General features: G+C 53.1%; 77 protein-coding genes, 6 tRNA genes and 2 rRNA genes. 64 read left to right on the top strand and 21 right to left on the bottom strand.

What is annotated here, in order from left to right:
- Positions 1-50 precede the first annotated feature (50 nt).
- From rrf to OGY37_RS11015, 3 genes are all read left to right on the top strand, one after another.
- Positions 51-166 (top strand): 5S ribosomal RNA (gene rrf, locus OGY37_RS11025).
- Between the two features lie 55 nt (positions 167-221).
- A tRNA-Asp gene (locus tag OGY37_RS11020) sits at positions 222-298 on the top strand.
- Positions 299-350: 52 nt separating this feature from the next.
- Positions 351-426: transfer RNA gene (locus OGY37_RS11015), tRNA-Trp, on the top strand.
- A 99-nt stretch (positions 427-525) separates the two neighbouring features.
- Here the strand turns inward: OGY37_RS11015 and hdfR are convergent.
- The gene (gene hdfR, locus OGY37_RS11010; RefSeq protein WP_008787063.1) at positions 526-1,371 is read right to left on the bottom strand and encodes an HTH-type transcriptional regulator HdfR; all 846 of its coding nucleotides are present in this window, start codon (positions 1,369-1,371) and stop codon (positions 526-528) included.
- Positions 1,372-1,477: 106 nt separating this feature from the next.
- On the opposite strand from hdfR, the gene maoP reads away from it, so the two are divergent.
- Positions 1,478-1,816: a macrodomain Ori organization protein MaoP gene (gene maoP / locus OGY37_RS11005; RefSeq protein ID WP_003018025.1), complete on the top strand. Its 339-nt coding sequence runs from the start codon at positions 1,478-1,480 to the stop codon at positions 1,814-1,816.
- Between the two features lie 24 nt (positions 1,817-1,840).
- Here the strand turns inward: maoP and OGY37_RS11000 are convergent, their stop codons facing one another.
- Positions 1,841-3,361, bottom strand: coding sequence for a YifB family Mg chelatase-like AAA ATPase (locus OGY37_RS11000; protein ID WP_057067459.1), 1,521 nt, complete (start codon positions 3,359-3,361; stop codon positions 1,841-1,843).
- A 352-nt stretch (positions 3,362-3,713) separates the two neighbouring features.
- Between OGY37_RS11000 and ilvL the strand changes: the two genes are divergently transcribed.
- The 6 genes from ilvL (at position 3,714) to ilvA (ending at position 10,364) form a co-directional block, all read left to right on the top strand.
- A complete protein-coding gene (ilvL, locus tag OGY37_RS10995) occupies positions 3,714-3,812 on the top strand; it encodes an ilv operon leader peptide (RefSeq protein WP_001311244.1) in 99 nt (32 codons plus the stop codon).
- A gap of 139 nt (positions 3,813-3,951) precedes the next feature.
- Entirely contained in the window at positions 3,952-5,598 is a 1,647-nt protein-coding gene (ilvG, locus tag OGY37_RS10990; protein ID WP_200920956.1) for an acetolactate synthase 2 catalytic subunit, read from the top strand.
- Complete coding sequence (gene ilvM, locus OGY37_RS10985) at positions 5,595-5,858, top strand: acetolactate synthase 2 small subunit (protein ID WP_003018017.1); 264 nt, start codon at positions 5,595-5,597, stop codon at positions 5,856-5,858. Before ilvG ends, ilvM begins: the two co-directional genes overlap by 4 nt.
- Positions 5,859-5,875: 17 nt before the next feature.
- Positions 5,876-6,805 carry a branched-chain amino acid transaminase gene (locus OGY37_RS10980; protein WP_003829030.1) on the top strand — a complete coding sequence of 310 codons (930 nt, stop codon included), beginning with the start codon at positions 5,876-5,878 and terminating at the stop codon, positions 6,803-6,805.
- 158 nt (positions 6,806-6,963) lie between these two features.
- On the top strand, positions 6,964-8,814 hold the full coding sequence (gene ilvD / locus OGY37_RS10975; RefSeq protein WP_103284534.1) for a dihydroxy-acid dehydratase: 1,851 nt from the start codon (positions 6,964-6,966) through the stop codon (positions 8,812-8,814).
- A gap of 5 nt (positions 8,815-8,819) precedes the next feature.
- Positions 8,820-10,364, top strand: a complete 1,545-nt coding sequence (gene ilvA, locus OGY37_RS10970; RefSeq protein ID WP_003018007.1) for a threonine ammonia-lyase, biosynthetic — start codon at positions 8,820-8,822, stop codon at positions 10,362-10,364.
- 63 nt (positions 10,365-10,427) lie between these two features.
- Here ilvA and fabV read toward each other — a convergent pair whose 3' ends face one another.
- Together fabV and ilvY are read right to left on the bottom strand one after the other, a co-directional pair.
- Positions 10,428-11,621, bottom strand: coding sequence for an enoyl-ACP reductase FabV (gene fabV, locus OGY37_RS10965; RefSeq protein WP_126319714.1), 1,194 nt, complete (start codon positions 11,619-11,621; stop codon positions 10,428-10,430).
- A gap of 172 nt (positions 11,622-11,793) precedes the next feature.
- Entirely contained in the window at positions 11,794-12,696 is a 903-nt protein-coding gene (gene ilvY / locus OGY37_RS10960; RefSeq protein ID WP_003829023.1) for an HTH-type transcriptional activator IlvY, read from the bottom strand.
- A 164-nt stretch (positions 12,697-12,860) separates the two neighbouring features.
- Here ilvY and ilvC point away from each other — a divergent pair, with 164 nt between their 5' ends.
- Positions 12,861-14,336 (top strand): ketol-acid reductoisomerase, encoded by a 1,476-nt coding sequence (gene ilvC / locus OGY37_RS10955; protein ID WP_048227382.1) that lies wholly within the window; start codon positions 12,861-12,863, stop codon positions 14,334-14,336.
- A 100-nt stretch (positions 14,337-14,436) separates the two neighbouring features.
- On the opposite strand, the gene ppiC is transcribed toward ilvC, so the two are convergent.
- Entirely contained in the window at positions 14,437-14,718 is a 282-nt protein-coding gene (gene ppiC, locus OGY37_RS10950) for a peptidylprolyl isomerase PpiC (protein ID WP_003017999.1), read from the bottom strand.
- Positions 14,719-14,802: 84 nt separating this feature from the next.
- Between ppiC and rep the strand changes: the two genes are divergently transcribed.
- The gene (rep, locus tag OGY37_RS10945) at positions 14,803-16,824 is read left to right on the top strand and encodes a DNA helicase Rep (protein ID WP_003829018.1); all 2,022 of its coding nucleotides are present in this window, start codon (positions 14,803-14,805) and stop codon (positions 16,822-16,824) included.
- Positions 16,825-16,875: 51 nt separating this feature from the next.
- Here rep and gppA read toward each other — a convergent pair whose 3' ends face one another.
- The gene (gppA, locus tag OGY37_RS10940) at positions 16,876-18,357 is read right to left on the bottom strand and encodes a guanosine-5'-triphosphate,3'-diphosphate diphosphatase (RefSeq protein WP_003829016.1); all 1,482 of its coding nucleotides are present in this window, start codon (positions 18,355-18,357) and stop codon (positions 16,876-16,878) included.
- 136 nt (positions 18,358-18,493) lie between these two features.
- The gene (gene rhlB, locus OGY37_RS10935) at positions 18,494-19,762 is read right to left on the bottom strand and encodes an ATP-dependent RNA helicase RhlB (protein WP_003829013.1); all 1,269 of its coding nucleotides are present in this window, start codon (positions 19,760-19,762) and stop codon (positions 18,494-18,496) included.
- A gap of 143 nt (positions 19,763-19,905) precedes the next feature.
- Between rhlB and trxA the strand changes: the two genes are divergently transcribed.
- The 18 genes from trxA (at position 19,906) to OGY37_RS10845 (ending at position 35,107) form a co-directional block, all read left to right on the top strand.
- Positions 19,906-20,235: a thioredoxin TrxA gene (trxA, locus tag OGY37_RS10930; RefSeq protein ID WP_001280776.1), complete on the top strand. Its 330-nt coding sequence runs from the start codon at positions 19,906-19,908 to the stop codon at positions 20,233-20,235.
- Between the two features lie 130 nt (positions 20,236-20,365).
- On the top strand, positions 20,366-20,485 hold the full coding sequence (locus tag OGY37_RS10925) for a rho operon leader peptide (RefSeq protein WP_049259789.1): 120 nt from the start codon (positions 20,366-20,368) through the stop codon (positions 20,483-20,485).
- A gap of 87 nt (positions 20,486-20,572) precedes the next feature.
- Positions 20,573-21,832, top strand: a complete 1,260-nt coding sequence (gene rho, locus OGY37_RS10920) for a transcription termination factor Rho (protein WP_002437993.1) — start codon at positions 20,573-20,575, stop codon at positions 21,830-21,832.
- Between the two features lie 238 nt (positions 21,833-22,070).
- Positions 22,071-23,174, top strand: a complete 1,104-nt coding sequence (gene wecA, locus OGY37_RS10915; protein ID WP_003829006.1) for a UDP-N-acetylglucosamine--undecaprenyl-phosphate N-acetylglucosaminephosphotransferase — start codon at positions 22,071-22,073, stop codon at positions 23,172-23,174.
- 12 nt (positions 23,175-23,186) lie between these two features.
- On the top strand, positions 23,187-24,233 hold the full coding sequence (gene wzzE, locus OGY37_RS10910; RefSeq protein ID WP_003829003.1) for an ECA polysaccharide chain length modulation protein: 1,047 nt from the start codon (positions 23,187-23,189) through the stop codon (positions 24,231-24,233).
- Positions 24,234-24,288: 55 nt separating this feature from the next.
- Positions 24,289-25,419, top strand: a complete 1,131-nt coding sequence (gene wecB, locus OGY37_RS10905) for a non-hydrolyzing UDP-N-acetylglucosamine 2-epimerase (RefSeq protein ID WP_032934208.1) — start codon at positions 24,289-24,291, stop codon at positions 25,417-25,419.
- A complete protein-coding gene (gene wecC / locus OGY37_RS10900) occupies positions 25,416-26,678 on the top strand; it encodes a UDP-N-acetyl-D-mannosamine dehydrogenase (protein WP_008787073.1) in 1,263 nt (420 codons plus the stop codon). Before wecB ends, wecC begins: the two co-directional genes overlap by 4 nt.
- On the top strand, positions 26,675-27,352 hold the full coding sequence (gene rffC, locus OGY37_RS10895) for a dTDP-4-amino-4,6-dideoxy-D-galactose acyltransferase (RefSeq protein WP_286620782.1): 678 nt from the start codon (positions 26,675-26,677) through the stop codon (positions 27,350-27,352). Before wecC ends, rffC begins: the two co-directional genes overlap by 4 nt.
- 4 nt (positions 27,353-27,356) lie before the next feature.
- Positions 27,357-28,487, top strand: a complete 1,131-nt coding sequence (rffA, locus tag OGY37_RS10890) for a dTDP-4-amino-4,6-dideoxygalactose transaminase (protein ID WP_126319698.1) — start codon at positions 27,357-27,359, stop codon at positions 28,485-28,487.
- Between the two features lies 1 nt (position 28,488).
- The gene (wzxE, locus tag OGY37_RS10885) at positions 28,489-29,739 is read left to right on the top strand and encodes a lipid III flippase WzxE (RefSeq protein WP_126319696.1); all 1,251 of its coding nucleotides are present in this window, start codon (positions 28,489-28,491) and stop codon (positions 29,737-29,739) included.
- A complete protein-coding gene (locus OGY37_RS10880; protein ID WP_057067468.1) occupies positions 29,736-30,815 on the top strand; it encodes a TDP-N-acetylfucosamine:lipid II N-acetylfucosaminyltransferase in 1,080 nt (359 codons plus the stop codon). The genes wzxE and OGY37_RS10880 overlap by 4 nt, the downstream gene beginning before the upstream one ends.
- Positions 30,812-32,167 (top strand): ECA oligosaccharide polymerase, encoded by a 1,356-nt coding sequence (gene wzyE, locus OGY37_RS10875; RefSeq protein WP_020996101.1) that lies wholly within the window; start codon positions 30,812-30,814, stop codon positions 32,165-32,167. Before OGY37_RS10880 ends, wzyE begins: the two co-directional genes overlap by 4 nt.
- A complete protein-coding gene (gene wecG / locus OGY37_RS10870; RefSeq protein WP_003828982.1) occupies positions 32,167-32,907 on the top strand; it encodes a lipopolysaccharide N-acetylmannosaminouronosyltransferase in 741 nt (246 codons plus the stop codon). The genes wzyE and wecG overlap by 1 nt, the downstream gene beginning before the upstream one ends.
- A 279-nt stretch (positions 32,908-33,186) precedes the next feature.
- Positions 33,187-34,572, top strand: a complete 1,386-nt coding sequence (gene thrP / locus OGY37_RS10865) for a bifunctional threonine/serine APC transporter ThrP (RefSeq protein WP_003828980.1) — start codon at positions 33,187-33,189, stop codon at positions 34,570-34,572.
- Positions 34,573-34,674: 102 nt separating this feature from the next.
- Positions 34,675-34,751, top strand: a tRNA-Arg gene (locus OGY37_RS10860).
- A gap of 56 nt (positions 34,752-34,807) precedes the next feature.
- Positions 34,808-34,883: transfer RNA gene (locus tag OGY37_RS10855), tRNA-His, on the top strand.
- A gap of 20 nt (positions 34,884-34,903) precedes the next feature.
- Positions 34,904-34,989: transfer RNA gene (locus OGY37_RS10850), tRNA-Leu, on the top strand.
- A gap of 41 nt (positions 34,990-35,030) precedes the next feature.
- Positions 35,031-35,107, top strand: a tRNA-Pro gene (locus OGY37_RS10845).
- 455 nt (positions 35,108-35,562) lie between these two features.
- Here OGY37_RS10845 and hemY read toward each other — a convergent pair.
- From hemY to hemC, 4 genes are read right to left on the bottom strand one after another with little or no spacing between them, the layout of a single operon-like run.
- Entirely contained in the window at positions 35,563-36,762 is a 1,200-nt protein-coding gene (hemY, locus tag OGY37_RS10840; RefSeq protein ID WP_048215221.1) for a protoheme IX biogenesis protein HemY, read from the bottom strand.
- 2 nt (positions 36,763-36,764) lie between these two features.
- Complete coding sequence (gene hemX / locus OGY37_RS10835) at positions 36,765-37,940, bottom strand: uroporphyrinogen-III C-methyltransferase (RefSeq protein WP_003828975.1); 1,176 nt, start codon at positions 37,938-37,940, stop codon at positions 36,765-36,767.
- Between the two features lie 21 nt (positions 37,941-37,961).
- The gene (gene hemD, locus OGY37_RS10830; RefSeq protein ID WP_286620779.1) at positions 37,962-38,702 is read right to left on the bottom strand and encodes a uroporphyrinogen-III synthase; all 741 of its coding nucleotides are present in this window, start codon (positions 38,700-38,702) and stop codon (positions 37,962-37,964) included.
- On the bottom strand, positions 38,699-39,640 hold the full coding sequence (hemC, locus tag OGY37_RS10825) for a hydroxymethylbilane synthase (protein ID WP_063941785.1): 942 nt from the start codon (positions 39,638-39,640) through the stop codon (positions 38,699-38,701). The genes hemD and hemC overlap by 4 nt, the downstream gene beginning before the upstream one ends.
- Positions 39,641-40,034: 394 nt before the next feature.
- Here hemC and cyaA point away from each other — a divergent pair, with 394 nt between their 5' ends.
- Positions 40,035-42,581 carry a class I adenylate cyclase gene (gene cyaA / locus OGY37_RS10820; protein ID WP_286620784.1) on the top strand — a complete coding sequence of 849 codons (2,547 nt, stop codon included), beginning with the start codon at positions 40,035-40,037 and terminating at the stop codon, positions 42,579-42,581.
- A 75-nt stretch (positions 42,582-42,656) separates the two neighbouring features.
- Here the strand turns inward: cyaA and cyaY are convergent, their stop codons facing one another.
- Positions 42,657-42,977, bottom strand: coding sequence for an iron donor protein CyaY (gene cyaY, locus OGY37_RS10815; RefSeq protein WP_003828967.1), 321 nt, complete (start codon positions 42,975-42,977; stop codon positions 42,657-42,659).
- A gap of 138 nt (positions 42,978-43,115) precedes the next feature.
- Here cyaY and lptM point away from each other — a divergent pair, with 138 nt between their 5' ends.
- The 8 genes from lptM (at position 43,116) to corA (ending at position 50,172) form a co-directional block, all read left to right on the top strand.
- Entirely contained in the window at positions 43,116-43,319 is a 204-nt protein-coding gene (lptM, locus tag OGY37_RS10810; protein WP_003017937.1) for an LPS translocon maturation chaperone LptM, read from the top strand.
- A 49-nt stretch (positions 43,320-43,368) separates the two neighbouring features.
- Positions 43,369-44,193, top strand: coding sequence for a diaminopimelate epimerase (dapF, locus tag OGY37_RS10805; RefSeq protein WP_003017933.1), 825 nt, complete (start codon positions 43,369-43,371; stop codon positions 44,191-44,193).
- Entirely contained in the window at positions 44,190-44,897 is a 708-nt protein-coding gene (locus OGY37_RS10800) for a DUF484 domain-containing protein (protein WP_008787084.1), read from the top strand. The genes dapF and OGY37_RS10800 overlap by 4 nt, the downstream gene beginning before the upstream one ends.
- Positions 44,894-45,796, top strand: a complete 903-nt coding sequence (gene xerC, locus OGY37_RS10795; RefSeq protein ID WP_103015294.1) for a tyrosine recombinase XerC — start codon at positions 44,894-44,896, stop codon at positions 45,794-45,796. Before OGY37_RS10800 ends, xerC begins: the two co-directional genes overlap by 4 nt.
- On the top strand, positions 45,796-46,512 hold the full coding sequence (gene yigB / locus OGY37_RS10790; protein WP_032945701.1) for a 5-amino-6-(5-phospho-D-ribitylamino)uracil phosphatase YigB: 717 nt from the start codon (positions 45,796-45,798) through the stop codon (positions 46,510-46,512). The genes xerC and yigB overlap by 1 nt, the downstream gene beginning before the upstream one ends.
- An 88-nt stretch (positions 46,513-46,600) precedes the next feature.
- A complete protein-coding gene (gene uvrD / locus OGY37_RS10785; protein WP_003828957.1) occupies positions 46,601-48,763 on the top strand; it encodes a DNA helicase II in 2,163 nt (720 codons plus the stop codon).
- Positions 48,764-49,010: 247 nt separating this feature from the next.
- A complete protein-coding gene (gene ysgD / locus OGY37_RS10780) occupies positions 49,011-49,067 on the top strand; it encodes a YsgD/CorL family protein (RefSeq protein ID WP_212723238.1) in 57 nt (18 codons plus the stop codon).
- Between the two features lie 154 nt (positions 49,068-49,221).
- Positions 49,222-50,172, top strand: coding sequence for a magnesium/cobalt transporter CorA (gene corA, locus OGY37_RS10775; RefSeq protein ID WP_003017920.1), 951 nt, complete (start codon positions 49,222-49,224; stop codon positions 50,170-50,172).
- Between the two features lie 73 nt (positions 50,173-50,245).
- On the opposite strand, the gene rarD is transcribed toward corA, so the two are convergent.
- Both rarD and yigI read right to left on the bottom strand, forming a co-directional pair.
- Positions 50,246-51,139, bottom strand: coding sequence for an EamA family transporter RarD (gene rarD / locus OGY37_RS10770; RefSeq protein WP_003828953.1), 894 nt, complete (start codon positions 51,137-51,139; stop codon positions 50,246-50,248).
- A gap of 51 nt (positions 51,140-51,190) precedes the next feature.
- Positions 51,191-51,658 (bottom strand): acyl-CoA thioesterase YigI, encoded by a 468-nt coding sequence (gene yigI / locus OGY37_RS10765; protein ID WP_003828949.1) that lies wholly within the window; start codon positions 51,656-51,658, stop codon positions 51,191-51,193.
- Between the two features lie 165 nt (positions 51,659-51,823).
- Between yigI and pldA the strand changes: the two genes are divergently transcribed.
- The 3 genes from pldA to rhtC all read left to right on the top strand — a co-directional run bounded on the left by pldA (position 51,824) and on the right by rhtC (position 55,295).
- The gene (pldA, locus tag OGY37_RS10760; RefSeq protein WP_003828947.1) at positions 51,824-52,693 is read left to right on the top strand and encodes a phospholipase A; all 870 of its coding nucleotides are present in this window, start codon (positions 51,824-51,826) and stop codon (positions 52,691-52,693) included.
- An 88-nt stretch (positions 52,694-52,781) separates the two neighbouring features.
- A complete protein-coding gene (recQ, locus tag OGY37_RS10755; RefSeq protein WP_148362629.1) occupies positions 52,782-54,611 on the top strand; it encodes an ATP-dependent DNA helicase RecQ in 1,830 nt (609 codons plus the stop codon).
- A 63-nt stretch (positions 54,612-54,674) separates the two neighbouring features.
- Complete coding sequence (gene rhtC, locus OGY37_RS10750) at positions 54,675-55,295, top strand: threonine export protein RhtC (protein WP_003828942.1); 621 nt, start codon at positions 54,675-54,677, stop codon at positions 55,293-55,295.
- A gap of 38 nt (positions 55,296-55,333) precedes the next feature.
- Here rhtC and OGY37_RS10745 read toward each other — a convergent pair whose 3' ends face one another.
- Both OGY37_RS10745 and rhtB read right to left on the bottom strand, forming a co-directional pair.
- A complete protein-coding gene (locus OGY37_RS10745) occupies positions 55,334-56,206 on the bottom strand; it encodes an Rpn family recombination-promoting nuclease/putative transposase (protein ID WP_149282086.1) in 873 nt (290 codons plus the stop codon).
- A 162-nt stretch (positions 56,207-56,368) separates the two neighbouring features.
- A complete protein-coding gene (gene rhtB / locus OGY37_RS10740; protein ID WP_286620777.1) occupies positions 56,369-56,989 on the bottom strand; it encodes a homoserine/homoserine lactone efflux protein in 621 nt (206 codons plus the stop codon).
- Positions 56,990-57,099: 110 nt separating this feature from the next.
- Here rhtB and pldB point away from each other — a divergent pair, with 110 nt between their 5' ends.
- The 3 genes from pldB (at position 57,100) to OGY37_RS10725 (ending at position 59,911) form a co-directional block, all read left to right on the top strand.
- Positions 57,100-58,116 (top strand): lysophospholipase L2, encoded by a 1,017-nt coding sequence (gene pldB, locus OGY37_RS10735; protein WP_003017911.1) that lies wholly within the window; start codon positions 57,100-57,102, stop codon positions 58,114-58,116.
- A 15-nt stretch (positions 58,117-58,131) separates the two neighbouring features.
- A complete protein-coding gene (yigL, locus tag OGY37_RS10730; RefSeq protein ID WP_008787091.1) occupies positions 58,132-58,932 on the top strand; it encodes a sugar/pyridoxal phosphate phosphatase YigL in 801 nt (266 codons plus the stop codon).
- A 79-nt stretch (positions 58,933-59,011) separates the two neighbouring features.
- Complete coding sequence (locus tag OGY37_RS10725) at positions 59,012-59,911, top strand: carboxylate/amino acid/amine transporter (protein ID WP_003828930.1); 900 nt, start codon at positions 59,012-59,014, stop codon at positions 59,909-59,911.
- Here the strand turns inward: OGY37_RS10725 and metR are convergent.
- The gene (gene metR / locus OGY37_RS10720) at positions 59,799-60,752 is read right to left on the bottom strand and encodes an HTH-type transcriptional regulator MetR (protein WP_286620775.1); all 954 of its coding nucleotides are present in this window, start codon (positions 60,750-60,752) and stop codon (positions 59,799-59,801) included. The genes OGY37_RS10725 and metR overlap by 113 nt on opposite strands.
- A 249-nt stretch (positions 60,753-61,001) precedes the next feature.
- On the opposite strand from metR, the gene metE reads away from it, so the two are divergent.
- Positions 61,002-63,263 (top strand): 5-methyltetrahydropteroyltriglutamate--homocysteine S-methyltransferase, encoded by a 2,262-nt coding sequence (gene metE / locus OGY37_RS10715; protein ID WP_149335743.1) that lies wholly within the window; start codon positions 61,002-61,004, stop codon positions 63,261-63,263.
- Between the two features lie 96 nt (positions 63,264-63,359).
- On the opposite strand, the gene OGY37_RS10710 is transcribed toward metE, so the two are convergent.
- On the bottom strand, positions 63,360-64,166 hold the full coding sequence (locus OGY37_RS10710; protein ID WP_003828924.1) for a dienelactone hydrolase family protein: 807 nt from the start codon (positions 64,164-64,166) through the stop codon (positions 63,360-63,362).
- A gap of 265 nt (positions 64,167-64,431) precedes the next feature.
- Here OGY37_RS10710 and udp point away from each other — a divergent pair, with 265 nt between their 5' ends.
- The 9 genes from udp to tatD all read left to right on the top strand — a co-directional run bounded on the left by udp (position 64,432) and on the right by tatD (position 72,373).
- Positions 64,432-65,193: a uridine phosphorylase gene (gene udp, locus OGY37_RS10705; RefSeq protein ID WP_003828923.1), complete on the top strand. Its 762-nt coding sequence runs from the start codon at positions 64,432-64,434 to the stop codon at positions 65,191-65,193.
- A gap of 140 nt (positions 65,194-65,333) precedes the next feature.
- Positions 65,334-66,764, top strand: coding sequence for a DNA recombination protein RmuC (gene rmuC, locus OGY37_RS10700; protein WP_148362625.1), 1,431 nt, complete (start codon positions 65,334-65,336; stop codon positions 66,762-66,764).
- Between the two features lie 94 nt (positions 66,765-66,858).
- Positions 66,859-67,614: a bifunctional demethylmenaquinone methyltransferase/2-methoxy-6-polyprenyl-1,4-benzoquinol methylase UbiE gene (gene ubiE, locus OGY37_RS10695; RefSeq protein WP_003017897.1), complete on the top strand. Its 756-nt coding sequence runs from the start codon at positions 66,859-66,861 to the stop codon at positions 67,612-67,614.
- 13 nt (positions 67,615-67,627) lie between these two features.
- Positions 67,628-68,233: a ubiquinone biosynthesis protein UbiJ gene (gene ubiJ / locus OGY37_RS10690; RefSeq protein WP_003828918.1), complete on the top strand. Its 606-nt coding sequence runs from the start codon at positions 67,628-67,630 to the stop codon at positions 68,231-68,233.
- The gene (ubiB, locus tag OGY37_RS10685) at positions 68,230-69,870 is read left to right on the top strand and encodes a ubiquinone biosynthesis regulatory protein kinase UbiB (RefSeq protein ID WP_003828916.1); all 1,641 of its coding nucleotides are present in this window, start codon (positions 68,230-68,232) and stop codon (positions 69,868-69,870) included. The genes ubiJ and ubiB overlap by 4 nt, the downstream gene beginning before the upstream one ends.
- A 78-nt stretch (positions 69,871-69,948) precedes the next feature.
- A complete protein-coding gene (gene tatA, locus OGY37_RS10680) occupies positions 69,949-70,203 on the top strand; it encodes a Sec-independent protein translocase subunit TatA (RefSeq protein WP_003017888.1) in 255 nt (84 codons plus the stop codon).
- 3 nt (positions 70,204-70,206) lie between these two features.
- Complete coding sequence (gene tatB, locus OGY37_RS10675; RefSeq protein WP_286620772.1) at positions 70,207-70,755, top strand: Sec-independent protein translocase protein TatB; 549 nt, start codon at positions 70,207-70,209, stop codon at positions 70,753-70,755.
- Between the two features lie 2 nt (positions 70,756-70,757).
- Positions 70,758-71,549, top strand: coding sequence for a Sec-independent protein translocase subunit TatC (tatC, locus tag OGY37_RS10670; protein WP_043019001.1), 792 nt, complete (start codon positions 70,758-70,760; stop codon positions 71,547-71,549).
- Positions 71,550-71,590: 41 nt separating this feature from the next.
- Entirely contained in the window at positions 71,591-72,373 is a 783-nt protein-coding gene (gene tatD / locus OGY37_RS10665) for a 3'-5' ssDNA/RNA exonuclease TatD (RefSeq protein WP_126319675.1), read from the top strand.
- Positions 72,374-72,378: 5 nt separating this feature from the next.
- Here the strand turns inward: tatD and rfaH are convergent, their stop codons facing one another.
- The gene (gene rfaH, locus OGY37_RS10660) at positions 72,379-72,867 is read right to left on the bottom strand and encodes a transcription/translation regulatory transformer protein RfaH (protein ID WP_003017881.1); all 489 of its coding nucleotides are present in this window, start codon (positions 72,865-72,867) and stop codon (positions 72,379-72,381) included.
- Positions 72,868-73,071: 204 nt separating this feature from the next.
- Here rfaH and ubiD point away from each other — a divergent pair, with 204 nt between their 5' ends.
- From ubiD to OGY37_RS10640, 4 genes are all read left to right on the top strand, one after another.
- Positions 73,072-74,565: a 4-hydroxy-3-polyprenylbenzoate decarboxylase gene (gene ubiD, locus OGY37_RS10655; RefSeq protein WP_286620769.1), complete on the top strand. Its 1,494-nt coding sequence runs from the start codon at positions 73,072-73,074 to the stop codon at positions 74,563-74,565.
- Positions 74,566-74,605: 40 nt separating this feature from the next.
- Positions 74,606-75,307: an NAD(P)H-flavin reductase gene (gene fre / locus OGY37_RS10650; protein WP_003828903.1), complete on the top strand. Its 702-nt coding sequence runs from the start codon at positions 74,606-74,608 to the stop codon at positions 75,305-75,307.
- 228 nt (positions 75,308-75,535) lie between these two features.
- Positions 75,536-76,432, top strand: coding sequence for an ROK family protein (locus tag OGY37_RS10645; RefSeq protein ID WP_148362622.1), 897 nt, complete (start codon positions 75,536-75,538; stop codon positions 76,430-76,432).
- Between the two features lie 26 nt (positions 76,433-76,458).
- Positions 76,459-77,439 carry a LacI family DNA-binding transcriptional regulator gene (locus tag OGY37_RS10640; RefSeq protein WP_149384961.1) on the top strand — a complete coding sequence of 327 codons (981 nt, stop codon included), beginning with the start codon at positions 76,459-76,461 and terminating at the stop codon, positions 77,437-77,439.
- Positions 77,440-77,594: 155 nt separating this feature from the next.
- On the opposite strand, the gene fadA is transcribed toward OGY37_RS10640, so the two are convergent.
- Positions 77,595-78,758 (bottom strand): acetyl-CoA C-acyltransferase FadA, encoded by a 1,164-nt coding sequence (gene fadA, locus OGY37_RS10635; protein ID WP_003828895.1) that lies wholly within the window; start codon positions 78,756-78,758, stop codon positions 77,595-77,597.
- Positions 78,759-78,767: 9 nt separating this feature from the next.
- The gene (fadB, locus tag OGY37_RS10630; protein WP_126957699.1) at positions 78,768-80,957 is read right to left on the bottom strand and encodes a fatty acid oxidation complex subunit alpha FadB; all 2,190 of its coding nucleotides are present in this window, start codon (positions 80,955-80,957) and stop codon (positions 78,768-78,770) included.
- Positions 80,958-81,145: 188 nt separating this feature from the next.
- Here fadB and pepQ point away from each other — a divergent pair, with 188 nt between their 5' ends.
- From pepQ to OGY37_RS10605, 5 genes are all read left to right on the top strand, one after another.
- On the top strand, positions 81,146-82,477 hold the full coding sequence (gene pepQ / locus OGY37_RS10625) for a Xaa-Pro dipeptidase (RefSeq protein WP_032950648.1): 1,332 nt from the start codon (positions 81,146-81,148) through the stop codon (positions 82,475-82,477).
- Positions 82,477-83,091, top strand: a complete 615-nt coding sequence (locus OGY37_RS10620; RefSeq protein ID WP_003017851.1) for an IMPACT family protein — start codon at positions 82,477-82,479, stop codon at positions 83,089-83,091. Before pepQ ends, OGY37_RS10620 begins: the two co-directional genes overlap by 1 nt.
- 38 nt (positions 83,092-83,129) lie before the next feature.
- Entirely contained in the window at positions 83,130-84,581 is a 1,452-nt protein-coding gene (trkH, locus tag OGY37_RS10615) for a Trk system potassium transporter TrkH (protein WP_003017848.1), read from the top strand.
- 11 nt (positions 84,582-84,592) lie between these two features.
- Positions 84,593-85,138 (top strand): menaquinone-dependent protoporphyrinogen IX dehydrogenase, encoded by a 546-nt coding sequence (gene hemG / locus OGY37_RS10610; protein WP_003828882.1) that lies wholly within the window; start codon positions 84,593-84,595, stop codon positions 85,136-85,138.
- Positions 85,139-85,516: 378 nt separating this feature from the next.
- A 16S ribosomal RNA gene (locus OGY37_RS10605) occupies positions 85,517-85,594 on the top strand; the annotation flags it as partial.

Genomic DNA, 85,594 nt, shown 5'->3' with positions numbered 1-85,594 from the left:
TGATTACAGATAACATCGACATGCAAAAGCGTGTTGATAAACAGAATTTGCCTGGCGGCTGTAGCGCGGTGGTCCCACCTGACCCCATGCCGAACTCAGAAGTGAAACGCCGTAGCGCCGATGGTAGTGTGGGGTCTCCCCATGCGAGAGTAGGGAACTGCCAGGCATCAAATTGCAGTAAACCGGGATGAAGAATCCGGGTGGTGACAAAGAAATTCGGTGGAGCGGTAGTTCAGTTGGTTAGAATACCTGCCTGTCACGCAGGGGGTCGCGGGTTCGAGTCCCGTCCGTTCCGCCACTTATTAGAAAATTAAGCCTGCTACTAAGCAGGCTTAATGATAAGAAGATTTAGGGGCGTAGCTCAGTTGGTAGAGCACCGGTCTCCAAAACCGGGTGTCGCGAGTTCGAGTCTCTCCGCCCCTGCCAGAAACAATCCTTAGCATTATTGCTAAGGATTTTTTTTACCTGTAATTTGAGTTTTTCCTTCTTTCTATTTTACTCCCGGCATCCTTGCCAGCGTTTTCCTTAATCTTCCAGAATATTCGTTCTCAGCAGATCGCAAATCAGTGCATGTTTATCGCTATTTTGCAGCCAAACTGCATATAACGGGCGTGAAAGCGTTGTACTGTCGGTAACCGTATGGAGATCGCTTTTACCTTTAGCCCAGCTGACCGGTAGCCAGCTAAAACCTTTGAGGACTGAAAGTTGCTGCCTGGCTAATTCTGCCGAACTGGTGGTAAGTACCGGCACTTCATCTCCCGCAATCAATCCAGCCTCGTGTTGCTGAAAGTCAGGTCCCCATTCCAGACGCAGATAATTCAGTTCATCTTTGGTTTGTGAAGGAGAACTGCAATAGAGCGCCAGCGTGAAATATCCCAACAGTTGGCTGCTAAATTCGTCCATTTTGGGCGTTTCGGTAGTAATCAATAGATCAAGCTGTCGTTCATGAAGCTGTTTTACTAACGACTGTCGCTGCGCGATCCTCGCTTCAAATTGCAGGCTGGATTGTGGCTCCTGGGATTGGTACAAACGCCCCAGCCAGCCATTAAGCATGCATTCCCAGAGGGATGCGCTGGCACCAATAGAAAACTCGTTATGCCGCGAGGTATTCGCAACCTCCTTACGTGCTGCTTGCCACGTATTCATCAGCGTTTCAGCGTAAGGTAATAATTTTTCACCTGCAGCGGTTAAACGGATATTGTTTCTGTGTCGGGTGAACAGGTTTACACCCAATTGATTTTCCAGTTGTCTGATCCGAAAACTAACCGCTGATTGGGTCAGATAGAGTGCTTCAGCAGCCCTGCCAAAGTGGCGTGTCCGGCTAACTTCCAGGAAAGTTTTTAACAATTCCGTATCCACAACTCGCTCCATAAAATTATTTGTCGTTATGATTTAAATCTTTTGTTTGACGCTCTGTCAAGCGTAACTAATACTCCGCGCCATAAATAGCTCGGCCAAAGAATTAGGAGCGTGCAGGATGGCGGAAAGCTTTACGACGACTAATCGATATTTCGATAATAAATATTATCCCCGCGGATTCTCCCGTCATGGTGATTTCACCATTAAAGAAGCACAACTGCTTGAGCGTCACGGTTATGCTTTCAACGAGCTGGATCTGGGCAAGCGTGAGCCGGTAACGGAAGAAGAAAAACTGTTTGTTGCGGTATGCCGTGGTGAGCGCGAACCGGTTACCGAAGCTGAACGTGTGTGGTCCAAATACATGACGCGCATTAAGCGTCCAAAACGCTTCCACACGCTGTCTGGCGGGAAACCTCAGGTGGAAGGTGCGGAAGACTACACCGAATCTGATGATTAATAAAAAAGGGCGAAAGCCCTTTTTTTATGCCAGTAGTTTCTGCAAATGAATGAGTAATCTGTCTATCGCCCGATACCCAACAGCCTCCTGTAAGTGCTGGCGAGATATATGGTCAGATTGTTCTATATCCGCGATCGTTCGAGCGACCTTTATTAGGCGTAACCAGGCGCGGATGGATAATCCGAGATGCGCGAGCGTTTCTTCAAGCCACTGCGCATCGTCGCTACGCAATGGACAGTATTTATGGATATCCTGACTGTCCAGGTGCGCATTTAACTTATTCTGCCGCCGATACTGACGCTCTCGTGCTGCCATAACGCGTTGCTTCACCGTTGCGCTATCTTCCCCTTTTACCTGGCTCTGGCTGAGTATGCCGGGCGGCGGTAAGGGGATTTCGAGGGAGAGATCGAAGCGGTCAAGAAATGGACCTGATAATCGATTGAGGTAGCGTAGCGTCTGCTCTGGGGTACAGCGGTTATGGTTCCCCTGATAATGTCCTGTTGGGCTGGGATTCATGGCAGCAATAAGCTGAAAACGCGCGGGGTAAGTTATTTTTGCCCGAGTACGGGATAAATGAATCTGCCCGGACTCAATGGGCTCTCGCAGTGCATCCAGCGTGCGCCGCTCAAACTCGGGAAGCTCATCCAGAAACAGTATGCCGTTATGCGCCAGAGATATCTCGCCTGGCGCAGGAATAGAGCCGCCACCGACCATGGCAGTTAATGAAGCACTGTGATGCGGCGAACGAAAAGGGCGTTGTTTCCACTGTTTTTGTAGCGTGTCGGAATTGACCAGACTTAGAATCGCGGCGCTTTCCAGTGCTTCATCATTGCTCAGTGGCGGAAGCAATCCTCTCAGGCGACTGGCCAGCATGGTCTTACCCGTTCCCGGCGGCCCGATGAGTAAGAGGTTATGACCGCCAGCTGCGGTAAGTTCCAATCCGCGTTTACCCTGTTCCTGGCCGATAACATCGCTCAGATCATCTGCTAATGCGCAGGGGGTAAAATCTGCCGATGATGGTCTGTCTAAATCATGCTTACCTTCGAGAAATGCGCATACAGCCTGTAGATGATCGGCTATCAGGCACCCTTCACCGTGTATCAGTCCCACTTCAGCTGCATTCTCTTTTGCGACAATAATTCTCCTGCCTGCGCGAATAGCTTCAGTTGCACTTGATATCGCACCGGGAACGCCGCGTAACGCGCCTGTAAGCGCTAATTCGCCTACCAGCTCATATGTATCGAGGTTATGGGTTGTAAGCTGCTCAGACGCAGCCAGAAGCGCAACTGCGATAGGTAAATCATATCGTCCCCCTTCTTTCGGGAGATCGGCCGGAGCGAGGTTTATGGTTATCTTCTTCGCCGGGAATTCATAACCGCTATTAATAATCGCACTGCGAACTCGATCGCGAGCCTCTTTTACCGTTGTTTCGGGTAATCCCACCATGGTTAAACCAGGCAAACCATTACTGATATGTACTTCGATGGTAATGGCTGGTGCATTCACGCCCAGCGCAGCGCGTGTGTGAACAATCGATAGTGACATAAGCCCTCCTGATGAAAGCATTATGTCGCAATACATCGCGGCAAGATTTCACATAATTACGGTTTTTAGAGGCTTATTCCCGTGTTTTTATGTAGCTCAATACTGCTTGCATAAAGCCTGGAATAGCGCCCGCAAACGCTTTTGAATAACGTTTTTAGTAGGGAACGGGTTGCCGAGAATCACCTGAAACGTGAAATATTTTCACTTTTGATTTTTTGTATAAAAAACAATGATATTTATCTAAACCGTTAACGGCGTCAGAAAAACGAATAAAAAAATATCTTGTGTCATTTGCAAATTCTATGGTAACTCTTTAGGTATTCCTTCGAACAAGATGCAAGAAAATACAAAAATGACAGCCCTTCTACGAGTGATTAGCCTGGTCGTGATTAGCGTGGTGGTGATTATTATCCCACCGTGCGGGGCTGCACTTGGACGAGGAAAGGCTTAGAAAACAAGCCTTAACGAACTAAGACCCCCGCACCGAAAGGTCCGGGGGTTTTTTTTGACCTTAAAAACATACATGAGGAGCAGAAAGTGAGCGGTAGCATAAAATTCTGTTTCTCAAGATTTACGGCGGGGATGTAACTATGAATGGGGCACAGTGGGTGGTACATGCGTTGCGTGCACAAGGGGTTCAAACCGTCTTTGGTTATCCTGGTGGCGCAATTATGCCGGTTTACGATGCGTTGTATGACGGCGGCGTAGAACACCTGTTGTGCCGACACGAGCAGGGCGCGGCAATGGCGGCAATTGGCTATGCCCGTGCGACCGGTAAAACCGGCGTGTGTATCGCCACTTCAGGTCCTGGCGCTACCAACCTGATCACCGGACTTGCCGATGCGCTGTTGGATTCTGTTCCTGTGGTGGCGATCACCGGTCAGGTGGCCTCACCTTTCATCGGAACGGATGCGTTCCAGGAAGTGGACGTTCTGGGTATGTCTTTGTCCTGCACCAAACACAGTTTCCTGGTGCAGTCACTGGAAGAACTGCCGCGCATTATGGCAGAGGCTTTCGCTGTGGCGAACTCCGGTCGTCCGGGTCCGGTTCTGGTTGATATCCCGAAAGACATCCAGCTGGCCAGCGGTACGCTGGAGCCGTATTTTACGACCGTCGAAAATGTAGAGGTTTTCCCGCACGCTGATGTTGAGCAGGCGCGTAAAATGCTGGCGCAGGCGCAAAAACCGATCCTGTACGTCGGTGGCGGCGTTGGTATGGCGCAGGCGGTCCCGGCCCTGCGTGAATTTATCGCGGTAACCCAAATGCCGGTCGCCTGCACGTTGAAGGGGCTGGGCGCAGTAGAAGCTGACTACCCATACTATTTGGGTATGTTGGGAATGCATGGCACTAAAGCGGCAAATTTTGCGGTGCAAGAATGTGATTTACTGATTGCAGTGGGCGCGCGTTTTGATGATCGGGTAACCGGCAAGCTGAATACCTTCGCACCGAATGCCAGCGTGATCCACATAGATATCGACCCGGCGGAAATGAACAAGCTGCGCCAGGCGCACGTCGCCCTGCAGGGTGATTTAAATTCTCTGCTGCCGGCATTGCAGCAATCTCTGAAGATTGACGCATGGCGTCAGCATAGCGCTGAACTGCGCACAGAGCATACCTGGCGCTATGATCATCCCGGTGAGGCTATCTACGCGCCACTGTTGTTGAAGCAGTTGTCCGATCGCAAACCCGCGGACAGCGTAGTGACAACGGATGTTGGTCAGCATCAGATGTGGTCGGCGCAGCATATGACCTACACCCGCCCGGAAAATTTCATCACCTCGAGCGGCCTGGGTACGATGGGCTTTGGCCTGCCAGCAGCGGTTGGCGCGCAGGTTGCTCGCCCGAACGATACGGTAATCTGTATCTCCGGTGACGGTTCCTTCATGATGAATGTACAGGAACTGGGCACCGTAAAACGCAAGCAGTTGCCGCTGAAAATAGTCTTACTCGACAACCAGCGGTTAGGCATGGTGCGACAATGGCAGCAGCTTTTTTTCCAGGAACGTTATAGCGAAACCACCCTTACCGATAACCCCGATTTCCTCATGTTGGCCAGCGCCTTCGGCATACCAGGTCAACACATCACCCGTAAAGACCAGGTTGAAGCGGCACTCGACACCATGCTGAACAGCGAGGGGCCATACCTGCTTCATGTCTCAATCGACGAACTTGAGAATGTCTGGCCTCTGGTACCGCCAGGTGCCAGTAACTCAGAAATGCTGGAGAAATTATCATGATGCAACATCAGGTCGCCGTTGAGGCTCGTTTCAATCCGGAAACGTTAGAACGTGTTTTACGCGTGGTACGCCATCGTGGTTTTCAGGTGTGCTCCATGAATATGGAAGCCGCCAGCGATGCGCAAAATATAAATATCGAATTGACCGTTGCCAGCCCCCGGTCGGTCGACTTACTGTTTAGTCAGTTAAGTAAACTGGTAGACGTTGCACATGTTGCTATCTGCCAGAGCACAACCACATCACAACAAATCCGCGCCTGAGCGCAAAAGGAAGAAAAATGACGACGAAAAAAGCTGATTACATTTGGTCTAATGGCGAGATGATTCGTTGGGAAGACGCGAAGGTTCACGTGATGTCCCACGCGCTGCACTACGGTACTTCAGTATTCGAAGGCATCCGTTGCTACGATTCTCACAAAGGGCCGGTGGTGTTCCGTCATCGCGAACATATGCAGCGTCTGCGTGATTCAGCCAAGATCTATCGTTTTCCGGTTTCTCAGAGCGTTGATGAGCTGATGGAAGCTTGCCGCGAGGTGATTCGTAAAAACAATCTGACCAGCGCCTATATCCGTCCGCTGGTGTTTGTTGGCGACGTGGGGATGGGCGTTAACCCGCCAGCGGGATACACCACTGACGTGATCATCGCCGCGTTCCCGTGGGGTGCTTACCTTGGTGCAGAAGCGCTGGAGCAGGGGATCGACGCGATGGTTTCTTCCTGGAACCGCGTTGCGCCGAACACCATCCCTACTGCTGCTAAAGCGGGCGGTAACTATCTGTCTTCGCTGCTGGTGGGTAGCGAAGCGCGTCGTCATGGCTATCAGGAAGGCATTGCGCTGGATGTGAATGGTTACATCTCCGAAGGTGCGGGCGAAAACCTGTTTGAAGTAAAAGACGGCATTCTGTTTACCCCGCCGTTTACCTCTTCTGCACTGCCGGGTATTACCCGTGACGCGATCATTAAGCTGGCGAAAGATCTCGATATCGAAGTGCGTGAGCAGGTGTTGTCCCGTGAATCACTGTACCTGGCCGACGAAGTGTTCATGTCCGGTACCGCGGCCGAAATCACCCCAGTACGCAGTGTCGATGGTATCCAGGTGGGCGAAGGCCGCTGCGGTCCGGTCACCAAACGCATCCAGCAGGCCTTCTTTGGCCTCTTCACCGGTGAAACGGAAGATAAATACGGCTGGTTGGATTCAGTAAACCAATAACAAAATTAATATTTCCCCAAAATAATTCACGTTGCAGGAAGACGGCAACGCAGCAAGTCCCAGGAGCTTACTGTAGTAAGTGACTGGGGTGAGCGAGGCGGCCAACGCACCTGCGGCGTGAAGTATGCAGGGGAAAGACAGACGGGAGTTAATCAAGCATGCCTAAGTATCGTTCTGCTACCACCACCCACGGCCGCAATATGGCGGGTGCCCGCGCATTGTGGCGCGCCACCGGGATGACCGATGATGACTTCGGTAAACCGATTATCGCTGTGGTGAACTCCTTTACCCAGTTTGTGCCGGGTCACGTCCACCTGCGCGATCTCGGTAAGCTGGTTGCCGAACAAATCGAAGCCTCAGGCGGCGTGGCGAAAGAGTTCAACACCATTGCTGTGGATGATGGTATCGCCATGGGTCATGGCGGCATGCTGTATTCACTGCCGTCGCGTGAGCTGATCGCTGACTCCGTTGAGTACATGGTTAACGCCCACTGCGCCGATGCGATGGTCTGCATCTCCAACTGCGACAAAATCACCCCCGGGATGTTAATGGCCTCTTTGCGCCTGAATATTCCGGTGATCTTTGTTTCCGGTGGTCCGATGGAAGCCGGGAAAACCAAGCTCTCTGACCAAATCATCAAATTGGATCTGGTTGATGCGATGATTCAGGGCGCGGACCCGAAAGTTTCCGACTCACAAAGCGAGCAGGTTGAACGTTCCGCTTGCCCAACCTGCGGCTCCTGTTCCGGGATGTTCACCGCTAACTCCATGAACTGCCTGACCGAAGCGCTGGGATTGTCACAGCCGGGTAACGGTTCACTGCTGGCAACTCACGCCGACCGTAAAGAACTGTTCCTCAACGCAGGTAAACGCATCGTCGAGCTGACCAAACGCTATTACGAGCAGGATGATGCCTCCGCCCTGCCGCGCAACATTGCCAGCAAAGCGGCGTTTGAGAACGCCATGACGCTGGATATCGCCATGGGCGGCTCCACCAATACCGTTCTGCACCTGTTGGCGGCCGCGCAGGAAGCGGAAATCGACTTCACCATGAGTGATATCGACAAGCTGTCCCGCAAAGTCCCGCAGCTGTGTAAAGTGGCGCCGAGCACGCAGAAATACCATATGGAAGACGTGCACCGCGCAGGCGGTGTGTTGGGTATTTTAGGCGAACTGGATCGTGCCGAACTGCTGAACCGCGACGTGAAAAACGTGCTGGGTCTGACTCTGCCGCAAACGCTCGATCGTTATGACGTGATGTTGACCAAAGACGACGCGGTGAAAAAAATGTTCCGCGCCGGCCCGGCCGGCATTCGTACTACCCAGGCATTCTCACAGGATTGTCGTTGGGATACGCTGGATGACGACCGCGCTGAAGGCTGCATCCGCTCGCTGGAACATGCTTACAGCAAAGACGGCGGTCTGGCAGTCCTGTACGGTAACTTCGCGGAAAACGGCTGTATCGTAAAAACCGCAGGCGTGGATGACAGTATCCTGAAATTCACCGGCCCGGCAAAAGTGTACGAAAGCCAGGACGATGCGGTTGAAGCAATCCTCGGCGGTAAAGTGGTGGCTGGTGATGTGGTTGTCATTCGCTACGAAGGGCCGAAAGGCGGGCCAGGCATGCAGGAAATGCTCTACCCAACCACTTTCCTGAAATCGATGGGCCTCGGCAAGGCTTGCGCGCTGATTACCGATGGTCGTTTCTCCGGCGGTACTTCGGGGCTTTCCATTGGTCACGTTTCTCCGGAAGCGGCCAGCGGCGGTAATATCGCGATTATCGAAGATGGTGACATGATTGCCATCGATATCCCGAATCGTGGCATTCAACTGCAATTGAGTGATGCGGAAATCGCTGCGCGCCGTGAAGCGCAGGAAGCTCGCGGTGACAAAGCCTGGACGCCAAAAGATCGTCAGCGTCAGGTCTCCTTCGCACTGCGCGCCTACGCCAGCCTGGCAACCAGCGCCGACAAAGGTGCGGTGCGCGATAAGTCGAAGCTCGGGGGATAATGACCATGGCGGATTCACAACCTCTATCCGGCGCTCCTGAGGGTGCCGAGTATCTCAGAGCGGTACTGCGTGCGCCGGTATACGAAGCGGCACAGGTAACGCCGCTACAGAAAATGGAAAAACTCTCTTCGCGCCTCGACAACGTCATTCTGGTGAAGCGCGAAGACCGTCAACCCGTTCACAGCTTCAAGCTGCGCGGAGCCTATGCCATGATGGCGGGCCTGACCGAAGAGCAAAAAGCGCATGGCGTCATTACCGCATCGGCTGGTAATCATGCTCAGGGTGTCGCGTTCTCTTCTGCGCGATTAGGCGTGAAGGCGCTGATTGTCATGCCAACGGCTACCGCCGATATCAAAGTCGATGCCGTTCGCGGCTTCGGCGGAGAAGTGCTGCTGCACGGCGCGAATTTTGATGAAGCTAAAGCTAAAGCGATTGAATTGTCGCAGCAGCAAGGTTTTACCTGGGTTCCACCGTTCGATCATCCGATGGTGATTGCCGGGCAGGGCACGCTGGCGCTGGAGCTGCTCCAGCAGGACGCGCATCTCGATCGCGTATTCGTGCCAGTTGGTGGTGGCGGATTAGCGGCAGGTGTTGCGGTGCTGATTAAACAGCTGATGCCGCAAATCAAAGTAATTGCCGTGGAAGCGGAAGATTCGGCCTGCCTGAAAGCGGCGCTGGATGCCGGTCATCCGGTGGATCTGCCGCGTGTGGGTCTCTTTGCCGAAGGCGTGGCGGTGAAACGTATCGGCGATGAAACCTTCCGTCTGTGCCAGGAATATCTCGACGATATTATTACTGTTGATAGCGATGCTATTTGCGCGGCAATGAAAGACCTGTTCGAAGATGTGCGCGCGGTGGCGGAGCCTTCCGGGGCGCTGGCGCTGGCGGGGATGAAAAAATACATCGCCCAGCATAATATTCGCGGCGAGCGTCTGGCGCATGTTCTTTCCGGCGCTAACGTTAACTTCCACGGCCTGCGCTACGTTTCCGAACGTTGCGAGCTTGGGGAACAGCGCGAAGCCTTGCTGGCAGTAACTATTCCGGAAGAAAAGGGCAGCTTCCTGAAGTTCTGTCAGCTGCTGGGCGGGCGCTCGGTGACCGAATTTAACTACCGTTTTGCTGATGCGAAAGACGCCTGCATTTTTGTCGGCGTACGTCTGAGCCGTGGGCTGGAGGAACGTAAGGAAATCCTGCAACTGCTCAATGAGGGCGGCTACAGCGTGGTGGATCTGTCTGATGACGAGATGGCGAAGCTACACGTACGTTATATGGTCGGTGGACGCCCGTCGAAACCCTTACAGGAACGTCTCTACAGCTTTGAATTTCCTGAATCGCCGGGGGCGTTGCTCAAATTCCTGCATACCCTGGGGACGCACTGGAATATTTCATTGTTCCACTATCGCAGTCACGGCACTGACTATGGTCGTGTACTGGCGGCGTTTGAGTTGGGTGAACACGAGCCTGATTTCGAAACGCGGCTAAACGAGCTGGGTTATGACTGTCACGATGAAACACATAACCCGGCGTTCAGGTTCTTCCTGGCGGGTTAACAACAGCCATTAAAAAAGGGTTCATGTAAAAACATGAACCCTTTTTGCTACTGAATCAGCAGATTACAGCGTGATAACGTCGAATTCGACTTCGGTATTCACGTCAGCGTCGTAATCCACACCGTCGAGGGCAAAACCGAACAGGTTCAGGAATTCCTGCTTGTATCCTGCATAGTCGGTTTCTTGCGCCAGGTTTTCGGTGGTGATCAGCGGCCACAGATCGCGGCATGCCTGCTGAATGTCGTCACGCAGTTCCCAGTCATCCATACGAATACGCTGGTTGTCATCAAGCGCCACTTTATCGCCGTACAGGCTGGTGGTCATCAGACGGTTGATCTGCTCGATACAACCTTCGTGAATCCCCTGCGCTTTCATCAGCTTGAAGACCATGGAGATGTACAGTGGCATTACCGGAATCGCAGAAGATGCCTGGGTGATGACGGACTTCAGTACGGCAACGTTAGCGGAACCGTTCAGCGGGGCCAGCTGGTTACGTAGTTCACCCGCCGCGCGATCGAGGTCTTCTTTCGCTTTGCCCAGCGCGCCGTGCCAGTAGATTGGCCAGGTCAGGTCGGTACCGATGTAGGAGTAGGCTACGGTTTTCACGCCTTCAGCCAGCACGCCTGCTTCACTCAGCGCGCCCATCCACAATTCCCAGTCTTCGCCGCCCATCACGGTGACGGTGTTCTGTACTTCTTCTTCGGTAGCCGGCTCAATGCTGGCGGTGATGATCTGATCTTTGTTGGTATCGATCGCTTTAGAGGTGTAAACCTCACCGATTGGCTTCAGCGCAGAGCGGACAACTTCACCGGTTTTCGGCATTTTACGCACTGGGGAAGCCAGTGAGTAAACCACCAGGTCAATCTGACCCAGGTCTTCTTTAATCAGTTTAATCACTTCATCACGGCATTCGTCAGAGAACGCATCGCCGTTGATGCTTTTGGAGTACAGACCTTCACGCTTGGCCGCTTCGTCGAAAGCTGCAGAGTTATACCAACCTGCGGAACCTGGTTTGGTATCCGTGCCCGGTTTTTCGAAAAATACGCCGATAGTGGCGGCACCGCTGCCAAAGGCGGCGGAAATTCTGGAAGCCAGACCGTAACCGGTGGAAGCACCGATCACCAGCACGCGAGACGGGCCGTTCTCGATTTTCCCGTTCTGCTTAACATACTCGATCTGCTTTTCCACGTTGACTTTGCAGCCAGTCGGATGGGTCGTTGTACAGATGAATCCACGAATTTTTGGTTTGATTATCATAATGATGGCTAATTAAGTTTGTATTTTCGCTGTCAAGTGCGCAATGACACCGTCTGTTCTGGCCTGCTTAACGCGATGGTTAACAAGCCCCCCACTACAATGGATCACGACATTATACAGAAAAGGAGCGCCAATACTGAATCTACCACTGATTTTAGGCCTGACGCTGGCGCTACTCGGCGGATTTACGTTCCAGAACAATCTTCCAGAACGCATCAATCAGCGGCTCATGCAGCCGTTTTTTCGGCGCGCAGACGCCCAGCTCGAACGGCGTTTTTTCGTCGCTGCGTTCTAAAATCATCACGCGGTTGCGTACCGGCTCCGGGCTGTTTTCCAGCACCACTTCCGGCAGCAGCGCCACGCCGCAGCCCAGCGCCACCATTGAGACCATCGCTTCGTGGCCACCCACCGTGGCGTAAATCGATGGGTTGCTGATTTTGTGACGGCGAAACCACAGCTCGATGCGGCGGCGTACCGGACCCTGGTCGGCCATGATAAACGGCACCGTTGACCAGTCGGGCTTATCGACCGATACCTGATTACGCACCGGGCAGGGCAGCGCCGGGGCGATTAGCACGACCGTCAGATTCTCCAGCATCGAGAATGCCACCGCGCCGGGCAGCGTTTCGGGCTTACCGGCAATCGCCAGATCGGCTTCGCCAGTGACCACTTTGTCCATCGCATCGGCGGCGTCGCCGGTGGTGAGCTTAATTTCCACCGATGGATGCTCGGCGCGGAAACGGTCAAGGATTGGCGGCAGATGGCTGTAGGCGGCAGTTACCGAACAGAAGATATGCAGTTCGCCTGACAGCGACGGCCCTTGTTGATCGAGGGTGTGACGTAACTGCTGGTACTGCAACAGCGTCTGTTGGGCAAACACGCGCAGCTCTTCACCGGCTTCGGTCAGCGTAACCGTGCGGTTATCGCGCACAAACAGCGGCTGGCCGAGGTCTTCTTCGAGGCGCTGAATCTGCCGGGAAAGCGTGGATGGGCTGACGTGCATTGCCCGCGCGCTGCGGCCAAAGTGACGACTTTCAGCCAAATGCAGGAACATTTTCAGATCGCGTAAATCCACAGACGAGCCTCCGATTTTCTACGTTGCATAAATTGCAATGTGACGTTGTGAATATATCAATTTCCGCAATAAATTTCCTGTTGTAATGTGGATTCAATCTCGCAAATACAAATCTGCGAACCGAATAATAAGCACCACAACACAACATTACGGAGTACACCATCATGGCTAACTACTTTAATACACTGAACCTGCGCCAGCAGCTGGCACAGCTGGGTAAATGTCGCTTTATGGGTCGCGACGAATTCGCCGATGGTGCGAGCTACCTTCAGGGTAAAAAAGTGGTCATCGTCGGCTGTGGTGCTCAGGGTCTGAACCAGGGCCTGAACATGCGTGACTCCGGTCTGGATATCTCCTACGCACTGCGTAAAGAAGCCATTGCTGAGAAGCGTGCTTCCTGGCGTAAAGCGACCGAAAACGGCTTCAAAGTGGGTACCTACGAAGAGCTGATCCCGCAGGCTGATCTGGTGGTTAACCTGACGCCGGACAAGCAGCACTCCGACGTTGTGCGTTCTGTACAGCCGCTGATGAAAGACGGCGCAGCGCTGGGTTACTCCCACGGCTTCAACATCGTGGAAGTGGGCGAGCAGATCCGTAAAGACATCACCGTCGTGATGGTGGCACCGAAATGTCCGGGTACAGAAGTGCGTGAAGAGTACAAACGTGGTTTCGGCGTACCTACGCTGATCGCCGTTCACCCGGAAAACGATCCGAAAGGCGAAGGCATGGCGATTGCTAAAGCCTGGGCTGCGGCTACTGGCGGTCACCGTGCGGGTGTGCTGGAGTCCTCCTTCGTTGCGGAAGTGAAATCTGATCTGATGGGTGAGCAGACTATCCTGTGCGGTATGCTGCAGGCCGGTTCTCTGCTGTGCTTCGATAAGCTGGTGGAAGAGGGTACTGACCCGGCATATGCTGAAAAACTGATTCAGTTCGGCTGGGAAACCATCACCGAAGCGCTGAAGCAGGGCGGCATCACCCTGATGATGGACCGTCTGTCTAACCCAGCTAAGCTGCGTGCTTACGCACTGTCCGAGCAGCTGAAAGAAATTATGGCGCCGCTGTTCCAGAAACACATGGACGACATCATCTCCGGTGAATTCTCTTCCGGCATGATGGCTGACTGGGCCAACGACGATAAGAAACTGCTGACCTGGCGTGAAGAGACCGGCAAAACCGCGTTCGAAACCGCTCCGCAGTATGAAGGTAAAATCGGCGAGCAGGAGTACTTCGATAAAGGCGTTCTGATGATTGCGATGGTGAAAGCGGGCGTTGAGCTGGCGTTCGAAACCATGGTGGATTCCGGCATCATTGAAGAATCTGCTTACTACGAATCACTGCACGAACTGCCGCTGATCGCCAACACCATTGCCCGTAAGCGTCTGTACGAAATGAACGTGGTTATCTCTGATACCGCAGAATACGGCAACTACCTGTTCTCTTACGCCTGCGTACCGCTGCTGAAAGAGTTTATGACCACCCTGCAGACCGGCGACCTGGGCAAAGCGATTGCTGAAGGCGCGGTAGACAACGCGCAGCTGCGTGACGTGAACGATGCGATTCGCGGTCATGCTATCGAGAAAGTGGGCCAGAAACTGCGTGGCTACATGACCGATATGAAGCGCATTGCGGTCGCAGGATAATTCCTCATAGAGGAATGGCATATCAACAGCGCTTCGTAGGCCGGATAAGCGAAGCGCTATCCGGCAAAAAAAGCCCGGTGTTTAAACACCGGGCTTTCTATTAGTTACGGTACAGTACTTTAATGATGTGGTAACCGAACTGAGTGTGCAGCGGACCGGTTGGCTCCAGCACAGGGCAGGAAAAGACCACTTTGTCGAATGCCGGAACCATCTGGCCCTGACGGAATTCGCCCAAATCACCGCCGCGTTTGCCTGATGGGCAGATGGAGTGTTTTTTCGCCAGTTTGCCGAAGTCGGCGCCGTTTTTAATCTGCTCCAGAAGATCCAGTGCCAGTTTCTCTTCTTTAACAAGGATATGCACTGCTGCTGCTGTTTTTGCCATGATCGTGCCTTGAGTGGGGTGGTTAAGGCTGGCTATACTACCACGCTGTTATTCTCCCCTCCCGACTTTCATGAGTGACCCTTTATGCGTTTGAACCCCGGACAACAACAAGCCGTCGAATTCGTCACCGGACCTTGCCTGGTGCTGGCGGGAGCGGGTTCCGGCAAGACGCGTGTTATCACCAACAAAATTGCCCATCTGATCCGTGAATGTGGCTATCAGGCACGACATATTGCGGCAGTGACCTTTACCAATAAGGCTGCGCGCGAGATGAAAGAGCGCGTGGCACAAACGCTGGGTCGTAAAGAGGCGCGTGGGTTGATGATCTCCACCTTCCACACCCTGGGACTGGATATCATTAAGCGTGAATATGCTGCGTTGGGGATGAAGTCTAACTTCTCGTTGTTTGACGATACTGACCAGGTGGCCTTGCTTAAGGAACTGACCGAAGGGCTAATCGAAGACGATAAGCTTATTCTCCAGCAGCTGATCTCGACGATCTCCAACTGGAAAAACGATCTGATGACGCCAGCGCAGGCGGCAGCCAGCGCAAAAGGCGAGCGCGATCGTATTTTTGCCCACTGCTATGGTCTGTATGACGCGCATATGAAGGCGTGCAACGTCCTCGATTTTGACGATCTGATCCTGCTTCCCACGCTGCTGCTACAGCGCAATGAAGAAGTACGTGAGCGCTGGCAAAACAGAATCCGCTACCTGCTGGTGGATGAATATCAGGATACTAACACCAGCCAGTACGAGCTGGTGAAGTTGCTGGTAGGGAAACGTGCGCGCTTTACCGTCGTAGGCGATGACGATCAGTCGATCTACTCCTGGCGCGGCGCCCGTCCGCAGAACCTGGTACTGTTGAGCAAAGATTTTCCGGCTTTGCAGGTGGTGAAGCTGGAGCAAAACTACCGTTCATCAGGTCGCATCCTTAAGGCAGCGAACATCCTCATTGCGAACAATCCACACGTCTTTGAAAAGCGGCTCTTTTCCGAGCTGGGTTACGGTGCTGAGCTGAAGGTACTAAGTGCCAATAATGAAGAGCACGAAGCGGAACGCGTGACCGGGGAATTAATTGCCCATCACTTTGTGAACAAGACTCAATATAAAGACTACGCCATCCTGTATCGCGGCAACCATCAGTCACGCGTGTTCGAAAAGTTTCTAATGCAGAACCGTATCCCGTACAAAATTTCCGGCGGAACATCGTTCTTCTCGCGTCCGGAAATTAAAGATCTGCTGGCCTACCTGCGTGTGCTGAGCAACCCGGATGACGACAGCGCATTTTTGCGCATCGTAAACACGCCAAAGCGTGAAATCGGTCCGGCTACGCTGCAAAAGTTGGGTGAATGGGCGATGACGCGTAATAAAAGCCTGTTTACCGCCAGCTTTGATATGGGGCTTAGCCAGACACTGACCGGGCGCGGGTATGACTCTCTGACCCGCTTTACGCACTGGCTGGGTGAAATTCAGCGCCTGGCGGAGCGCGAACCGGTTGCCGCTGTGCGCGATCTTATTCACGGTATTGATTACGAATCCTGGCTGTATGAAACCTCGCCGAGCCCGAAAGCGGCTGAAATGCGTATGAAAAACGTCAATACGCTGTTCAGCTGGATGACGGAGATGCTGGAAGGCAGTGAGCTGGAAGAGCCAATGACCCTGACCCAGGTCGTTACCCGCTTTACTCTGCGCGACATGATGGAACGTGGAGAGAGTGAAGAAGAGCTGGATCAGGTGCAATTGATGACGCTGCATGCCTCCAAAGGGCTGGAGTTCCCGTACGTGTTTATGGTGGGAATGGAAGAAGGATTTTTGCCGCACCAGAGCAGTATCGATGAAGACAATATCGACGAAGAACGTCGTCTGGCTTACGTAGGGATTACGCGTGCACAGAAAGAACTCATCTTCACGCTGTGTAAAGAGCGTCGTCAGTACGGTGAGCTGGTGCGTCCGGAACCGAGTCGTTTCCTGCTGGAGCTGCCACAGGATGACGTTATCTGGGAGCAAGAGCGTAAAGTGGTGAGCGCTGAGGAGCGGATGCAAAAAGGGCAGGCCAGCATCGCTAATATTCGGGCAATGATGGCGAAAGCCAAAGCGAAGTAGGTATTTTGTAGGCCGGATACGTGTAAACGCGCGCTATCCGGCAACCAACATCTAATGAACGTCCAGTGGCCAGTGGACATAGCTTTGCCACTGACTTTCCTGATCGATTAACTCTTTACCCAGCGGATGATGTTCCAGCCAGCCTTCTGGTAGCGTGACCGTCAGGTGCTCGTTTCTTGCATCCATTTGAATTTCCGGCACAAGATCGTCACGGCGACGGCTGGCGAAGATGATCGCCAAACGTAGCAAACGGCAAAGATGCTCTGCGATGCGCGGTGGCACTGCGTTTTGCTGGTGGAGCGAAGAGAGATCGACGGGATTGGTCTGGTTGAGTAACAGCGTTGCTAGCAGTTTCTTTTGCGCAGGGGTAAAACCCGGGAGATCGAGATTGCGCACCAGATAAGCGGCATGCTGTGGTGCCTGTTTAAAATCAACGCTTAGGCCAATTTCATGCAGCTGACAGGCACTAATCAGTAGTTCGCGGCTAATCGGTTCAAGATGCCACTTTTTTTCTACCTGATCGAGAAATTTAGTCGCTAAATTAGCAACGCGATGTGCTTGCTCTGTATCGACCATAAAGCGACGCTGGATATTGCGTAATGTGCGGCTACGAATATCCTGATCCACCGCCAGATGCAGCATGCCGTAGACCAGACCTTCACGTAATGCGCCGCCGGCCAGGGTCATGCATTGAATGTTCAGTTCGGTGAAAATAGCAATCAGAATGGCCAGCCCGCTGGGGAAAACCAGCGCACGTTCCAGCGTTAACCCTTCGATTTCCAGCTCTTCCAGACGACCGCAGTGAATGGCGCGCTGCTTAAGCTGCTGCAGTTTGGCCAACGTAATACGCTCATCCATACCCTGCGCCATCATGATTTCCTGCAACGCCTGGACGGTACCAGAGGCACCAACGCAAACTTTCCAGCCATGAAAACGCAGTTTGTCGGCGACCGGGCGCAGAACTTCACGTGCGGCCTTCTCTGCCTCGTCAAAGTTTTCCTGTGCCAGATTACGATCGGTAAAATAGCGTTCGAGCCAGGTGACGCAGCCCATTGACAGGCTGAACAGAGAGGTGGTTTGTGCGCCGGAACCGGTGACTAATTCAGTGCTGGCGCCACCAATATCCACAACCAGACGCTGATCGGCACCGCCGGTTGTGTGGGCTACACCTTGATAAATCAGTCGCGCTTCTTCTTCACCGCTAATTACCTGGACAGGGCAGCCAAGGATCTCTTGCGCTTTGGCAATAAACACATCGGCATTTACGGCGATGCGTAATGTTGCCGTGGCGACCACGCGGATTTGTGGATGCGGAATATCCTGCAGACGTTCTGCAAACAAGCGCAAGCATTGCCAGCCGCGCTCCATCGCTTCAACAGAGAGCTCGTTGTCACCGTTGAGTCCAGCGGCCAGACGCACTTTGCGTTTGATACGCGTGAGCGTCTGGATGCTTCCTGCCACCTCGCGTACAACCAGCATATGAAAACTATTCGAGCCGAGATCGATTGCCGCATACAGCGAAGTAGAATTCATACACTTCATCCTTCAACCTGTATCTGTGTTGGCTGCGTTCTCTCACCCGAATCACTTACTAAAGTAAGCTCATCGGGATTCGTTTTCTTGCCGCCTTGATACAGGCTGAATGATTTTGTGTATGGCATAACTTTTCTTAACCTGAACGACGACGATTACGCGGAGCACCACCGGTACGGCGTGGGCCATTGCCTGTACGCGGGCGCGTTAAGCGCAACGGCTTCGGCAGATCGGTCATCAGCGCATCCGGGTTATATTTGCTTACCGGAATCGAGTGGCCGATATAGGTCTCGATTGCGGGTAAATTCAGCGCGTACTCTTCACAGGCCAGGCTGATAGAGTGACCGCTTGCGCCAGCACGTCCGGTACGACCGATTCGGTGAACGTAATCTTCACAGTCATCCGGTAGGTCATAGTTAAATACGTGCGTTACTGCTGGGATATGCAGGCCACGCGCAGCGACATCCGTCGCAACGAGAATGTCGAGATCGCCACGGGTGAACTCATCAAGAATACGCAGACGTTTTTTCTGTGCTACGTCACCGGTCAGCAGACCGACGCGATGACCGTCCGCAGCAAGGCTGCCCCAGATATCTTCACAACGATGCTTGGTGTTAGCAAAAACAATGGCGCGATCTGGCCACTCTTCTTCAATCAGCGTTTGCAGCAAACGCATTTTCTCTTCGTTGGAAGGGTAGAAGAGCTCTTCTTTAATGCGGTGGCCTGTTTTCTGTTCCGGTTCGACTTCAACGTACTCAGCGTTATTCATCTGTTCGAACGCCAGTTCGCGAACGCGGTATGAGAGGGTTGCAGAAAACAGCATGTTCAGACGTTGGGTGGTTGGCGGCATACGACGGAACAGCCAACGGATATCTTTAATAAAGCCCAGATCGTACATACGATCGGCTTCATCCAGCACCACGACCTGAATCGCGCCCAGATTAATGTGGTTCTGTTTTGCATAGTCGATGAGACGACCGGTCGTGCCGATAAGAATATCGACGCCGCTTTCCAGCACTTTCAGTTGTTTATCATAACCGTCGCCGCCATACGCCAGGCCTAATTTCAGACCCGTGGTCTGTGCCAGCGGCTCGGCATCGGCGTGGATCTGCACGGCTAACTCACGCGTTGGCGCCATAATTAACGCACGCGGTTGGTTCACCTTGCGATCGGCAATCGCGGGATGAGAGAGAAGATAATGAAACGTTGACGTCAGGAACGCCATCGTTTTTCCGGTACCGGTTTGCGCCTGCCCGGCAACATCACGACCAGCCAGCGTTAGCGGCAGCGCGAGGGCCTGAATGGGCGTGCAGTTATGAAAGCCTTTGTTTTCAAGGGCTTCTATCACCTTTGGGTGCAGGGCGAAGTCGGAAAACTTCTGTTCTGTTAAATGTGTTTTGCTCATAGTGTGGTAGAATATCAGCTTACTATTGCTTTACGAAAGCGTATCCGGTGAAATAAAGTCAACCTTTAGTTGGTTAATGCTACATCAACACGTCGTTGATTAATGCTACACCAATGCACCAGGCTTATTCCTGTGGAGTTATTATGAGCGATAAAATTATTCACCTGACTGACGACAGTTTTGACACGGATGTACTCAAAGCGGACGGAGCAATCCTCGTTGATTTCTGGGCAGAGTGGTGCGGTCCGTGCAAAATGATCGCTCCGATTCTGGATGAAATCGCTGACGAATATCAGGGCAAACTGACGGTTGCTAAACTGAACATTGACCAAAACCCAGGCACCGCGCCGAAGTATGGTATCCGTGGCATCCCGACCCTGCTGCTGTTTAAAAACGGTGAAGTTGCGGCGACGAAAGTCGGCGCGCTGTCCAAAGGTCAGTTGAAAGAATTCCTCGACGCTAATTTAGCGTAAGGAAGTCTCATGATCGGGCGACCCTACTTCGAAATGATTCGGATGACTGGACGCCCGACTTGAGTCGTGCTAAGTTAGTGTTGACTTCGTATTAAACATACCTTATTAAGTTTGAATCTAGTTATATCCAATACTTCCCGTTGTTTCTCGCGCGAGGAGTGGACAGATTCCTGGCTTGTCACTCAATCCGTCTTGTCGTTTCAGTTCTGCGTACTTTCCTGTGACCAGACAGCGAACAGACATGAGTTGATGGCCGTAAACAGGCATGGATGACCCTGCCATACCATTCACAACATTAAGTTCGAGATTTACCCCAAGTTTAAGAACTCACACCATTATGAATCTTACCGAATTAAAGAATACGCCGGTTTCTGAGCTGATCACTCTCGGCGAAAATATGGGCCTTGAAAACCTGGCTCGTATGCGCAAGCAGGACATTATTTTTGCCATCCTGAAGCAGCACGCAAAGAGTGGCGAAGATATCTTTGGTGACGGTGTGCTGGAGATATTGCAGGATGGATTTGGTTTCCTCCGCTCTGCAGACAGCTCCTACCTCGCCGGTCCTGATGACATCTACGTTTCTCCCAGCCAAATCCGCCGTTTCAACCTCCGCACTGGTGATACCATTTCTGGTAAGATTCGCCCGCCGAAAGAAGGTGAACGCTACTTTGCGCTGTTGAAAGTTAACGAAGTTAACTACGACAAACCAGAAAACGCCCGTAACAAAATCCTCTTTGAGAACTTAACGCCGCTGCACGCAAACTCTCGTCTGCGTATGGAACGTGGTAACGGTTCTACTGAAGACTTAACGGCGCGTGTACTGGATCTGGCATCGCCGATCGGTCGTGGCCAACGTGGTCTGATTGTTGCTCCGCCGAAAGCGGGTAAAACCATGCTGCTGCAGAACATCGCGCAGAGCATTGCATACAATCATCCTGACTGCGTGCTGATGGTGCTGCTGATTGACGAACGTCCGGAAGAAGTTACCGAGATGCAGCGTCTGGTGAAAGGTGAAGTGGTTGCCTCTACCTTTGACGAACCAGCCTCCCGTCACGTTCAGGTTGCGGAAATGGTTATCGAGAAGGCGAAACGTCTGGTTGAACACAAGAAAGACGTTATCATTCTGCTTGACTCCATCACCCGCCTGGCGCGTGCATATAACACCGTGGTTCCGGCTTCCGGTAAAGTACTGACCGGTGGTGTGGACGCCAACGCCCTGCATCGTCCTAAGCGTTTCTTTGGTGCTGCACGTAACGTGGAAGAGGGCGGTAGCCTGACCATCATCGCGACTGCGCTGATTGATACCGGCTCTAAAATGGATGAAGTTATCTACGAAGAGTTTAAAGGTACCGGCAACATGGAACTGCATCTCTCTCGTAAGATTGCTGAAAAACGCGTCTTCCCGGCTATCGACTACAACCGTTCCGGTACCCGTAAAGAAGAGCTGCTCACCACCCAGGAAGAGCTGCAGAAAATGTGGATCCTGCGCAAAATCATCCATCCGATGGGTGAAATCGACGCAATGGAATTCCTCATTAACAAACTGGCGATGACCAAGACCAATGACGACTTCTTCGATATGATGAAGCGTTCCTGATTCGGGCATCATCTGAAAACGCCACGTTTTTACGTGGCGTTTTGCTTTTGTGGATGTAATCTTAACGACACAATAATAATAATCCGGTATGACATACCGCCTGGCGACGAAGGGTTGTAGTTCGTATTTTGTGGTTAATAATCATACAGAACCACCTGATATGGAATCGGGTTTCTCTTCTGAATAATCGCCTGGATGGTTATACTTCATATATTGATATTCTTTGAGAGTATGTATAGTGAATTTACTGACAGCAAGTACTGATCTCATCAGTATTTTTTTATTCACAACGCTGTTTCTTTTCTTTGCCCGTAAGGTTGCGAAAAAGATAGGATTGGTGGATAAACCCAACTTCCGCAAACGTCATCAGGGACTGATTCCGTTGGTTGGGGGGATTTCGGTTTACGCAGGCATTTGCTTTACGTTCCTCATCGCCGATTATTATATCCCGCATGCAACTCTCTACCTGGCTTGTGCTGGTGTACTGGTATTTATCGGTGCACTGGACGACCGCTTTGATATCAGTGTAAAAATCCGTGCGACCATCCAGGCTATCATCGGCATCATTATGATGGCGGTAGGTAAGCTCTATCTGTTGAGCCTTGGGTTCATTTTTGGCCCTTGGGAGATGGTGCTCGGTCCTTTTGGCTATTTCCTTACCCTTTTCGCCGTTTGGGCTGCAATTAACGCCTTTAACATGGTGGATGGGATTGATGGTCTGTTAGGCGGGCTATCCAGCGTATCATTCGCCGCAATGGGGCTTATCTTGTGGTTTGACGGCCAGACAAGCCTGGCTATCTGGTGTTTTGCCATGATCGCCGCCATTCTGCCTTACATCATGCTGAACCTGGGTATTCTCGGACGGCGCTATAAGGTCTTTATGGGCGATGCGGGGAGTACGCTGATTGGCTTTACGGTCATCTGGATCCTGCTGGAGACCACTCAAGGTAAAACGCATCCTATTAGTCCGGTCACCGCACTGTGGATTATTGCTATTCCGTTAATGGATATGGTGGCGATCATGTATCGTCGTTTACGTAAAGGCATGAGCCCTTTCTCCCCGGACCGTCAACATATTCACCATTTAATCATGCGTGCCGGGTTTACCTCCCGACAGGCTTTTGTCCTGATTACGCTGGCTGCTGCGATCCTGGCTGCCATTGGTGTACTGGCTGAATATTCCCGGGTCGTTCCGGAATGGGTGATGCTGGTGCTCTTTTTACTGGCATTTGTCTTGTACGACTATTGTATTAAACGTGCCTGGAAGGTAGCGAGATTTATCAAACGCTGGAAGCGCAAGTTGCGTAGAAACCGTGACAGTAAACCAAACTTAACCAAATAAATTGAGGGTACGATGACACAACCATTACCGGGGGAACATGCCATGAGCGCTGAAAATGAACTGGACATCCGTGGGTTGTTTCGTACTTTGTGGACAGGGAAGGTGTGGATCGTCGGTATGGCTCTCGCCTTCGCGTTAGTCGCTCTCGCCTATACGTTTTTTGCTCGTCAGGAGTGGAGCGCGACGGCGATTTCAGACAGGCCAACGGTTAATATGTTGGGCGGCTATTACTCTCAGCAGCAGTTCTTACGTAACCTGGACATCAAGGCCAGTCTTGCATCTGCGGATCAGCCGTCAGTGATGGATGAGGCCTATAAAGAATTTATCATGCAGCTTGCCTCATGGGATACGCGCCGTGAATTCTGGCAGCAGACTGATTATTACAAGCAACGTATGGTGGGTAACAGTAAAGCCGATGCGGCGATGCTGGATGAACTGATTAATAACATTCAGTTTATGCCCGGCGATGCGGTTCGTAATACCAATGACAGCGTGAAGCTGATTGCCGAAACGGCACCTGATGCCAACAATCTGTTGCGTCAGTACGTCGCGTTTGCCAGTCAGCGTGCGGCGCGTCATCTGAACGACGAGTTAAAGGGAGCCTGGGCTGCGCGCACTGTGCAGATGAAGGCGCAGGTTAAACGCCAGGAAGAAGTGGCGAAATCGATTTTCTCTCGCCGAGTTCACAACATTGAGCAGGCTCTCAAAATTGCTGAACAGCATAATATTTCGCGTACTTCCACTGACGTTCCGGCTGAAGAGCTACCCGATTCTGAACTGTTTTTGCTTGGACGTCCTATGCTGCAGGCACGACTCGAAAACCTGCAATCTGTTGGTCCCGATTTCGATCTGGACTACTTCCAAAACCGAGCCATGCTTAACACACTGAACGTTGGGCCAACTCTGGATCCGCGTTTTCAGACCTATCGTTATTTGCGTACGCCGGAGGAACCGGTAAAACGTGACAGCCCTCGTCGTGCCTTCCTGATGATTATGTGGGGCATCGTTGGGGCTCTGATCGGTGCCGGTGTCGCGTTAACCCGTCGCCGCACGATTTAGCAATATCGTTGCAGTGAGGGGCTGGGCCCTCACTGCCAATCCGAAGAGAATCGATGTGAAAGTACTGACTGTATTTGGCACGCGACCGGAGGCCATAAAAATGGCACCTCTGGTTCATGCGCTGGCAAAAGATCCTGATTTTGAGGCAAAAGTTTGCGTCACGGCGCAGCATCGGGAGATGCTCGATCAGGTGTTGAACCTCTTTTCCATTGTACCTGACTACGATCTCAATATTATGCAGCCAGGTCAGGGACTAACAGAAATTACCTGCCGAATACTGGAAGGATTAAAGCCAATTCTGGCTGATTTTAAACCTGACGTTGTGTTAGTTCACGGCGATACCACAACCACCATTGCTACTAGCCTGGCCGCGTTCTATCAGCGCATCCCGGTAGGGCATGTGGAGGCAGGCTTACGTACAGGCGATCTCTACTCTCCCTGGCCGGAAGAGGCGAACCGTACGCTGACCGGGCATCTGGCGATGTATCATTTTGCACCAACAGAAAACTCGCGCCAAAACCTGTTACGAGAAAACATTTCTGATAGCCGTATCTTCGTTACAGGTAATACGGTTATTGATGCGTTGATCTGGGTACGCGATCGCGTACTGGCGAGCGATGCATTGCGAGCTGAACTGGCAGAGCATTACCCATTCCTGAGCTCGGATAAAAAGATGATACTGGTGACCGGTCATCGTCGGGAAAGCTTCGGTCGCGGTTTTGAACACATTTGCCATGCGCTGGCGGAAATTGCTGCGGCCAATCAGAACGTGCAGATTGTTTATCCGGTGCACCTGAATCCTAACGTCAGCGAACCGGTTAATCGCATTCTGGGTCACGTTGAAAACGTCATCCTGATTGAACCGCAGGATTACATGCCGTTTGTCTGGCTGATGAATCACGCCTGGCTGATCCTTACCGACTCTGGCGGGATTCAGGAAGAGGCCCCATCTCTGGGGAAACCCGTACTGGTGATGCGCGAAACGACGGAACGTCCGGAAGCGATTACTGCAGGCACAGTACGTCTGGTAGGGACCGACCCGCAGCGTATTGTCGAAGAAGTCACGCGTTTGCTGCATGACGACAATGAATATCAGACCATGAGCCGCGCCCATAATCCGTATGGTGACGGGCAGGCATGTGGCCGCATTTTACACGCGTTAAAAAATAATCGGATATCGCTATGAGTTTTACGACCATTTCTGTCATTGGGCTGGGTTATATCGGACTGCCGACGGCGGCTGCCTTTGCTTCCCGTCAAAAGCATGTGATTGGCGTAGATGTAAATCAACACGCGGTGGATACCATTAATCGCGGTGAAATTCATATCGTTGAGCCAGATTTGGGCGCAGTGGTGAAAACGGCGGTCGAAAATGGATTTCTGCGTGCGACCACAACCCCTGTAGATGCGGATGCCTATCTGATTGCTGTGCCTACTCCGTTTAAGGGGGAGCACGAACCCGATATGGTTTATGTGGAAGCCGCAGCCAAGTCTCTTGCACCGGTGCTGAAAAAAGGCGCGTTGGTGATCCTTGAATCGACGTCGCCTGTCGGGGCCACTGAACAGATGGCCACATGGCTGGCTGAAATGCGTCCTGACCTGACTTTCCCGCAGCAAGTCGGTGAACACGCGGACGTTAACATTGCTTATTGCCCAGAGCGCGTGCTGCCGGGCCAGGTGATGGTTGAACTGATTAAAAACGACCGCGTGATTGGGGGAATGACCTCCGTTTGTTCCGCGCGTGCTAGCGAACTGTACAACATTTTCCTTGAGGGCGAATGTGTCGTGACCAACGCCCGTACGGCGGAAATGTGCAAACTGACTGAAAATAGCTTCCGTGACGTCAATATCGCCTTCGCCAATGAGCTGTCGCTGATTTGCGCCGATCAGGGGATCAACGTCTGGGAACTGATTCGACTGGCAAATCGCCATCCGCGCGTGAATATTTTGCAACCGGGTCCGGGGGTTGGCGGGCACTGTATCGCGGTTGATCCGTGGTTTATCGTGGCGCAGAACCCGCAGCAGGCGAAATTGATTCGCACCGCGCGTGAGGTAAACGACGGAAAGCCTCATTGGGTGGTTGATCAGGTAAAAGCTGCCGTGGCCGACTGTCTGGCGGATACCAATAAACGGGCCAGCGAAGTGAAAATTGCCTGTTTTGGTCTGGCATTTAAACCGAATATTGATGACTTACGTGAAAGCCCGGCGATGGGAATTGCGCAAAGCATCGCGCATTGGCACAAAGGCGAAACATTGGTGGTGGAACCGAATATCCATCAACTGCCGAAAAAACTGGACGGTCTGTGCCAACTGGCAGCGCTGGACGATGCCCTGGCAAGCGCCGATGTGCTGGTCTTGCTGGTCGACCATAATGAATTTAAAGCCATTAAAGGCGATGCGGTTCACCAGCAATATATCGTTGATACCAAAGGGGTCTGGCGGTGAAAATCCGCGCCAGTATTGAGCCGCTTAGCTGGGAAAATACGTTCTTTGGCGTGAATAGCGCCATTGTGCGTTTTGACCAATACGCGCCGGTTCTGACTGCGGATGTGTTGCAGCCCTGGTCGCGGGTACAGGCAAAAATTCCTGCCGCCAATACCCAGGAATTAGACGCCCTGCAACAGTTGGGCTTCTCACTGGTTGAAGGTGAAGTGGATTTCGTAATGCCAGTGATGTGTGTCAGCGACGACCCCGGTGCGCAGGTCGCACAAACTACGGATATCCCGGCATTACGCCAATTGGCAGGACAGGCGTTCGCGCAAAGTCGTTTTCGCGCCCCGTGGTATGCCGCAGATGCCAGCGCGCGTTTTTACGCGCAGTGGATTGAAAACGCGGTGCTGGGGACGTTCGATCATCAATGCCTCGTTTTTCGTACACCGGCTGGTGATATTCGTGGCTATGTCTCGTTGCGTGAACTGAATGCGACCGAGGCGCGAATTGGCCTGCTGGCCGGGCGTGGGGCGGGAGCAGAACTGATGCAGGCTGCCCTTTGCTGGGCGCAGGCTCGCGGTAAAACAACATTGCGCGTGGCGACCCAAATGGGCAATACCGCCGCGCTTAAACGCTATATACACAGTGGTGCGAATGTGGAAAGCACCGCGTATTGGTTATACAGGTGACACGATGATTCCATTTAACGCACCGCCGGTGGTGGGCACTGAACTCGATTACATGCAGTCTGCGATGAACAGCGGCAAGCTGTGTGGCGACGGTGGTTTTACCCGTCGCTGCCAACAGTGGCTGGAACAGCATTTTGGCAGCGAGAAAGTATTGCTGACGCCTTCCTGCACCGCATCGCTTGAGATGGCGGCGTTGCTGCTGGATATCCAGCCTGGCGATGAAGTCATTATGCCGAGCTATACGTTTGTCTCCACGGCAAATGCTTTCGTGCTGCGCGGTGCGAAAATTGTCTTTGTTGATATCCGCCCGGATACCATGAACATTGACGAAACGCTGATTGAAGCGGCGATCACCGACAAGACCCGCGCTATCGTTCCGGTGCATTACGCGGGCGTAGCCTGTGAAATGGATACCATCATGGCGCTGGCGACCAAACATAACCTGTTTGTCGTGGAAGATGCGGCCCAGGGCGTCATGTCGACTTACAAAGGTCGGGCGCTGGGGACGATTGGTCACATCGGTTGCTTTAGCTTCCATGAGACCAAAAACTATACCGCAGGCGGTGAAGGTGGTGCGACGCTGATTAATGATAAAAAATTAGTCGAACGTGCAGAGATCATCCGTGAAAAAGGAACTAACCGCAGCCAGTTTTTCCGCGGTCAGGTGGATAAGTATACCTGGCGTGATATTGGCTCCAGCTATCTGATGTCCGATCTGCAGGCTGCCTATCTGTGGGCGCAACTGGAAGCGGCTGACCGTATTAACCAGCAGCGTCTGGCGCTGTGGCAGAACTACTATGATGCTCTCGAACCGCTGGCGCGTGCCGGACGAATCGAGCTGCCTTCTGTCCCGGACGGCTGCGTGCAAAACGCCCATATGTTTTATATCAAGCTGCGCGATATCGACGATCGCACGGCGTTGATTAACTTCTTGAAAGAAGCTGAAATTATGGCGGTGTTCCACTATATCCCGCTACATGATTGTCCGGCTGGCGATAAATTCGGCGTATTTGCCGGTGTTGATCGTTTCACCACTAAAGAGAGCGAGCGTCTGCTGCGCTTGCCGCTGTTTTACAACCTGTCGCCGGTCAACCAGCGAACGGTCATTTCGACCTTACTCAACTACTTCGCCTGAAATGTCGCTTGCTAAAGCGTCCTTATGGACGGCAGCCAGTACGCTGGTAAAAATTGGTGCGGGTTTGCTGGTCGTGAAGCTGCTGGCGGTGTCGTTTGGCCCGGCAGGCGTGGGGCAGGCGGGTAACTTCCGCCAGATGGTTACCGTGCTTGGTGTCCTGGCGGGGGCCGGCATTTTCAACGGCGTCACGAAATATGTTGCACAGCACCATGACGATCCGACCCGACTCCGTAAGGTAGTCGGTACATCTTCCGCGATGGTGCTGGGATTCTCTACGCTGATGGCGGTGATTTTTCTGCTGGCGGCCGCGCCAATCAGTCAGGGATTGTTTGGTCATACTCATTATCAGGGGCTGGTAAGACTGGTTGCGCTGGTGCAGATGGGTATTGCCTGGGCGAACCTACTTCTTGCGTTGATGAAGGGTTTTCGCGATGCGGCGGGTAACGCGCTGTCGCTGATTGTGGGTAGTCTGGTGGGCGTGGTGGCTTATTATGCCTGTTATCGCCTGGGAGGGTATGAAGGCGCCTTGCTGGGTCTGGCGTTAGTGCCCGCGTTGGTGGTTATCCCCGCTGCTATTATGCTGATTAAGCGTGGCACTATTCCCCTGCATTACCTGAGACCCTCGTGGGATAACGGTCTGGCTGGGCAGCTAAGCAAGTTTACGCTGATGGCGCTGATTACTTCCGTAACGCTGCCTGTGGCATACGTGATGATGCGAAACCTGCTGGCGGCGCAGTATAGCTGGGATGATGTAGGGATTTGGCAGGGAGTAAGCAGTATCTCTGATGCTTATCTGCAATTCATTACCGCCTCATTCAGCGTTTACTTGCTTCCGACGTTGTCGCGACTGACCGAAAAGCGCGACATTACGCGCGAGGTGGTTAAGTCGCTGAAGTTCGTGTTACCGGCGGTTGCCGCTGCGAGCTTTACTGTTTGGTTGCTGCGTGATTTTGCGATCTGGCTGCTTTTCTCCGCAAAATTCACCGCCATGCGCGATCTGTTTGCCTGGCAACTGGTTGGAGATGTACTGAAAGTTGGGGCGTATGTCTTTGGGTATCTAGTGATCGCGAAAGCGTCACTGCGGTTTTATATTTTGGCTGAAATTAGCCAGTTCATGTTATTGACGGTGTTTGCTCACTGGCTGATCCCTGCACACGGTGCGCTGGGAGCGGCACAGGCTTATATGGCAACGTACATCGTCTATTTTTCTCTTTGTTGTGGCGTGTTTTTACTCTGGCGTAGGCGGGTATGACTGTACTGATTCACGTTCTGGGATCGGATATCCCTCACCATAACCAAACCGTGCTGCGGTTTTTCAACGACTCGCTGGCTGCGACGAGCGAGCATGCGCGCACGTTTATGGTTGCCGGTCAGGATGCGGGACTCAGTGAGAGCTGCCCGGCGTTATCGCTAAGCTTCTACAGCGGGAAAAAGGCGCTTGCTGACGCTGTGATCGCGAAAGCAAAAGCGGATCGCCAGCAGCGTTTCTTCTTCCACGGTCAGTTCAACACCAGCCTGTGGCTGGCGCTGCTGAGTGGCGGGATTAAACCGGCGCAGTTTTACTGGCATATCTGGGGCGCTGATTTATACGAAGTCTCCAGTGGGCTGAAATTCCGCCTGTTTTACCCGATTCGCCGCATGGCACAGAATCGTGTGGGCTGCGTGTTTGCCACACGGGGCGATTTACGTTATTTCGCCGAGCAACATCCCCGTGTGCGGGGTGAGTTGCTCTATTTCCCAACGCGAATGGACCCTTCACTCAATAACATGAGCAATGATTGCCAGCGCAGCGGCAAGATGACGGTGCTGGTTGGCAACTCTGGCGATCGCAGCAATGAGCATGTTGCCGCGCTTCGCGCCGTCCATCAGCAGTTTGGCGACACGGTGAATGTGATTGTGCCGATGGGTTATCCCGCCAATAATGCGGCCTATATCGACGAGGTTCGCCAGGCCGGTCTGGCATTATTTAGCGCAGATAATCTGCAAATTTTAAGTGAAAAGCTGGAATTTGACGCTTATCTCGCGTTATTGCGTCAATGCGATTTGGGTTACTTTATTTTTGCCCGTCAACAGGGAATCGGTACCCTGTGTTTGCTGATCCAGGCGGGTATCCCATGCGTGCTCAACCGTGAAAATCCCTTCTGGCAGGATATGGTGGAACAAAATCTTCCGGTGTTATTTACCACTGATGATCTCAATGAAGGCGTCGTACGTGAAGCGCAGCGCCAGTTGGCATCGGTAGATAAAAATACTATTACCTTCTTTAGCCCGAATTATCTGCAGCCGTGGCACAACGCGCTGCGCATTGCTTCAGGAGAAACCGTATGAGCCTGATGCAATTCAGCGGTCTTCTGGTGGTCTGGCTGCTCTCCACCTTGTTTATCGCCACGCTGACCTGGTTTGAGTTCCGCCGCGTGCGTTTTAACTTCAATGTTTTCTTCTCATTGTTGTTCTTGCTGACGTTCTTCTTCGGATTCCCGTTAACCAGCATCCTGGTGTTCCGCTTTGATGTGGCAGTGGCTCCGCCGGAGATCCTTCTACAGGCCTTGCTGTCAGCCGCCTGTTTCTATGCCGTCTACTACGTGACGTATAAAACGCGCTTGCGCAAACGAGTAGATGATAAGCCGCGCAGGCCGCTGTTTACCATCAATCGCGTTGAAGCCCATTTGACCTGGGTTATCCTGATGGCGATTGCGCTGGTGAGCGTGGGCATCTTCTTTATGCACAACGGATTCCTGCTGTTCAGACTGCAATCCTATAGCCAGATTTTTTCCAGTGAAGTCTCTGGCGTCGCCCTGAAGCGTTTCTTCTACTTCTTCATTCCGGCAATGCTGGTGGTTTATTTCTTACGTCAGGACAGCAAAGCGTGGGTGTTCTTCCTGGTGAGTACCGTCGCGTTTGGTTTGCTGACCTATATGATTGTGGGTGGGACGCGGGCCAATATCATTATCGCGTTTGCCATCTTCTTGTTTATCGGCATTATTCGCGGCTGGATTTCGCTGTGGATGTTGGCCGCTGCAGGCGTGTTGGGCATTGTCGGGATGTTCTGGCTGGCGTTGAAGCGCTACGGAATGAGCGTTAGCGGCGATGAGGCGTTCTATACGTTCCTGTACCTTACGCGCGACACCTTCTCGCCGTGGGAGAACCTGGCGCTGTTGTTGCAGAATTACCACAATATTGAGTTCCAGGGGCTGGCGCCGATCGTCCGTGACTTCTACGTCTTTATTCCCTCCTGGCTGTGGCCTGGGCGGCCGAGTATTGTACTCAACTCAGCGAACTACTTTACCTGGGAAGTGTTGAACAACCACTCAGGACTGGCGATTTCGCCGACGTTAATTGGTTCACTGGTGGTGATGGGCGGGGCGCTGTTTATACCATTAGGCGCGATTGTTGTTGGGCTTATCATCAAGTGGTTCGACTGGCTGTATGAGCTAGGTAACCGAGAAACCAATCGATATAAGGCGGCGATTTTGCACAGTTTCTGTTTTGGCGCCATTTTCAATATGATTGTGTTGGCACGTGAAGGGCTGGATTCGTTTGTCTCACGAGTGGTCTTTTTCCTCGTGATTTTCGGCGTTTGCCTACTGGTGGCAAAACTGCTGTTCTGGCTATTCGATAGCGCGGGACTCATCCATAAACGAATCAAATCGCTGCCCCGTACACAGATTGAAGGATCGTAATGACAGATAACACAACTGCGCCGCTGTATTCGTTGCGCGGATTACAACTGATTGGCTGGCGCGATATGCAACATGCGCTGAATTACCTGTTTGCCGAAGGACACCTCAGGTCAGGAACGCTGGTGGCTATCAACGCTGAGAAGATGCTGACAGCAGAAGATAACCCTGAAGTGAGGGAGCTGATCAACGCCGCGGAGTTCAAATATGCGGATGGAATTAGCGTGGTGCGTTCGGTGCGCAAAAAATTCCCGCAGGCACAGGTTTCACGCGTGGCCGGAGCTGACCTTTGGGAAGCGCTGATGGCGCGAGCCGGGCAAAACGGAACGCCTGTTTTCCTGGTTGGTGGCAAGCCTGAAGTTCTGGCGCAAACAGAAGCAAAACTACGTGCGCAGTGGCGCGTGAACATTGTGGGTAGTCAGGACGGTTATTTTGCCCCAGAGCAGCGTCAGGCGTTGTTTGAGCGTATTCACGCCAGCGGTGCGCAAATTGTGACGGTGGCGATGGGTTCGCCAAAACAAGAGATCTTTATGCGTGATTGCCGCAAGACTCACCCTGACGCGCTGTATATGGGCGTGGGAGGTACCTACGACGTCTTTACCGGTCACGTTAAGCGCGCACCTAAAATCTGGCAAAATCTGGGGCTGGAGTGGCTGTATCGCTTATTGTCGCAGCCGAGCCGTATTACTCGACAACTTCGCTTATTACGCTATCTCCGTTGGCACTATACCGGCAACCTCTGACGCCCTTTCTCCTCTGGTAAGTAGCGTGATCTGCTAATTACGCTACTTATTCACAACATTATCGCTGCTTTCTCGCACAATCTATTTATTTTTTGAATGCTTTAATTGCCATTTAAGCGATTTTAGGAAACCATTCGCAACAATCATTGCAGTGCCATGGTGTGTTTGGCGCCAACCGTTAAAGCGGTCGGTGCCGTATGGCCTGTTATGGCATAACAAGATGTACCCATAACGAGAACCGGTAATACCGGACAGCATGCAAACACAACAAGAGGATTTATGGCCGAGAACAAACCTGAGCTACAGCGTGGGCTGGAGGCTCGTCACATCGAATTAATTGCCCTTGGGGGCACTATTGGCGTTGGGCTATTTATGGGGGCCGCCAGTACCCTTAAATGGGCGGGACCTTCGGTTCTGCTGGCGTATATCGTCGCCGGGCTGTTCGTCTTTTTCATCATGCGTTCTATGGGGGAGATGTTATTCCTCGAGCCGGTTGCCGGTTCATTCGCTGTTTACGCCCACCGTTATATGAGCCCCTTCTTTGGCTATCTTACCGCCTGGTCATACTGGTTTATGTGGATGGCGGTGGGGATCTCAGAGATTACCGCCATCGGGGTGTACGTACAGTTCTGGTTCCCGGAAATGGCACAATGGATACCCGCACTGATCGCAGTCGGACTGGTTGCGCTGGCAAACCTCGCAGCGGTTCGCCTGTATGGTGAAATTGAGTTCTGGTTTGCCATGATCAAAGTGACCACCATCATTGTGATGATCGTCATTGGGGTTGGGGTGATTTTCTTCGGCTTCGGCAATGGCGGCCAGGCGATTGGTTTTGGCAACCTGACCGAGCACGGTGGCTTCTTTGCTGGGGGCTGGAAGGGCTTCCTGACGGCATTGTGTATTGTTGTGGCGTCTTACCAGGGCGTGGAGCTGATCGGCATCACTGCAGGGGAAGCGAAGAATCCACAGGTCACGCTGCGTAGCGCGGTGGGTAAAGTGTTGTGGCGCATTCTGATTTTCTACGTTGGTGCGATTTTTGTCATCGTCACTATTTTCCCGTGGAATGAGATTGGCAGCAACGGTAGCCCGTTTGTGCTCACCTTTGCCAAGATTGGTATTACTGCTGCGGCAGGGATTATTAACTTTGTGGTGCTGACGGCGGCGCTGTCTGGATGTAACAGCGGCATGTATAGCTGTGGGCGTATGCTCTACGCGCTGGCAAAGAATCGCCAGCTTCCTGCCGTTGTTGGAAAAGTATCACGCCATGGCGTGCCGGTTGCCGGAGTGGCTATTTCTATCGCGATCCTGCTGATTGGCTCATGCCTGAACTACATCATTCCTAACCCGCAGCGCGTGTTTGTTTATGTCTATAGTGCCAGCGTGTTGCCGGGGATGGTGCCGTGGTTTGTGATCCTGATAAGCCAGTTGCGTTTCCGTCAGGCGCATAAAGCGGCGATTGCCAGTCATCCATTCCGCTCCATTCTGTTCCCGTGGGCGAATTATTTGACGATGGCGTTCCTGATTTGCGTATTAATTGGCATGTACTTTAATGAAGATACCCGAATGTCGCTTTTTGTTGGCATGGGTTTCTTACTGGCCGTGACGCTCATTTATAAGGTTTTTGGTCTGAATCGTCATGGCACAGCCCATAAATTGCGGGAATAAGCGACAAAACGCACAAACCATGACCAAACGATAATTTATTTTAAAAAAGCACTAGACAGAAGACCGAGACCTCCGTAATATCCAGCCCCGCAACGGCGCTAAGCGCCCGTAGCTCAGCTGGATAGAGCGCTGCCCTCCGGAGGCAGAGGTCTCAGGTTCGAATCCTGTCGGGCGCACCATTTAGTAGGGTGCCAGAGCTGCGGTGGTTTTAATACCGCGTAAAAGATTTGCAGTGGTGGCTATAGCTCAGTTGGTAGAGCCCTGGATTGTGATTCCAGTTGTCGTGGGTTCGAATCCCATTAGCCACCCCATTAATTTAAAGTTGTGAAATGCGAAGGTGGCGGAATTGGTAGACGCGCTAGCTTCAGGTGTTAGTGTCCTTAGGATGTGGGGGTTCGAGTCCCCCCCCTCGCACCACGACTTAAAGAATTGAACTAAAAATTCAAAAAGCAGTAAAACGGCGAGTAGCGCAGCTTGGTAGCGCAACTGGTTTGGGACCAGTGGGTCGGAGGTTCGAATCCTCTCTCGCCGACCAATTTTGAACCCCGCTTCGGCGGGGTTTTTTGTTTTCAGATTTTCCCTTCTTAGCCTTCGCACCTGCGAATTTCCTGAAGTCTTAAAAAGTCCGAATACCTGGTTTTTGCAGTGCAATCGTGGCATGCGTTGTGCAATAATATGCGGGTAGATGCTCATTCCATCTCTTATGTTCGCCATCTGGCCTCATAAACTCAGGAATGATGCAGAGCCGTTTACGGTGCTTATCGTCCACAGACAGATGTCGCTCAAGCCTCATCAAACACCATGGACATAACGTTGAGTGAAGCACCTATTTATGTTGTCATACAGACCTGTTTAACGCCTGCTCCTTACCGAGCGGGCGTTTTTTTATGCATCAACAAAATCCTTCGAGCGACTTCTCGAAGGATTTTGTTTATACGATTGAAAAATATGTAGGCCCGGTAAGCGAAAGCGCCACCGGGCATTCAGGAGTTACTGCGGGGGATTGTTGTTCTGCAGCGTCAACATCAGGCCATCACGGCGCATGGTGGCGGCTTCTTCCGGCTGGTGCAGTCTGTCCAGCGCGTCAGCAAGCCAGGCGTAGTCATAGGCATCCGGGCGCTGTTTGAGAGCGGCACGGAAGGCGAGCGTAGCTTCCTGCCATTCCCCATGCTTCATTAACGACTGACCCAGCGTACTCCACAGCAACGGGCGATCGCCCACGGCTTTAATCTGCTGGCGCAGCACTTTTTCTATCTGTTCCGGGTTATTGGTTTTCAGACGCGGGATCGGCAGCACCAGGCGGTCATCGTACTGACGTTTCAAACCATCAATGATGACCTGCTGCGCCGTATCGTGATCGTCACACTCAATCAGATGTTCAGCCATCGCTACCTGCAAAGCAACCTGATGACGGGTTTTACGGCTCTGGTTTTTCCACCATGCACGCAGCCCCTCGCTGCCCTGATCGGCGCGGACCTGATCCATCAAACCAACCCATGCCTGTTGTTCCAGCATGGCGCGGTGCTCGTCATCACCCACATGCGCTTTTGCCATGGATGGGATGATATCCAGCAAGGAGCTCCATGCGCCGGTGCGAATGTAAGCCTGCTCAGCCAGACGCAGTACTTCCGGATGACGTGGCGTCACTTCCAGCAGTTTGTCTACGCTGTGGCGTGCGGCGTGATTTTCATTGCGCGCCAGTTGCAGGCGAACGCGAGCGATTTCTACCGGGATCGTATCATTTCCGGCCAGTTCGGCAGCACGCTCAAGGTGTTGGTTGGCGCGCGCTTCGTCACCGCGCTGCTGAGCCGCTTCTGCCGCCAGCAGGTAATTCACTACCGGCTGTTCTGCATGATCGGCATTTTTCGACATCAGCTTCTCAACCTGCTGATAGTCACCTTCTGCCAGTTTGAGCAGCGCCTGTTCGGTCTGCTTACGGGCGCGACGACGCTTACGACCCACAAACCACCCACGGGTATGTGCGCCGGTGCGGAAAATTCGGCGCAACAGCCATTCAATCGCAAACAGGACGACCATGGCGACGATCAGGATGATCACCAGGCCCGTCACGCTGGTTTCGATATTGTAGTTATCCGTCTGGATCAGCACGTAACCCTGATGACCGGCTATCATAGGACCGACGACGATCCCGGCGATCAACAGCACAAAGAGCAACAATACTTTTAGCATCATTATTCTCCTTGCGGCGCGGTTGCCGGAGCGTCTGTCGAAGGCGCTGGCGCTGCTGCTACCGGTGCTGTGGCAGGCTGCGCCAGTAAATTACGTACGCGGGTCTGCATTAACTTGTCGAGAATAGCCTGGCTCTGCAGCGTTTCTGGAACATCCATACTGATGCTTTGCTGGCTCAGTTGGTCTACTTCTTCAAGGAACGCTTTGGTCGCTGCATCGTCGGTGTCGTAGTAAGCACGCACCCATGTGGAGACATTTTCCAGCGCCTGGCGGTATGTCTCTTCCTGATGACGCGGCACGGCCTGGGCAGCCACTAACAGGCGGGAACGGATATTTTCACGTAAGTAAACGTCCTGGTTCGGCGCCAGCAGCGGGACGGCGGTTTCATCACGACGGCGAATAGTGATAAAGCTGTCCATAAAGTTCTGCCAGCTTTTTTGCAGATTGACGCGCCATTCGCTAATTGAGCTGGAAAGCTCGCTGCTGTCTGAGTCCATTGGAGAATCGTCGGTGTCGTTGTCGGCCAGACGCAGGTTATCAATCTGATTAGAGAGCTGATTCACTTTCAGGATAATGCCGTCATAGTCGACCTGAGTCACCGCGGATAAGCTCGCGATGTCGTCAGTAATCGCACGTCGCGCGGTAATTAAGCTCGGGTCGTTCATATCTGCCAGACTGGCGTCGGCGCTTTTCAGCAGCGCCGCGGCGGTGGTGACGTCCTGATCGCTCCATAATTTACGACCGGCCAGTTTCACCAGAAAATCAGCCTGCGCCAGAAGCCATGTGCCAGCATCGCTGCCGGAGATGGTGGCGACTTTTTGCTGGACCTCATCAAGCTGTTTGACCAGCGCCGCCTGTTGGCGAGTGGCTTCATCCAGCTGCGTTGCCTGCTGTTTAATAATGCCTTCCAACTCGGCTTTTTGGCTTTCCTGGGCTTTTTGCAGCGCCGTCAGCTGGTTCGCCAGCGCATCGCTGGTTGCCGTTTGTGTTGTTGCCTGTTGTTTCCCCCAGCCGTATAGGCCAACGCCTGCTGCCAGAGCAATAGCAATCGCCACAGCGCTCAGAATCAGCGCCGTGCTGTTCTTACTCTTTTTTTCAGTATTAACTGGCTGTGACGTGGTTTCCACGGCCTCCCTGGTCTCTTCAACCACGGCGGAGGATTTTTCTTGTTCCGTCATTATGGCATCCCATTATGAGAGTTATTGTAATGCGCGTAGTAGCGCATCGTTGTCGGCGTTATCAGCGACCTTAATATCTTGCCAGCCCAGTTCCCGGGCGAGGTGCGCCAGACGCTCACTGACGACCAACAGCCGACAGCGTAGTAACCAGTGCTCACGATACCACTGCGGAATGAGCGACCAGAGCTGTTGTAGCATCTCTCCGCTGGTGACAACCACCGTGGTTACGCCACGGGATTGCCAGCGCATCGCTTCTTCCGCACCATCGTAATGTTTTGCACTGCGTTGATAACATTCACAAAAATCGACATCGGCTCCGCGTGCCGTTAGGGTTTCACCTATCAGCTCCCGGCCACCGTTGCCGCGTAATATAAGCGCGCGTTTTCCTGCAATATTTTGTAATTCAGGTAATTGTAGCAAGACTTCGCTAATTTCCCGATCCAGAGGGTAGTGAATATTGAAGCCGCTAACAGTATGCAGCGTCAGCGCCGTTGTACGGCCAATGGCAAAATAACGTGGAAGGGATGGCCAGCTTTTCTCTTGCTGGCGAAGTTCGGCATCTGCAAAGGTAACGGCGTGCTGCGAGAGGGCGAAGACCAGATCGTTCTCCGTCAGCGCCGACAGTCGGGAAGCAACCGTTGCCAGTTCCCGACCTGGTGAAAACTCGATGAGCGGAAAACTCCAGGCCACCTGCCCCAGTGTGCGCAGTCGGCTCACTAACTCTTCCCCTGCGGGAGACGGGCGGGTGACCAGAATACTCATGCGGGGGCTTCTCCGTTATAAACTTCCGCCAGAATGGCGCGCGCACCGTTCTCCAGCAGTTCTTCTGCCAGAGAGATGCCCATCTGTTCGGCATCCTGTGTGGCGCCGCGACGTTCTCCGCATACCATCTGTGAACCGTCAGGCGCGCCGACCAGCGCACGTAGCCAAATCTCACCGTCGATGATTTCGGCATAGCTACCAATAGGTACCTGACATCCCCCTTCCAGGCGGGTGTTCATGGCGCGTTCTGCTTTGACGCGTAGCGCGGTCTCTTCATGGTTGAGCGGCGCTAACAGTGCCTGAGTGCGCATATCATCCAGTCGACATTCTATGCCTACTGCGCCTTGCCCGACAGCGGGCAGGGAGATTTCCGGCGGCAGAGCGGTGCGGACTCGCGACTCAAGACCTAAACGTTTTAATCCGGCGACAGCCAGAATAATGGCGTCATAATCGCCGTTATCCAGTTTGCTGAGGCGCGTGCCTACGTTGCCGCGCAGCGAACGGATGACGAGATCCGGGCGACGCTTCGCCAACTGGCACTGGCGGCGCAAACTGGATGTCCCGACGATGCTGCCTGCGGGGAGTTCATCCAGCGAGTTGTACTTATTTGATACGAAAGCATCACGCGGATCCTCTCGCTCACAAATGGTGACCAGCCCAAGACCATCAGGGAATTCAACCGGCACATCCTTCATGGAATGCACAGCGATATCGGCGCGTTTTTCCAGCAGCGCGACTTCCAACTCTTTAACAAACAACCCTTTCCCCCCGACCTTCGCCAGCGGGGTATCAAGGATCACATCGCCACGGGTTACCATAGGAACCAGTTCCACGATCAGACCGGGGTGGTTTGCCATTAAGGCGTCTTTGACATAATGTGCCTGCCAGAGCGCAAGGGGGCTTTGGCGTGTGGCAATTCTCAAAACATTGTCTAACATGCTTGTTACCGTCATTATCAATCATTGACCATCCTAACATCCTTATCAAAGGGATGTCAGCGTTACGCTCAAACGTAAGTGAGAGGAAAAGGCGCTGCATCATCACTGGCAGTGAATAATGACGAGAAACCTCCCGACCGTATGAAGGAATTTACACGTAACGAACGGTGCTACACTTGTATGTAGCGCATCTTTCTTTACGGTCAATGAGCAAGGTGTTAAATTGATCACGTTTTAGACCATTTTTTCGGCTGAACAGCATAAAAAAATATGGGCGAAAAACAGGTAACGGTTATTTTTGACATACGGTTTATCCGAATTGATGACGATTATTGTGAGCGCTTGCGCCGCGGCAATCGACAACATGACGGATAGCAACATCAGGCGATACGTCTTGTACCTCTATATTGAGACTCTGAAACAGAGACTGGATGCCATAAATCAACTGCGTGTGGATCGCGCGCTTGCTGCCATGGGACCTGCCTTCCAGCAGGTATACAGTCTGCTGCCGACATTATTGCACTACCACCATCCGCTGATGCCGGGTTACCTCGATGGTAACGTTCCCAAAGGCATATGCTTTTACACGCCTGATGAAACCCAACGCCGCTACCTGAACGAACTGGAACTGTACCGCGGTATGTCGCCGCAGGATCCTCCCAAGGGCGAACTGCCGATCACCGGCGTTTACTCAATGGGCAGCACCTCTTCGGTAGGGCAAAGCTGTTCCTCTGACCTTGATATCTGGGTCTGCCATCAATCCTGGCTGGATAGCGAAGAGCGCCAGCTGCTGCAGCGAAAATGTAGTCTGCTGGAAAGCTGGGCCGCCTCGCTGGGCGTGGAAGTCAGTTTCTTCCTGATTGATGAAAACCGTTTCCGTCACAATGAAAGCGGCAGTCTGGGTGGTGAAGACTGTGGCTCGACGCAGCATATCCTGTTGCTTGATGAATTCTATCGCACCGCTGTGCGCCTCGCGGGTAAACGTATTCTGTGGAATATGGTGCCGGGCGACGAAGAAGAGCATTACGACGATTACGTCATGACGCTCTACGCACAGGGGGTGCTAACGCCAAACGAATGGCTGGATCTCGGCGGGCTCAGTTCGCTTTCCGCCGAAGAGTACTTTGGCGCCAGCCTCTGGCAGTTGTACAAGAGTATCGACTCCCCGTACAAAGCGGTGCTGAAAACGCTGCTGCTGGAAGCCTATTCCTGGGAATACCCAAATCCACGCCTGTTGGCGAAAGATATTAAACAGCGCCTGCATGACGGCGAGATCGTCTCTTTTGGTCTCGATCCTTACTGTATGATGCTGGAGCGCGTTACCGAGTACCTCACGGCGATCGAAGATCCGACTCGCCTGGATTTAGTGCGTCGATGTTTCTACTTAAAAGTGTGTGAGAAACTGAGCCGTGAGCGCGCCTGCGTGGGCTGGCGTCGTGAAGTATTAAGTCAGTTAGTGAAAGAGTGGGGCTGGGATGACGCCCGTCTGACCATGCTGGATAACCGCGCTAACTGGAAGATTGACCAGGTACGCGAAGCGCATAACGAACTGCTCGATGCGATGATGCAGAGCTATCGTAACCTGATCCGCTTTGCGCGGCGCAATAACCTCAGCGTCAGCGCCAGCCCGCAGGATATCGGCGTGCTGACCCGTAAGCTGTATGCCGCGTTTGAAGCGTTGCCGGGTAAAGTCACGCTGGTGAACCCACAGATATCTCCGGATCTCTCGGAACCGAATCTGACCTTCATCCATGTGCCGCCGGGCCGTGCCAACCGTTCCGGTTGGTATCTCTACAACCGCGCGCCTAACATGGACTCGATCATCAGCCATCAGCCGCTGGAATATAACCGCTATCTCAACAAGCTGGTGGCGTGGGCCTGGTTCAACGGCCTGCTGACCTCGCGTACGCATTTGTTTATTAAGGGCAACGGCATTGTTGATTTGCCGAAGCTACAGGAAATGGTCGCCGACGTGTCGCACCACTTCCCGCTGCGACTGTCTGCACCAACGCCGAAAGCGCTCTATAGCCCATGCGAAATTCGCCATCTGGCGATTATCGTTAACCTCGAATATGACCCAACGGCCGCATTCCGTAATCAGGTGGTACATTTTGATTTCCGTAAGCTGGATGTCTTCAGCTTTGGCGAAGAGCAAAATTGCCTGGTAGGAAGCGTCGACCTGCTGTACCGCAACTCGTGGAATGAAGTGCGTACGCTGCACTTCAACGGCGAGCAGGCGATGATTGAAGCGTTAAAAACGATTCTGGGCAAAATGCACCAGGATGCCGCGCCGCCGGATAGCGTCGAGGTCTTCTGCTATAGCCAGCATCTGCGCGGTTTAATTCGCACCCGCGTGCAGCAACTGGTGTCTGAGTGCATCGAGCTACGCCTCTCCAGTACCCGTCAGGAAACCGGACGTTTCAAAGCGCTGCGTGTTTCCGGCCAGACGTGGGGATTGTTCTTCGAGCGCCTGAACGTTTCGGTACAGAAGCTGGAAAACGCAATTGAATTCTATGGTGCGATTTCACATAACAAACTGCACGGCCTTTCCGTCCAGGTTGAGACCAACCATGTGAAACTGCCGTCGGTGGTCGACGGTTTTGCCAGTGAAGGGATTATTCAGTTCTTTTTTGAAGAAACGGGTGATGAGCAGGGCTTTAATATCTACATTCTGGACGAAAGCAATCGGGCCGAGGTGTATCACCACTGCGAAGGTAGCAAAGAGGAGTTGGTACGCGACGTAAGCCGCTTCTACTCATCGTCGCACGATCGCTTTACCTACGGCTCCAGCTTCATCAACTTTAACCTGCCGCAGTTCTATCAGATTGTGAAAACCGACGGGCGCGCGCAGGTGATTCCGTTCCGTACCCAACCGATTAGCGCCGTTCCGCCAGCCAGTCAGGACAACGACACGCCGCTGTTACAGCAGTATTTCTCGTGAGTTAACTTGCCCGGTGGCGCTATGTTTACCGGGCCTACAGTAGGCCGGATAAGCAAAGCGCATCCGGCAAATAAATCAACGGAAGCTCACCTCTTCACCCGCCTGCTGTGTTGCCGCCTGTTCCAACAGATCCCAGAACGTTTCGCCGCTTCGGTCGCAGATCCACTCGTCGCCTTTCAGGTCAAAGTGGTAGCCGCCCTGTTTGGTCGCCAGCCACACCTGATGCAGCGGCTCCTGACGGTTAATGATAATTTTGCTGCCGTTTTCGAAGCTGATGGTCAGCACGCCGCCGTTGATCTCACAATCGATATCGCTGTCGCCATCCCAGTCATCCAGACGTTCTTCAATGGTCATCCACAGGGTGTCAGCAAGGCGATGAAATTCACTGTCGTTCATTTTCTTATCCTATTTTTCGTGATGCTCGCAGTATAACGTGGAATAAATCGCGATGCAGTTTTTAGCCAAACTCTTGCTTTTACGCCTTCTCCTGCGATGATAGAAAACAGAAAGCATGAACTTTACAGGCAATCCATAATGAAAAACGTGTTAAAGCCACTCGCTGTCATTTTTACTCTGTTCAGCCTGACGGGCTGTGGGTTAAAAGGCCCGCTCTATTTCCCGCCAGCTGATAAAACCGCGCCGCCTCCGACCAAGAGCGTTCAGCCGCAATCGCAATCCACCACGCCTGAGAAAAACGATCGTGGGATTAGTGATGGGCCTTCTCAGGTGAATTACTAACGGCAGAAATAGATTTTACATTTCTGTACCCGCGTGAACGGAGTGAATGATGCAATTCTCTAAAATGCATGGCCTTGGCAACGATTTTATGGTCGTCGACGCGGTAACGCAGAATGTCTTTTTCTCACCAGAGCTGATCCGCCGCCTGGCCGACAGACATCTCGGCGTTGGATTTGATCAACTGCTGGTGGTTGAGCCTCCGTATGATCCGGAGCTGGATTTCCACTACCGTATTTTTAATGCCGACGGCAGTGAAGTGTCACAGTGTGGCAATGGCGCCCGCTGTTTTGCCCGTTTTGTTCGCCTGAAAGGGCTGACCAATAAACGTGATATTCGCGTCAGTACCGCGAATGGTCGTATGGTATTAACCGTAACCGACGACGAGCTGGTGCGGGTGAATATGGGCGAACCCAATTTTGAACCCTCGCAGGTTCCTTTTCGCGCTAACAAAGCAGAGAAGACCTATATTATGCGCGCGGCTGAACAGACAGTATTGTGCGGCGTGGTTTCAATGGGGAACCCGCACTGCGTGATTCAGGTTGATGATGTTGATACGGCCACGGTAGAAACACTGGGACCGGTTCTGGAAAGCCACGAACGCTTTCCTGAACGCGCCAATATCGGATTTATGCAGGTGGTAAAACGCGAGCATATCCGACTGCGCGTCTATGAGCGCGGCGCGGGTGAAACGCAGGCCTGCGGCAGCGGTGCGTGCGCTGCCGTTGCGGTCGGTATCCAGCAGGGTCTGCTGGCAGAAGAAGTGAGGGTGGAATTACCGGGCGGTCGACTTGATATCGCCTGGAAAGGTCCGGGTCATCCGCTGTATATGACTGGCCCGGCGGCACATGTCTACGACGGATTTATTCACTTATGAAGCAACCAGGGGAAGAACTACAGGAAACGCTCATGGAGCTGGACGACCGGGCGGTCGTCGATTACTTGCAACGTAATCCTGAGTTTTTTATCCGTAATGCCCAGGCCGTTGAAGCGATGCGAGTTCCGCACCCAGTGCGGGGCACGGTCTCTTTAGTGGAATGGCATATGGCGCGGGCACGTAATCATATTAACGTGCTGGAAGAGAACATGGCGTTGTTGATGGAACAAGCCAACGCCAATGAAAGCCTGTTCTATCGTCTGTTAAATCTGCAAGGGCGGCTGGTGTCGGCCAGCAGTCTTGACGACATGCTGATGCGATTTCATCGCTGGGCGCGTGAGTTAGGGCTGGCCGGAGCGACGGTTCGTCTGTTCCCGGATCGCTGGCGACTTGGCGCGCCATCAAAATTCACCCATCTGGCATTAAGCCGTCAGGCTTTTGAACCGCTGCGTATCCAGCGTCTGGGTCAGTCGCAGCACTATCTTGGGCCGCTTAATGGTCCGGAATTGCTGGTCATGATGCCGGAGGCGAAAGCCATAGGCTCGGTGGCGATGTCGATGCTCGGGCAAGATGGCTCTCTGGGCGTGATGCTGTTTAGCAGCCGTGACGTTAATCATTACCAGCAGGGGCAAGGCACGCAATTGCTGCAGGAAATCTCGCTGATGTTGCCGGAGCTGCTGGAGCGCTGGATTGAACGCGTATGACCGATTCACCCCTTTCTCAGGATGTGGCGCGCTTTTTGCGCTATCTGGGCGTTGAGCGTCAGCTTAGCCCGGTCACATTGCTTAATTATCAGCGTCAGCTTGATGCCATCATTGCGTTAGCCGGAGAGACCGGTCTGCAAAGCTGGCAACAATGTGATGCTGCGATGGTACGCAGTTTTGCTGTTCGCAGCCGTCGTAAGGGACTGGGGCCGGCGAGTCTGGCGCTGCGTCTCTCTGCGTTACGCAGTTTCTTCGACTGGCTGGTTAATCAGGGCGAGCTGAAAGCCAATCCGGCAAAAAGCGTTTCCGCGCCGAAAGCACCGCGTCATCTCCCTAAAAATATCGATGTCGACGATGTTAATCGTCTGCTGGATATCGATCTCAACGATCCCCTTGCCGTGCGCGATAGAGCAATGCTGGAAGTGATGTACGGCGCGGGTCTGCGTTTATCTGAGTTGGTTGGGCTGGATATTAAACATCTCGACCTCGACACCGGCGAAGTGTGGGTGATGGGTAAGGGCAGTAAAGAGCGTCGCCTGCCGATTGGCCGCAACGCGGTGGCGTGGATTGAGCACTGGCTGGATCTACGCGGGCTATTTGGCAGCGATGACGATGCGCTATTTCTGTCCAAACTGGGTAAACGTATCTCGGCGCGTAACGTGCAGAAACGCTTTGCTGAATGGGGTATCAAGCAGGGGCTGAACAGCCACGTACATCCCCACAAATTGCGTCACTCCTTTGCGACGCATATGCTGGAGTCGAGCGGCGATCTGCGCGGAGTGCAGGAGTTATTGGGTCATGCCAATCTCTCCACGACTCAAATCTATACCCATCTTGATTTTCAACACCTGGCTTCAGTGTACGATGCGGCGCATCCGCGCGCCAAACGGGGGAAATAATGCGTTTTTACCGGCCTTTGGGGCGCATTTCTGCGCTCACCTTTGACCTTGATGATACCCTTTACGATAACCGTCCCGTTATCACTCGCACCGAGCAGGAAGCGCTCGCGTTTGTACAGAATTACCATCCGGCGTTGAATTCGCTGCAAAATAGCGACCTACAGCGCTTACGTCAGGCCGTTCGCGACGCCGAGCCGGAAATCTACCACGATGTTACCCAATGGCGTCACCGTGCCGTAGAGCGCGCTATGCTGGAGGCGGGGTTGTCAGCGGCAGAAGCCAGAATGGGGGCGAATGCGGCAATGATGAATTTTGCCAAATGGCGTAGCCGCATTGAAGTCCCGCAGACGACGCATGACACGCTGAAGGCGCTGGCCCGCAAATGGCCGCTGGTGGCGATCACCAACGGTAACGCGCAGCCGGAACTGTTTGGCCTGGGTGATTACTTTGAGTTTGTGCTGCGCGCCGGTCCCGACGGGCGATCAAAGCCCTTTAGCGACATGTACACGTTGGCGGCGGAAAAACTGAAAATGCCTGTGGGTGAGATTCTGCACGTGGGTGATGACCTGACGACGGACGTCGCGGGCGCCATCCGTTGTGGTATGCAGGCCTGCTGGATCAAACCGGAAAATGCCGACCTGATGCAAACCGCAGACAGTCGTTTGCTTCCGCATATCGAAATTTCACAGTTGGCATCTCTGACCTCGCTGATATAATCACCAGCAGAACTCTGTATATATACCCAGCTTTTTGGCGGATGGCGCTACGCTTATCCGCCTTACCTACTTTTACGCGGCGGTGCCAATGGACGTTTCTTACCTGCTCGACAGCCTTAATGATAAACAGCGTGAAGCGGTGGCCGCGCCACGCAGCAACATGCTGGTTCTGGCAGGCGCGGGGAGTGGTAAAACGCGCGTGCTGGTGCACCGTATCGCCTGGTTACTGACGGTTGAGAACAACTCGCCGTACTCCATTATGGCGGTGACCTTTACCAACAAAGCGGCGGCGGAAATGCGCCACCGTATCGGCCAGATCATGGGAACCAGCCAGGGCGGTATGTGGGTCGGTACATTCCACGGTCTGGCCCACCGTCTGCTGCGCGCGCATCATATGGATGCAAACCTGCCGCAGGATTTTCAGATCCTCGACAGCGAAGACCAACTGCGTTTGCTCAAGCGTCTGATCAAGGCGATGAACCTTGATGAGAAGCAGTGGCCGCCGCGTCAGGCGATGTGGTTCATCAACAGCCAGAAAGACGAAGGGCTGCGTCCGCACCACCTGCAAAGCTACGGCAACCCGGTTGAGCAAACCTGGCAGAAAGTGTATCAGGCTTACCAGGAAGCATGTGACCGCGCGGGGCTGGTGGATTTCGCCGAGCTGCTGCTGCGCGCTCACGAGCTGTGGCTCAACAAGCCGCATATCCTGCAGCACTACCGCGAACGCTTTACCAATATCCTGGTGGACGAATTTCAGGATACCAACAACATTCAGTATGCGTGGATCCGCCTGCTGGCGGGCGATACCGGCAAGGTAATGATCGTCGGCGATGACGATCAGTCAATCTATGGCTGGCGCGGAGCGCAGGTGGAGAACATCCAGCGCTTCCTCACGGATTTCCCCGGCGCAGAAACTATTCGCCTGGAGCAGAACTACCGCTCGACCAACAATATCCTCAGCGCGGCCAACGCCCTGATTGAAAACAACAACGGGCGTCTGGGTAAAAAACTGTGGACCGACGGCGTCGACGGCGAACCGATCTCGCTGTACTGCGCGTTCAACGAGCTTGATGAAGCGCGCTTTGTGGTCAATCGCATCAAGACCTGGCAGGACAACGGCGGAGCGCTGGAACAGTGCGCCATTCTTTATCGCAGTAACGCCCAGTCGCGCGTACTGGAAGAGGCGTTGTTACAGGCCAGTATGCCGTATCGGATCTATGGCGGGATGCGCTTCTTCGAACGCCAGGAAATCAAAGATGCGCTCTCTTACCTGCGCCTGATCGCCAACCGCAATGACGACGCCGCGTTTGAGCGCGTGGTGAATACGCCAACCCGCGGGATTGGCGATCGTACTTTAGATGTGGTGCGTCAGACCTCCCGTGACCGCCAGCTAACATTGTGGCAGGCCTGTCGTGAGCTGTTGCAGGAAAAAGCCCTCGCGGGTCGCGCCGCCAGCGCCTTACAGCGCTTTATGGAGCTGATTGACGCACTGGCGCAGGAGACCGCCGATATGCCGCTGCACGTGCAGACTGACCGGGTGATTAAAGACTCCGGCCTGCGCATGATGTACGAGCAGGAGAAGGGCGAGAAAGGCCAGACGCGTATCGAAAACTTAGACGAACTGGTGACGGCAACGCGCCAGTTCAGCTACAACGAAGAAGACGAAGACTTAATGCCGCTGCAGGCGTTCCTGTCTCACGCCGCGCTGGAAGCGGGCGAAGGGCAGGCGGATACCTGGCAGGACGCGGTACAGCTGATGACGCTGCACTCGGCGAAAGGTCTGGAGTTCCCGCAGGTGTTTATCGTGGGAATGGAAGAAGGCATGTTCCCCAGCCAGATGTCGCTGGACGAAGGTGGTCGCCTCGAAGAAGAGCGCCGCCTGGCTTACGTCGGTGTAACCCGCGCGATGCAGAAGCTGACGCTGACCTATGCCGAGACGCGTCGTCTGTACGGCAAAGAGGTTTACCATCGTCCGTCGCGCTTTATCGGCGAACTGCCGGAAGCGTGCGTTGAAGAGGTTCGCCTGCGTGCCACGGTTAGCCGCCCGGTGAGTCATCAGCGGATGGGCACGCCAATGGCGGAAAATGATACCGGCTACAAGCTCGGCCAGCGCGTGCGCCACGCTAAGTTTGGCGAGGGCACCATCGTTAATCTGGAAGGAAGCGGCGAACACAGTCGTTTACAGGTCGCGTTCCAGGGGCAGGGGATCAAATGGCTGGTTGCTGCCTACGCCAGACTGGAAACGGTATGATCGCCTGATGTCGCTGCGCTTATCAGGCCTACGCGGAACGTAATATTTTGATTTGTAGGCCGGATAAGGCGAAGCCGCCATCCGGCTATCTGTCGGTTAATATTCTGAAATCATAGATAAATAATTCCCCTCTGCTAACCTTTCTGTATAAGGGGAAATTATTACTTTTTCGCCATCCGTTGCGTGTTGACGTCAAAATTTTGCTGGCGTAACATGCGCGCACGATTACGCTAAGAGGACATTCGCCTTGGACACACCCAGTAGATACTGGCTCATTATCCTGTCATCCAGGATCAACTCCTAAGGCTATCCCTTTTTGCTGATAGCCTTCGCGGTTGTCAGCGACCTTCTGTTTTTTCCCGTCGCGCTGAGTCAGGCTGTTTAATGGTCTGAAACCCAATTTGTTTCTGTGTGCCCTCCGAACTGTCCGATAATTTTTTGCATTGGGAGTCCCGGTCATGCTGAGCGCATTTCAACTGGAAAACAATCGTTTAACTCGCCTTGAGGCAGACGAGATCGAGCACCTGGCCAGTTCGGTCTGGGTCGATTTAGTCGAGCCGGATGACGAAGAACGAAACCGTGTGCAAAAGGACTTGGGCCAGAATCTGGCTACGCGCCCTGAACTGGAAGACATCGAAGCATCCGCACGTTTTTTTGAAGACGAAGACGGTCTGCACATCCACTCCTTCTTCTTTTACGAAGACGCCGACGATCACGCAGGTAACTCAACCGTCGCATTTACCATTCGCGAAGGCCGCCTGTTTACTCTGCGCGAGCGCGAACTGCCGGCCTTCCGCCTGTACCGCATGCGTGCGCGTAACCAGGCGATGGTGGATGGCAACGCCTACGAGCTGTTGCTCGACCTGTTCGAAACCAAAATTGAACAGCTGGCGGATGAGATCGAAAACATCTACAGCGACCTGGAAAAACTCAGCCGTGTGATCATGGAAGGGCGTCAGGGCGATGAGTATGACGAAGCGCTGTCGACATTGGCGGAACTGGAAGATATCGGCTGGAAGGTACGTCTGTGTCTGATGGATACCCAGCGCGCGTTGAACTTCCTGGTACGTAAAGCGCGTTTGCCGGGCAGTCAGCTGGAGCAGGCGCGTGAGATCCTGCGCGATATCGAGTCCCTGCTGCCGCATAATGAATCGCTGTTCCAGAAGGTTAACTTCCTGATGCAGGCGGCGATGGGCTTTATCAACATCGAGCAGAACCGCATCATCAAGATCTTCTCGGTGGTTTCTGTGGTATTCCTGCCGCCGACGCTGGTGGCTTCCAGCTACGGGATGAACTTTGAGTTTATGCCGGAATTGCACTGGAGCTTCGGTTACCCGGGCGCGATTGTCTTTATGATGCTCGCGGGTCTGGCGCCGTATCTGTACTTTAAGCGCAAGAACTGGCTGTAATCACTGTACTTTATCCGGCCTACGGCGATGTGCTTTTGTAGGCCGGATAAGCGAAGCGCCATCCGGCACTCCCCTAGCTCCGACGAACCCGTCGTTGCGTATAAATCGCATCCATCACGAAAATCGCCAGCGCCACCCAGATAAACGCAAACGTGACCATTTTATCCGTTCCCGGAACTTCACCATAGAAGGTGACGGCCAGCAGGAACATCAGCGTAGGCCCGATATACTGGAAGAATCCCAGCGTTGACAGACGCAGGCGGGTTGCCGCGCCGGTAAAGCACAACAGCGGAATGGTGGTCACGACACCCGCGGCAATCAACAGCAGGTTGAGCGACATGGGGTTTTGCCCCATATGGCTGGTTGAGCTGTCCGCAATGCCAAACAGATAGATGGCGGCGACAGGTAAAAGCCACAGGGTTTCGATCAGCATGCCGGTTTGTGCTTCGACGGCAATCTTCTTGCGCACCAGCCCATAGAACGCAAAGCTGAACGCCAGTCCCAGCGCGATTATTGGCAGCGATCCGAAGGTCCACAGCTGTACCAGCACGCCGCAGGCGGCTAACAGTACCGCCAGCCACTGCATGCGACGAAAGCGCTCACCGAGGAATAGCATTCCCAGCACAATATTCACCAGTGGGTTAATAAAATAGCCGAGGCTGGCTTCCAGCATATGGTGATTATTGACCGCCCAAATGAACAGCAGCCAGTTTCCGCCGATGAGCACTGCAGAGAGCGCCAGCAGGAAGATCTTCTTTGGCGTTTGTAGCAGCGTTTTGACACCTGACCACTGGCGGCTGATGCTCATCAGTACCACCATAAAGAAAAATGACCAGATGACGCGGTGCGTCAGGATCTCATCCGCCGGAACATAGTAAATCAGCTTGAAGTAGGCGGGAGCGATACCCCAAATAAAATAAGCAGCAAGAGCGAGTAGCACGCCCTGCCGCGTTTGTTTAGCATCCATCGGGAAAACTCATTGCAGAAATGTAACAGCAGTTTACCTTTTTTTAGGCACTTACCCCACCATATAAGTGGCGGTTGCGCTGGCAATATAAAGCTGTTCTTCGTTATGCAGTTCCACGCGCGCCACAGCGACTTTATTGCCCGCCCGCAGCAGGCTACTGGTGGCGGTAAAGCGGCTCCCTCTTCCGGGGCGCAGATAATCAACACGCAAATCGATTGTGCCCATGCGTGACATTCGCTGACGCAGTTCGTCCTCGCTGATCGTTTCATGGCGGGTCAGCGTACTCCCAACGCATACCAGCCCCGCGGCGACGTCCAGCGCCGAGGCGATCACGCCGCCATGCAGAATGCTTTGCGCCCAGTTGCCGACCATCATCGGTTGGTTATTAAAGGCTAATTGAGCAAATTCTTTCTCATAGCGTTCGAGCTCCAGTCCCAGCGCCCGGTTAAACGGCATATGATAGACAAACATTTCACCCACTAACTTCAGCGCTTCCTCAGCAGTAAGTACGGCAGACATACGATCCCTACATCTCAATGGTTAATGAAATGTTGATATTATGCTTATTATTTGTTGTTTTCTACTTTAGGACGGGATAACTAACGAGGAACTAGCTAAGTATGTAGAATACTTGCCAGATAATTATACAATTCATCAATATTTTGGTTCAGGAGAACATTACCGATGCGGGCGATTCTGGGATGGTTACTACCAGCAATTATGCTGCCGTTGACCGCGTATGCGCAGGAAGCGACAGTGAAAGAGATTCATGATGCACCGGCGGTTCGTGGCAGTATTATCGCCAATATGCTGCAGGAACATGACAACCCTTTCACGCTTTATCCGTATGACACCAACTATCTTATTTACACCAATACCAGCGACATGAACAAAGAGGCGATCAGCAGTTATAGCTGGTCCGAAAATGCGCGCAAAGATGAGGTTAAGTTTCAGCTAAGCCTGGCGTTTCCGCTCTGGCGCGGGATATTAGGCCCAAACTCGGTACTTGGCGGTTCCTATACCCAGAAGTCCTGGTGGCAGCTTTCGAACAGTGAAGAGTCTTCACCGTTTCGCGAAACCAACTACGAACCGCAATTGTTCCTCGGTTTCGCCACCGACTATCGCTTTGCCGGTTGGACACTTCGTGATGTCGAAATGGGTTATAACCATGACTCCAACGGCCGATCCGATCCCACTTCACGTAGCTGGAACCGTCTTTATACCCGTCTGATGGCTGAAAATGGTAACTGGCTGGTGGAAGTTAAGCCGTGGTACGTGATTGGTAGCACTGACGATAACCCTGATATCACCAAATATATGGGCTACTATCAGCTGAAAATGGGTTATCACCTGGGTGACGCGGTTATCAGCGTGAAAGGCCAGTACAACTGGAATACCGGCTACGGTGGCGCAGAACTGGGAGCCAGTTACCCCATCACGAAGCATGTGCGTCTATACACTCAGGTCTACAGTGGTTACGGCGAATCGCTGATCGACTACAACTTCAATCAGACCCGTGTTGGCGTGGGTGTGATGCTCAACGATATCTTCTGACAGGTATTGAGAGTATTTTAATCATTGCAGTTTCTCTCTCAGGCGCTGAAAATAGCGCCTGTTTTTATTTCAGGCTAATGGGGTTAATGTGGCGCAGGCGGAAGTGTTGAATCTGGAAATGGGCGCTAAACAGGTTTTGCAGGAAACCTTTGGCTACCAACAGTTTCGCCCCGGTCAGGAAGAAATCATTGATACCGTGCTCTCTGGTCGCGACTGCCTGGTCGTTATGCCGACCGGCGGCGGTAAATCCCTGTGCTATCAAATTCCCGCGTTATTGCTAAACGGACTCACCGTTGTCGTTTCCCCGCTGATTTCCCTGATGAAAGATCAGGTCGATCAACTGCTGGCCAACGGCGTGGCGGCGGCGTGCCTGAATTCTACTCAAAGTCGTGAACAGCAGCTTGAGGTGATGGCGGGCTGTCGCAGCGGGCAGATTCGCTTACTGTATATTGCGCCCGAACGCCTGATGCTGGATAACTTCCTTGAGCATCTGGCGCACTGGAATCCGGTGCTGCTGGCGGTTGATGAAGCGCACTGTATTTCGCAGTGGGGGCATGATTTCCGCCCCGAGTACGCTGCGCTGGGCCAGTTACGTCAGCGTTTCCCAACCCTGCCGTTTGTGGCGCTGACCGCGACCGCGGATGAGACAACCCGGCTGGACATTGTGCGTCTGCTGGGACTGAACGATCCGTTAATTCAGATCAGCAGCTTTGACCGCCCGAACATTCGCTACATGCTGATGGAGAAGTTTAAGCCGCTCGATCAGCTGATGCGCTACGTGCAAGAGCAGCGCGGTAAGTCTGGCATTATCTATTGTAACAGTCGCGCCAAAGTCGAAGACACCGCCGCGCGTCTGCAAAGCCGTGGCATCAGCGCCGGGGCTTATCATGCCGGGCTAGAAAACGCTATACGCGCCGAGGTGCAGGAGAAATTCCAGCGCGACGACCTGCAAATCGTAGTGGCGACCGTGGCGTTCGGTATGGGGATCAACAAACCTAACGTACGCTTCGTGGTGCATTTCGATATTCCGCGCAACATCGAATCCTATTACCAGGAAACCGGCCGCGCCGGGCGTGATGGCCTGCCTGCGGAAGCGATGCTGTTTTACGATCCGGCTGATATGGCATGGCTACGCCGCTGCCTCGAAGAGAAACCCGCTGGGCAACTGCTGGATATCGAACGTCATAAGCTCAATGCGATGGGGGCGTTTGCCGAGGCGCAGACCTGTCGTCGTCTGGTGCTGCTGAACTATTTTGGCGAAGGGCGTCAGGAACCGTGTGGTAACTGCGACATCTGCCTCGACCCGCCAAAACAGTATGACGGACTCATGGATGCGCGCAAAGCGCTGTCGACGATTTATCGTGTTAACCAACGCTTCGGCATGGGGTACGTCGTGGAAGTGCTGCGCGGAGCGAATAACCAGCGTATTCGCGAACTGGCTCATGACAAACTGCCGGTCTATGGCATTGGTCGCGAGCAAAGCCACGAACACTGGGTGAGCGTTATTCGCCAGCTTATTCACCTGGGCCTGGTGACGCAGAATATTGCTCATCACTCCGCGTTACAGCTAACCGAAGCCGCGCGTCCGGTGTTGCGCGGTGACGTTGCGTTACAGCTTGCTGTACCACGTATTGTGGCGCTGAAACCGCGTGCGATGCAGAAATCCTTCGGTGGTAACTACGACCGCAAACTGTTCGCCAAATTGCGTAAGCTGCGTAAAGCCATTGCCGATGAAGAGAACATCCCGCCATACGTGGTGTTCAACGACGCCACGCTGATTGAAATGGCCGAGCAGATGCCGGTTTCACCGAGTGAAATGCTAAGCGTTAACGGTGTGGGGATGCGTAAACTTGAGCGTTTCGGTAAAGAGTTTATGGCGCTTATTCGCGCACACGTTGATGGTGACGACGAAGAGTAGTCAGCCGGGCAAAAAAGTGCCAGGATGGTGACTCACTGAACTATTCCCCCGCGAGTCATTTTTATGTTAACGCTATTTTTCACCGTTGCGTTGGTGCATATCGTTGCGCTGATGAGCCCCGGTCCCGATTTCTTTTTTGTTTCTCAAACTGCGGTTAGCCGTTCGCGTAAAGAGGCCATGATGGGCGTGCTGGGTATTACCTGCGGCGTCATGGTCTGGGCTGGCGTGGCGCTGCTCGGCCTGCATCTGATTATCGAAAAAATGGCCTGGCTGCACACCATTATTATGGTGGGCGGGGGGCTGTATCTGTGCTGGATGGGTTATCAGATGCTGCGCGGCGCATTTAAAAAACAGGATGTTGCAGCTCCCACTCCGCAGGTGGAGCTGGCGCAGAGCGGACGCAGTTTTTTGAAAGGTCTGCTGACCAACCTGGCGAACCCTAAAGCCATTATCTATTTCGGCTCCGTCTTCTCATTGTTCGTTGGCGATAACGTGGGAACGGGCGCGCGTTGGGGGATTTTTGCCCTGATCATCGTGGAAACGCTGGCGTGGTTTACCGTGGTCGCCAGCCTGTTTGCGTTGCCGAAAATGCGTCGTGGCTATCAGCGTCTGGCGAAGTGGATTGATGGTTTTGCCGGCGCGCTGTTTGCGGGTTTCGGCATCCACCTGATTATTTCGCGCTAAGTTTGTTGCCCGCCTGGGACTCCCAGGCGGTATGCGGTTTATTGCGCAAGCTTCTGTAATTCGTCCTTCGAAAGGCCGGTCATTTCCATAATTGCATCGGTATCAAGACCCCGCTTGAGCATCGCTTTTGCCACATCAGTAAGGGCAATGCGTTTGCCCTCTTCACGTAGTTGATCCGCCATTGTCATCAGTTTGTCTCCATGCTGCGGCACACGCTGTGCCAGCTTATACAATAATGTCTGAACATCTTGTGTATTCCCTGCTTGCACCATGTAGTTTACCAGCACGGTTATTTGTTGTCCGCTCATCTTCTCCAGCATAAACAGACGGGTAAGTTTATCCAGCAGCTGCGCCATGTCGCGCTGGCGAATGTGTTTTTGTACTAATGTCAGTGCCGCCATGCTGCGATGCTGCATGATTTCATCATCTGGAATAACCGTCACATCCACCAACGGAAACGGTGTGCTGTAAAGTTGAAGGGCGGTCGCTGAATCCTCAAAGTGATCCAGCCAGTTCATCGAACCTTGCCATGGGCTTTGCTTGCCATGGTAAAAGAGCACTGGAATAACCAGCGGCAGAGTGTCGTTTCCCGCCTCAAGATGACGTTGCATCGCTGCGATAGCGTAGCGCATCAGGCGAAATGACATATGCTTGTCCGGTGAGCTTTGATGCTCAATGAGCACGTGTACATAGCCATGCCCGCTGGTGGTTTCCAGTGAGTAGAGAATATCGCTGAAATAGGGACGCAGATCGTCCTCCACAAAACTGCCTGATTCCAAACGGAGCGTATCCAGTTTGCAGATTTTGATCAGCGAGGGCGGAAGATGAAGTTCGATAAAGTCCCGCGCAGTTTCCACGCGGGAGAGGAAGGTCTTAAATACTGCATCATGTGGTGTTGTTACTTCCGCCATCGTTAATCATCCGTGAAAGGTGAATGTGGCGGAATTCTGGCATTAGCAATCAACGTCTAACAGTACAGAATAAAAGGCTTTTCTCCCTTTGCGGCAAAGTACGGAAAGTCATGTTCAGGCGCTCATACTGTTAGCATTTCTTTGCGAGTGCCGTTCCATTTGCTAGGCATGCCTTGCCGATGCCAGCAGGGAGCCTATCAGCATAAATAGCGAGCCAAACACTTTGTTGAGCGCCTTCATTTGCTTTGGCCCTTTAATCCAGCCTGCAATGCGCGTGGCCAACGTCGCGTAACCGATCATCACAATGATATCGACCACGATGGTTGTGACGCCAAGCACCACGTACTGCATCAACTGCGGTTCCTGCGGCAGGATGAACTGCGGGAACAGAGCGGCAAGAAAAACTATGCTCTTGGGGTTGGTCAGATTAACAAAGACCGCGCGTTTGAACAGGCGGCTGCGCGATTGCGTATTCGCCATGGTATTCAGATCGATAGCACCCGCCGCGCGCCACTGCTGGATACCCAGCCAAATCAGATAGGCCGCTCCCGCCCACTTCAGCACCTCAAATGCGATCACCGAACGTGAAAATAGCGTTCCCAGTCCTACGCCAACCAGAACGATATGAATGCCCAACCCGGTCTGCAAACCTGCAATCGACGCGCTGGCACCGCGATATCCGTGGCTGATGGCGGTGGTCATGGTATTGATTGCGCCAGAGCCTGGGGACAAGCTCAAAATAATAGAGGTCAGCAGGTAGGCGAACCACCATTCAAAGGTCATGAGAAACTCCCGGATTGTCTATTTTTATGCCACAATACGCTACTGCCGTTAGGTTGTGTCAGTGACGGCGAAAAAAACGATTTTACTTGGTCAGCGAGGCTGGATACCCGATGTTTCAGCAGCAAAAAGACTGGGAAACAAGAGAAAACGCGTTTGCTGCTTTTTCCATGGGGCCACTGACAGATTTCTGGCGTCAGCGGGAAGAAGCGGAATTTACGGGCGTGGATGATATTCCCGTACATTTTGTTCGTTTTCATGCAGAAAAAAACGATCGCGTCATCGTCGTCTGTCCTGGACGCATTGAAAGTTACGTGAAATACGCTGAACTGGCGTATGACCTGTTTCATTCTGGTTTTGACGTTCTCATTATCGATCACCGTGGCCAGGGGCGTTCCGGGCGTATGCTTTCGGATCCGCACCGCGGTCATGTCGATAACTTTAATGATTATGTCGACGATCTAACCGCCTTCTGGCAGCAGGAAGTGCTACCCGGTCCGTGGAGAAAACGCTATATCCTGGCGCATTCTATGGGCGGGGCGATTGCCACATTGTTCCTGCAGCGCCACCCGAATCAGTGTGATGCTATCGCGCTTTGTGCGCCGATGTTTGGTATTGTGATGCGCTTTCCCGACTGGATGGTGCGCCATATTCTGGACTGGGCCGAAGGGCATCCGCGGATCCGAGAAGGCTATGCGATGGGAACCGGGCGCTGGCGGGCGCTGCCGTTCGGTATGAATGCGTTAACCCATAGTCGACAGCGCTATCGGCGCAATCTGCGCTTCTATGCGGATGAGCCGCGACTGCGCGTTGGCGGCCCCACCTACCACTGGGTTCGTGAAGGTATTCTGGCAGGCGAACAGGTTCTGGCCGGAGCAGGAGACGACGCGACGCCGACGCTGCTGATTCAGGCTGAAGAAGAGCGGGTGGTAGATAACCGCATGCACGATCGTTTTTGTGAACTCCGCGCCGCAGCGGGCCATCCTGTAGAAGGGGGTCAGCCGCTTGTCATCAAAGGCGCGTACCATGAGATCCTTTTTGAAAAGGACGCCATGCGCTCAGTCGCGCTTAACGCTATTGTCGAATTTTTCGACAAGCATAACTCATCCAGCGGAACCCGCTTTGCCTAGAGGTTGAATTTTCTTATGTATCAGGTTGTTGCGTCTGATTTAGACGGTACGCTGCTTTCTCCCGACCATACTCTGTCCCCTTATGCCAAAGAGACGCTGAAGTTATTGACCGCTCGCGGCGTTAACTTCGTGTTTGCGACTGGCCGTCATCATGTTGATGTGGGGCAAATTCGCGATAACCTCGGCATTAAAACCTACATGATCACGTCCAACGGCGCGCGCGTGCATGATTCTGACGGGAATCTGGTGTTTTCCCATAACCTGGATCGCGATATTGCCAGCGACCTGTTTGGCGTAGTGAATGCAAACCCGGACATCGTGACCAACGTTTATCGCGATGATGAGTGGTTTATGAATCGCCATCGTCCGGACGAAATGCGTTTCTTCAAAGAAGCGGTGTTTAACTATTCACTGTTTGAACCTGCATTACTGGAGCCTGAGGGCGTCAGCAAAGTGTTCTTCACCACCGACTCTCACGAAAGGCTGCTGCCGCTGGAGCAGGCGATTAACGCCCGCTGGGGCGATCGCGTTAACGTCAGCTTCTCTACGCTTACCTGTCTGGAAGTCATGGCTGGCGGCGTATCGAAAGGTCATGCGCTGGAAGCGGTAGCAAAAGCGATGGGCTACAGCCTGAAAGACTGCATCGCCTTTGGCGACGGGATGAACGATGCGGAAATGCTCTCCATGGCAGGTAAAGGCTGCATCATGGGCAACGCCCACCAGCGCCTGAAGGATCTGCACCCGGAACTGGAAGTCATTGGTCTTAATGCCGACGATGCCGTGCCACACTATCTGCGTGAACTGTTTTTGCAGTAACCTTTTGTTCGTTAGTTGACCAGTTGTCAACTAAAAACTTCGCTACAATGGGTGTACCTTTTGTTAAGAGACATCCATTGTGGCGTTACTCATCATTACCACAATTTTGTGGGCCTTTTCCTTTAGCCTGTTTGGCGAGTACCTTGCCGGTCATGTCGATAGCTATTTTGCGGTGCTGGTGCGCGTTGGGCTGGCTGCGCTGGTGTTCCTGCCGTTTCTACGTACTCGTGGGCACAGCGTAAAAACGATCGGGCTGTATATGCTGGTGGGTGCCATGCAGCTTGGCATTATGTACATGCTGAGTTTTCACGCCTATCTGTACCTGACGGTTTCAGAACTGCTGCTCTTTACCGTGCTGACGCCGCTCTACATTACGCTGATTTATGATCTGATGAGCGGACGTCGTCTGCGCTGGAGTTACGCCTTTAGTGCGTTACTGGCGGTGATTGGTGCGGGGATCATTCGTTACGATCAGGTGACCAGCCACTTCTGGACCGGTCTGCTGCTGGTGCAGTTGTCCAATATCAGCTTTGCCATTGGTATGGTGGGCTATAAACGTCTGATGGAGACGCGGCCAATGCCGCAGCACAACGCCTTTGCCTGGTTTTATATGGGCGCCTTTATGGTGGCTGTCGTGGCCTGGTTCATGCTGGGCAATGCGCAGAAAATGCCTGCAACCACGCTACAGTGGGGAATTCTGGTCTTTCTTGGCGTGGCGGCGTCCGGCATTGGTTACTTTATGTGGAACTACGGTGCGACCCAGGTGGATGCGGGCACGCTGGGCATCATGAACAATATGCATGTCCCTGCCGGACTGTTGGTTAACCTGGCTATCTGGCATCAACAACCTCACTGGCCAAGCTTCATCATTGGTGCGGCTGTGATAGTGGCTTCACTGTGGGTACATCGAAAGTGGGTCGTTCCGCACTCCGTACAAACGGCAGGTGATCGCAGGCGTGATTCCGCGCTGAGCGAATAAACGCTTCTGTGACCGGCTGTCGCTGCTCGCCATCACGCACGGCGGCGTACAGTCGGCTCCACAATCCATCACCCAGGGTTTTGGTCACTACCAGGCCCTGGCGTTCAAAACTCTCCACCACCCAGTGCGGTAACGCCGCGATACCCATTCTGGCTGCAACCATCTGAATCAGCAACAAGGTGTTATCCACGCTTTTCAGCGACGGACTAACGCCTGCAGGTTGCAGGAAATGCCGCCATACATCCAGTCGACTCCGTTGCACCGGGTAAATGAGCAGCGTCTCGCTGGCCAAATCTTCTGGCGTGATTTGCGTTTTGTTGGCCAGCGGATGGTTAGGCGCCAGTACCAGGCGGACTTCAAAATCGAACATCGGCGAGTAGTGCAATCCGCTGCGCGGCAGGATGTCGGAGGTTAACACCAGATCCAGCTCATCCTGCTGTAGCGCTGGTTGCGGATCGAACGTCACGCCGGATTTAAAGTCCATCTCCACCTGCGGCCAGTTAGCACGAAAATTCTCCAGCGCGGGCGTCAGCCATTGAATACAACTGTGACATTCAATCGCGATTCGCAACCTGGTTTGCTGCGGTTCGTTGCAGGCCTGCAGCGCACGACCAATTTGCGGCAACACCTGACTGGCTAACTGCAGCAGGATTTCTCCCTGCGGCGTAAAGCGCAGAGGCTGGCTTTTACGGATAAAAAGTCGAAAGCCAAGGCGCTGCTCCAGATCGCTGAACTGGTGAGAAAGGGCGGATTGGGTCTGATGCAACGTCGCCGCAGCGGCTGCCAGAGAACCACTATTCCGCAACGCCTGGAGCGTTTTCAGGTGTTTAATCTCGATCATGAAAGTCCTTCACTTCGGCATGAATAAATTGCGCTTGAGGAATATACAGTAACCGCCAATTATGGATGTGTAAACATCTGGACGTCCAAAACTCGTCATATTTCGGCTTGCAGATGCGTTGGCTTCCTCGCTTGCCCCAGTCACTTACTTCAGTAAGCATCCTGGGGATGCGCTGTGTCGCCGCCTTCTTGCAAACCGAACTATTTAGAGTTTTTGCTTCAGATTCAATAAAATAAGAGAGGAAGAAAAATGACAATATTGAATCACACCCTCGGTTTCCCTCGCGTTGGCCTGCGTCGCGAGTTGAAGAAAGCGCAAGAAAGCTACTGGGCGGGAAATTCTTCCCGTGAAGATTTGCTGACCGTTGGCCGCGAGCTGCGTGCCCGCCACTGGGATCAGCAGAAGCAGGCGGGCGTTGACCTGCTGCCGGTGGGTGATTTTGCCTGGTACGATCACGTGCTGACTACTAGCCTGCTGCTCGGCAACGTTCCGGCTCGCCATCAAAATAAAGACGGCTCGGTCGATATCGATACCTTATTCCGCATTGGCCGTGGCCGCGCACCAACGGGTGAACCCGCGGCGGCGGCAGAAATGACCAAATGGTTTAACACCAACTATCACTACATGGTGCCAGAGTTCACTAAAGGTCAGCAGTTCAAACTGACCTGGACCCAACTGCTGGATGAAGTGGACGAAGCGCTGGCGCTCGGTCACAAAGTGAAGCCTGTGTTGCTGGGGCCGGTAACCTACCTGTGGTTGGGTAAAGTGAAAGGCGAGCAGTTTGACCGTCTGAGCCTGTTGAACGACATTCTGCCGGTTTACCAGCAGGTGCTGGCCGAGCTGGCGAAACGCGGTATTGAGTGGGTGCAGATTGACGAACCCGCTCTGGTGCTGGAATTGCCGCAAGCGTGGCTGGAGGCCTTCAAACCAGCTTATGACGCGCTGACGGGTCAGGTGAAGCTGCTGCTGACCACCTACTTCGAAGGCGTAACGCCAAACCTGGATACCATTACCGCCCTGCCGGTGCAGGGACTGCACGTTGACTTCGTGCACGGCAAAGATGATGCAGCCGAGTTGCATAAACGTCTGCCTGCCGACTGGCTGCTGTCAGCGGGGCTGGTGAACGGCCGCAACGTCTGGCGTGCCGATCTCAGCGAAAAATACGCACAAATCAAAGATATCGTCGGGAAACGTAACCTGTGGGTGGCTTCTTCCTGCTCCCTGCTGCACAGCCCAATCGATCTCAGTGTTGAAACCCGCCTTGATGCAGAAGTGAAGAGCTGGTTTGCCTTCGCCCTGCAAAAATGCGGCGAGCTGGCGCTGCTGCGCGATGCATTGAATAGCGGTGATACGGCGGCAATTGTCGAGTGGAGCGCACCGATTCAGGCTCGTCGTCACTCTACCCGCGTACACAACGCCGCAGTGGAAAAACGTCTGGCGGCAATCACCGCCCAGGACAGCCAGCGCGCTAACGCTTACCCGGTTCGTGCCGAGGCGCAACGTGCCCGCTTTAATCTGCCGGCATGGCCGACTACGACTATCGGTTCATTCCCGCAAACCACAGAAATTCGCGGCCTGCGGCTGGATTTCAAAAAGGGCAACCTGGATGCTGGTAACTATCGCACCGGAATTGCGGAACATATTAAACAGGCGATTGTTGAACAGGAACGTCTGGGTCTCGACGTGCTGGTACACGGTGAAGCCGAGCGTAATGACATGGTCGAATACTTTGGCGAACACCTGGACGGCTTCGTCTTCACCCAGAACGGTTGGGTGCAGAGCTACGGCTCTCGCTGCGTGAAGCCGCCGGTGGTGATTGGCGACGTCAGCCGCCCGGAAGCGATCACCGTGGAGTGGGCGAAATATGCCCAGTCGCTGACCGACAAACCGGTAAAAGGCATGCTGACCGGTCCGGTGACCATTCTCTGCTGGTCATTCCCGCGTGAAGACGTGACGCGTGAAACCATCGCGAAGCAGATTGCGCTGGCGCTGCGTGATGAAGTGGCGGATCTGGAAGCGGCGGGTATCGGCATCATCCAGATTGATGAACCGGCACTGCGCGAAGGTCTGCCGCTGCGTCGCAGCGACTGGGCGGCTTATCTGGAGTGGGGCGTGGAAGCCTTCCGCATTAACGCGGCGGTAGCGAAGGATGAAACCCAGATCCACACCCACATGTGTTATTGCGAGTTCAACGACATCATGGACTCCATTGCGGCGCTGGATGCGGACGTGATTACCATTGAAACCTCGCGCTCTGATATGGAGTTGCTGGAATCGTTTGAAGAGTTCGACTATCCGAACGAAATCGGGCCGGGCGTATACGATATTCACTCGCCGAACGTCCCGAGCGTGGAGTGGATTGAAGCCCTGTTGAAGAAAGCCGAGCTGCGCATTCCAGCAGAACGTCTGTGGGTGAACCCGGACTGCGGCCTGAAAACCCGCGGCTGGCCGGAAACCCGTGCCGCGCTGGCGAACATGGTCAAAGCGGCGCAGAATCTGCGTCAGGCGTAATTCATTGCCCGGGAAGCGCTGGCGCTTAACCGGGTTACAGGAAATCGCAATAGTTGTAGGCCCGGTAAGGCGTCGCCATCACCGGGCAATTAACGTTTATTTCTTCCCACCGTATTGCACGAACCACTCCAGCATTCTCTGCCAACCGTCTTTCGCGGACTCTTCGTGATAGCTCGGGCGATAATCGGCGTTGAACGCATGTCCGGCATCGGGATAGACCACGATTTCCGCTTTAGCATTGGCGGCGCGTAGTGCCTGGCGCATTGTTTCAACGGTATCTTGCGGAATGCTGGTGTCCTGGCCGCCATAAAGCCCCAAAACGGGGGCGTTAAGATCGGTTGCGATATCAACGGGATGTTTTGGCGAGTTGAGGGTTTTATCACCCACCAGTTTGCCATACCACGCCACGGCCGCTTTTAACTGCGGATTATGTGCGGCATACAGCCAGGTGATGCGCCCACCCCAGCAAAATCCGGTGATCATCAACTGGTGTGCATCTCCTCCGTTGCGGGAGGCCCAACTGGCGACGTGGTCCAGATCGGCCAGTACCTGAGAGTCGGGCACTTTGGCGACAAGGCCACTAAGCAGCGTAGGGATATCGGCAAAGTCATTGGGATCGCCTTCGCGAAAATAGAGTTCTGGTGCGATAGCCAGATACCCTTCCAGAGCCAAACGACGGCAAACGTCACGAATGTGCTCATGAATACCAAAAATCTCCTGCACGACAATGACTACGGGCAGCAGGCCATCAGTCTGTTTTGGTCGTGCGTGATACGCTGGCATATCATCGCCTTGTGAAGGTATGGACGTTACACCGGCGATAATTGCATTATCCGGGGTGTGAACCGTGGTAGACGTCGGTGGAGATACAGCAGGTGCAAAGCCAGATTGTCGTGTTGTCATGGTATTCTCCGTACCCTTAAATATTCAGCAAAAAAGCGCATTGTTAACTATAGACACATGCAACGAACCACATTGCCTTAAACGGGCTATCTTTTGTGCAGGGCTTCCTTACATCACATCATTTATGTGACACTAATCACTTTTTGATGGTAATTGAATGCAATTGATTTACATCATAGTGATGACTGTCACGAAAATATGTTTATGCCTTCGGTAAAGTGTGTTTTTGCTTCTTCTGACAAAACCGATTCACAGAGGAGTTTTTATGTCTAAGTCTGATGTTTTTCATCTCGGCCTCACTAAGAACGATTTACAAGGGGCTACGCTTGCTATCGTCCCTGGCGACCCGGAGCGTGTGGAAAAGATCGCCGCGCTGATGGATAAGCCGGTTAAGCTGGCATCTCATCGCGAGTTCACTACCTGGCGTGCTGAGCTGGATGGTAAAGCCGTGATCGTTTGTTCTACCGGTATCGGCGGCCCGTCCACCTCTATTGCCGTAGAAGAACTGGCACAGCTGGGCATTCGTACCTTCCTGCGTATCGGTACGACTGGCGCTATCCAGCCGCATATCAACGTAGGTGATGTACTGGTTACCACTGCATCTGTTCGTCTGGACGGCGCAAGCCTGCACTTCGCACCAATGGAATTCCCGGCCGTTGCGGACTTCGAGTGCACCACCGCGCTGGTGGAAGCGGCGAAATCTATCGGCGCCACCACTCACGTGGGGGTCACCGCGTCTTCTGACACCTTCTACCCGGGCCAGGAGCGTTATGACACCTTCTCTGGTCGCGTCGTGAGCCGTTTCAAAGGCTCAATGGAAGAGTGGCAGTCTATGGGCGTCATGAACTACGAAATGGAATCTGCTACGCTGCTGACCATGTGCGCAAGCCAGGGTCTGCGTGCCGGTATGGTCGCAGGTGTTATCGTGAACCGTACTCAGCAAGAGATCCCTAATGCGGAAACGATGAAACAAACGGAAAGTCACGCGGTGAAAATCGTGGTTGAAGCCGCGCGTCGTTTACTGTAATTCCCCCTTCTATTCAAAAAGGCCGACGCGTTCGGCCTTTTTATTTTGCGTAGTGCCTCGCAGGAAATTCCTTTTAAACTGGACGTTTATACAGCACAATTCTATTTTGTGCGGGTAAGTCGTTGCTGTAAGGGGGCGTTGTGGATATTTCAATTATGATGAGTGCCGTGTTGGCGTTAGCCGCAGGGCTACTGGTAGGGTGGCTGGCGACAAAAGCACGCGCCGATCAAATCCGTGCCGACCTCATCGAAGAGCGACGTGAACTGGATATTGCGCTAAGCGCCGCTCGCCAGCAGCTCTCGCAGGAAGCTCACTGGCGCGATGAGTGCGAACTACTCAATAACGAATTACGCAGTCTGCACAGCATCAACACCTCTCTGGAAGCCGATCTCCGTGAAGTCACTACCCGGCTGGAAGCAACCCAACAGCATGCGGAAGATAAAATCCGCCAGATGATCAACAGCGAACAGCGTCTGAGCGAACAGTTTGAAAATCTGGCGAATCGTATTTTTGAGCACAGCAACCGCCGTGTTGATGAGCAAAATCGCCAAAGTCTGAACAGCCTGCTTGCGCCGCTTCGTGAACAACTGGACGGTTTTCGTCGCCAGGTTCAGGATAGCTTTGGTAAAGAGGCGCAAGAACGCCATACCCTGGCACACGAAATTCGTAATCTCCAGCAACTGAATGCGCAGATGGCGCAGGAAGCGGTAAACCTGACGCGGGCATTAAAAGGCGATAACAAAACGCAGGGTAACTGGGGAGAGGTTGTACTCACGCGGGTACTCGAAGCCTCTGGTCTGCGTGAAGGTTATGAATATGAAACCCAGGTTAGCATCGAAAACGACGCCCGTTCGCGAATGCAGCCTGATGTCATCGTTCGGCTACCGCAGGGTAAAGATGTGGTGATCGATGCGAAAATGACGCTGGTCGCCTATGAGCGCTATTTTAACGCAGAAGATGAATACACCCGCGAAAGTGCATTGCAGGAGCACATCGCCTCGGTGCGCAACCATATTCGACTACTGGGTCGCAAAGATTATCAGCAGCTTCCTGGGCTGCGTACGCTTGACTATGTGTTGATGTTTATCCCCGTTGAGCCCGCTTTTTTGCTGGCGCTCGACAGACAGCCCGAACTGATTACCGAAGCGCTTAGAAATAACATTATGCTGGTGAGCCCTACCACGCTGTTGGTGGCATTGCGCACGATCGCCAACCTGTGGCGCTACGAGCATCAGAGTCGTAATGCGCAACAAATTGCCGATCGGGCCAGCAAACTTTATGACAAGATGCGATTGTTTGTGGATGATATGTCGGCAATTGGCCAAAGCCTGGATAAAGCCCAGGATAACTACCGACAGGCGATGAAAAAACTTTCTTCAGGCCGTGGAAACGTCCTGTCGCAGGCAGAAGCGTTTCGCAGTTTAGGTGTAGAAATTAAGCGCGAGATTAATCCTGAGCTGGCTGAACAAGCCACTACGCAGGATGAAGAATACCGCTTGCGCTCGGTCCCTGAGACGCAACAGGATGAACCTTACCCTGATGATGAAGCGGTAAATCAGCAATCAAACTAGTTCGTTTGGGGTAGTTGAACCGGGCAGAAGGGTAGGGCAAATTGGCCCAATCTGTTACACTTCTCGAACATTTTTTGGATGAGCAGGCACTGAGATGGTGGATAATTCACAAGAAACGACGCACTTTGGCTTTCAGACCGTCGCTAAAGAGCAGAAAGCTGACATGGTGGCCCACGTTTTTCATTCTGTGGCGTCTAAATATGACGTTATGAATGACTTAATGTCATTTGGCATTCATCGTTTGTGGAAGCGCTTCACCATTGATTGCAGTGGCGTGCGTCGCGGGCAAACCGTTCTCGATTTAGCAGGCGGTACCGGCGATCTGACGGCGAAATTCTCTCGCATGGTTGGTGAAACCGGCAAAGTTGTGCTGGCGGATATCAATGACTCAATGCTCAAAATGGGTCGCGAAAAGCTGCGTAATATTGGCGTGGTAGGTAACGTTGAGTACGTTCAGGCGAATGCGGAAGCATTACCTTTCCCTGACAACACGTTTGACTGCATCACCATCTCTTTCGGTCTGCGCAACGTAACGGATAAAGACAAAGCATTGCGCTCCATGTACCGCGTATTGAAGCCGGGCGGACGTCTACTGGTGCTGGAATTCTCCAAACCCATCATCGAACCGTTGAGCAAAGCCTACGACGCATACTCTTTCCATGTTCTGCCGCGCATAGGTTCAATGGTAGCAAGCGATGCGGACAGCTACCGTTATTTGGCGGAGTCCATCCGTATGCATCCCGATCAGGACACCTTAAAAGCAATGATGCAAGATGCCGGGTTCGAAAGCGTTGATTACTACAACCTGACAGCAGGTGTCGTTGCGCTGCATCGTGGTTACAAGTTCTGACAGGAGAGTGGGGATGCCTTTAAAACCCTTAGTAACCGCAGGCGTTGAAAATCTGCTCAACACCTTTCTGTACCGTTCTCCTGCGCTGAAGTCAGCCAGAACGCGTTTACAAGGGAAGGTGCTGCGTGTTGATCTCAAAGGATTTTCAACACCGTTAGTCCTGGTGTTTAGCGAGCGCCAGGTCGATGTGCTGGGGGCATGGGAAGGCGAAGCCGATTGCACCGTAATCACATATGCCAGTGTGTTACCGAAATTGCGTGACCGACAGCAACTCACCACGCTTATCCGCAGCGGTGAGCTGGAAGTCCAGGGCGATATCCAGGTAGTACAGAACTTTGTTGCGCTGGCCGATCTGGCGGAGTTGGATCCTGCAGAACTGTTAGCACCCTATACCGGCGATATCGTCGCAGAAGGGGTCAGCAAAGTCTTGCGTGGTGGAGCGAAGTTCCTGTGCCATAACTTTCAGCGCCAGCAGCGCTATGTCGCCGAAGCGATCACCGAAGAGTGGCGCATGGCTCCTGGTCCACTAGAGGTTGCATGGTTTGCTGAAGAAACGGCAGCCGTTGAGCGCGCGGTTGAATCTCTGGCCAAACGGCTGGAAAAACTGGAGGCCAAATGACGCCAGGTGAAGTACGGCGCCTTTATTTCATCATTCGCACTTTTTTAAGCTACGGTCTTGATGAACTCATCCCCAAAATGCGAATCACGCTGCCGCTTCGGTTGTGGCGTTACTCGTTGTTCTGGATGCCCAACCGACATAAAGATAAACCGCTGGGAGAAAGGCTGAGACTGGCTTTACAGGAACTCGGCCCGGTGTGGATCAAGTTTGGGCAAATGCTCTCTACCCGTCGTGACCTTTTCCCTCCGCACATCGCCGATCAGCTTGCGCTATTGCAGGATCGGGTTGCCCCGTTCGATGGGCTTAGAGCGAAAAAACAAATCGAAGAGGCTATGGGCGGGCTGCCCGTCGAGGAATGGTTTGATGATTTTGAGATCACGCCGCTGGCATCTGCGTCTGTTGCTCAGGTCCACACTGCGCGGTTGAAATCGAATGGCAAAGAGGTGGTGATCAAAGTTATTCGCCCGGACATACTTCCGGTCATCAAAGCGGATTTAAAACTGATCTACCGCCTGGCTCGTTGGGTTCCTCGTCTGCTGCCAGATGGGCGTCGCCTGCGACCAACAGAAGTCGTCCGTGAATATGAAAAAACGTTGATCGATGAACTCAATCTGCTGCGCGAATCGGCGAACGCCATTCAGCTACGACGTAATTTTGAAGATAGTCCGATGCTGTACATCCCGGAAGTGTATTCCGACTATTGCAGTCAGAACATGATGGTGATGGAGCGCATTTACGGCATCCCGGTTTCAGATGTCACCACGCTTGAGAAGAACGGCACCAATATGAAATTGTTGGCCGAGCGTGGTGTTCAGGTCTTCTTTACTCAGGTATTCCGCGACAGCTTTTTCCATGCGGATATGCACCCCGGGAACATTTTTGTCAGTTATGAGCACCCTGAAAACCCGAAATACATTGGTATTGATTGTGGGATTGTGGGCTCTTTAAACAAAGAAGATAAGCGTTACCTGGCTGAAAACTTCATTGCGTTCTTTAACCGCGATTACCGCAAAGTTGCTGAACTGCACGTGGATTCTGGTTGGGTTCCGCCGGATACCAACGTAGAAGAGTTTGAATTTGCCATTCGTACCGTGTGCGAGCCGATTTTTGAAAAACCGCTGGCGGAGATTTCCTTTGGTCACGTGCTGCTGAATCTGTTCAACACTGCGCGCCGCTTCAATATGGAAGTTCAGCCTCAACTGGTATTGCTCCAGAAGACGCTGCTGTACGTAGAAGGTGTCGGACGACAACTCTACCCGCAGTTAGATTTGTGGAAAACGGCTAAGCCATTCCTCGAATCCTGGATTAAAGATCAGGTCGGTATTCCGGCGCTCGTTAGGGCATTTAAAGAAAAAGCACCGTTCTGGGTCGAAAAAATGCCAGAAATACCTGAACTGGTGTATGACAGTTTGCGCCAGGGCAAATATTTACAGCACAGTGTTGATAAGATTGCCCGCGAGCTTCACGCGAATCATGTACGCCAGGGACAATCCCGTTATTTATTGGGCATTGGCGCAACATTGTTGCTAAGTGGAACATTCCTGCTGGTAAGCCGCCCTGAGTGGGGGCTTATGCCGGGCTGGTTAATGGCGGGAGGCGTCATAGCCTGGTTGATCGGCTGGCGCAAAATGCGCTGAATTTTTCATCGCCCAAGGCAGGTCGTGTAACGTATACTACGGCCTTATTAATTCATCATCTATGACAGAGGAACATGTATGGGTGGTATCAGTATTTGGCAGTTGTTGATCATTGCCGTCATCGTTGTACTGCTATTTGGCACCAAGAAACTCGGCTCCATCGGTTCCGATCTTGGCGCGTCGATCAAAGGCTTCAAAAAAGCGATGGGTGATGATGAGCCTAAGCAAGATAAAACCAGCCAGGACGCTGATTTTACTGCTAAATCCATCACCGATAAGCAGGGTGAAGTGAAAAAGGAAGACGCCAAAAGCCAAGATAAAGAGCAGGTATAATCCGTGTTTGATATCGGTTTTAGCGAACTGTTATTGGTGTTCGTGATCGGCCTCATTGTTCTGGGGCCGCAACGATTACCTGTAGCGGTAAAAACGGTTGCTGGCTGGGTTCGCGCTTTGCGTTCCCTTGCAACTACTGTTCAGAATGAACTGACCCAGGAGCTTAAGCTTCAGGAGTTTCAGGACAGCCTGAAGAAAGTAGAGAAAGCGAGCCTGACAAATCTGACCCCGGAGCTGAAAGCGTCAATGGATGAGCTGCGTGAAGCGGCGGAATCGATGAAGCGTTCTTACAGCGTGCACGATCCTGAGAAAGCGAGCGATGAAGCGCACACTATCCATAATCTGGTGGTGAAAGACGGTGAAGCGCAGCGAGAAGGGGTCACCCCTGCCGCCGCTGAAAACCAGGCCAGTTCGCCGGAGCAAAAACCGGAATCCGCGGGTGCTAAAACGCCAGAGCAGACGGAAAACACTTCCGCCACGTTGATGGATGCAGAAAAGAAAGCTGCCGCACCTGTTGTCGAATCCTCCCCCTCGTCGAGTGATAAACCGTAAACATGGCTGTAGAAGATACCCAACCGCTCATTACGCATCTTATCGAGCTGCGTAAGCGACTCCTGAACTGCATTATTGCGGTTATCGTGATCTTTCTGGCGTTGGTTTACTTTGCCAACGACATTTACCATATGGTTGCGGCGCCGCTGATTAAACAGATGCCGCAGGGTGCAACGATGATCGCCACCGATGTGGCCTCGCCGTTCTTTACCCCAATAAAGTTGACCTTCATGGTGTCGCTGATCCTGTCAGCGCCAGTGATCCTCTACCAGGTGTGGGCATTTATTGCGCCTGCTTTGTATAAACATGAACGTCGACTGGTTGTGCCGCTGCTGGTTTCCAGTTCGTTGTTGTTCTACATCGGCATGGCATTCGCCTATTTTGTCGTCTTTCCGTTGGCGTTTGGTTTTCTGGCCAACACGGCTCCGCAAGGCGTGCAGGTATCGACGGACATTGCCAGCTATCTCAGTTTCGTAATGGCGCTGTTTATGGCTTTCGGTGTCTCTTTTGAGGTCCCTGTCGCCATCGTGCTGCTATGCTGGATGGGCATTACGACGCCTGATGATTTACGCAAGAAACGCCCTTACGTTGTGGTGGGCGCATTTGTCGTCGGGATGCTACTGACCCCGCCAGATGTCTTCTCGCAAACGCTGTTGGCGATACCGATGTACTGCCTGTTCGAGGTGGGGGTTTTCTTCTCTCGTTTCTATGTCGGTAAGCGACGTACGCGAGATGAGGACAACGAGGCTGAAGAAGCAAAAGAAGCCGAAACCACCGAGAAAACTGAAGAATAAACTCAACCGCCCGTCAGGGCGGTTGTCATATGGGAGGAAGCATGTTTGATATTGGCGTTAATTTAACCAGTTCACAATTTGCGAAAGACAGGGATGATGTTGTGGCGCGCGCCTTTGCTGCGGGCGTAAACGGTATGCTTCTGACCGGAACAAACCTGCACGAAAGCCAGCAGGCGCTGAAGTTGGCGCAACATTATCCACATTGCTGGTCCACGGCTGGCGTGCACCCGCATGACAGTAGCCAATGGCAACCCTCAACGGAAGACGAGATTATCGCGCTGGCAAACCAGTCTGAGGTGGTCGCTATTGGCGAGTGCGGTCTGGATTTCAATCGCAATTTCTCCACGCCGCAGGAGCAGGAACGTGCTTTTGAGGCACAACTGCGCATTGCCGCTGAACTGCAGATGCCGATTTTCATGCATTGTCGGGATGCCCATGAGCGTTTTCTGACGTTGCTGGAGCCGTGGCTGGATAGCCTCCCGGGCGCGGTGCTGCACTGTTTTACCGGAACGCGGCAGGAGATGCAGGACTGTGTGGACCGAGGGCTTTATATTGGTATTACCGGCTGGGTCTGTGATGAGCGTCGGGGGATGGAACTGCGGGAACTGCTGCCGTTTATTCCGGTAGAAAGACTACTGATCGAAACTGATGCGCCTTACCTACTTCCTCGCGACTTAACGCCTAAACCGACGTCACGGCGCAATGAACCGGCGCACCTGCCACATATTCTTGAGCGTATTGCCCACTGGCGCGGGGAAGATCCTCAATGGCTGTCAGCAACCATTGATGCTAACGTCAGAACGCTGTTCGAAGTGACCTTCTAAACGGCTTAAATTTTTCGAAAGCCGGTATTTTTCACGCTCTGCTTAACCTCTTTATTCAACAGGTTAAGCAGTAGCATGGAACGCGCTTCGCCATCCGGTTCGGTGAAGATCGCTTTTAGCCCCTCAAACGCCCCTTCAGTAATAATCACGCTGTCCCCTGGCTGAGGAGTTTGCGGGTCAACAATTCCTTCAGGCTTGTAGATAGAAAGCTGGTGAATAACGGGAGAAGGGACGGTCGCAGGCGTCGCTCCAAAACGGACGAAATGGCTGACACCACGCGTGGCATTGATAGTGGTGGTGTGGATCACTTCCGGGTCGAACTCGACAAACATGTAATTAGGGAATAGTGGTTCACTGACTGTGGTACGTTTACCGCGCACTATTTTTTCCAGGGTGATCATAGGCGTCAGACAGTTCACCGCCTGTCTTTCCAGGTGTTCCTGGGCTCGCTGAAGTTGCCCACGTTTGCAGTACAGTAAATACCAGGATTGCATAATAACTCTTATCCGCATGTTCTGAGCGCCAGCATAGCAAAAGCCATGCGTTAAGTTAATTATACCCGCCTCAACGCAGGCTGAAACCCAATGGGTATATACGCCCGGGGCTTATATGTATCGCCAGAGTTCACGCTAATTTAACAAAAATACAGCATCACAATGATGAACGCCGTATAATGAAGCGCTTACGAAGAGGCCACAATGGACGCCATGAAATATCACGATTTACGCGACTTCCTGACGCTGCTTGAACAGCAGGGCGAGCTCAAACGCATTTCGCTTGAGGTGGATCCCCACCTGGAAATTACTGAAATTGCCGATCGCACCCTGCGTGCCGGTGGGCCTGCGTTGCTGTTTGAGAATCCGAAAGGCTATTCAATGCCGGTGCTGTGTAACCTGTTTGGCACACCAAAGCGTGTTGCGATGGGGATGGGACAAGAAGATGTCTCGGCGCTACGAGAAGTCGGTAAACTGTTGGCGTTTTTGAAAGAGCCAGAGCCACCGAAAGGATTCCGCGATCTGTTTGATAAGCTGCCGCAGTTTAAGCAGGTGTTGAACATGCCGACTAAGCGGTTGCGCGGTGCACCTTGTCAGCAAAAAATCTACTCGGGCGATGACGTTGATTTAAACCGCATTCCGATTATGACCTGCTGGCCGGAAGATGCCGCGCCGCTGATTACCTGGGGGCTCACCGTAACGCGTGGTCCGCATAAAGAGCGGCAGAATCTGGGCATCTATCGCCAGCAGCTGATTGGTAAAAACAAGCTTATTATGCGCTGGTTGTCCCATCGCGGCGGCGCGCTTGATTATCAGGAGTGGTGCGCGGCGCATCCGGGCGAACGCTTCCCGGTTTCTGTGGCGTTAGGAGCCGATCCTGCGACCATTCTGGGGGCCGTGACGCCGGTTCCTGATACATTATCCGAGTACGCATTTGCCGGGCTGTTGCGCAGAACCAAGACCGAAGTAGTTAAATGTATTTCCAACGACCTGGAAGTGCCTGCCAGTGCAGAAATCGTGCTGGAAGGGTACATTGAACCGGGCGAGCTGGCTCCGGAAGGGCCGTATGGCGATCATACCGGCTACTACAACGAAGTAGATAGCTTCCCGGTCTTTACCGTCACGCACATTACCCAGCGTGAAGATGCAATTTATCACTCTACCTATACCGGACGCCCGCCAGATGAACCCGCGGTGCTCGGCGTGGCGCTGAACGAAGTCTTCGTGCCGATTCTGCAAAAGCAGTTCCCGGAAATCGTCGATTTTTATCTACCTCCGGAAGGCTGTTCATATCGCCTGGCCGTCGTGACGATGAAAAAACAGTACGCTGGCCATGCCAAACGCGTCATGATGGGTGTTTGGTCGTTTTTGCGTCAGTTTATGTACACCAAATTTGTTATTGTTTGCGATGATGACGTCAACGCACGTGACTGGAATGATGTGATTTGGGCAATTACTACCCGTATGGACCCGGCCCGGGATACGGTACTGGTAGAGAATACGCCAATTGATTACCTGGACTTTGCCTCGCCGGTTTCCGGCCTTGGTTCAAAAATGGGGCTGGATGCCACAAATAAATGGCCGGGCGAAACCCAACGTGAATGGGGACGTCCGATTAAAAAAGATCCTGAAGTGACTGCGCGCATTGACGCAATTTGGGATGAACTGGCCATCTTTAATGACGGCAAAAGCGCCTGAGGCGCGATCGTTTTGCCTATTGATCCGACAGAGAGAGCGCATGACAACCTTAAGCTGTAAAGTGACCTCGGTAGAAGCTATCACTGACACCGTATATCGCGTTCGTTTAGTGCCAGACGCGGCGTTTTCCTTTCGTGCTGGCCAGTATTTAATGGTCGTGATGGACGAAAGGGATAAGCGTCCGTTCTCCATGGCATCAACGCCGGACGAGCAAGGATTCATTGAGCTGCACGTTGGCGCCTCTGAGCTAAATCTTTATGCCATGGCCGTGATGGACCGTATTCTGAAAGACCGGGAGATCAAGGTCGACATTCCGCATGGCGAAGCCTGGCTGCGTGATGAAGACGAGCGCCCGCTGATCCTGATTGCCGGTGGTACAGGGTTCTCTTACGTGCGTTCCATTCTGCTTACCGCGCTGGCGCGCAATCCAAATCGCGATATCACCATTTACTGGGGCGGGCGCGAAGAGAAGCATCTCTACGATCTCTCCGAGCTGGAAGCGCTGTCAGTGAATCACCCGAATTTGCGCGTTGAGCCAGTGGTGGAACAGCCTGAAGACGGCTGGCGTGGTCGTACGGGAACCGTGTTAACGGCAGTATTACAGGATTACGGTACCCTGGCGGAGCATGATATCTACATCGCTGGTCGTTTCGAAATGGCCAAAATCGCGCGCGATCTGTTCTGTAATGAACGCAGTGCGCGTGAAGATCGCCTGTTTGGCGACGCTTTCGCGTTCATTTAAGCGCTGTGCGCCGGAGTCCTTCCGGCGCATTCATCACCAACCTTACTTCTTCTAACAGGGTGCAAGCCCGATCTCGTTGTTTCTCTTTTTTACCACGTTTTTTAGTAAACATATTTTTCCTATCTATTAATCACAAAACTTAGCTTTTGTGACAGGTCTCTTTTTGTTTAGTAAACAAAATTGGCAAACTAGACACAATCAAATTGCGAGGCGCAAACGAGGAAAACCATGAGGCTCGGACTGGATATTGGCGGGACTAAAATCGAAGCGGTGGTGATTGATAACGCGGGTGTAATTGTTTACCGCGAGCGATGCGCGACACCAAAGCAGAGTTACGGTGATTTTTTCCAGGCCGTGACGGAGATGATTGCTAAGGCCAGACTGGCCGTTAATCAGCCTTTATCGGTTGGCATTGGGGTGCCTGGCGCGGTGGATAGCGAGGGGTTAATTAAGAACTCCAACATCCTGGTGCTCAATCAACAGGCCTTTGCGCAAGACCTTGAGCGAGCGTTAGGAATGCCCGTGCCTGTTACTAATGATGCCAACTGCTTTACCTTGTCGGAAGCGATGGACGGTAGCGGACACGGGCATAGCGTGGTATTTGGCGTGATCCTCGGTACCGGTTGCGGCGGTGGACTATGCATCGATAACCGCTTGATCTCTGGACCTAACGCCTGCGCAGGAGAGTGGGGGCATAATGCATTGCCGCGCTACCACGAATCTCAGGACGGGGCTGGAGTGACATGCTATTGCGGACAGTTGAACTGTATTGAGAGCTTTATTTCCGGCAGCGGTCTGGAACGCCAGTACCTGAATCACACCGCGCAGCATGTGGGTGTGCCACAAATTATGCAACAGGTAGAATCGGGTGATGCGGATGCCTGCTTTGTATGGAAACGCTATTGCGATCAACTGGCGCGTGCGTTGGCGGGCGTGGTGAATACGCTCGATCCCGATGTTATCGTGCTAGGGGGCGGGGTATCCAATATCGATTTACTGTATTCGGGTTTACAGGCGCGAGTGGCGCAGTACGTATTTGGTAAGCAGTGCCGCACACCGATTGTTCGGGCCCGTCACGGCGACAGCAGCGGCGTACGCGGTGCGGCCTGGCTGGGGGCACAATAAGCCATAGTAGAATCAATGAGAGTGAAATGACGAAACCTGTACGTATCAGAGATATTGCCGAAGCTTGTGGTGTTTCAGTTGGCGCAGTTTCCCGCGCCCTAAAAGGGCAGCCGGGGCTACGTGAAGACACCCGGCTGCGCATTATTTCTGTGGCGCAGCAGCAGGGTTATGATTTTTCCCGTCTGCATACTGACAAGATCAAACGCGTCCTGTTTTTGCTTCACCGCCAGCACAATATCAGCCGGGCATTGCCGTTTTATTCTCAACTACTGCTGGGGATAGAAGATAACTGTCGTGACCATGGTATTGCGCTGAGCTTTCTCTCCATTGGTCCAGGCGATGCAGTGAGTGAGCAGGTGCTGCTGCACCAGCCTGATGCACTGATCTGTGCCGGATTTTTTGAGCCTGAATTACTTGGCTTGCTGCAACAGATGAAGCTGCCGTTGGTGCTGGTGGATCTCTGGGCGCCGGGCTTGCCTTGCGTGAACCCGGATAACACTCAGGGTGGGTATCTGGCCACGCAACATTTGATTGCACAAGGTCGCAGCCGTATTGCTTTTCTTGCCAGCACGCTTGCGCACTACAGCATCCGTCAGCGCGAGAAGGGCTACCGTCAGGCATTGTATGAGGCCCGTTTGCTGATGCCGCCAGAGTATGAAGCCGTTGCGCCGCCGCTGTTGGATACTGATCAATCTCTTGTTGAGGCGGTAAATGAGCTACTCAGATTGCCGGAGCCGCCCGACGCTATTTTTGCCTATAACGATGCGGCAGCGCTGGTTGTTCAACGGGTGTGCGCACAGCAGGGGATACGCATCCCGGAAGATCTCGCGCTGGTGGGGTTTGATGATATCGATGCTGCGGCCTGGTCACATCCACCACTCACTACTATTGCGGTTGATAAACAACAATTGGGGCGTGAAGCGCTGCGTTTATTGCTGGAAGAAAATCAGGAAGAGAATCTGCTGTTGCCGGTGCAGTTAGTGGTGCGAGGTAGTTCAGGGAAATAAAAAAACCCGCCCCTGACAGGCGGGAAGAACGGCAACTAAATTGTTATACAATGGCATTTGTGTTGTAGGCCGGATAAGACGCATCAGCGTCGCCATCCGGCATAGTCGCCGGGGGCGCTTCGCTTGCCCGGCCTACAATAAGTCACATGCTTTGATTAAACTCGCTCAAATACCGTCGCGATGCCCTGGCCTAACCCGATACACATCGTCGCCAGGCCAAACTGTACGTCTTTGCGTTCCATCAGATTGAGCAAGGTGGTGCTGATACGCGCCCCGGAGCAACCCAGCGGATGACCCAAAGCGATCGCCCCGCCGTTGAGGTTGATCTTCTCATCGATCTGCTCCATCAGCCCCAGATCTTTAATGCACGGCAGGATCTGAGCGGCAAAGGCTTCGTTCATCTCAAACAAACCGATATCGCTGGTGGAGAGTCCCGCTTTTTTCAGCGCCAGTTTTGAGGCCGGAACCGGACCATAACCCATAATTGACGGGTCACAGCCAACAACAGCCATCGAACGGATTCGGGCACGCGGCGTCAGACCCAGCTCACGGGCGCGGCTTTCGCTCATGACCAGCATCGCCGCTGCGCCGTCGGAGAGCGCGGAGGAGGTACCGGCAGTGACCGTTCCGCTAACCGGATCGAACGCCGGGCGCAGGGTGGAGAGCGCTTCAACGGTTGTCTCTGGGCGGATAACCTCATCGTAGTTAAACTGCTTCAGCACGCCGTCGGCATCATGGCCACCGGTCGGGATGATTTCGTTTTTAAATGCGCCAGACTGTGTTGCAGCCCAGGCACGAGCATGTGAACGTGCGGCGAAAGCGTCCTGCATTTCACGGCTGATGCCGTGCATGCGAGAGAGCATTTCCGCAGTCAGACCCATCATTCCCGCGGCTTTTGCCACGTTGCGGCTCATGCCCGGATGGAAATCAACGCCGTGACTCATTGGCACATGGCCCATATGTTCCACGCCGCCAATCAGGCACGCCTGAGCATCGCCGGTCATGATCATACGTGCCGCGTCGTGCAGCGCCTGCATTGATGAACCGCACAGGCGGTTGACCGTGACGGCCGGAACGGAGTGCGGAACTTCCGCCAGCAGCGCGGCGTTACGGGCGATGTTGAAACCCTGCTCCAGCGTTTGCTGCACGCAGCCCCAGTAAATATCATCAAGCGCGGATGGCTCCAGCGCAGGATTTCGCGCCAGCAGGCTACGCATTAAGTGTGCGGAGAGATCTTCTGCCCGCACGTTACGAAACGCGCCCCCTTTCGAACGGCCCATCGGGGTACGGATCGCATCAACAATTACAACCTGTTCCATTGTGACTCCTTAAGCCGTTTTCAGGCTGCCAACCGGGCGGGCAGGCTCAACCTGGGGATAATACGGTTCGTTATGGCGCGCCTTATCACGCAGACCAGCCGGAACTTCATACAGTGCTCCGAGGTGCTGATACTGCTGGGCCATATCGAGATACTTCGCGCTGCCGAGCGTATCCAGCCAGCGGAACGCGCCACCATGGAACGGAGGGAAGCCCAGGCCATAAACCAGCGCCATATCGGCTTCTGCCGGGCTGGCGATAATGCCTTCTTCCAGACAACGCACCACTTCGTTGACCATTGGGATCATCATGCGGGCGATAATCTCTTCATCGCTGAAGTCGCGTTTCGGCTGGCTGACTTCTGCCAGCAGATCGTCAACGGTGGCATCCTCTTCTTTCTTCGGCTTGCCCTTGTTGTCTTCTTTATAACGCCAGAATCCAAGACCGTTTTTCTGTCCGAAACGGTTCGCATCAAACAGGGCGTCTATCGCGTCGCGATAATCTTTCTGCATACGCTGAGGGAAGCCTGTGGACATCACTGCCTGCGCGTGATGCGCGGTATCAATTCCCACCACGTCCAGCAGATAAGCCGGGCCCATCGGCCAGCCAAACTGTTTTTCCATGACTTTGTCGATTTTGCGGAAATCCGCCCCATCGCGCAGCAGCTGGCTGAAACCGGCAAAATACGGGAACAGCACGCGGTTCACGAAGAAACCAGGGCAGTCGTTGACCACAATTGGCGTTTTGCCCATCTGGCTTGCCCAGGCGACAACTTTGGCGATGGTTTCATCCGAGCTTTTCTCGCCGCGAATGATCTCAACCAGTGGCATGCGGTGTACTGGGTTAAAGAAGTGCATTCCACAGAAGTTTTCCGGGCGCTTGAGCGCGCTGGCCAGCTCGTTGATTGGGATGGTAGAGGTATTCGACGCCAGTACGGTGCCCGGGCGTACCTGATCTTCGGTTTCCGCCAGTACCGCTTTTTTCACTTTCGGGTTTTCCACGACCGCTTCAACCACCACGTCCACACGCTCAAAACCGCTATAGTCGAGGGTTGGATGAATAGTGGAAATCACGCCCGCCATTTTCAGACCGTCAATTTTGCCGCGCTCAAGCTGTTTGTTCAGCAGCTTGGCCGCTTCGGTCATGCCCAGCGTTAATGATTTGTCGTTGATATCTTTCATGACAACCGGCACGCCTTTCCAGGCTGACTGGTAAGCGATGCCGCCGCCCATAATGCCCGCGCCCAGCACCGCGGCTTGCTTCGGTGCTTCAATATTTTTGGTGAGCTTTTTGGCTTTGGCTTTCACGAACTGATCGTTAAGGAAGATCCCTACCAGCGCGCGGGCTTCACTGGTGTGCGCCAGTGGAACAAAGCTTTTATTTTCCAGATTCAGCGCTTCTTCACGACCAAAACGGGCTGCTGCTTCAATGGTTTTTACCGCGGTAATCGGTGCGGGGTAATGTTTACCAGCCGTCTGCGCTACCATGCCTTTAGCGATGGTAAAGCTCATCGCCGCTTCAATTTTGCTGAGTTTCAACGGCTCCAGTTTCGGCTGACGTTTGGCTTTCCAGTCGAGGTCGCCGTTAATCGCCTGACGTAATACCGCGATCGCGCCATCAAGCAGTTTGTCTTGCTTCACTACGCCATCGACCAGGCCGATTTTTAGCGCCTGCTCAGCACCAACATCCTTACCTGCCGCAATAATTTCCAGCGCGCTGTCCGCACCCAGCATACGTGGCATACGCACGGAGCCGCCAAAGCCCGGCATAATGCCCAGCTTGGTTTCCGGCAGGCCAATGCGCAGGTCCGGCGTTGCCAGACGATAATCGGTTGCCAGAACACACTCGCAGCCGCCACCCAGCGCGTAGCCGTTTACCGCTGACAGGGTCGGAACAGGCAGATCTTCGAGGCGATTAAAGACGCTGTTGGCAAAATGCAGCCACTGGCTCAGTTGTTCTTCAGGCACGAGGAACAGTGAAAGGAATTCGGTGATATCGGCACCAACAATAAAGGCTGCTTTGTTAGAACGCAGCAGCAGCCCTTTTAAATTCGGTTGTTTTTCCAGCACATCAAGCGCATGGCCCAGGCTGGCAACGGTTGCCGTGTCGAGTTTATTGACCGAACCAGGGGCATCGAACACCAGTTCGGCGATGCCATCTTCCAGCCAGTCGAGGTACAGGGTGTCGCCTTTGTAAAGCATGTCAGTCTCCTGAATCCGCAAGGTGATCTGGTCATACCAGATGAATCGAAGTGTGTGTTTTATGTTAATAAAATGCAAATGAATGATTAAAGAAATGACGATTCGATCACGCTCGGCAGAAATCACGCACTCACAAAGCGATGTGCTAAGATGCGGAGACTTGAGGTCAAAAAACAGAAGGATAGAAAATGGAATCGCTGGCCGCACTCTATAAAAATCATATCGTTACCTTACAGGAACGGACGCGCGACGCGCTGGAGCGCTTCAAGCTGGATGCGTTACTTATTCACTCAGGCGAACTTGTTAACGTCTTTCTCGACGATCATCCGTACCCGTTTAAGGTCAATCCGCAATTCAAAGCCTGGGTGCCTGTCACGCAGGTTCCTAACTGCTGGCTGCTGGTGGATGGCGTAAACAAGCCGAAACTATGGTTCTACTTGCCGGTTGATTACTGGCACAACGTTGAGCCGCTGCCTACTTCCTTCTGGACGGAAGAAATTGAGATCATCGCGCTGCCGAAAGCAGATGGTATCGGTAGCCAACTGCCTGCTGCTCGCGGCAATATCGGTTACATCGGCCCGGTTCCTGAACGTGCACTGCAACTGGACATCGCGGCCAGCAACATCAACCCGAAAGGGGTGATCGACTACCTGCATTATTACCGTGCTTATAAAACTGATTACGAACTGGCCTGTATGCGCGAAGCGCAGAAAATGGCGGTAAATGGACACCGTGCCGCAGAAGAAGCGTTCCGTTCCGGAATGAGCGAGTTTGACATCAACCTCGCTTACCTGACTGCCACCGGTCACCGCGACACCGACGTGCCATACAGCAACATCGTGGCGCTTAACGAGCATGCTTCGGTGCTTCATTACACCAAGCTGGATCATCAGGCACCGTCTGAAATCCGCAGCTTCCTGCTCGACGCTGGTGCGGAATACAACGGTTATGCGGCAGATCTGACGCGTACCTGGTCGGCGAAAAGCGACAATGACTATGCGCATCTGGTGAAAGACGTTAACGACGAAGAGCTGGCGCTGATTGCCACCATGAAAGCAGGCACCAGCTACGTGGATTATCACATTCAGTTCCATCAGCGCATCGCGAAGCTGCTGCGTAAGCATCAAATCATCACTGATATGAGTGAAGAGGCGATGGTGGAAAACGATCTTACCGGGCCGTTTATGCCGCACGGTATTGGCCACCCACTGGGTCTGCAGGTGCATGATGTCGCAGGCTTTATGCAGGATGACAGCGGTACTCATCTGGCCGCGCCGTCGAAGTATCCTTACCTGCGTTGCACCCGCGTACTGCAACCAGGCATGGTTCTGACCATCGAACCGGGCATCTACTTCATTGAATCTCTGCTGGCGCCGTGGCGTGAAGGACAGTTCAGCAAGCACTTCAACTGGCAGAAAATTGAAGCCCTGAAACCGTTCGGCGGTATTCGTATTGAAGACAACGTGGTGGTCCACGAGAACAATATCGAAAACATGACGCGGGATTTGAAACTGGCGTAATGGACAGTTGGTTAATCCCTGCGGCGCCGGTCAGCGTCGTTGAAGAGATCAAAAAAAGCCGCTTCATTACGCTGCTCGCCCATACGGACGGCGTAGAAGCGGCAAAGGCGTTTGTTGAGTCAGTCAAAGCGGAACACCCTGACGCCCGCCACCATTGTGTGGCGTGGGTGGCGGGTGCGCCCAATGACTCGCAGCAGCTAGGATTTTCAGACGATGGCGAACCGGCGGGTACGGCAGGTAAACCGATGCTCGCGCAGCTGATGGGGAGCGGTGTCGGCGAGATTACCGCTGTAGTCGTGCGCTACTACGGCGGTATCCTTCTCGGTACTGGAGGGTTGGTAAAAGCCTACGGTGGCGGTGTGAATCAGGCGTTGCGCCAGTTAACGACACAGCGCAAGACGCCATTAACCGAATATACTTTGCAGTGTGAGTACGGTCAGCTGGCAGGCATTGAAGCCTTGCTGGGGCAGTTTGACGGTAAAGTCGTTGCCAGTGATTACCAGGCTTTTGTTCGGCTCAGGGTGGCGCTTCCTTTTGCCAAAGTGGATGAGTTTTCGGCAAAACTGGCGGATTTTAGTCGTGGTTCATTGCAATTGTTAGCGATTGAAGAATAATCCCCACCTCATTTTAAAGAACTAAGGAAGCGGCAGAGATGCATTTTCGCGCCATCACCCGAATCGTTGGACTACTGGTCATCTTATTCTCGGGGACAATGATTATCCCCGGACTGGTAGCGCTCATCTACCGCGATGGGGCAGGGCGTGCATTCACCCAAACTTTCTTCGTTGCTCTGGCGATCGGCTCCATGCTGTGGTGGCCAAACCGTAAAGAGAAGGGTGAACTGAAATCGCGCGAAGGATTTCTGATTGTCGTTTTGTTCTGGACCGTTCTGGGCAGTGTGGGTGCGCTACCGTTCATCTTTGCGGAAAGCCCTAACCTGACGATAACCGACGCTTTTTTTGAATCCTTTTCCGGATTAACCACTACAGGTGCGACGACGCTGGTGGGGCTGGATTCATTGCCACACGCGATTCTCTTTTATCGCCAGATGCTGCAATGGTTCGGCGGGATGGGGATCATCGTGCTGGCGGTGGCTATCCTGCCTATTCTTGGCGTTGGTGGGATGCAGCTCTATCGTGCAGAAATGCCGGGGCCGCTGAAAGATAATAAAATGCGCCCGCGTATTGCCGAAACGGCGAAAACGCTGTGGCTAATCTATGTATTGCTGACGGTGGCGTGCGCGCTGGCGCTATGGTTTGCCGGGATGCCCGCGTTTGACGCCATTGGGCACAGTTTTGCCACAATCGCCATCGGTGGTTTTTCCACACACGATGCCAGCGTGGGGTATTTCGACAGTCCCACGATTAACACTATCATTGCTATCTTCTTGCTGATCTCCGGTTGTAACTATGGTCTGCACTTCTCTTTATTAAGTGGGCGTAGTCTGAAGGTCTACTGGCGGGATCCGGAATTCCGCATGTTTATCGGCGTGCAGCTGACGCTGGTGGCAGTCTGTACGTTGGTGCTATGGATACACAATACCTATGGCTCGGCGCTCACGACGATCAACCAGGCCTTTTTCCAGGTGGTATCGATGGCGACGACCGCCGGATTTACCACGGACAGTATTGCCCGCTGGCCCTTGTTCCTGCCAGTGCTGTTGCTGTGTTCTGCTTTTATCGGCGGCTGTGCCGGGTCGACGGGCGGTGGCTTGAAGGTGATTCGTATCCTGCTGCTGTTTAAGCAGGGTAACCGCGAATTGAAACGACTGGTCCATCCGAATGCGGTTTACAGTATCAAACTGGGTAACCGTGCGTTGCCGGAGCGAATTCTTGAAGCCGTATGGGGATTCTTCTCTGCCTATGCGCTGGTCTTTATTATCAGTATGCTGGCGATTATTGCGACCGGTGTTGATGACTTCTCCGCGTTTGCCTCCGTAGTGGCAACGTTGAATAACCTGGGGCCTGGACTGGGGGTTGTCGCTGACAACTTTGCCAGTATGAACCCTGTGGCGAAGTGGATCCTGATTGCCAATATGCTGTTTGGTCGTCTGGAGGTCTTTACTCTGCTGGTGCTCTTTACCCCTACCTTCTGGCGTGAATAATGGAGTAACACGTGAAAACACTGATTCTTTTTTCTTCCCGGGACGGACAAACGCGTGAAATCGCTGAATATCTGGCTTCTGAACTCAAAGAGCTGGGCGTTTGGGCCGATGTTGTTAATTTGCATCGTACCGCGGAGCCGGACTGGCAAAATTATGACAGCGTGGTAATTGGCGCCTCGATTCGCTACGGTCATTACCATGCTGCTTTTCAGGAGTTTGTGAAAAAGCATGCCACACGGCTCAATTCGATGCCGAGTGCGTTCTACTCCGTAAACCTGGTTGCTCGTAAACCGGAGAAACGTACGCCGCAAACCAACAGCTATGCGCGTAAGTTCCTGATGAGTTCGCCGTGGCGACCAGACCACAGTGCAGTCATTGCGGGGGCTTTGCTGTATCCCCGCTATCGCTGGTATGACCGCGTTATGATCCAACTGATAATGAAGATGTCAGGTGGTGAAACGGATACGAATAAAGAAGTGGTGTATACCGATTGGGAACAGGTCGCGAGATTCGCGCGGGAAATTGCCCAATTAACCAACAAAGCGTCGTTAAAATAAACGTAAAGAATAAAAAATACGCACTCGGAAGATTATTTTAAATTTCCCCTTGTCAGCCTGAAATAACTCCCTATAATGCGCCTCCACTGACACGGAACAACGGATTACAAGCCGCCGGGTCAGCGGGGTTCCACTGAGAACTCCGGCGAAGAAAGCGAAATTAAATGCTTGACTTCGTAGCGGGATGGCGTAATATGCACACCCCGCGCCGCTGAGAAAAAGCGAAGCGGCACTGCTCTTTAACAATTTATCAGACAATCTGTGTGGGCACTCGAAGATACGGATTCTTAACGTCGCAAGACGAAAAATGAATACCAAGTCTCAACGAGTGAACACGTAATTCATTACGAAGTTTAATTCATTGAGCATCAAACTTTTAAATTGAAGAGTTTGATCATGGCTCAGATTGAACGCTGGCGGCAGGCCTAACACATGCAAGTCGAACGGTAGCACAGA

It is taken from the genome of Citrobacter sp. Cpo030, from assembly GCF_030333005.1.
GTDB lineage: Bacteria > Pseudomonadota > Gammaproteobacteria > Enterobacterales > Enterobacteriaceae > Citrobacter > Citrobacter portucalensis.
This window is presented reverse-complemented; position numbering and strand designations above follow the sequence as displayed.

Bases quoted from the DNA above. Each gene is read 5' to 3' on its own strand.
- corA (WP_003017920.1), top strand. From the start codon at position 49,222: ATGCTGAGCGCATTTCAACTGGAAAACAATCGTTTAACTCGCCTTGAG.
- wzxE (WP_126319696.1), top strand. From the start codon at position 28,489: ATGTCGCTTGCTAAAGCGTCCTTATGGACGGCAGCCAGTACGCTGGTA.
- lptM (WP_003017937.1), top strand. From the start codon at position 43,116: ATGAAAAACGTGTTAAAGCCACTCGCTGTCATTTTTACTCTGTTCAGC.
- OGY37_RS10745 (WP_149282086.1), bottom strand. From the start codon at position 56,206: ATGGCGGAAGTAACAACACCACATGATGCAGTATTTAAGACCTTCCTC.
- ilvA (WP_003018007.1), top strand. From the start codon at position 8,820: ATGGCGGATTCACAACCTCTATCCGGCGCTCCTGAGGGTGCCGAGTAT.
- gppA (WP_003829016.1), bottom strand. From the start codon at position 18,357: ATGAATTCTACTTCGCTGTATGCGGCAATCGATCTCGGCTCGAATAGT.
- uvrD (WP_003828957.1), top strand. From the start codon at position 46,601: ATGGACGTTTCTTACCTGCTCGACAGCCTTAATGATAAACAGCGTGAA.
- fabV (WP_126319714.1), bottom strand. From the start codon at position 11,621: ATGATAATCAAACCAAAAATTCGTGGATTCATCTGTACAACGACCCAT.
- trxA (WP_001280776.1), top strand. From the start codon at position 19,906: ATGAGCGATAAAATTATTCACCTGACTGACGACAGTTTTGACACGGAT.
- rhlB (WP_003829013.1), bottom strand. From the start codon at position 19,762: ATGAGCAAAACACATTTAACAGAACAGAAGTTTTCCGACTTCGCCCTG.
- rep (WP_003829018.1), top strand. From the start codon at position 14,803: ATGCGTTTGAACCCCGGACAACAACAAGCCGTCGAATTCGTCACCGGA.
- wzzE (WP_003829003.1), top strand. From the start codon at position 23,187: ATGACACAACCATTACCGGGGGAACATGCCATGAGCGCTGAAAATGAA.
- metR (WP_286620775.1), bottom strand. From the start codon at position 60,752: ATGATCGAGATTAAACACCTGAAAACGCTCCAGGCGTTGCGGAATAGT.
- OGY37_RS10880 (WP_057067468.1), top strand. From the start codon at position 29,736: ATGACTGTACTGATTCACGTTCTGGGATCGGATATCCCTCACCATAAC.
- cyaY (WP_003828967.1), bottom strand. From the start codon at position 42,977: ATGAACGACAGTGAATTTCATCGCCTTGCTGACACCCTGTGGATGACC.
- ubiD (WP_286620769.1), top strand. From the start codon at position 73,072: ATGGACGCCATGAAATATCACGATTTACGCGACTTCCTGACGCTGCTT.
- pepQ (WP_032950648.1), top strand. From the start codon at position 81,146: ATGGAATCGCTGGCCGCACTCTATAAAAATCATATCGTTACCTTACAG.
- rhtB (WP_286620777.1), bottom strand. From the start codon at position 56,989: ATGACCTTTGAATGGTGGTTCGCCTACCTGCTGACCTCTATTATTTTG.
- hdfR (WP_008787063.1), bottom strand. From the start codon at position 1,371: ATGGAGCGAGTTGTGGATACGGAATTGTTAAAAACTTTCCTGGAAGTT.
- fre (WP_003828903.1), top strand. From the start codon at position 74,606: ATGACAACCTTAAGCTGTAAAGTGACCTCGGTAGAAGCTATCACTGAC.
- yigI (WP_003828949.1), bottom strand. From the start codon at position 51,658: ATGTCTGCCGTACTTACTGCTGAGGAAGCGCTGAAGTTAGTGGGTGAA.
- fadB (WP_126957699.1), bottom strand. From the start codon at position 80,957: ATGCTTTACAAAGGCGACACCCTGTACCTCGACTGGCTGGAAGATGGC.
- tatA (WP_003017888.1), top strand. From the start codon at position 69,949: ATGGGTGGTATCAGTATTTGGCAGTTGTTGATCATTGCCGTCATCGTT.
- rffA (WP_126319698.1), top strand. From the start codon at position 27,357: ATGATTCCATTTAACGCACCGCCGGTGGTGGGCACTGAACTCGATTAC.
- xerC (WP_103015294.1), top strand. From the start codon at position 44,894: ATGACCGATTCACCCCTTTCTCAGGATGTGGCGCGCTTTTTGCGCTAT.
- maoP (WP_003018025.1), top strand. From the start codon at position 1,478: ATGGCGGAAAGCTTTACGACGACTAATCGATATTTCGATAATAAATAT.
- ilvL (WP_001311244.1), top strand. From the start codon at position 3,714: ATGACAGCCCTTCTACGAGTGATTAGCCTGGTCGTGATTAGCGTGGTG.
- OGY37_RS10980 (WP_003829030.1), top strand. From the start codon at position 5,876: ATGACGACGAAAAAAGCTGATTACATTTGGTCTAATGGCGAGATGATT.
- ilvC (WP_048227382.1), top strand. From the start codon at position 12,861: ATGGCTAACTACTTTAATACACTGAACCTGCGCCAGCAGCTGGCACAG.
- rhtC (WP_003828942.1), top strand. From the start codon at position 54,675: ATGTTAACGCTATTTTTCACCGTTGCGTTGGTGCATATCGTTGCGCTG.
- ilvM (WP_003018017.1), top strand. From the start codon at position 5,595: ATGATGCAACATCAGGTCGCCGTTGAGGCTCGTTTCAATCCGGAAACG.
- pldA (WP_003828947.1), top strand. From the start codon at position 51,824: ATGCGGGCGATTCTGGGATGGTTACTACCAGCAATTATGCTGCCGTTG.
- ilvD (WP_103284534.1), top strand. From the start codon at position 6,964: ATGCCTAAGTATCGTTCTGCTACCACCACCCACGGCCGCAATATGGCG.
- hemX (WP_003828975.1), bottom strand. From the start codon at position 37,940: ATGACGGAACAAGAAAAATCCTCCGCCGTGGTTGAAGAGACCAGGGAG.
- OGY37_RS10710 (WP_003828924.1), bottom strand. From the start codon at position 64,166: ATGACAACACGACAATCTGGCTTTGCACCTGCTGTATCTCCACCGACG.
- yigL (WP_008787091.1), top strand. From the start codon at position 58,132: ATGTATCAGGTTGTTGCGTCTGATTTAGACGGTACGCTGCTTTCTCCC.
- wecG (WP_003828982.1), top strand. From the start codon at position 32,167: ATGACAGATAACACAACTGCGCCGCTGTATTCGTTGCGCGGATTACAA.
- ilvG (WP_200920956.1), top strand. From the start codon at position 3,952: ATGAATGGGGCACAGTGGGTGGTACATGCGTTGCGTGCACAAGGGGTT.
- OGY37_RS10620 (WP_003017851.1), top strand. From the start codon at position 82,477: ATGGACAGTTGGTTAATCCCTGCGGCGCCGGTCAGCGTCGTTGAAGAG.
- OGY37_RS10645 (WP_148362622.1), top strand. From the start codon at position 75,536: ATGAGGCTCGGACTGGATATTGGCGGGACTAAAATCGAAGCGGTGGTG.
- OGY37_RS10640 (WP_149384961.1), top strand. From the start codon at position 76,459: ATGACGAAACCTGTACGTATCAGAGATATTGCCGAAGCTTGTGGTGTT.
- hemY (WP_048215221.1), bottom strand. From the start codon at position 36,762: ATGCTAAAAGTATTGTTGCTCTTTGTGCTGTTGATCGCCGGGATCGTC.
- rfaH (WP_003017881.1), bottom strand. From the start codon at position 72,867: ATGCAATCCTGGTATTTACTGTACTGCAAACGTGGGCAACTTCAGCGA.
- ubiJ (WP_003828918.1), top strand. From the start codon at position 67,628: ATGCCTTTAAAACCCTTAGTAACCGCAGGCGTTGAAAATCTGCTCAAC.
- tatC (WP_043019001.1), top strand. From the start codon at position 70,758: ATGGCTGTAGAAGATACCCAACCGCTCATTACGCATCTTATCGAGCTG.
- rho (WP_002437993.1), top strand. From the start codon at position 20,573: ATGAATCTTACCGAATTAAAGAATACGCCGGTTTCTGAGCTGATCACT.
- dapF (WP_003017933.1), top strand. From the start codon at position 43,369: ATGCAATTCTCTAAAATGCATGGCCTTGGCAACGATTTTATGGTCGTC.
- fadA (WP_003828895.1), bottom strand. From the start codon at position 78,758: ATGGAACAGGTTGTAATTGTTGATGCGATCCGTACCCCGATGGGCCGT.
- trkH (WP_003017848.1), top strand. From the start codon at position 83,130: ATGCATTTTCGCGCCATCACCCGAATCGTTGGACTACTGGTCATCTTA.
- hemD (WP_286620779.1), bottom strand. From the start codon at position 38,702: ATGAGTATTCTGGTCACCCGCCCGTCTCCCGCAGGGGAAGAGTTAGTG.
- wecC (WP_008787073.1), top strand. From the start codon at position 25,416: ATGAGTTTTACGACCATTTCTGTCATTGGGCTGGGTTATATCGGACTG.
- rarD (WP_003828953.1), bottom strand. From the start codon at position 51,139: ATGGATGCTAAACAAACGCGGCAGGGCGTGCTACTCGCTCTTGCTGCT.
- yigB (WP_032945701.1), top strand. From the start codon at position 45,796: ATGCGTTTTTACCGGCCTTTGGGGCGCATTTCTGCGCTCACCTTTGAC.
- hemC (WP_063941785.1), bottom strand. From the start codon at position 39,640: ATGTTAGACAATGTTTTGAGAATTGCCACACGCCAAAGCCCCCTTGCG.
- tatD (WP_126319675.1), top strand. From the start codon at position 71,591: ATGTTTGATATTGGCGTTAATTTAACCAGTTCACAATTTGCGAAAGAC.
- OGY37_RS10800 (WP_008787084.1), top strand. From the start codon at position 44,190: ATGAAGCAACCAGGGGAAGAACTACAGGAAACGCTCATGGAGCTGGAC.
- OGY37_RS11000 (WP_057067459.1), bottom strand. From the start codon at position 3,361: ATGTCACTATCGATTGTTCACACACGCGCTGCGCTGGGCGTGAATGCA.
- pldB (WP_003017911.1), top strand. From the start codon at position 57,100: ATGTTTCAGCAGCAAAAAGACTGGGAAACAAGAGAAAACGCGTTTGCT.
- ppiC (WP_003017999.1), bottom strand. From the start codon at position 14,718: ATGGCAAAAACAGCAGCAGCAGTGCATATCCTTGTTAAAGAAGAGAAA.
- ubiE (WP_003017897.1), top strand. From the start codon at position 66,859: ATGGTGGATAATTCACAAGAAACGACGCACTTTGGCTTTCAGACCGTC.
- thrP (WP_003828980.1), top strand. From the start codon at position 33,187: ATGGCCGAGAACAAACCTGAGCTACAGCGTGGGCTGGAGGCTCGTCAC.
- udp (WP_003828923.1), top strand. From the start codon at position 64,432: ATGTCTAAGTCTGATGTTTTTCATCTCGGCCTCACTAAGAACGATTTA.
- wzyE (WP_020996101.1), top strand. From the start codon at position 30,812: ATGAGCCTGATGCAATTCAGCGGTCTTCTGGTGGTCTGGCTGCTCTCC.
- ubiB (WP_003828916.1), top strand. From the start codon at position 68,230: ATGACGCCAGGTGAAGTACGGCGCCTTTATTTCATCATTCGCACTTTT.
- metE (WP_149335743.1), top strand. From the start codon at position 61,002: ATGACAATATTGAATCACACCCTCGGTTTCCCTCGCGTTGGCCTGCGT.